Origin of the sequence: Microbacterium gorillae (assembly GCF_000826185.2) — a bacterium.
Classification (GTDB): Bacteria; Actinomycetota; Actinomycetes; order Actinomycetales; family Microbacteriaceae; genus Microbacterium; species Microbacterium gorillae.
The window spans coordinates 111893-224383 of sequence record NZ_LN648875.1; the positions used below are offsets into that span (position 1 = coordinate 111893).

A 112491-nucleotide genomic window follows, 5' to 3' on the forward strand; every position below is an offset into this window, starting at 1 on the left:
CCGGACGGCGGCGTCACGCCGCTCCCGGTGCCGTAGCCGCAGCGAGCGCAACTGACGTTCCAGGGCACCCGATTCGATCAGTTCGGCGAGGACGAGCTGTGGCAGCGCGGGCGAGCCGAGGTCGGTGGCCCAGCGCTTCCGCACGAGATCCTGCCGGAGATGCGACGGCGCGATCATCCACCCGAGACGCAGCGCCGGGGCGAGGACTTTGGACAGGCTCGAGACGTGGACGATGCGGTCGGGCGCCGCGGCCTGCAGAGCGCGCACCGGGGCCCGGTCGTAGCGGTACTCGGAGTCGTAGTCGTCCTCGATGATGAGCCCGTCGACGTCCTCAGCCCAGGCGTGGAGCGCACGGCGACGCTGCGGCGAGAGCACCACCCCGGTCGGGAACTGATGTGCGGGCGTGACCAGGACCGCGCGCTCCCCGCTCGCTGCGAGGCGGTCGACGTTCAGTCCTTCCCCGTCGACGGGGATCGGCGAGATCGTGTCCATCCAGTACTCCAGGACGCGACGGGTGCCGTCTGCGCCGGGGTCCTCGATCGCGCAACCCGTCACGCCGCGGTCGCGGAGCACCTGGGAGAGCAGACTCAACGCTCCGGCCACTCCGGCGGTCACGATCACCGAGTCGGGCGAAACGGTGACGCCCCGACTGCGGGCGAGCCAACCGGCGAGGGCGGCGCGCAGACGCGGCTCGCCCTGCGGATCGACGTACCCGAGCTCGCGGCTCGTCGCGGTGGCCAGCACGAGTCGTTCGGCTCGGAGCCAGGCCGCTCGGGGGAAGGCGCTGAGATCCGGCAGGCCCGAGGAGATGTCGAGCAGGTCCGGCTCCCCCTCCACGTCGGGCGATGGCGTGCGCACCTCCGAAGCCACGGGCGCCGCGGCGACCGTGGTGCCGCCGCCCTGGTTCGTCGCGAGCAGACCCTCATCGATGAGGAGCTGATAGGACGCCGCGATCGTGCCGCGTGCCAGCGACAGCTCCGCCGCCAGGACACGGGTGGCGGGAAGTCTCGTCCCGACCGGAACCGTGCCGCCGGCGATGGCCGCGCGCAGCCGATCGGCCAGCCACCGGGTGCGCCCGCGAGGCGGAGCCTGGTCGGAGACGATCTGGAGGAAGTCGGAGCCGCGCATTTGGCCCATCAGCCTACTCCGGTGGTGGCCCTGCCTGTCGAGCCAAAAGACGGATGCCGAATCAGTCCACGTCCGCGACCGTGCCGCCGGTGAGGCGAACCAACTCGTCGAAGGTGAGCGGGAAGACGGTGTGCGGGGTGCCGCCGGCGGCCCACAGCTCCGGGAACTCCGCGAGCGCGGCGTCCACGACCGTACGGACCGGCGCCGGGTGGCCGGTCGGGGCGACGCCGCCGATGCGCTGCCCCGTGGCGGCGAGCACCTGGTCCGGCGTCGCGCGCTTGAGCTTTCCGGCCCCGATCCGCTCGGCGAGCGCGGCGGTGTCGACGCGGTGCGCACCGCTGGTCATCACGAGCAGCGGCGCGTCGTCGGCCCAGAAGATCAGGCTGTTCGCGATCGCGCCGACCTCGACGCCGAGGGCCGCGGCGGCCAGCGGGGCGGTGGCCGCGGAGTCCGGCAGCGTCACGATGCGGCCGGGGATGTCGGCGCGCTCCAGCGCTGCGGCGACCAGGCGGCTGCGCTCGTTCAGGGCGTCGGTGTCGGTCATCGGTTCTCCTTCGGGTCAGGGGCGGGCGAGGACTTCGCCGTGCGGCAGTTGGAACCATCCGTCCGATGACGCACCCCAGCGCGTCCACCCGTCCGCGATGCGCTGCAGGTCCGCGGTCGTGGCGAGGCCGTACTCCGGGCACTGGCGTGCGAAGTCCGAGTCCACCGCCCGCTCCGCCCACGTCGCTCCCCAGCGTGCGACGCTTTCGTCGTCGGCGTAGGTCCAGGTCGTCCCGGTGACGCTGAGGTCCCGGAATCCGGCCGCCTGCACCCACGAGCGCAGGTGTCGGCCGGCGGCGGGTTCCGCCTCGTTGTGGCGCGCGAGGCGCAGGTACAGCTCGAGCCACTCCGCGAGCTGCGGCTCCCGCGGATACCAGCTCAGCGCCTCGTAATCCACGTCGCGGACCGCGAGCAGACCGTCCGGACGAAGCACCCGCCGGAACTCCCGCAACGCATCCACGGGGCGGGACAAGTGCTGGAGCACCTGGTGCGCATGCACGACGTCCACCGACGCGTCCGGACGATCGAGAGCATAGGCGTCGTCCACGGCGAAGCTGACGTTGGGGATGCCCCGCTCGGCGGCGGCCGTCTGCGCCTGCGCGATCACGGCCGCGCTGGCGTCGATGCCCGTCACGGCGCTGTGGGGGAAGCGTTCGGCGAGCTCCATCGTGATGGACCCCGGTCCGCAGCCGACATCGAGCATGGTCATGCCGTCACGCAGATGCGGCAGGAGGTACGCCGCCGAATCCTCGACCCCGCGTCGTGCGTGCGAGGCCACCACGCTGCGGTGGTGACCGTGGGAGTAGACGTCTGCGCTCATGAGCGTTCCTTCGCGATGGGTGTGCTGGAAGCCTAGTGCGGCCACGTCCGCCCCTCGAACGCGTCCGGGGTACCTAGACTGCGGGCGAGATCCATCCGAGAGGACCCGCCATGACGTACCCGACGTATCCGTCCCAGCCGCCGCAGCCCGGATACGCGCAGCAGCCCGGTTACGGCTATGCCCCGCCCGCACAGCTCGCGGCCCCGGTGGATCCGAATACGCCGACCAACACCGTGTGGATCTGGCCGGCCATGTTCCTCCCGATGCTGCCCGCGCTGGGGCTGTTCTTCGTGGACTGGCCGGGATTGTTCGCCACTATGGAGCACTTCGTGCTGACCGCGCCGAAGAACGCGACCCCCGCGGAAGTCCTGGAACAGGAGATGGTGGTCTTCCAGGCGATGGGCCCGATGGTGTGGGTGAGTATCCTCGTCTACCCGCTGATGGGCCTGTCGGTGCTGTTCTTCTGGCTGGACTGGCGCGAGCTCGGCCGTCGCGGGATCGTGCGGCGCTTCCACTGGGCGTGGGCGTTCATCGGGATCGTCGCTTCCGTCGGCGCGCTGGTCTCGGTGATCGGCCGCACCGTGGTCCTCCGTCAGCAGGGCCTGCGCGCGATGGCGCCCCTGTGGGCTTATATCGCCGCTGCGGCTGTGTCGGTGATCGGCACGGTGGCGTTCTCGGTGTGGCTCATGAGCCAGATGTCCGAGCTCATGATCCGCCTCGCCACCTGACTCACTCGGCTGCCGGCGCGCGACGATCTTCGGTCTGATCAGCCCGGAGCATGGTGGGCGCGAGGGACCTTCGGGCGTGCTTCGTTCCGCCACCCGTCGCACCGAAGGCCCGCCATGACCTCTCGCCGCCCCGGTGGTGCCCCGCTCGGCGGCCGCCGCCTGTGCCTGCGCGATGACAGCGGCGCTGGTGTCGATGCCCGTCACTCGATGGGTGTGCTGGAAGCCCAGTGCGGCCGTGTTCCGCGCCAGAACGCGTCGCGTGTGCGTAAACTGCGGGCGAGATCGATCCGAGAGGCCGCACATGACCTATCCGCAGAACCCGCAGCAGCCCGGACACCAACAGCCGGGGTATGCAACGCAGCCCGGCTACCCGCAGCAGGGTTACCCGCAGCAACCAGGCGTTGGCCAACCCGGATACGCCCAGCCCGCCTATCCGCAGCAGCCCGGCTACGGCTACGCACCGCCGGCCCCGGTGCCGGTTCCGGTCGATCCGAACACGAACACCAACACCGCGTGGATCTGGCTCGCGATGTTCGTCCCGGCGTTGGCGGTGGTGAGCCTGTTCTTCGTGAACTGGCAGGGCATGCTCGACACCGTCCGGCAGGCGATGGAGTCGGCCGCCACCAGCTCCACCGCGCCGGACCAGTTCGCGCTGCAGTCGCAGATGTGGCAGGCCATGGGACCGGCGGTGTGGTTGGGCTTCCTCTCCTACCCACTGATGGTTCTGTCCATCGTGTTCTTCTGGATGGACTGGCGTGAGCTCGGCCGCCGTGGCATCGTCCGACGCTTCCACTGGGCCTGGTCATTCCTGGGCCTGGTCACCGGGGTCGGAGCTCTCGTCTCCGTGATCGGACGCACCGTCGTTCTGCGTCAGCAGGGGTTGCGGGCAATGGCCCCGCTGTGGGCGTACATCGTGTACGTCGCTGTCTCGCTCATCGGCGGCGCGGCCTTCGCCGTGTGGTTCATGAGCGAGTTCTTCCGCATGATCTCGACCGTCGTCAGCTGAGCGTCGCCGAGAGACCCCCTGATCAGCCCGTAGCATGGTGGGCACGGGGGACGTTCGGGCGTGCTTCGTTCCGCCGCCCGTCGCACCGAAGGCCCGCCATGACCGCCGACCGCCCCTGGTACACCCGCTCCGCCGTCGACGCGTTCGTGCACTCCCCCGTGGTGCAGAACGTGATCATCGGAGTCATCCTCGTCAACGCGGCGATCCTGGGCCTCGAGACGGTGCCGGCCCTGCACGAGAGCCTCGGCCCGATCCTGGTGACCGCGGACCGGATCTGCCTCGGCATCTTCGTCATCGAGATCCTGCTGAAGCTCTACGGCCGCGGCTGGCGGTTCTTCACCAACTCCTGGAACGTGTTCGACTTCCTCGTGGTGGCCGTATCGCTGATCCCCGGCGCCGACGCATTCGCCGTGCTGCGCGCGCTGCGCGTCCTCCGCGTGCTGCGGCTGGTCTCGTCGATTCCCGCGCTGCGCCGCGTCGTGGATGCGCTCGTGCGTGCCCTCCCCGGTATCGCCTCGATCGCGGCGCTCCTCGCGATCATCTTCTACGTCAGCGCCGTGATGGCCACGATGCTGTTCGGCTCGCAGTTCCCCGAGATGTTCGGCACCCTGGGGCGGTCACTGTTCACGCTGTTCCAGATCATGACCCTGGACAACTGGTCCGTCATCTCGCGCGACGTGTGGGGCGCCATCCCCTGGGCGCCCGCGTTCTTCGTCCCGTTCGTGCTGATCAGCTCGTTGACCGTGCTGAACCTGTTCATCGCCGTCATCGTGGACGCCATGCAGGGGCTGAACGACGACACCGTCGAGGAGGTCACCGAGGTCATCGCCGCCGAGACCGAAGACGTCGTCGCCGCCGAGGAGGACACCGCCGCCGAGTTGCGACGATTGCGCGCCGAGATCGCCGATCTCGCCGCCCTGGTTCGGCAGTCTCACCGCGCCTGAGGCTCGCCGGCAGAGAACTCGCATCGTTGAGCCGGCTCATCGCCCTCAGCAACCGGTTCCCCGCATCCACCGGACCGCGGCCGACTCTGGGACGGCTCGGTGCCGCGCGATCACTCTGATCGGCGCAGGAGCAGGCAGGACAGCACGAAGACGATCACGGCGGCGACGAGGTCGAGCAGCACGCCGGCCGCGAGCTCGGCCTGTCCCACCCAGCCCGACGACGCCACGATGCCGCCGATGAGGATCACGCCCAGCGACAGCGAAAGCTGCTGCGCGGTGCCGAACAAGCCACCCGACAACCCGGCGGAATGCACGGGCACCTCTCGGACGACACGCTGCGTCAGCGGGGAGAAGATCATCGCCTGCCCTGCTCCCAGCAGCAGCAGCGGGAGCTGCAGGAGCCACGGCAGCTGCGGCGTCCAGGCGAGCAGAACGGTGAGGGCGATCCCGATCAACGCGATGGTCTGGATCAGGACACCCCACATCAGCGTGGCATCCCCCAGCCGCCGCTGAATACGCGAGAGCCGCAGTGAGATCACGGTGAACACGGCGGCGAACGGGAGCATGGTGAGCCCCGATTCAAGCGGCGTCATGCCCAGGCCGTCGTCGAGCGCCCGCGGGATGACGTACAGCACAGCGCCGAAGCCGATGAAGAACAACCCTGCGGCCGTGAGGCCGAGTTGCAACGGACGCAGGCGGAGGATCTGCGGTGGCAGCAGCGGGATGCGTCCGCTTCGTTCGATCCGGCTCTGGTGCTGCCACAGAATGACGAGCATGCCGACGCCCGCGAGGAGTGCGAGAACGATCGGCCAGGACCATCCCAGCGCCGGACCGAAGGTGAGAGCGGAGATGATGAGCAGAATCCCGACCGCCAGTTCGACCGTCCCCGCCACGTCGATCGCAACCGGTTCGTGCACGACGCTGCGTGGCGCGAATCGGGAGAGCACGACCGCCAGGCCCGCGAGCAGCGCGGCGACCCAGTACACCGCCCGCCATCCGGCGATCGGGCCGAACGATGCGCTGGCCAGCGTTCCGCCGATCACCTGTCCCAGGGCGGAGCCGATGCCGCCGCTCGCGCTGAAGGCGGAGATGGCGCGAACCCGGGCAGCCCCCGTGCTGGTCGCCTGGATCACAGCGAGCACCTGCGGCGATCCCAGAGCCACGCCGATGCCCTGCGCGGCGCGCGCCGCCAGGAGCGTTTCGACACTCGGCGCCAGCGAGCAGGCGATCGCGCCCATCAGGAAGGCCACCATCCCGATGAGGAAGAGCCGGTGACGTCCGAACCGATCGCCCAGCCGACCGCCGATGATCAGCAGCACGGCGAACGGCACGCTGTACGCGGCGACGACGAGCTCCAGCATCGCATCCGACATGCCCAGGTCGGTCCGAACCGCGGGGAGGGTGACCGTCACGGCGTTGAATGCGTACGATCCGATCCCGGGCGCGAGGACCAGGCCCAGATAGCGCCAGGCGGGCGGGGGAGTTTCGGAGGCGGGCTGAACGGGAACAGTTGCTGTGGACACCCCACCACCTTCGAACGACCGGATTCCTGGTACCAGGAGTGCGCTCATCCTGGTACCAACAGTGCCCCTCTCAGAGGTCTGCGAGGGCCTGCGAAGACACCGCGGCATGGAGAATGGGTCCGGGGGTGAGCCATGGCGAAGACCAGTGATCGTGAAGAGTTCGCGGCATACCTGCGGTCTCGGCGCGAGCGGCTCCGTCCCGCGGATGTCGGACTGCCTGACGGATCACGTCGACGCGTGGCGGGCCTGCGGCGGGAAGAGGTGGCCCAGCTCGCCGGCGTAGGCCTCACCTGGTACACCTGGCTCGAACAGGCGCGTCCCATCGCGGCATCCGAACAGGTGCTGGCAGCCATCGCGCGCGCGCTGCAGCTCACCCCGGACGAACGCGATCATCTCTACGCCCTCGCGGGGCTCGCCATCCCCGACCGCGAAGGGCGCAGCTGCGTGCGGGCGACGCACCTGGACCTGCTGGAGCGGGTCCTCCCGTATCCTGCCGCGATCCAGACGGCGCGATTCGACGTCCTCGCGTACAACCGCACCTACCGATTCCTGTTCAACGACCTCGACGACATCCCGCCGCAGCACCGCAACTGCGCACGTCTCATGTTCACGGACCTGCACTGGCAACGCGCCCATCTCGATGCGGATCACGCACGGGAACGCATCGTGGCGCGGTTGCGATCCGCCTACGGTCGCCACCGCGATGAACCGACCTGGATCGGTTTCATCAGCGAGATGCGTCAACTGTCCCCCGGTTTCGGCGAGATCTGGGACCGTGGCGACGTCGCGACGGAAGCGAACGCGCTCAAGCGCATCCGTCACGCCCGTGTCGGCGTGCTGCACCTCAGTATGACGAGCACGTGGCTGGACGAAGGGCACGGTACCCGACTGGTGTGGTTCACTCCGGCGGACGAGGCCACGGTCCCGCGCCTGACCCTGCTCGACCAGCAGGCACATCAAGCCGCGGCCTATACGGCCGCAGGATGACCATGACGCACCCCACAGGTCGGACCCGGTCCTCCCCCGCCCCGTCCTCGTCCCTCGGCCCACTGTCCACGACGGGCGCACTCTGGGTCATCGGCCCCGCCTGGTACGTGCTGTGCGAGGCGATCGCCGCAGCCGCCTTCCCCGGTTACAACTACGCCACGTTCTACATCAGTGACCTCGGCGTGCCCACCTTCGGCGACTTCCAAGGACGAGACCTGCACTCCCAAGTGCCGGCCGTCATGGATGCGGGCTTCATCGGAGTCGGACTCTTCTTCCTGCTGGGCGCCCTCCTGCTGCTCCCCCGGTTGACCAACCGGCGTGCGGCCACGTGGTTCAGCATCATCGCCGTCATCCACACGGCGGGAATCACCTTCGTCGGTCTCGTCCCGGGTTCCCCCGAGAACGTCGCGCTCGGACTCATCACCATCCACGTCCTCGGAGCGACCGCCGCCATCGTCGCCGGCAACGCCGCCGCCATCGTGTCAACCGCCGCTCTCCACGGACTGGGCCTGCCCGCCTGGCATCGCAGGTCGGGACCGATACTCGGCGCGCTGGGCCTCGCCGGCAGCGTCCTGCTGACACTGCACTTCTGGCTCCCGGACGGCGTCTGGGAACGAGGCGCGGTCTACCCCTTCATGATCTGGCAGTTCATCACCGGCATCCTCCTCATCAGGAACAATGACCGGCCCGGACACCTCCCGGCCGCCGGGGAGTGACCGCCGGCCCGGGCTGAGGACCCGTGGACCGCGATGATCCGCGCCACGGACCTCGCCTCCGCCATCCGCGGGCGGCCTCGCCGCACTGGTTCGGCGGCCGCAGCGCGCCGGGCTTCCGCCCACTCCCGACGGTTCGTGCGGGGTCCGGCGAGTCAGTTGCCGACCGGCACCGGGTCCATCTGGATGTCCGTGATGCCCAGCGCCCGTCCCGTGGCGGACTGCACGGCGACCTGCACCGGCTCACCGTCCGGACCGATCGGACGCAGGCCGGCTTCGGCATGCTCGAGGTGTCGCTGACCCCACAGGAACAACCCGAGGATCACCGGGAGCAACTCCTGACCAGAGGCGGTGAGCTCGTACTCGTGCCGGAGGCGGGACCCCGACTCCTGATACGGGACGCGGCGAAGTACGCCGATCTCAACGAGTTCCTGCAGCCGCTTCGCGACCGTCGCCTCGGAGATGCCGGTGTGCTCGACGAATGCGTCGTATCGGCGGTCGCCGTAGAACGCCTGCCGAAGCAGCAGGATCGAGGCCCGGGACCCCAGGGCCGTCATCGCGCAGTCGATCGGGCACCCCGGACCGGGCGAGGGCACGGCATCTGTTCCGAGTGTCATGTCCCCACTCTACCCTGACTTGAGATGAGTGAAGTCATGCCGCTACTCTCTGACTTTATGCAGATGAAGTCAGAAGCGATTCGCCGCTGGGCCGTCCTGATGGTCGCGGGCACCGCGCAGTTCCTCGTCCTTTTGGAATCCACGATCATCAACGTCGCGATTCCCACGATCGGTGATCGCCTCGGCGACGGAGGATGGCTGGTCTGGGTCCTGAGCGGCTACCTGCTCGCCTTCGGTGGCCTGCTCCTCCCCGGCGGCGCGTGGTCCGATCGCACGGGTCGCCGGCCCGTGTTCTTGGGCGCGCTGACCGGCTTCGCGATCACAAGCATCGCGTGCGCGCTCGCGCCGACCATCGAGGTCCTCGTGGGCGCGCGGTTGGTGCAGGGAGCGTCCGCGGGCGTTCTCGCCGCCAGCGCGCTCGGTGTCGTCATCGCCCGGTACAGCCGACAGCGTGAGCGCGCGATCGCCCTGACGATCTGGAGTGCGCTCGGTGTGGTCGGCGCGGTCATCGGCAGCCTCATCGCGGGGCCCCTCATCTCGTGGTTCGGCTGGCCCGGGGTGTTCTGGATCAACGTCGCCGCGGTGCTGCTGCTCATGCCGTTCGCACTGCGAACGATTCAACGTGGGGAGAGCCACACGTCGTCCGCGCGATCCTGGCCTGCCGGCGTCGTCGCCGCCGGCGCCGCGGCGATCCTCGCCGGACTCAGCATCGCGGAGAGGAACCCGCTTCCCGGGGCCGCCCTGGCCGTGGTGGGGGCGGGCGCACTCGTCACGACCGTGCTCGCGCAACGTCGTGCGGTCGCTCCGGTTCTGCCGGTGCACCTCTTCAGCCTCGCCGCCTACCGGACGGCCACGCTGGGCTTGTTCGCGGTGAACGGGTTGATGATCGCCGCGATGTTCGCGTACTCGACGCATCTGCAGCAGCACTACGGACTGACCGCGCAGGGCGCATCGTTCGCGGTCGCGCCGATGGCGATCGCATCGCTGGTCGTCGCCGTCCTCGCCGACACCGTCATCACCCGTCTCGGGGCGACCGCGACGTTCCGTCTCGCCGGCGCAGCACTCCTGGTCGGCACCGGCACGGTGTTCGCCGTGGCTCTGACGGACGCCCCGTGGGGATGGCTCATCCTGGGTGGCCTGCTCATCGGCGCCGGTCTCCCGGGTGCGTTCGTCATCTCGAACCGGCGCGCGTTCGCCGACGTCGCCGGCGATGAGGCGGGCGCCGCGTCCGGGTTCACCACCATGATCACCACGCTCGGCGGCGCCACCACCGTCGCCGCAGCCGGGCTTGCGGCTTCCCTCTCGCCCTACGTCGGCCCGTACGCCGTGCTCCTGCTCGCCGCAGCCGTGATCGTCGCACTCTCCCTGCCGCGCACGGGCCCTCGAGAGGACTCCGCGGTCCCGGCCGCCGGACCGGCCACCGAGACCCGCTGACGCCCGTGCGCACCCGCGCTGAGGATCGCGCCCGATTCCGACACTTCCCCGCGCGGATTCCTGTCGCGGGTGGGAGCGATACCGGCATCGCTCCCACCCGCGGCACTTTTCGGGCCCGGAAAGCGCCGATTCCGGGAGCAAAATGAGTCCGACAGCACACACGACGAAGGCCCCGCCGGAGTGGCGAGGCCTTCGTCTTTCGGTGGACCTGAGGGGATTCGAACCCCTGACCTCTTCATTGCGAACGAAGCGCGCTACCAACTGCGCCACAGGCCCGAAGACGTGTACGAGCCTATCATGACGGAACCGCCCCGAATGACCACCGCGGCGGGTCGTGTCAGCTCGCGGCGCGGCGCGCGAGCAGGTCACGCACGTGCGCCTCGACGGCCTCGTCATCGATGTAGCCCATGCGCGTGAACGGCGAGGCTTCCTCGGCGCGCGCGGCCGGACGGGCGGTGTCGATGCGCACCGGAGCGTCCTGCTCGGCCTTCTGCCGCGCGGCCTCCTCCAACGCCACGCGCCGCAGCGCGGCGTGTGCGTCGATGCGGTCCTGAGCGACCGCGGCCCGAGAACCGGCGACGTTCGAAAGCGGATTGGGCAGCTGGCGAGGCGTCCAGCGCGGTGCGGGCTCATCGTGCAGCACCCACTCGCGACGCGGCTCGGCCACGACCTCGACGGGGGCGGCCATCGGTACGACACGGCGACGGGCGCGGCGCGCGACACCGGACATCTTCTGCAGCACACCGAGAGCGACCACAGCGGCGACCGCGCCGCCGAGCAGCGCCCAGGGCTGGGCGAACGTCAACTGCAGCCACACGCCAGCCGCAGCGATGAGCAGTCCGAGCAGCAGGACCACGGTCGCACTCGCACGCAGGCGACGGCGGGCACGCGCCTGCGCGACGCCGGACAGTCGCAGCGCCTCCGCGGCTTCCGCCCGTCGACGTGCGAGATCACGACGCTCCGCCGCGGCGGCGGCCATCGCCTCCTCACGAGCGAGTTCCGCTTCGGCGGCGACGCGGTCACGCTCGGCCGCGGACGCGATGCGGGCGACCTCCTGCTCCTGCGTGACGCGGATCCGCTCCAGCTCCCGCCGGCGGTCGGCTTCGTCACGGACACGGTCGCGCTCGACGCGCACGCGCTCGGCCTCGGCACGACGCGCCAGCTTGGACTGCTCGTACGCCGTCCGCGCGTCCAGCTCGAGGTTCATCTCCGTCGGGTTCTCGCTGGTCTCCGCCAGAATCCGCAGCGCCTGGCTGAGCCGCACGGCGTTGCGCTCGGTCGCGTTGAAACGCCCCCGGGAGTACCAGGACGGCACGAGGTAGACGAGCCAGAGCACAGCGGCGATCGCGAGGATCACACCTCCGCCGAGAATCGGGACGTCCATGTCCCCCACGGTACGGGAATGGCCCGGTGGGACCGCGAACATCTCCGCGCGTGTCGCGCGAGTCCGGACCCGTCAGGAACGCAGGCGATCCGCCGGCGGGATCGCCGCCGCGGACTCGGGAGCAGCCCCCTGCAGCCACCGCGAGAGCACCCCCTGCGGGACGTCCTCCGTCGTCAGCGCGAACGAGTAGTGGTCACGCCAATCGCCGTCGATGTGGATGTAGTGGCGTCGCAGTCCCTCGTACCGGAACCCGAGCTTCTCCACGACGCGCAGGCTGGGACCGTTCTCCGGCCGGATGCAGATCTCCATGCGATGCAAGCGCAGTTGCGTGAACGCGATGTCCGTCGCGAGCGCGACGGCCGTCGGCGTGATCCCGCGTCCGGCGAACCGCTCCGCCACCCAGTATCCGATCGTGGCCGAGTTCAGCGACCCGCGAGCGATGCCCCAGATGTTGAGCTGGCCGCACACCTCGCCGTCGGATTCCACCACGAACGGCACGCCGCTGCCGTCGCGGTACTGCTGCAGCAGTCGACGGATGCCCAGGCGCATGTCGAAGGAGATCGAACCGCCCGGCACCGTGGCCTCCCACGGCCGCAACCAGGCGCGGTTGCTCAGCAGCTCATGCTGCAGCGTTCTGGCGTCCTTGACCTTCACCAGGCGCAACGACACATCTCCGTGCCGGCTCGTGATCTGCTGGTCCATCTCGCCCCGCAACGCTCTCAGAGGGTTTTCGCGAAGTCCTTCAGCCAGGCCCGCAGCTCCGGACCCAGGTCCTCCCGCTCGCACGCCAGCTGCACGATGGCCTCGATGTAGTCCAGCTTCGCGCCGGTGTCGAACCGACGACCGCGGAAGACGACGCCGTACACGCCGCCCTCACCGCGCGCCTGCTCCTCGAGCGCGTCGGTGAGCTGGATCTCGCCGCCCTTGCCGGGTGCGGTGTGCTCGAGGATCGGGAAGATGTCCGGGCTGAGCACGTAGCGTCCGATCACGGCGAGGTTGGACGGCGCCTCCTCGCGGGAGGGCTTTTCCACCATGCCCGTGATGCGGACCACGTCATCCTCATCGGTCGGCTCGATCTGCGCGACGCCGTACAGGTGGATGTGCTCCGGCGGAACCTCCATCAGCGCCACGACCGAAGCACCGCGCTTGGTGTGCTGGTCGATCATGCGCGACAGCAGGTCTTCCTTGGCGTCGATCAGATCGTCACCCAGCATCACGGCGAACGAGTGATCGCCGACGTGAGACTTCGCCCGCAGGACCGCGTGACCGAGACCCTTCGGGTCGCCCTGCCGGACGAAGTGGATGTCCGCCAGCTCGCTCGGCGCCATCACCTGGGCGAGCTTGGTCGCGTCGCCCTTCAGCTCCAACTGCGCTTCCAGCTCCGGAACCGAGTCGAAGTGGTCCGAGATGGAGTTCTTCCGACGGCCGATGATGACCAGCACGTCATCGATCCCCGCCTTCACCGCCTCCTCCACCACGTACTGGATCGCCGGCTTGTCGACGACCGGGAGCATCTCCTTCGGCATCGCCTTCGTGGCGGGAAGGAAGCGCGTCCCGAGGCCGGCGGCGGGGATGACGGCCTTGATCGGCAGATTCGACATCCCCCCACTCTAGACGGTGCCCCCATCGTGTCCCTCTACAATCAAGGTCATGGTCGGAGACATCGAAGCCGAGAAACGCGCCATGCGCGCCGAGGTGCGCGAGCGACGCCGGGCCCTGTCCGAGCCTCAGCTCGAAGCCGCCGCGGCCGGCATCACGGAGCAGCTCGACCGGCTGGTGCAAGCGCACGACGCCCGGAGCATCTCCTGCTACCTCTCCTCCCCGATGGAGCCGGGCACACGCCCCTTCATCAACGCCGCCATGGACCGCGGACTGCGCGTCCTGCTGCCCGTCACCCGCGCCGACGGGCTACTGGACTGGACGGTCGCGAGCCCGGAGGGTGACGAGTTCCTCGGTCCGCTCGGCATCGCGGAGCCGACCGGAGAACTGCTCGGCCCGATGGCCGTGGACACGGTCGATCTGCTGCTGATTCCGGCCGCGGCCGTCGGCGCGGACGGCAATCGCCTCGGCTGGGGCCGCGGCTACTTCGACAAGACGCTGGGCTCGATGACCAAGTGTCCCCCCGTCTACGCGGTCCTGTTCGACTCGGAACTCGTCGACGAGGTCCCTCGCGAAATCCACGACCGTCCGGTCGACGGGGTCGTCACCCCGACCCGGACCGTCACGCTTCACCCCTGACGCGCCGCACGGCGCACGCACGCAGAAAGAACTCCTCACCATGCCCACCTACGCCTACGCCTGCACGAATTGCGGGCACCGCTTCGACGCGATCCAGTCCTTCTCCGACGCCGCACTGACCACGTGCCCGGAGTGCGGTGGCGCGCTTCGCAAGGACTACGGGACCGTCGGGGTGACCTTCAAGGGCTCGGGGTTCTACCGCACGGATTCCCGCGCGCCTGGTGGCGACGCGGCCGCATCTGCGTCATCATCGTCTACCGGGGCGTCTGCCTCACCCGCGGCATGACCGCTGCGGTCAGCGATATCGGGGGTCAGCAATGATCAAGGGCTTCAAAGAGTTCATCATGCAGGGGAACGTGATCGACCTCGCAGTCGCGGTCGTCATCGGAACTGCATTCGGCAACATCGTCAACGCCGTCGTCTCGGCGGTCATCAACCCGCTGGTCGCGCTGTTCTTCGACTCGAAGAGCACCGAGGGTGCGGGCCCGACGATGACCGGCATCTACGGACAGCCCGTGCTGTTCCCGCTGGGCGATCTCATCTCTGCCGTGATCAGCTTCATCGCCACGGCCCTGGTGGTGTACTTCGTGTTCGTCGTGCCGATGAACAAGTTCAAGGAGCGCCAGGCCGCCAAGGCCGGCGTCGTCGAGGAGGAGCTGCCGACCGAGGCCGAGCTGCTCGTCCAGATCCGCGACCTGCTCCAGAAGGACGGCAACGTCGCGCGATAGCGCACAGCGTTCCGGAAGGCGTCACCCCCGCGGGGTGGCGCCTTCCGCGTATCCGGGCTTGCAGCTGACACCGTGTGAAGGGGTGGAGTGGAAGACGACATGTTGAGCATCGGCGAATTCGCACACGCCACGGGGGTCTCCCGGCGCATGCTGCGCCATTGGGAGGACCAGGGGCTGATCGTCCCGGCCGAGGTCGACGAGCGCACCGGCCATCGTCGGTACGCCCGACGGCAGGCCGGTCGGGTGCGCGCGATCGCCGCTCTGCGAGCGTCCGGTTTCGGCCTGGACGACATCGCCGGGCTGCTGGACTCGGACCTCACCGAGTCCGGCTTGGTGGCGCTCCTGCGTCGTCGCGAGGCGGAACTGGCCGCCGAACTCGCCGTGACCTCAGCACGTCTGGCCGAGGTGCGATCGCGCCTGGCAGCGATGACGGAAGGACGACACCTCATGACCGCTCTCACTCTCACCCCACTCCCGGCGCTGCACCTCCTCGGTGCTACGGAGGACGTCACCGACGAGACCGAGATCCCGGACGCCGCGGCACGCCTGCGCACGGCCGCGGGAGCACCCGCGAACGTCGATCTCGTGCAGTGCTTTGACGGCAGTGCGCGGACGGACCGCATCACCGTCACCGTGGGCACGCCGGCGCCGGCCGGCACGGCCGCGACCATCACGATCCCGGGCGCCGACCACGCCGCCACCATCACTCTCGACGCGGCCCCGGAGCGCATCGCCGACGCGTGGATCCACCTCGACGCCGCGCTGGCCGCCCGGTCCCTCCGCGCCACCGGGCCGTACCGGCACACCATCCACGTGGACGGGACCGTGACCCTCGCCGCCCCTGTCCTGCCCGTGGATTGACGGGTCCGGACGCGGGTACGCGAATGCGTGCCCGCGTCTCGACGGCTCCCCCTCCTCCTCGGTACAATTGCAACCTTTCCCGGCAAGGAGCAGGAGCACCATGCACCGCGAAGCGCCCACCCCTGAATTCGCATCGACGACGCGTCCGCGCAGTCGCACCGCCGTCGGTCGACCGCGGCATGGCGTCCGCGCCCCGTTGCCGGAGCCGCCGACCGTCCGCGACGGCGTCCTGGCGACGTGGCACGAGCGCAACCGGCGCGTCACCCTCCCCCACGGCATCGCCATGCTCACCGAGTGGGGGAATCTGGACAACCTCCGCCGGGCGATCGGAGAGTCCGACGCGCCGTTTCGCGGCATGGTGTTCGCCGACTCGGACGTCCACAAGATGCTCGAGGCGGTCGCCTGGGAGCTCGCCCGGGAGGAGGACGACGACCTGCGCGCCTTCTTCGAGGACACGGTCGCGCTGCTCGCCCGCGTGCAGGACCACGACGGATACCTCGACTCCGCGTTCGGCGAGTACACCGGGCGCGAACGCTGGAGCGACCTCGCCGAGGGGCACGAGCTGTACTGCCTCGGCCACCTCATCCAGGCCGGCGTCGCGGCGCACCGCGCGCTCGACGATGACCGGCTCCTGGGGATCGCGCACCGCTTCGCATCGCTCGCGGTGACACGATTCCTCGCGGACGAGAGCTCCGGGTACTGCGGACATCCGCTGATCGAGACGGCGCTGATCGAACTGTGGCGGGAGACGGGCGACGACGCGATGCGGCAGTTGGCGCAGTCCTTCCTCGAGCGGCGCGGCAGCGGGTTCTTCCGCGGCTCCCCGTTCCCGCCGGAGTACTACCAGGATGACAGCCCGGCGCTGACGACCCGGCACCTGCGCGGCCACGCCGTCCGCGCCCTGTACCTCAATCAGGGCATCGTCGATCTCCACCTGGAGACCGGCGACGCCCGGGCGGCCGACGTGGTTCGGGCGCTGTGGGAAGATCTGGTCTCCCATCGCCTGTACGTCACCGGCGGCACCGGGTCCCGCCACGACGGCGAGGCGTTCGGTGCGGCCTACGAGCTGCCGCCGGACCAGGCCTACGCCGAGACGTGCGCGGGGGTCGCCCTGTTCGGCTGGGCGTGGCGGATGTATCTGCTCACCGGGTCCGCGGAGCACCTGGATGTCGCGGAGACCGCGCTGTACAACGTGGTGGCCGCCGGAATCTCCGAGCACGGCGACGAATTCACGTACGTCAACCCGCTGCAGCGCCGGGATGACCGCGCCTATGGGGGCACGGAGTCCCCCGGCGGTCGGCGCCGATGGTTCAACTGCGCCTGCTGTCCGCCCAACCTCGCCCGCACGTTCGCGAGCCTGGAGCAGTACGTCGCCGCGGAGCGCCCGGACGGCATCGATCTGACCCTGTACGCCGGCGCGCGGATCCCGGCCGCGGGTGCGAGCATCGAGATCGACACCGACTACCCCCGGTCCGGAGCCGTGCGCATCACGGTGCACGGCGATGCGGCGGCAGGCCGGCGCGCGCTCGGGCTGCGCATCCCGTCCTGGGTCGGAGCGGAGCAGTGGACACTGCATCGGGACGGCGCCCCGCTCGCCGTCACGGCGGAGGACGGCTGGGTGGTGCTCGCGGACGCGATCGTGGACGGCACCGTCCTGGACCTGCACCTGCCGATGCCCCCGGTGATCCTCCGGCCGCATCCGCGCATCGACGCGGTCCGCGGCACGGTGGCCGTGCGCCGGGGTCCGGTCCTCCACTGCGCCGACGGCGTCGACACGGACCTCGCCATCGATGACCTGCTGGTGGACGCCGCGTGCGTGACCGAGATGACGGGGGCGGGGGTCTTCGGGCCGGGACTGGCCGTACGAGCGACCGTCGCCGACACCGCGCGGCCGCTGTACGGCCCGCAGGACGCGCGTGCGGTGGAGGCCGCGGAGACGGTCATCCCGTTGCGCCCCTACGCCACCAGTGACGGCGGGGCCCCGATGCGAGTGTGGCTGCCGACCCTCGGCTGACCGCGACGAGACCGGAACGGGCTCGGGCCGGGCGGATCGATGATCCACCCGGCCCGAGCCCGTGCGACGTTCGTCAGTCGCGGCGCAGCTCGCCGTCGACGCGGCGCGGAATGCCGAGCGGGTTGGCCTCCTTCAGGGCGTCCGGCAGCAGTGCGTCCGGAACGTTCTGGTAGGCCACCGGGCGGAGGAACCGGGTGATGGCGGCCATCCCGACCGAGGTCGTGCCCACGGCGGTCGTCGCGGGGTACGGACCGCCGTGCTGCTGCGCCCAGGTGACCGAGACGCCGGTGGGCCACTGGTTCCACAGCACCCGGCCGGCCTTCTCGGCGAGGATCGGCAGCAGTTCCGCGGCGATCGCGTCGTCCTCGTCCGCGACGAGTGTCGCGGTGAGCTGACCCTCCAGACGCGACGCCGCGGCCACGAGGTCGGCTTCGTCCGTGTAGGTCACCACGAGGGCGGCCGGACCGAACATCTCGGCCATCAGCTCGTCCATGTCCGCCAGCAGCGTGGTCGTCTCCGTCGCGTACAGCACCGGCGCGAGGGGGTCCTCGCCACCGCCGTTGATCAGTTCGACGCCGGACGTCGCGGCGGTGCGGCCGGACGCTTCCGCGAAGGCCGCCTCGATGCCCGTGTTCAGGAGCGGAACCGCGCCGGGAAGCTCGGCCGCGCGCAGTTCGTCGACGACGGTCGATTCCGCCGGCACGAACAGCACCCCCGGCTTGGTGCACAGCTGTCCCGCGCTCCCGGTGACGGACGCGACGTAGTCCCGGGCGATGCCGACCGGGTTCGCCGCGGCGGCGCTCCGCGTCACGAACGCCGGGTTGGTGCTGCCGAGCTCGCCGAAGAAGGGGATCGGCTCCGGGCGGGCGGAGGCGATGTCGAACAGGGCGCGACCACCGGCGACCGAGCCGGTGAAGGCGGCGGCCTTGACCGCGGGCGCCCGCAGCGCCTGCACGCCGGACTGAGTGCCGTACACGGTCGCGAACAGGCCCCGCGGGGCGCCGACGGACGCGAGCGCGGCCACGACCACATCGCTGGTCGCGCGGGACAGCTCGGGGTGGCCGCGGTGCGCCTTGAGGATGACGGCGTTGCCGGCGGCGAGCGCACTGGCCGTGTCACCACCCGCGACGGAGAACGCGAACGGGAAGTTGCTGGCGGCGAAGACGACGACGGGCCCGATCGCCTCGAGCTGGCGGCGCAGATCCGGACGCGGCGCGCCCATCGGCCACGCCGGGTCGGCGTGGTCGATGCGGGCGTCCAACCACTCGCCGTCCGCGAGCGCCTCACCGAACATGCGCAATTGGAAGCTCGTGCGCTTCAGTTCTCCCTGCAGCCGGCCCTCGGCCAGGTGCGTCTCGCGCTGGGCGATCGCGATGAGGTCGGGGCCGTGCGCGTCCAGGGCGTCGGCCACGGCATCCAGTGCGCGCACCCGCGTGGGGATGTCCGAGCGCTTCCACTCCGCAGACGCGGCGTCCGCGGCCGCGACGATCGCGTCCACCTCGGCGGGGGTGGTGGGGGTGATGCTCATGAGTCTGCTCTTTCTGCGGTCAGGGGAACCAGGTCGGCGATCTCCCCGAGGGTGATCGGCACGCCGATGTTCCGTTTGGCGATGGATTCGAGTTCCGCGGCGGTGGCGGGGCGGCCGGTGTGCGCGGTGACGAGCTGGGCCAGGCCGAATCCGCAGACGCGCCCCTGGCACAGTCCCATTCCAGGACGCGAGGTGACACGCACGTCGCGGGCGTCGTCCGCACCGAGATCGCAGACCGACGCGGCGACCTCGCCCGCGGTGACCTCCTCGCACCGGCACACGGTGGTCGTCGGGGTCACCCAGGAGGACCACTCCGGGGGCACCGGGCCGGCCCGGTGCATGCCGACGGCGAAGCGTCGCCCGCGATCGATGCGCCGACGCCGCCGTCGCAGCGCGGCCTCCTCGACGGTCCGGCCGAGCTCCGCCGCGACGGCGAGCGCGGCGAGCTCGCCCTCGGCGCAGGATTGCACTGCGCCACCGATGCCGGTCGCCTCCCCCGCGGCGTACACCAGCGGGTGCGAGGTGCGCTGCCGATCGTCGGCGACCACGACCAGGGAGTCGTCCACATCGACGGTGGTGTCCAGGCCCAGACCGATCGCGAGCTCGAGTTGGGGGGTGAACCCCCAGCCGAGAGCCACCAGGTCGGCCTCCACGGTCCGTTCCGTGCCGGGGCGGACGCGTCCGCGCCCGTCGACTGCGGCGATCTCCACCTGCTGCACCCGTCCGGTGCCGCGAATCGCGGTGACCACCGTCCGCATCTTCAACGGCACCCGGTGGCGCAGGAAGGTCCGCGCGTACTCCACGCCCTCGAACAGCTTGCCCGGCTCCTGCACCGCGCGCAGCGGCGTGCGAGCCCAGCGGAGGTACGAGTTCGCCTCACAGATCGCCAGGACCTCGACACCGGCCTCCGCGAGTCCCGCGGCGACCGACATCAGGAACGGTCCGGTGCCGGCGACCACCGCGCGGCGCCCGGCGGCGACCTGGTTCGATTTCAGCAGCGCCTGCACTCCCCCCGCCGCCATCGCGCCCGGCAGTGTCCACCCGGGAATCGGCAGCTGCCGATCGTACGCGCCGGTTGCGAGCACCAGGCGTCGCGCGGTCACGGTTCGCTCCGTGGCGGGGACCTGGTCCGTACCGATGGACGCGGTCGTGCGCAGGTGCACGAGGTCCGCCGCGACATCGACCCGCCAGACGTGCCGGCCGGACAGGTGCCGCACGGCACCCCGCTGCACCGCGGCGGCGAGCCGCGAACGCAGGTCGACATAGCGCTTCCAGTGGTGATGGCCGGTGCTCTCCGGTGCCCGGAACTGCGCCAGGTGCCGTTCGTCGGGATGACGCCAGAACTGCCCGCCGGTCTGCGAGCCGGCATCGACGAGGACGACGTCGAGCCCGTGTTCGGCGGCGATGTCCGCCGCGCTCAGGCCCGCCGGTCCCGCGCCGATGACGGCGAGATCGGGGATGCGCTCGGCGGTCATGCGCCCTCCTCCAACGGTGCGGCGGGGTCGGGGGTGGGGGCGGCCCGGGCCGCGCACGCCGGGACCAGGCAGGCCCCCCGCGGGCGGACGCCGCGCGCGGGGGCCAGACAGGCGGAGCAGACGCCGACGCCGCAGAACAGACCGCGGGGGTGGGGGGGGGGCCCCCCGGGTGCCCGGACCTGCGCCGGGGGCCGTTCGGCGGGAGGACGCCAGACCTCCCCGCCGGTCTGCGAGCCGGCATCGACGAGGACGACGTCGAGCCCGTGTTCGGCGGCGATGTCCGCCGCGCTCAGGCCCGCCGGTCCCCCGCCGATGACGGCGAGATCGGGGATGCGCTCGGCGGTCATGCGCCCTCCTCCAACGGTGCGGCGGGGTCGGTGCTGCGGACGTCCTGGCCGGCGCACGCCGGAACCAGGCAGGCCCGCTGCGTGCGAACGCCGTCGACGGTGACCAGACAGTCGAAGCAGACGCCGATGCCGCAGAACAGACCGCGCGGCTCACCACCGGTGCGCGTGGTCCGCCACGACGAGATACCGGCCGCCATCAGCGCCCCGCCGAGCGTCTGGCCGGGCTGGAACGGGGTCGGTTCGCCGTCGAAATCGAACGTGCTCGTGGCCTTCTCCGCGCCGCTCATGCCGCCGCCACCTCCGCGAGTCGCTCCGGACGGAACGGCGTCAAGTCCAGATCCGGCGTCCGCCCGGTGAGTCCTTGCGCCAGGAGCTTTCCGGTCCCGACGGACAACCCCACGCCGGCCCCCTCGTGGCCGGCAGCGTGCCACAGTCCGGGCAAGCGAGCGTCCGCGCCGATGGACGGGAGGTGGTCGGGGCAGTACGGACGGAAGCCGGAGTACGCCCGCTGCGCGCGCACGCCACGCAGCACCGGAAAGAGCTGCAAGCCGCTCGCGGCGATCCGGGCGACCGCTTCGGCGGAGAAGGACGCATCGAACCCGACACGCTCGCGGCTCGCTCCCATCAGGATCGTTCCGGACGGCGTGCCCTCTACGACGGGAGAGACCTGCAGGCCCGCGTCCGAGCTCGCCACGTCACCGACGTACTCGGCGGCGTACACCTTGTGGTGGACCGTGATCGGCACGGGCTCCGTGACCAGCACGAATCCGCGACGCGGCAGCACCGGCAGGTGCACGTTCGCGAGCGCGGCGATCTCCCCGCTCCACGCCCCGGCGCAGTTGACCACCGCGGGGGCGCTCATCCGTCCCGCCGCGGTCTCGACTCCCGTGACCTGATCGCGTTCGACGAGGATTCCCGTCACCTCGGTCCCGGTGAGAACCGTGGCGCCGTGGCCACGTGCCAGTCGCAGGAGGTGGTGGGTCGCCAACAGCGGCTGCACCTGCGCGTCGTCGGGATAGTAGGCACCACCGGCGAGGTCGCGGTTGATGGACGGTTCCAGCTCTGCGACGCCGGCGATCGAGTCGATCACCTCGACCCGGATACCGAGGCCGGCCTGGTGCTGCGCGAGGGTGCGCAGACCGGCCAGGCCTGCGGAACCGCTCGCGACGACCACGCCACCTTTCGCCTCGAACTCCCACAGCCCGGCGAACTCGGCGAGGTCCTCGCGCCAGACCCGCTGCGAGTACAGCGAGAGCTCGAGCTCCGGACCGACCTCCTTGTCCGAGACGAGGATGTTGCCCTCGCACCGGCTGGAGGTTCCGGCGGCGATCGTGCCGCGTTCGACGACGACGACGTCGAGCCCGGATGCGGCGGCGAAGTACGCCGTGGCGGCGCCGACGACACCGGCACCGATGATCACGACATCGGCGCGTGGGGGGATGGTTCTCACATGTGCTCCGGTTCAGGTGACCGCGGGGGCGGCAGCGCTCGGATCGGCGGAAGATCCGGACCAGTCGGTTCGGACGTGTTCGATATGGGTGCGGATGAGATCGCGCGCCCGGGCGGCATCGCGCTCCTGCACCGCAGCCAGGATGTCGTAGTGCTCACGTGCGGAATGCACGAGCAGTCCGCTCTTGTGCAGACCAGCCAGACCGAACAAACGGGTCTGCGAGCGCAGTCCGGTGACCAGGTCCAGCAGTCGAGCGTTGCCGGCGTGACGCAGCAGGGCGAGGTGGAAATCGCTGTCGGCGCTGAGGTACTCCACGAGGTCCCCGGCTTCGGCGGCCGCGACGATGCGATCGGCGAGGGAGCGCAGCCCGGCGAACTCGGCTGCCGGGATCACCGGCGTGGCCTTCTCGACCGCAGGCGGCTCGAGCATCATGCGCAGTTCGGTGACCTCCTCGAGCACCTTCCCGGAAACCTCGGTGACCTGGAAACCGCGGTTGGGCAGCGCGACGACGATTCCTTCCCGGACGAGATCGAGCATGGCCTCCCGGATCGGGGTCGCGGAGACGCCGAACTGGGCTCCGAGCGTCGGCGCGGAGTACACCTGTCCGGGCGCCATCTCCCCGCTGATGATCGCGGACCGCAGCGCCTGCTTGACGGTGTCCCGCACGCTCGGCTGCTTGTTGATCTTCGTCACGTTCAATTCGGCTGCCATCACGGAGCACCTTTCCGACTGCGGTCGTCGGTGATCAGGTCGGCGGCTCCGGCCATGATCCCTTCGACCACGGCCAGATCCTCCCAGCTCATGCCGACACCGGTGTAGACGGCCGGACGGCGCGCGGTGCGCACGATCGAGTCCGAGACCAACTCCCGAACATTGTGCATCGGCTGTGCCCCTGCCCGCCATTCTTCGGCCGGCCGGGCGACGAGGACGTTGCCGTTCTCCCGCAGCGCGGAGGCGCGAGCTTCAACGACGAGGTCCGCACCGCGGATGAGGTCCGCGGCCAGTTCACGATGGTCGGTGCCGTGCGATCCGACCGCCGCGACGATCGCGTCGTCGGCGACCTGGGCGCGGGCGAGCACCGGCTCGGACGAGGAGGTGACCGTCACGATGACCTCGGCCGTCGGCAGGTCCGCGGGCGTTCCGACGCGGGCATCGAAACCGTCGGCGCGCAGGCGCTCGACCAGCGCGCGCACGCGCTGCGGGGTCCGTCCGATGATGGACACCGCACCGACGCTCACCGTGGCGGCGAGCACGCGTACGTGCGCCTCCGCCTGAGGACCGGAGCCGATGACCGCCAAGGACGCGATCCGATCCCGAGGGCCGCGCGGGTCCGCCGCCAGCAGCGCGCGCACCGCCACCGCGGTGACCGCGGGGGTACGCAGCAGCGTGAGGTGCGCGCCGTCCAGGATCGCGACCGGAGACAGCGTCGCCGCGTCGAAGAGCAGGTACCAGGCCTGGATCTTGGGCAGTCCGCGTTCGGTGTTGCGCGGCGCGATCGTGACGACCTTGATCCCGGCATGCTGCGGCGATTGGGTCGGCATCAGCAGGAACTCCCCCGCGACCACCGGCGAGAACAGACGCGGTGCGTCGTTCTCGATGTCGATGCCGCGCCGGAGGGCGTCCTCGATCGCCGCGACCGCTCCGGCGGCGGTGAGCGCGCGCTCGATGTCGTCCTGGTCGAGAACGGGAACTGCCGTGGTCACAGCACGAAGCCCGTCGGGAACGGATCGGAGGGATCGAGCATGTACTGCGCCGTTCCGGTCACCCAGGCCCGGCCCGTGATCGTGGGTACGACCGCCGGGATGCCGGCGACGGTGGTCTCCTCGACGAGCCGGCCGATGAACTGCGTGCCGATGAAGGACTCGTTCACGAAGTCGGTCTCCAGAGCCAACTCGCCGCGGGCGTGCAATTGCGCCATCCGCGCACTCGTGCCGGTGCCGCACGGCGAGCGGTCGAACCAGCCCGGGTGGATCGCCATGGCGTGGCGTGAGTGCTGCGCCGTCGATCCCGGGGCCTTAAGGTACACGTGGTGGCAGCCACGGATCGTCTCGTCGACGGGGTGCACCGGCATGTCCGCCGCATCGATCGCGGCCATGATCGCGAGCCCGGCCGCGAGGAGGTCGTCCTTGCGCGCTCGATCGAACGGCAGGCTCAGGGCGTCGAGCTCGACGATGGCGTAGAAGTTGCCACCGAACGCCAGGTCGTAGGTGACCGTGCCGTAGCCCGGCACCTCGACCTGCGCGTCCAGGGACACCACGAAGGACGGCACGTTACGGATGGTCACGCTGTCCGCGTGCCCATCCGCAACGGAGACGTCGGCGATGACGAGGCCGGCCGGGGTGTCCAGCCGGATCGTCGTGACCGGTTCGGTCACCGCCACCATCCCGGTCTCGACCAGGACGGTGGCGACGCCGATCGTGCCGTGCCCGCACATCGGCAGGCACCCGGACACCTCGATGTAGAGCACGCCCCAGTCCGCGTCGGGGCGCGTGGGCGGCTGCAGGATCGCACCGCTCATCGCGCTGTGCCCGCGCGGTTCGGTCATCAACAGGGTGCGCAGGTCGTCCTGGTTCGCCATGAACCACTGACGACGCGCCTCCATCGACTCGCCGGGTATGACTCCGACCCCGCCGACGATCACACGAGTGGGCATGCCCTCCGTGTGAGAGTCGACGGCGTGGAAGACGCGCTTCGTTCGCATCGGTGTCCGTTCTGGATCAGCGGTAACCCTTGGCCAGGACGGCCTCGGTGTCGGAGATGATCTGCGCGCGCACGTCCTCGGGAAGGTCCAGACGCGGCGGGCGCGTCGTGCGGCCACCGGGCATCACACCGGCGACCTCCTGCGACAGCTTGATGGCCTGGACGAACCACACCTTCGAGTCCCAGCGCAGCAGCTTGTGCAGATCACGGTACATCTCCAGGCCCTTCGCCCAGCTCGCCGGGTCACCCGAGGTGGCCAGGTTGTAGAGCTCGACGGTCGACGTCGGGATCACGTTCGGGTAGCCGGCCACCCAGCCCACGGCGCCGTTGATGCCGAGCTCCAGCAGCACGTCGTCCGAGCCGATCGAGACGTCCAGGCCGGGAGCCAGTTCGTGGATCTGGTAGGCGTTGCGCACGTCTCCGGAGAACTCCTTGACCGAGACGATGTAGCCGAGCTCGTACAAGCGGGCCAGCAGGTCCGGGCGCAGGTTGACCCGGGTGTCGATCGGGTTGTTGTAGGCCAGGATCGGCAGGCCGACCTCCGCGACGCGGCGGAAGTGGTCGACGACCTCGTCATCACTGGCCCGGTAGGCGTTCGGGGGCAGCAGCATGACCGCGGGCGCGCCGTTCGCAGCGGCGTGCTCGGTCAGGCGGACGCTCTCCAACGCGCCGTACGCGCCGACACCAGGCATCACCGCGGTGCCCGCGGGCGAGGCCTCGACGGCCGTGAGGAAGACCTGCTTGCGCTCGTCCTCGGTCAGCGTCTGGTACTCACCGAGCGACCCGTTCGGGGCGAGACCGGTGACGCCGTTGGACGTGACGAATCGCACGTGCTCGGCGAAGCCGTCGTAGTTGACCGAGAAGTCGGGGTTGATCGGCAGCGTCGTCGCGAGATTGACTCCGTGCCAGGGCTTCTTGTCCGTCATGGGAGCTCCTGTCGTGGGCGCCGGGTGGCGCTGATTTAAGTACAATTGCAATGCTAGCGGTCAGAACGGACTTCCGTCCACCCCCTCCGCGAATCAGATCCAGGTCACATCGGGAGCCGCTGCACGATCGCCGTCTCGCGCCGGAAGCACCAGGCGATGACGCGGTTCCTCGTTGCCGGCACGATCGGTGGCGGCGAACTCGATCACCTGCTCGGTATCGCCGAGCGCCCGGACGAAGGCCTCCTGGAACGTGGCCCAGAAGGTGCCGTCGCCCTCCCACTGGATGCGCTCGACGCCGGACACCTCGTCCCGCGCCAGGAGCGTGATCTCCACGCTCGATCCGAGGCGACGGACGCGGGCGTGCGCCGTCGGCGGTGCGGTGTCGATGCTCAGCTCACGGACGGCGGAGCCGATCGCACCGGACGCCGACGTCGCGCGCGCGCGCACGCGGTGCACGCCCTCGTCCGCGAGCGTGAAGGGCCCGGCGTACGCCGCCCACTCCCCGTCGTCGACCCGCACCTCGACGACCAGGTCGGCGGCGCGCTCTCCCCCGAGGTCGACCGCCTCGACGACGACCTCCGGTGCCTCCCGATACCAGCCGGTGGGGCCGGCCGGGGTGGGCGTCGTGATCGCGACGGCGGGCCGCGTCGGAGCGTCCCGGACAGCGGCCGGCAGCGTCCACACGATGCTGTCGCCGACGTCGGACCAGCTCGCCGCGCCATCGCCGAAGCACACCCGCGAGCCCTGATCGCGCGGGACACCGTCCACCTGTGCGGTGGTGGCGCCGGCCAGCGCGGTGGCCACCTCGTCGTTCGAGAGCAGACCGTCGCGCCGCGCCGTCACCACGGCGGACAGCACGCGATCCAGGAACGCGGGCCGGGTGGCGGGCAGCGGTTCGACCCAGACATCGGTCAGCACCGTCGATCCGTCCGCGCGCGGACGCGCCGGGACGCTGTGCACCGCGCCGTCGAAGCCGAGGCGATCAGACGCCGCGCGCACGTACATGTGATAGCGCCGGTCCGCGCCGGTCCAGATCGGCTCGAAGCGCTGGCCGAGCAGGTCGATCCCGCCCGAGGCACGCAGGGCCTGCGCCACCGCGGCGTCGTCCGCATGCACCGCGCCGGTCAGCAGGCGCCGCGAGGCGAGGTCCAGCTCCAGCGTCGTCGTGGCGTCCGAGCGCGCGACCAGCACCGTCGGTCCGTACTCGACCGACTGCAGCGTGGCGTCATCGATCGTCCCGATCGCGCGCACCGCCATCGGCAGCTCCAGATCGAGGATGTCCCCCGGCCGCCACGTCCGGGCGATCTCCGCGTACGCGCCCGCCGCGGCGCGCGGCCGCGGCACGTCGCCGACCCGAGCGGTCGCGGGGGCGACGAGCCACTCCGGCATCCGGATCCGCAGCGTCAGTTCGACGGGCTCCGCACCGTCCAGGGATTCGACCCGCAGGCGAGCGCTCCCGGCGTGGGGCAGCTCGGACTCCTGCACGACGCGCACCCGGCGCTCGGCCCATTCCAGCGTCGCCGAGGTGAACAGATTCACCAGCACGCTGCCGTCGGCACCGCGGAAGAAGATCGTGTCCTGGTATTTGACGTGGTTCTCCAGGCCGGTCCCGCCGCAGCAGGTCCCGACGTTGTCGAACTCCCCCAGCGCCCCCGGATGCACCGGGAACATGTACGTCACCTCGGGGCTGTCGTCGCTGTCGAGCGCCGCTCGTGAACCGAGGATCTGGTTCAGCACGCCGCGCTCGTAGTACGCCATGTACGCCGCGTCCCCGGTGTGCGAGAACAGCAGACGGGCGATCTTCAAGAGGTTGTAGGTCGCACAGGTCTCGGCGTTGCGGTGACCGATGTCGCCGGCGACCGTCTGGGGCGGACCCCACAGTTCGCTCTCGCCGGTCCCGCCGTGGGCGTACATCCGACCCGGCACGATCTGATCCCACAGCCCGACGACGGCGTCGAGGTACCGACGCTCGCCGGTGATCTCGTACAGGTGCACGTAGCCGATGAGCTGCGGCAGGTGCTGGTTGGCGTGCATGTCGGTGAGGATGTCCACCCGCTGCGCACCGGCCTCCAGCAGGTTCTCCTGATCGAACAGCCGCGCCGTCGCCAGGAACGCCGGTTCGTCGGCGAGCACGCTCAACCGTGCCATCGTCTCGTTCATCCCGCCGTACTCGCCGGCGATGTACAGCGACCACATCTTCTGGATGCGGTCAGGCTCGAGCCGCGCCAGACGGTGGTGGACCCAGTGCCCCATCGCCGTGGCGATCTCCAGCGCCGCGGCACTCCCGACGAGCTCATGGGCGTCCAGGAGTCCGGCCATGATCTTGTGGCACGTGTAGTACGGGGCCCAGATCTCGCCATACGGCGCGTAGTCCTCGAGCCGGGAGAACTGCCACTCGCCGTAGGCGGCCAGAAAGCCCGGGTGGGAGTACCGGCCGGTCGCGGCCAGGGCGGCCTGGACCTCACCGAGCCCGGCGACGAACTCGTCGACCTTCGCCCGCAGGGCCGGGTCGTCCTCCCCCGCGGCCGCGCGGGCGACGGCGGCCAGGAAGTGCCCGGCGTAGTGCCCGCGCAGCAGACTCGCCGTCTGCGCATGCTCGCGCCCCGGGTAGTCGTGTTCGCCCCAGGCCTCTTCCTGCGGATGACCGAAGTCCTCCCAGGTGCCGGGAGCGGCCGCCCCGCGGGTGTCCAGGCCGGCATTCGCACGGAAGACCGCCAGCAGGCGATCCACCGGGTACACCCGAGCGAGGTGCAGCATCTCGTCGCGCGCGCGGGCGAACACGGAATCGTCGTGCACCCGGACCTGGTGCATCGCGAACGGCTCGGCGACGCGCGTCGTCGTGTCGGTCGTCGGGGTCATCGGTTCGGCGTCTCCAGCTTGTCGAGGGTCCAGGCCTCCACGCCGGCGGCGTCGATCGGCAGCGCGGCCGAGAGAACCTCCGAACCGCGTGCGGTGACGAGCACGTCGTCCTCCAGACGGACGCCGATCCCGCGCAGCTCGGGCGGGAGCGTGAGGTCGTGCTGGTGGAAGTACAGTCCCGGCTCCACCGTCATCACGACGCCGGGCACCAGGTCGGCGCCCATGTAGTCCTCGTAGTGGGACTGGCTGCAGTCGTGGACGTCGAGCCCGAGGTGGTGCCCGATGCCGCACGCCAGGTATCGCCGATGGTGCTGCCCCTGCGGGGAGAGCGCCTCGTCCACGGACACCGGCAGCAGGCCCCAGTCGTGCAGCCCCTGCGCGATGACCTCCATCGCGGCGAAGTGGAAGTCGAGGTACTCGACGCCCGGACGGATGAGGGCGAGCCCCGCGCGGTGCGCGCGCTCGACGAGGTCATGCACCTCGCGCTGCGCGGTGGAGAAGGTGCCGGACGCGGGAATCGTGCGTGTGACGTCGGCCGTGTACAGTGAGCGCGCCTCGACCCCCATGTCCAGCAGCAGAGCGGCGTGCGGCACGATCGGGCCGTCGCAGCGCACCCAGTGCAGGATCGGAGCGTGGCCGCCGGACCCCACGATCGTGGAATAGCCGGGGCCATTGCCGAACGTGCGCGCATGCCGGTCGAAAGTACCCTGCAACCATCGCTCGCCGAGGCCCTCGGCGATCGCGCGGGGAACTTCGCGAGCCACGGCCGCGAAGCCGGCGACACTGGCGTCGACGGCATCGCGCAGCTGCCCGACCTCCCAGTCGTCCTTCACCATGCGCAGATTCGACAGCGTGCGCTCCAGCTCGTCGGAGACCTCGGCGCCGACGCGGGCGGCGAGGCTCGCCGCGGCGCGGGAGGCGAATGCGCCCCGCAGCTCCGACTCGCGTGCCGACAGAGCGGACAACGGCTGGACCGCGATGCCGAGCGCGTCGGCCCACTCGGGCAGGCCCGCGGACGGTCCGACCCAGAGCTCACCGTGGGCGGCGTTCGAGAAGAAACCGTCGTCACCGGGGCGGAAGGGCGCCGGGATGTAGAGCACCGCATCGTGACCGCCGGCCCGCGGGGTCATCACCAGGACCGCGTCCTCGCTCTGGCAGCCGGTGAGCCACACGAACGAGCTGTCCGCGCGGAATCCGTAGTTCGAGTCGTCGTTGCGCACCGGCGCCGTACCGGCGGACGCCACCACGGTGCGTCCGGGCAGGGCGGCGCTCAGTCGGTCCCGATGCGCGGCAGCGGCCTCGGCCGTCCCCGCGACCAGATCCGGGAACACGGGCACCGTGTCCCAGTCCCGTGCGATGCACTCGGTGAAGGCGGGGATCTGGGCCAGGCGCGGGTAGCGCGAACCGGCGTAGGGGGGTCGGATTCCGGTCTCAGTCATGCTGCGCCTCTTCTCGTTCGCCACCGCGGTCCCGGACCAGCTCACGTAGCCGCGTGAACGTGCGGCCCGACGCGATGCCGTCGTGCTCATATTCATTGGTGACCCAGTACTGCGATGCCCCGACCCGGCTGAGGGTGTCCAGCTGCAGTCCGGCGTCCACGTACATGTCGTCGAAGTAGACCGCCGCAGCCAGCGGGACCTCGTTGGTCCGCAGGCGCTCGAGGTCGTACAGCGCCGGCCAGTCGGTCTTGCGCGCGAGCGCGTCCACCGCAGCGCGGAATCCGCGCAGCAGACGGACGTCATCGAACATCCACGGGAACGCCATCTCACCGGTGAACAGCAGCGGGCGCCGGTCCTCGTCGAACGCGGGGCGACGCTCGCGCTCTGCTTGCGCCGCCCACCCGGTCGCGCCGCCCTCCGGCGTGCCGTAGATGGATTCCTGCAGGGTCCAGAACAGCGGGTTGCCGGCACTCGAGGTCAGCGTCATCACGTTCTGCAGGAAACCCGCCGACAGGCGATCGCCCGCGATGAACGCGTGCTCGACGAGCCAGTGGATCCGCTCGAATCCGGGCTTCATCCCGAAGTCGATGCCGAGGGACTGGAACCTTCGCACGGTCAGCACGTCTCCGTCCGGCAGCACGGTCTCCCCCCGCGCGAGGACGTCCGCGATGCGCGCGATGATCTCCTCGTCCTGCGGGTACCGGCGGTAGTACTCCGCGGTCTTGGTCGCGACCCGGTCGAACGTCCGACGGTAGACCTCGGCGGCCGCCGGCGGTGTGCCGGGGATGCCGCCGCACACGTACGCGGCGCGCAGGCCGTCGGGCGCGATCGACAGGTAGGTCAGGGTGATCCACCCGCCGAAGCTCTGCGCGAGAGTCGACCATCGCCGCCCGCCGTAGAGCTCGGTGCGCACGTGCTCGAGATCGCGCACGATCGCGTCGGTGCGGAAGCAGGCGAGGAAGTCGCCGCCCGCGTCGCCGCGCAGGCGCACGGTCTCGGCGTCGATCGGCGTGCTCCGGCCGGTGCCGCGCTGGTCCACCAGCACGACCCGGTAGTCGTTCAGCGCTTCGTCGATCCACCCGTCCCGGCGCAGCGGCCGGGGGTTCTCGCCGCCCGGACCGCCCTGCAGGAAGGTCAGCAGCGGCAGATCGGCACGATCACGGTCCGGGTCCACCAGCTCGCGGACGAACACCTCGATGGTCTCACCGGCGGGCTCGGCCCAGTCCAGTGGCACGGTCACCGCGCGCTCGCGCACGCGGATCCCGGGCAGCATGTACGACGCGCTCACGCGGCTCCTTCCGTCGCGGGTCCGGCAGCCGACAGGGCTCGCCGACGTGCGGCCCTGTTCTCCTGGCGGCGTCGCTCCCAGTCCGGGTCGATGCGCGGCACCGCGTTCAGGAGGGTCCGGGTGTACTCGTCCTGCGGGTGATCGAACACCTCATCGCGCAGCCCAGTCTCGACGATCCGTCCCTGGCTCATCACGGCGACGCTCGTGGCGATCTGCCGGACCACGGCGAGATCGTGCGCGATGAAGAGGTAGCCGAAGCCCTCCTCGTCCTGGAGCCGACGCAGAAGGTTGATCACCTGCGCCTGCACCGACACGTCCAGGGCGGAGACCGCCTCATCGCAGATCACGAGTCTGGGTCCGACGGCGAGAGCCCGTGCGATCCCGATGCGCTGCGCCTGTCCGCCGGAGAACTGTGACGGATACCGCTCGGAGTGCATCGGGTCCAGGCCGACGCGCTCCATGAGCTCGCGCGTGAACTTCCGCGCTCCGCCGGGGACCTTGCGACCCTGGTACACCAGCGGAGCCGTGACGAGACGCTCGACCGTGTGCCGCGGGTTCAGCGAGGAGTAGGGGTCCTGGAAGATCACCTGCACGGCTCCGCGGAACTCTCGCAGCTGTGCTCCCGAGGCACGGGTGACATCCTGCCCCTCGAACTCGACCGTGCCGGCGGTGACGTCCATCAGTCGTGCGACCAGTCGCGCCGTCGTGGATTTTCCGGACCCCGATTCACCCACCAGCGCCAGCGTCTCGCCGGCGGCGACCTCGAGGGACACGTCATCGACGGCCCGGAACTTCCTGCTCTTGGCGAAGGGTCCGCCCGAGCTCGCGGCGAACTCCTTGACGAGATTCTTCCCGCGAAACAGCGGGGTCTTGGTGCTCATACGCGAGCCCCTCCTGTCTGGGTCGGGATCGCCGTGGTGCGCAGGGTCCCGATCTCGTCGTCGATCCGCGGCACCGCATCCAGCAGCCGCTCGGTGTACTCGGCCTGCGGATCGGTGAAGATTTGCTCCGTGGTGCCGGACTCGACGACGTCCCCGGAGCGCATCACCACGACGCTGTCGGCCACTTCGCTGACCACGGCCAGGTCGTGCGTGATCAGGATGAGTCCCGCCCCGGTCTCCCGGCGGATCTCGCTGAGCAGGTCCAGGATCTGCGCCTGCACGGTGACATCGAGCGCCGTGGTGGGCTCGTCGGCGATGATCAGGTCCGGGTCCATGCTCAGAGCCATCGCGATCATGATCCGCTGGCGCATGCCGCCGGAGAACTGGTGCGGGTAGTAGTCCACCCGCGTGGCCGCGTCGCGGATGTGCACGCGCTCCATCGCCTCGATGGCGACCCGTCGCGCCGCCTTCTGCGAGACCCCGGTGCGGTGGGACAGGTACGCTTCCGCGATCTGAGTTCCGACCGTGTAGTACGGATTCAGCGACGAGAGCGGGTCCTGGAAGATCATCGCGATCCGGTCGCCCCGGTAGGAGCGCATGTGCGCGTCCGAGAGCCCCATCAGGTCGGTGCCGTCGAACTCGACGACGCCGGTGGCCGACCCGCCCTTCGGCAGCAGCCCCATGATGGCCAGGGACGTCATGGACTTCCCCGAACCGGACTCCCCGACGATGCCGAGGGCCCCGCCGCGCGGGACGTCGAAGTTGAGGTCACGCACGACACTGGTGGGGCCGCCGGAGGTGCGGAACGAGACGGTCAGATCCCGCACGCTCAGCAGTGGTTGCGAGGTCATGGACTTCTCCTGCCCGGTCATGCTCTGGCCGCCGTTCGAACGCGCGGATCGATCGCCGTGTAGAGGACGTCGACGACCACGTTGCCCACGATCACGAAGAACGCCGACAGCAGGGTCACGGCCATGATCACCGGCTGGTCATTCGCCGGGATCGAGTCCGCGGTGAGCTTGCCGACACCGTTGAGGCCGAACACCGACTCCGTGATGACCGCGCCGCCGAGGAGCCCCGCGACATCCATGCCGAACATCGTGACGATCGGAGTCAGGGCCGGGCGCAGAGCGTGGCGTCGCCACACGAGCGACGGTTTCAGGCCCTTCGCCCGCGCCGTGCGAACGAAGTTCTCCTGCAGCGTGTCGATGACGTTGGCGCGCGTGAGACGTGTGTAGGTCGCCGAATAGCCGATCGCCAGCACGATCCAGGGCATCAGGAAGTTCAGGAACCACTGCACCGGATCCGCGCTGAATCGCACGGCTTGGGGGAACGGCAACCACCCGAGCGCCACGACCAGCACGAACTGCAGGACGAGCGCGAGGACGTAGTTCGGGATCGACATCGCACCGAGCGTGAGACCGGCGAAGAATCGGTCCAGGAACTTGCCCTCCTTCACCGCCGAGAGCACACCGGCGATGAGTCCGGAGAGCAACCACAGCACGGCCGCTCCGAGAGCGATCGTGATGGTCACGGGCAGCCGCTGCAGGATCATGTCGCCCACGAGCTGGCTGGTCTGGAAGGAGTAGCCGAGACACGGTGCGGCACAGGCCACCTCGGATCCGGCGACCATGAACGTGCGCCCGACGAACAGGCCGCTCACATAGGTCCAGAACTGCGTCCAGAAGGGTTGATTCAGCCCGAGGTTCTCCCGGATCTGATCGATCCGCTCCGGGGTGCAGTTCTTGCCGCAGATCTGGACGGCGGGGTCCGCGGAGAGCACGAAGAAGATGATGAAGGTGAACAGCGTCACCAGGAACAGCACGATCACCATTCCCATCAGGCGGGAAGACAGGAATCGGATCACGAACGAACCTCCCCGCTCGCGACGAGGACGCGGATGCGATCGCCGAGCGTGGTGAATGAGAGCACCAGCAGGAAGAGGCAGGCACCCGGGATGACGAAGTACATCGGGTCGACGGCGTACCAGGGCGCCGCCGATGCGATCATCTGGCCCCAGCTCGGCGTGGGCGGCACGACACCCACGCCCAGGAAGGACAGTCCGGCCTCGGTGCCGATGTAGCCGGGCACGGACAGCGTCGACATCACGATGATCGTCGACTGCAGATTGGGCAGGATCTCGCGGAAGATGATCTTGCCGCTGCTCGCGCCGGACGCCTTGGCCGACTCGACGAACTCGCGCTCCTTCAGCGACATGGTCTGGGATCGGACGATGCGAGCGAGATACGGCCACCCGAAGAGCGAAATGACGACCACGAGCAGGACGACGCGGTTGTCGGCCGGCAGTGCCGACAGGATCGCGATCATGAAGATCAGGGCCGGGAAGGCCATCAGGAACTCCATCACCCGCGAGATCACCATGTCGATGAGGCCGCCGAAGTACCCGGCCAGCATGCCGAGGACGACGCCGAGGACGGTGGTGAGGACGGTGGCTGACAGCGCGACGGTCATCGACACGCGCGCACCGTAGACGATGCGGGCGAAGATGTCGCGTCCGCTGCCGGGCTCGACGCCCAGCCAGTGCTCCGCGCTGATGCCGCCGAGGTCGCCCTTCGGAATCGCACCCATGTCAGGATCGATCGCTGTCTGGTCGAACTGGTACGGACCCCACCCGCTCAGCGCTGTCAGCAGCGGGGCGAGGATCGCCGCGAGGATCACCAGCAGGATGTACACCGTGGACAGCACGGCTGCCCAGTCGGTGATGAACGCCCGGAACAGCCGTCGGCCCGACGCCGGGCGGGAATCCATGGACTCAGAGAGTGTGGAGTCACCGCCCGACGTGGCCTCAGCCTCGAGCTCGGTCGAGGTGAAGGTCATGCTCAGCCCTTCGACGCGTCTTTCAGGCCGACGATGCTGTAGTCCGTCATGCTCGTGCTGGGCACGAATCCGGCGATGTTGCTGCCCGGCAGGAAGACACCCTTCTCCCACGCCAGCGGCGCGATCGGGGACAGCTTGAGGATCTGCTGGTCCAGCTCGCCCCAGGCGGTCGCGGCTGCGGCGGTGTCGGTCATCGCCTTGATCTCGACGATCCGCGCGTTGATCTCCGGGTCGTTGAGCTGGGCGAGGTTGGAGTTGCCCTTCTCGTAGATCTGGGTGCCGTCGAACAGCGGCGGGATGAAGGTGCTGGCGCTGGAGGCCCAGTCCGGGCACCAGCCGGTGATCGCGGCGTCGTGCTGCTGCGAGGGCGTGCCGATGGTCTCGTAGTACACCGACGTGTCGATCACGTTGAGCTTGACCGTGATGCCCGCCTTCTTCAGCGAGTCCTGAACGGCCTCCGCCTGCGCCTGCATCTTCGGCTGCGACCGGATGTCCATGGTGAACTCGATGCCGTCCGGGTAGCCGGCCTCCGCGAGCAGTTCCTTGGCCTTCTCCGGGTCACCGGACTCGTCGGCCCACAGGTTGAAGTCCTTGTGGCCGCTGACGCTCGGCGGAATGATCGTGGTCGCGACATCGGCGAGCTGGCTGCCACCGGAGGCGTTGACCACGGCCTTGCGGTCCATCGCGATGTTGACCGCGTCGCGCACCTTCACGTTCTTGAACACGTCCTTGGTCGTGTTCATCGACATGTACGTGGTGCAGAACGCCGGGGCGGTGAGGACGCGGTCCTTCAGCTGCGGCGTCTGGAGACGGGGCAGAGTGGCCGCGCTGATCGTGCCGGCGATCGCGTTGGCGTCGGCGCCCTGGTCAGCGATCATGCGCTCATCGATCGTGGCGCCGTCCAGTCCGATCACGACCTCCCAGTTGTCCGGGTAGGCCTTGCGGACATCGTCGGTCTCGGGCTTCCAGTACTTGTTGCGCTCGAGCTTGATGCTGCTGCCCGGGGTGTATTCGGCGAGCGTGTACGGGCCCGAGGCGATGATGTCGTTGATGAACGAATCACCCGCGCCGGAGCCCTTGGGGAACGGCACGGCGTTCGGCTGAGCGAGCACGTTGTCGAACTCCGGGAACGGCGCCTTGAGGTGGAACACGATGGTCTTCGCATCCGGGGTCTCGATCGTCGGCATGTCGCCGGACTCGTAGGGGCCCTTGTAGTCAGCCGGTGCGTCGATGACCTGACGCAGGTAGGGCGACCCGATGCCGATCTGGGGGTCCCAGGCGCGGGAGATGCCGAACTTCACCTCGGCGGAGGTGATCGGGGTGCCGTCGTCGAAGAAGATGTCGTCCTTGAGCGTGTACGTCCACGTCAGGCCGTCGTCGCTGGGCTTGCCGAGGGACTCGGCGAGGTCGGGAACGATCTCGTTCGGATCCTTCGCGTCACCGGCGGTCTGCATCGTGAGGCCGCGGTAGATCAAGCGGTAGAACGCGTTGACACCCCCGTCGAACCCACGAGCGGGGTCGAGGTAGGAGAAGTCGGCGTTCTGCAGAATGCGGACGGTGCCGCCCTTCTGGGGTGTGCTGGCGGAAGCCGCATCCGACGCCTTCGTCGATGAGCCCGCCGTGCTGCACCCCGCCAGCAGGAGAGCGGCGGCGGCCGCGACGGCGATAAAGCCGGCAGTCCTTCGTTTCGTAATCACAGGCCGTGAACCTTTCGTCAATGAGGAGTCATGTCGTCGAGCGATCAACACCAGTGGTGGTGCAATGTACAACTGCACTTGCAATCTACGGGGCCTGATCATCGATTCGCAAGAGCATCCCAGGTAACGAGAGCGTCACGACTCGCTATCAACAGTGACCGGTCCCATCCGCGCGCTGACGCGGAGCCGGAACAACGCGTCGGACCGCGGTGGAGCGAGCGCTGACGCGCTCCGCCGGCTGCCAGAGATCACCTGTTCAGAGCGCGAAGTTCACCCGCGGCGGCTCGATTGGAGGGCCACAACCCGCACCAGAATCCTGAGTCGCGACGTGCGCACGAATTCAGTAGTGCGGGGGGACGTCTCGACGCATGCGCTCGTCGTTCGGGCCACCACTCGACACCGCGGGCGTCGGGTCCGCCTCGTCGATGTGCGGCTCCGGCTGGGTTCCCGGCGCCGCGGTCAGCTTCGCGCGCCGACGAGATACGCGCACCACATGCTGGCGCTCCGGCTCGCCCTCGGACGAACGATCCTGCTCGGACATGTCAGACCGTCGGCACCGGAGCGGTCTCGTCGGACGCAGCGGGCGTCGCGGGTGTGTGACCGAGCAGAACCGCGATGCGCGTCGCCACCCCGTTGGGGTCGCTGTAGAGGTCGAAGGCGTGCACCCGCACGTAATGCCAGCCGAGCCGGCGGAGGGTCTGGGGGCGCAGCCGCACGCTCTCGCGGAGGGACTCACCGGCGACATCGGTGTCGCTCTCCACGACCACCGCCTTGCCCCCGTGCCGCGCGACCAGAGGCAGTGTGCCCCGGTAGTTCAGTTCCACGGTGATGCCGAAGCGGGTCAACTCGTGCGCGAGCGAGCGCAGCAGTGGATCGACGCCGTCGGTCGGATAGGTGATCTGGGCGCGCTCGTCCACACCGGCGAGGATGCCCATCACCGTGGCGGCACCGTGCTCCAGACGGCCGTCCTCGACGTCCGAGGGGCGGATGCAGGACACGATGACCATCGATCGGCGGGCGCGCGTCATCCCGACCGTGAGCAGCCGCTCGCCGTCCGGGGTGGACAGATCGCCGAAATCACTGAGCACCCGGCCGTGGCGCGTCACGCCGAACCCGAGGGAGAAGATCACCCGATCCCGGCTCTCCGCGACCGACTCCTCCAGGGTGAGCACGGCGAACGGCTCCCCCGCGTCGCGCGAGACGAAGTCGGCGACGTCCGAGCGTCCGGCGAACGCGGCGGCCACGGCGCTGCGCACGCGCTCCGCATGCCGACGGCTCGCCGTGACCACCATGAGCGACTCGCGCGGTCGCTTGACCGCGTGCTCGACCACCAGCGTCACGACGCGGTTGACCTCGGCGTCCGGGCTCTCCACGGCCCCGGAATCCGGATCCGGGACACCATAACCGCCGTCCACGTAATCCACGCTGAGACTGCCCCGGCCGAGGAAGGATCCGGCCCAGGGCAGCGAGACGATCTCACCGCCGTAGAAGGCGTCGTTCACCAGTTCGGCGAGGTCCTCGCCACCGGCGCGATAGCTGCGGGTCAGCGTCTCCACCGGGACGATCTCGGCGACCCGCTCGAAGATGCTGGTGGTATCGAACGACTCCTCGGCCTCCCAGTCCCCGGAGGATGCGCTGGCGATCGTGAACGGCGTGGGCGCCTGCGTTGCGGGGTCCCCGATCACGACGAGCTGACGAGCTCGACGGATCGTCGGGGCGGCTTCGGCGAGGTTGATCGCGCCGGCGTCGGCGATGATCGCGACGTCGAAGCGGTACTCCTCACCCAGCTGCGGCACCTCGTAGGGCGAGGCCAGCCACACGGGCGCGAGGATGTCGGTCAGGTGCGGGGCGACGGTCCGCAGGTCGCCGGGGGTGGGCGCGCCGCGCGTCAGTGCACGCTTGAGCGCGGCGGCCTCATCGGGGTGATCGACCAGTCCGATGCGCCAGTCGGTGGCGAGCTTCGCCGCCAGCAGGGGGCCGGAATTGGCGTTGTGCGCCTCGTCCACGAGACGGAAATCGCGCTCCAGGCTGTCCACGATCGACGTGTTCGCCCCGAGCAGGCGCCGATCGTGCTGCAGCAGGTGCTCGAGCACCGACTGCCACCAGGTGAATTCCAGCTCGTCGGCCACGCGCGCCTCGTCGACGTGGCGGACCGACATCTCCTCCAGCAGCGGTTCGAGGCCGAGCTTGGCGAGCTGGGTGCGCAGCTTCGCGCGCTCGACCAGGTTGTCGAAGTACTTCGATTCCGCGGCCAGACCGGCGAGCGTGCGCACCAGTTGGGCGACCGGCATCGCGGCCAACCGCGCGTTTCCGGTCCGTCCGAGGACCCCGTCGAGCTCGCCGAGGTCGGCGTGGACCCGCTGCCATTTCACGGCCACGTCGTGCAGTCCGACCGGCACCTCGGGCACGGCACCCTGCTCGACGTAGCGCTGCCACAGCGTGCGCTGCGTGCGGATGCGCACCAGTGCCTCGTACATGTCGGCCACATGCACCCCGGGCCGGACGTACTCGCGCGAGAGGTTCTTCAACCGTCGACGCGTGGCGTTGTTCATGTCCGCGGATTCCCGGCGCGGTCCGTGCGCGGCGATCAGTTCGTCCAACGGACGTTCGAACACGGCCGGGGAGAATTTGTCCAGCGTCTCGCGGATGCCGGCCAGAAGCCGCAGGTACTCCCCCAGCTCGTCGACGGTGAGGAACGGACGCATGCGCGTGTGCGCGATCAGCTCGTAGCCGCGCTCCAGCAGCGTCGAGACATCCTGCTTGTGCAGGCGCCCAGCGAGGTCATGCGCATGACCGGCGGATTCCGTGGTCGAGAACGACACGCCGTACCAGGGCGAGTCGTCCGGGCCGAAGCGGAACTCCCCGAGCCGCGCCGCCAGCGTCAACTGCGCGGCCGCCGCCGAGCGGTCCGCGGCGACGGATGCCAGCGCTCGGGCGTCCAGACGGGCTGCGGTCGTGGGCGGGTCCGCGCGCTGTGCGAGTTTGGCCAGGGCGCGGGTGGCGTCCATGACGGACACCCCGAAGTCCGGATGCGGAGCAGCCAGCGCCGCGCGGTAGTCGGCCAGGATCGGTCGCAGCCGCACGAGCGCCTCGTCGATCTCGGCGACCTTCGGCTGGGTTGCCTTCTCGTTGCGGCCGATCGCGCGGATGAGGTCCTTGCGCAACGTCGGCGGCATCACGCCGAGACCGTCGAGGCCGATGGCCCCCAGCCGGTGGCGGATGCCGTCCAGCGTGGAGCGGCGGGCGCTCACCACGAGCACCCGCTTGCCGGCGCGCACGAGCGAGCCGATCGCGTTGATCGCGGTTTGCGTGCCGCCGGTTCCGGGCAGGGGGGGCAGCGCCAGCGATTGCCCCGCCGTGATGCGGGAGAGCACCTGCTCCTGCTCGGCGTCGGCATCCAGCAGCAGGGTGTCGGCCGCGGGTGCTGGCGCGCACGAGCGAGCCGATCGCGTTGATCGCGGTTTGCGTGCCGCCGGTTCCGGGCAGGGTGGTCAGCGCCAGCGATTGCCCCGCCGTGATGCGGGAGAGCACCTGCTCCTGCTCGGCGTCGGCATCCAGCAGCAGGGTGTCGGCCGCGGGTGCTCGCGTGTCCGGACCGGCGGTCTCGACCGGGCGTCGGTTGGCGCGCAGCCGGTCCCGCTCTTCGGCGTGACCGCCCAGCGCGTTCAGGACCGGATGATCCAGGCCGCCGTCGCGTGCGAGATCCGCGGCGACGTCGCCGAAGACCGAGACGATGATGCGCGGATGAACGGTGAAGCTGTCGATGTGGTTGGTGGCGCGCCGGAGGTGATCGATGACCGGCTGGGGCTTGAACAGCCCGCCGTCGTAGGCCAGAGCGGCCAACCGCGGGCCGTCGATGAGGATGCCGAAGTGGTCCTTCGCGGCCCGCACGAGCTCGGGGTTGATCTGGAACGTGCCGTGCAGTTTCAGTTCGAAGTCACGCTGGTGCCGACGGATGGCGAGCGGACGCAGCAACACCGGCGCGGTGTAGGCGATGCCGCCGATCCGCCAGGAAGCGAGGCCCACCGCGAGGTGGACCGCGTCGATGCCGCGCACCGCCCGCAGCTCGACGTTCTTCGCCGTGATGCGCTCGGCCGCGCGTCGAGCGGTGTGCAGGGCGACCTCATCGCGAAACAGCCCCGACAGCAGCGTCGAACGCCCGGTGATGAACTGCGGCAGGCTGCCCGGGTGGGCCTTGGTGATCTCGATCCCGGCGTCCGGGACGTCGACGTACTGCAGCAGCGGCGACGGACCGCCCAGTTCGGCGGACTGCTTGGCGATCGCCTCGCGCTGCGGCTGCGCGACATGGCTGATGCGCACTCCGGGCCCGATGCCGTCCACGTCACCGGGATCGACCGTGCGCGGGGTCGGCACGCCCTCGCCTCCGCCGTCCGAATTCTCGTGCACCACATCGCCACCCTAGGCGGTCGGGCGATGATTCCCCGGTAAACGCCGCCGTTTCCGCGCCGATCGCGCCTCCTCCCCTGCGCCGCCGCGACGCTCGTCCTCCACACTGCCGCGCCCGACCCCCGTGCACGTCCGTCCTCGCCGCGAAGATGGACCCATGACCTTCACCTGGGATCTCGCCCCCACCCCGTTCGGCCCCGCGCTCGCCGCGTTCACCGACGACGGACTCGTCGCTCTGACCCTGGTGGACTCCGACCCCGGCGCCCAGGTCGAACGACTCATCCCGCAATTGGGTGATCTGCCCGATCACGCCCCCGGCGCGGCCGCCGCGTTGGCGATCCAGCTCGAGGAGTACTTCGACGGTGGCCGTCGCGAGTTCGACATCACACTCGACTGGCGGCTGGCGACCGGCTTCACCCGGGAGGCCCTGAGCGCCATTCGCACGATCCCGTACGGCACGACCGCCTCCTACGGCGAGGTCGCCGTTCTGGCCGGGCGCCCGCGCGCACATCGCGCCGTCGGGACCGCGTGCCGCCTCACGCCGTTCTCGATCGTCGTCCCGGTCCACCGCGTCATCCGCTCGGACGGCACGATCGGTGAATACGGGGCACATCCGGAGGTCAAGCGCCGGCTGCTGGAGCGGGAAGGCGCGCTCAGCCCGCTCGAGGACCGGGTGCACGCAGCAGCGCGGACACGCTGACCCGCGACGGCTCGCTCGCGCGCCCCACACCGCGCCCGCGGGCGGGTATTCTCAGGCTTCACCCCGATTCGCCGTCTGTGCGAGGAGAAGTCATGAACAGCCCGGCACAGCCCAGCGAGGACGCCCTCGTCGCGCACGCCGTGAGCGAGCTCGCCCGGCGCACCAACTTCCCGGTCGCGTTCGGGGGGCTTTTCGAATCCGGCGAGGTTCACATCACCGCCATCCACGGTGCCCGTACTCGGTCACTGTCCGGACTGCGCGTGCTGCCCGAACACGGGCTCGGCGGCCGCGCCGTCGTCGAACTGCGCCCGCGCATGACGAATGACTACGGCTCCAGCACGGTGATCACACACGATTACGACGAAGCGGTGCTCGGCGAGGGCATCTCCACGCTCCTCGCGGTCCCGGTCATCGTCGGCGGCGTCGCGCGCGGCGTCCTGTACGGCGGGGCGTGGAACAACCAACCGATCCGCAACGTCGCCGCGGCCCCCGCGTTCCAGGTCGCGGACGCGCTCGCCGGCGAGCTGCGAATGCGCGACGAGGTCGATCGCCGGGTGGCCATGATCGCCCACACCGCTCCGATCCCGCAGGTCGAGGCGACACCGAGCATGACGGGCGCGCAGCAGGAAGCCCTGCGCGACGCCTACGCCTCCCTCCGGCGGATCGCCGCGGACGCCTCGGACCCCGACATGCGCGGTCGACTGGGCGAAGTCGAGCACATGCTCGTCCTCCTCGCCGGCGACGCGCAAGCGGCAGAGCGCGAGGACGTCCGACTCGCGCCGCGCGAGGTAGACGTTCTGGCGTGCGCCGCGCTCGGGGGCACGAACGCCGACATCGCTCGTCAGCTCGGTCTGAAGCCCGGCACCGTGAAGGCGTACCTGGGTTCGGCGATGTCGAAGCTCGGTGTGTCCACGCGGATCGCCGCGGTCACCCGCGCCCGTCGCGCCGGCCTGATTCCCTGACACGTCACGGCACGCTCTCCGGTACGGCCGTCCACGGTTGGACCGCACCGGTTCGGCGACACGGTGCCACGAAATCGTGGGGTCCTCGCGTGATCAGGGGTATCGGTCACTAGAGTGGCCGTCATGGCGCGAAAAATCGTTCACCAGCTCATCGACGACCTCGACGGCACCGTGCTGGAGCCCGGCACCGGCGACACGGTGCACTTCTCGCTCGACGGCACGGCGTACGAGGTTGACCTCACCGCCGAGCACGCGGACGAGCTGCGCGCTGCGCTGGAGCCATACGTTCGAGCGGGTCGCCGCCTCGGCCGCGGCTCTGCCGCCGCTTCCTCGCCTGCGAAGAGCCGGCGCGGATCCGGTGCCGCTCGCGACGACCTCGCCGAGGTTCGCTCCTGGGCCAACGCGAACGGGCACACCGTGTCCGACCGCGGTCGGGTCCCGGCGGCGGTGCTCGAAGCGTACGACGCCGCGAACTGATCGCGACGCGATCGGGCCGCATCACGCATGCGGCCCGTTTCCGTGCGCATCGACGACCCCGCTCCGGCGATTAGGCTGGAGCACAGCGCCCCCGTAGCTCAGTGGATAGAGCGTCGGTTTCCTAAACCGTGCGTCGCTGGTTCGAGTCCAGTCGGGGGCACTCTGTCGCGACAGCGGGCTCTGCACCGAGGGTGCGGGTCGGGGTCATGAGCCGATTCCGAACAAGCCGAGGTCATGGATCGCACGCGGCCAGGATGAAGCCGATGACCCGAGGATCCGTGTCGAACCCGCGGGCCCCGACCCCTGGGCGGTGATGATTCCGATTCCGCTAGCCATCAGCTCCGTCGGCCGCCCGCTGAGAGATCGACCACGGGCAGGCGAGAGCGTGGAGCCCGCGACGGAAGGTTCGCGACGATCACGCCGGCGATCACGAGCAGCAGGCCGAGCAGCTGCAACGGACCGAACGCCTCTCCCGCCAGAAGCACACCGAGCACCACCCCGGTGACCGGATTGAGCAGGCCGATCGTACCGACGGCGCTCGCGCGCAGGTGCTTCAGCCCCGTGAACCACGCCGTGTAGCCGAGTGCCGTCGCGATCACGGTGATGTAGACGAAGCCGAGCAGTTCGCCGCCGACCGGAATCGGCGGGGCACCCTCCACGATGGCGGCGATCGGCAGAAGCAGCACACCGCCGGCACCCAGCTGCCACGCCGCCATCGTCACCGGGGGCACCTCCCCGCTCCACCGCGCGGTGAGGACGAAGCCGAGCGAGGACGACAGCATGGCCGCCAGCGAAGCGGCGACGCCCCACGGGTCCACGCGCTCAGCGCTCACGCCGAGCATGACCAGAACACCGACGATGCCGATCGCCGCGCCCGCCACTGCCATCAGCCGAGGACGCTGCTTCAGGAACGCCCATCCGAACAGCAGCATCACCGCCGCCGACGCGGACATCAGCGTGGCCGCGACCGAGGACGGCAGACGGGTCCCGGCGACGTAGATCAGCACGAAGAACCCCCCGACGTTGAGGACGCCGAGCAGGATCGATCGCCACCACCAGATCCCGCGGGGCAGGCGACGGGTCACCAGAAGCAGAATCAGCGCGGCGGGCACCGCCCGATACACCGCGCCCCACAGCGGCACGTCACCCGGGAGCAGATTCCTGGTGACGACGTACACGCTCCCCCAGGCGATCGGCGCGATCGCCGTCACGAGCATCCAGCGCAGCGGAATTTTATCTTCCATGGAAGATATGTTACCTCGGTCAGTAGGATGAGGCCATGCCGCGAACGGATGACATTCCTGCCTCACGCCCCGGCCTGCCCGCCTCGACCGGCGATCGGGTCGACGCGATCATCGCGGAATGGCGGCGGGAGCGACCCGATGTGGACCCCTCCCCGCAGGGTGTCATCGGCCGGTTGCATCGTGTCGCCGACATGCTCGACGCCGAGCTCACGGCGAACTTCGCCCGCTTCTCCCTCACCCGTGGCGAGTTCGACGTCCTCGCCACCCTCCGCCGCGCCGGATCGCCCTTCGGCCGCACGGCCGGTGAACTCGCCGAGCACACCATGATCACCAGCGGCGGACTCACCAAGCGCGTCGACCGACTGATCGCTCGGGGCCTGGTGGAGCGCAACGTCGATGACGCCGACGCGCGCCGCCGGCTCATCGCTCTGACCCCCGCCGGAGTCGCACTGGTCGATGAGGCGTTCACGAGCCACATGGCGCTCGAGCACCGCCTGCTCCAACCTCTCGGCGGAGACGGCGACATCCTCGCCACTGTCCTGCGCCGCTGGCTCATCGCCACCGACGGCTGATTCGACGCGTCAGGCCGCGTGCGCGAGGTAGGGCTTCCAGACCGGATCCGCGCGCTCGGTGCCACGCACGGTCCACTCGCCGCCGCGCGGCTGGCGCGGCGTCACGCGCAGCTCCCACCCCATCTCCTGGGGCGTCCGGTCGCTCTTGGTGTTGTTGCACCGCAGACAGCACGCGACGAGGTTCTCCCAGGAGTCCGCTCCCCCGCGAGACCGCGGGAGAACATGGTCGATCGTCGAGGCAGCGCGGCCGCAGTACGCGCATCGGTAGCCGTCACGCCGGAGCACACCGCGACGTGTGACCGGGACGCGCCGACTCATCGGAACCCGCACGTAGCGGGTCAGGATGATCACGGCGGGCCGGTCGTATGTGGCTCGTGTGCCCCACACCGGCTGTCCGTCCACCTTCTCGATCACTGTCGCGCGCTCGTTCATCACCAGCAGCAGGGCTCGTTTGAACGAGACCACCGCCAGGGGCTCGTACCCGGCGTTCAACACCAACGTTCGCATCCGTCGTCCTCTCGATTCAGCCCGGCTGGTTGCCGGGTGTCACGATGCATGGCGACGCCGTCGGGCCGACAACGGCGCACAGACGACGAAAGGCGCAGCCGTCTGTGGCTGCGCCTTCGGTTCTGCGGTCGAGATCGACTGCGGATGATGATGTCCGTGGACGGCACTCCGCGCGGCGCTCGTGGTTCGAGTGCTTCGCGACCCGTCCATGTGATTCACCTCCGCGTGCTCCGGCGTCAGGGACAGCGTAGACCCCGGTGGTGACCGCCTGCCCTCCAGCGGGTGAACGGGAGTCGGCGTGTCGCCGATCCTGGACGCGACAAGACCGCGCTCACGCACGCATGCGGAGACAGTGTCGCGTGGGCGCTATCAGCCGGCGTTCTGCTGCAGCCAGGCGTAGCCGTCGACCTTCGAGCCGTTGACCGCCAATTCGAAGTGCAGGTGGTTCGCCGTCGAGTTTCCGGTGCTGCCGACGAGGCCGATGATCTGGCCCGCTGCCACCTGCTGCCCCTGCGAGACGACCCGGGTGCCGTGCGTCATGTGGGCGTAGCAGGTCTCGACGTTCTGGCCGCCGACCGTGCCCTCGATGACCACCGCGACACCGAAGCCGTAATAGCCCTCGCTGGAAACGGTGACGGTCCCGGCGTGCGCGGCGTAGATCGGCGTACCGCCGGCGATCAGCATGTCCACACCCTCGTGGCTGCCGCCACGACTGCGGAATCCATCCCCGAGCGTGTAGCCGCCGGGCAGGGGCCACCGCACTTCGCCGCTCCCGGGAGCGGTCATGCTCAGATCGATGTCGTAACCGCCGCCACCACCGCTGTCGGAGTCGTTGTTCTTGTTGGCAGCCGCTGCGGCAGACGCCTCGGCTGCGGCCTTGGCGCGCGCGACCGCGGCCTCCTCGGCCTTCTTCTTATCGATCTCCGTGCGCGTGGTCGCGGTGTAGCTCGCACGCTCTACCGACGCATCGGCGACGTCCGACGCGGAGAGGAATGTCTGTGCACCCTCCGCGGCCTCCTGCTGCAGGGTGCGCGGAGCTGCGTCCGTCGTCGCCTCGCGCTCCGCACTCTGGAAGGCACCGTATGCCGGGAGCGCGACCGTGGCCATCATCGCCACCGCCGCGACGAGGATGCCGGCGGTGCGGGCCGGCCGCCATGCGCGGCGCGCGGACACGGTAGGACGGCGAGATCGGCCGATCGACGTCGTCAGGGGTGACTCGTGGATGCGATCGGTGGGCTCACTCTCGCCGCTGCGCATCGATTCGGGCTCGTTCGCGGACGAATGGTTGTCTTCGGTCAAGCTGATTCCTCCGTGCCTCCACGCGTGGGGCGTGCGACTCGTCTGCACCGTCGGGCAATTGTGCGGGTCAATTGTGATCGAGCCGTGGGGGTGACGAGCCGATGAGGAACCCTCCACGGTGTCCGCGAGCCAGCTTGCGCTCCCGGACTCCTCAACGATAACTGACCGTTACCGATTTGTCACCTGAACGCGGCCGGTCCTGCCACACTCGCCAACGACGAAGCACCCCGGGGTCCGCGACGGAGGGTGCGGTTCCCGGGGTGCTTCTGAGTCGTTCGTCAGCCGGCGTTCGCCCGGAGCCAGGCGAGCGGGTCCGACTTGACACCGTTGATGTCGACCTCGAAGTGGAGGTGCGGGCCGGTGGACCAGCCCGTGGACCCGACGGCACCGATCGGCTGGCCGACCGTCACGGTCTGGCCGACCTCGACGAGGCGCGCACCGTAGGGCATGTGACCGTACGTGGTCTCGACGGTGACTCCGTTGACCTCGCCCTTGATCTTCACAGCCACGCCGTAGCCGTAGTAACCGTCGCTGGACACGGTGACCACACCGCTGTGCGCGGCGTAGATCGGGGTTCCCTGCGGGTCGACGAAGTCCACTCCCTGGTGCTCGCCCCCGCGAGCCATGAACCCTTCACCGATCTCCTGGATCGACGCGAGCGGCCAGCGAACCTCGCCGCTTCCGGGCGCCGTCATGTTCAGGTCTACATTCGAGCTGTTGTAGCCGGACGACGAGGACGAGCTGGCCGCTGCGGCGGCGGCGGCTGCTTTGGCGCGCTCGAGGGCTGCGGCCTCGGCCTTCTTCTTGTCGATCTCGTCACGCGTGGTCGCCGAGTAGCTGCCACGCGCGACCTCGGTGTCCTTCGCATCGGAACCGGCGACGAACTTCTGGGCCGAGTCCTGCGCCTCCTGCTGGACGGTGCGCTCGGTGGTCTCGGCACCGGCGGCCGAGGTCGCTCCCTCAAGAGCGCCGTACGCGGGCAGCGCCACCGTGGCGAGCAGTCCGACGACGGCGACGAGGATTCCGGCGGTGCGCAGGGGCTTGCGTTCGCGTCGGATGGCCGGGGCCTTCAGTGGGGCGACCTGGGCGGCGGCACGGGAAGCGCGTCGGGTGGTGGGCACGGGTGGGGTGGAGTCCGATGCGGCATTCTCGGGGGGCGTCTCGGACGATTCGTTCACTGCGGTCAAAGCTGGTTTCCTCCGTCGCCTCGACGCGTGGGGCGCGGCTCGTCGGCACTCGTCTGGCACGTGGTGCATTGGAACCAAGGGCGGTAACGAGCCTCTGAGGCACCGTCCTCGGTGTCCGACCCCAGCTTGCGACGGGGTGGACGATATACGACGTTACCCGAACGTTACGAAGATGTCACGTCAGGACACGTTTTCTCATCTTCGTGTCAGGAGCGCTCATCGACGAGGAAGATGTGACCGGCGATCTCCACAGGCAGCTCCAGCCCGTCCTCGATGCCGTCCATCTCAACCAGGACATAGCCCTCGTTGAACCGATACGAGCCGTGCGCACCCGGCAGGACACCGGCGTCGCGCAACTGCTCCAACAGTTCCGGATCGACCTGCGCCGGTTCGGCCAGGCGCCGCACCGTGCCCGTGATGGGCGTCCCCGCGTCCGTGAGCCGCTGCACCAGGCCGACGACTCCCTGTTCGAAACCCGACACGGCTTCCGCACCGATCAGTTCGAGGCCGGGAATCGGATTGCCGTAGGGGGACTCGGTGGGCTGCCCGAGGAGCTCGACGAGACGACGCTCCACCTGCTCGCTCATCACGTGCTCCCAGCGACATGCTTCCTCGTGGACATATGCCCAGTCGAGACCGATCACGTCGGACAGGAGACGCTCGGCGAGTCGGTGCTTGCGCATCACGTCCACCGCCTTCGCGCGGCCGGCATCGGTCAGCTGCAGTCGACGGTCGTCGGAGACCACGACGAGCCCATCGCGCTCCATCCGCCCGACCGTCTGCGACACGGTCGGTCCGGAGTGGCCGAGACGCTCGGAGATGCGTGCGCGCAAGGGCACGATGTTCTCCTCCTCCAGTTCCAGAATGGTGCGGAGATACATCTCGGTGGTGTCGATCAGGTCCGTCATCACGCCTCACAGTCACGAAAGATCAGCACGATCAGCCTAGTCGCTCGGCCGACACCGCAGCCGGACGGCGAAGCCGTCATCCCGCGTCACCCGGACGGAGGCGCCGCCGTGCCCGCTCTACAATCGGCACATGGCGACCGTTGACATCCCCCGCGACCTCCTGCCCGCCGACGGACGATTCGGCTGCGGCCCGTCCAAGATCCGACCGGAGCAGGTGGAGGCGCTCGCCGCCGCCGGCGCTTCCCTGCTCGGCACGAGCCACCGGCAGGCGCCCGTGAAGAACCTGGTCGGCTCCGTTCGCGCGGGTCTGGCGGAGCTGTTCTCGCTGCCGGAGGGCTACGAGATCGTGATCGGCAACGGCGGCTCGACCGCGTTCTGGGACGCGGCGGCGTTCGGCCTCATCGATCAGCGCGCGCAGAACCTCGTCTTCGGTGAATTCGGCGGCAAGTTCGCCAAGGCCGCGGCCGCACCGTGGCTGCAGGCCCCGGACGTGCGCACCGCGCCGGCCGGGACCGTGGCCGCGCCCGAAGCGATCGAGGGTGTCGACGTGTACGCGTGGCCGCACAACGAGACCTCCACCGGTGCCGCCGCCCCGGTACGTCGCGTGAGCGGTGACACCGGCGCGCTGACGGTCGTGGACGCGACCAGCGCCGCCGGCGGACTCGCCGTCGACATCGCCGAGACGGATGTGTACTACTTCGCTCCGCAGAAGAACTTCGGCTCCGATGGCGGCCTGTGGCTGGCCGCGGTCTCCCCCGCGGCCCTTGAGCGGATCGCGCGCATCGCCGCGTCGGGCCGCTACATTCCGGACTTCCTCAGCCTGCAGACGGCGGTGGAGAACTCGCGCCTGAACCAGACCCTGAACACGCCGGCCCTCAGCACCCTGCACCTGTTGGACAGCCAGGTCCGGTGGATCAACGACAACGGCGGCCTGTCATGGGCGTCCGCGCGCACCGGGGAGTCCTCGACGGCGATCTACGAGTGGGCCGAAGCCTCGGCCGTCGCGACGCCGTTCGTCGCGGATCCGGCGCACCGTTCGGGTGTCGTGGCGACCATCGATTTCGACGACACGGTCGATGCCGCGGCGCTGGCCCAGACGTTGCGGGAGAACGGCATCGTGGACACCGAGCCGTACCGCAAACTCGGTCGCAACCAGTTGCGCATCGCCACCTTCGTCTCGATCGACCCGGCGGACGTCCGCCAGCTGCTGCGCAGCATCGACCACGTGCTGGCCCACAGCTGAGCTCCGTCTCACGACGAAGGGTGCGTCTCCCACGGGAGGCGCACCCTTCGTCATGCGGCGGTCATCGCGGGGCGGATGTCACCCCGGCGCGGTCACCGTCTGCGTCATCGTCCGAGCCTTCGCCCCCGGCAGCCCCGTCCTGCGACTCCGCGTCGTCGTCCGAGTCGTCGTCGTTCACGTCGTCGTCCGACTCTTCGTCGTCCTCGGAGTCCTCCTCGTCCTCGGAGTCCTCTTCGTCGGTCTGAAGGTCGGTTTCGGACTGCACCGAGGGATCGATCGAGTCGATGTCGACACCGTCCACATCGCCGGAGTGCAGGATCGGCGAGCCGTCCTCGTCGAAGTCCTGGGCGTCGAGATCATCGACGTCATCGAACTCGTCATCGTCGGTCTCATCATCGAGGTCGTCGTCGGTCTCGTCGGCCGCCTGCGCGGCCTGAGCCGCCTGGTAATCGGCGAGGCGAACGGCCCACGGCACCCAGTCCGGCGCCAGCAGAGCCGCCTCACCGGGAAGCAGCTCGGCCTCCAGCACGGTCGGCTCCTCGCCCTCCACACGGGCGAGCGAGACGGTCCAGAACCAGCCCGGGTATCCCGCGAGCCTGTTCTGGAACAGCAGCGACACGACCCCGTCGGCCTCGACGCGGTGGCCCGCGGGAGCACCCACGCTCGTCACCGCGGTGATCTCGTGCAGGGCGGCCAAGGCGAGGTCGTGGGCCTCGAGCAGACGCTCGTCCGCAACCGTGACGGCGGTGTCCTCCGCCGGGGCGGTCTCCGTCGCGACGGGTTCCGCGGCGCCGTCCTCGATGGGCACCTCGGGCTCAGACGGAACCTCAGCGTCAGCCGACACCTCGGCCTCAGGCGACGCTTCCGGCTCAGCCGGGGGCTCCGGCGCGACCGGCACCGAGGACTCGGGCTCAGCGGCGGCGATCACCTCGGGGGATTCACCCTCGGCGGGGTCCGGGAAGGGGAACAGGGTCTCGTCGGAGTCAGGCATCGAGTTCGTCCGCGACCTTACGCAGCACCGTCGCGACCTTGCGCGCGTGACCACTGGAGGGATACCGACCGTGACGGAGGTCGCCGCCGACGTCATCGAGCAGCTTGACCAGGTCCTCCACGATCACGGCCATGTCATCGGCCGGCTTGCGGTTCTTCTTGACCAGGCTGACGGGGGCGTCCAGCACCCGCACGGACAGGGCCTGCAGTCCGCGCTTGCCCTGGGCGACACCGAACTCCACGCGCGAGCCCGGCTTCGGAGCGGACTCCCCCTCCGGGAGGGCGGTGGCGTGCAGGAACACGTCTTGGCCGTCCTCCGACGTGATGAAGCCGAAGCCCTTGTCCTCGTCGTAGAACCTGACCTTGCCGCTGGGCATCGCCACCTCGCTGACCTTCTCGCCCCGACGGGCGGTACCACTGGATGAGCAGGAGACCCCTGCGGTGACAGCCTACCGGGGCGAGGGCGCACTACGCTGGAGGGTGATGAACACTTCGCAGCCGGCCGAAGAGCCCCCCGTCCAGCGCGTCGACCGGTGGTTGGCGCTGGCCTCGATCACGCTCATCGTGCTCGCCGTGATCAGTTTCTTCGCGATCATCATCGGCACCGCCGTGGGCCTGACCCATGAGGACTTCCAACACGGCGTCTGGCCCGCCGCGGCCGCCATCATGACCTACGGTCTGCCGGTCGGCGTCGTGCTGTTCTTCATCCTGCTCATCACCAACATGGTCCGCCGCTCGCGCGCGACCAAGCGCACCACGGACCGGAAGCGCTGAGCGTCCCTCGATGACCGCCGACGCGCGCCCGCTCGCCGCCGCCCTCACGGCCGCGCCGGACGCCGAGGTGGCCGCCCTCCTCCGCGCGCGCGGCATCGTCGACCGCCCGGCGCTGCGAGACTTCTTCGACCTCGCCGAAGTGCTGCTCGAGCCCACTCACGTCGCCGATGCGCTCGCCGCCCTCCCCGCCGACCTGGCGCGGGCCATCGCCACGGCCGACCCCAGCGTGGCCGAATCTCACCGAGCGGCGCTCCAGTCGGCCGCTCTGATCGGCGCGGACGGTGCACCGTACGAAGCCGTGCGCGTGGCCGTCGCAACACTGCCCGTTCCGGATCTGCCCGCCACCCGATCGGTCGCGAGCGTCGACTCCGCCACCGCCGCCGAGCGCGCCTTCACCAGCGTGAGCGCGGTCGCAGACCTGCTGCTGGCGACGTACGCGCACCCGATCGCGACCATCGGGTCGGGCGCGATCGGCGCAGCGGATCGCCGTCGACTTCTCGAGGAGGACGTCGTGGCGGCCCCCGAGGACGTCGATGCGTTCGTCGAGATCGCCGCGGCCGCCGGGCTCCTGCGCCAGGTGGACCGCGAATGGCAGGTGACCGCGCAGGCGCACGGTTGGCTGAACGCGTCGACCCCGGATCGCTGGCGATCCCTCGCACTCGGTCTGGCCGCTCTCGCCCCGGAACAGCTGCATGACGGGGATGCCTGGACTCCGGTCAGCGACTGGCTTCTCGCCTACCCGTGGAGTCCGACGTGGCCGACGCGCGCTGCGGAGCTGAGCCGGGACGCGGACCTGCTCGGACTGTTCGATCCCGCATCTCACGCTCCCACACCGTGGGCCGCCGGTGATGCCGCAGCCCTTAGCGCGCACCTTCCCGCCGAAGTGGATCGGGTGTTCCTGCAGAACGACCTGAGCGTGATCGCTCCGGGCCCGCTCGCCCCCGAACTGGACCTGCGGCTGCGCTCCATGGCCGTCCGGGAGTCGCACGCGCAGGCGTCCACGTACCGGTTCACCGCGGCGTCTGTGCAGAACGCGCTCTCCCACGGCGAGAGCGCCACGAGCATCACCGACTTCCTCGGCGCGCTGTCCCTGACCGGCGTTCCGCAGCCCCTGTCCTACCTGGTTCAGGAGTCCGCCACGCGGCACGGATCGATCACGGTGAGCACGGATGCCGCGTCGGGGCGCACGCGCGTTCGCACGGCCAACGACACCCTCCGCGAGATGCTCGCGGTGGATCAGACCCTGCGCTCGCTCGGACTCGTCGTGGACGTCGGCAGCCTCAGCACCCGCGTGGACCGGGACCTGGTCGCGCTCGCGCTGGCCGAGGCCCATTACCCCGTCGCGGTCGTGGATTCCGACGGCCGGTTCGAGCCGTTGCAGCGCGGCCGCGTCGCGCCGGAGACGGACGACGCCCCCGATGCGAGCGCTGCGCTGGTCACCCGTCTGCGGGAGTCCGGCGGCACCGATGTCGAACACGCCTGGTTGATGCGGGAGCTGGACGCCGCCGTTCGTGCGAAAGCCCTCCTCGAAGTGACCGTCGCGATGCCGGGCGGAGAATCTCGCACCCTGCTGCTGGAGGCCGCCGGCCTCGGTGGCGGACGCCTCCGCGGACGTGACCGCGCCGCCGATGTGGAACGCACCCTGCCGCTGTCGCACATCACCCACGTCACCGTGGTGCGCTGAGGACCCTCCCGTCGCGGACCCGTCATCCGGTGACATGTCGCCCGTCCCCGGGCGCACGCCGGTAGAATGGACCCTTATGTCCGACGGTCCCCTCATCGTTCAGAGCGATCGCACCGTGCTGCTGGAAGTGGCACACCCCGACGCCGACGCCGCCCGCCACGAGCTGGCGGTGTTCGCCGAACTGGAGCGCGCACCCGAACACATCCACACCTACCGCATCACGCGACTCGGCCTGTGGAACGCCCGCGCCGCCGGGCACACCGCCGATGACATGCTGGCCACGCTGGACCGCTTCAGCCGGTTCCCGGTGCCGCCGTCGGTGTCCACCGACATCCGCGAAACGGTCGAGCGCTACGGGCGGCTGATCATCGAGCGCGATGCCGAGGGCCAGCTGATCCTCCGCACCAACGACGTCGCGGTCCTGACCGAGGTCGCACGCAACAAGCGGATTCAGCCACTGCTGGTGGGCCACCCCACTCCGGACACGCACGTCATCGATGCCTGGGCGCGCGGTCAGATCAAGCAGGAGCTGCTGAAGATCGGATGGCCTGCCGAAGACCTCGCCGGCTACACGCCGGGCACCCCGCACGAGATCGAGCTCGCCGAGGACGGCTGGGCACTGCGTCCGTATCAGCGCCAGGCGGTGGACACGTTCGTCACCGGCGGTTCCGGGGTCGTGGTCCTCCCCTGCGGCGCCGGCAAGACCCTCGTCGGAGCGGGTGCGATGAGCCAGACCAAGACGAACACGCTCATCCTGGTCACCAACACCGTCAGCGCCCGCCAGTGGCGCGACGAACTCCTCAAGCGCACCTCGCTCACGCCGGACGAGATCGGCGAATACTCCGGTGCGGCCAAGGAGATCAAGCCGGTCACCATCGCGACGTACCAGATCCTCACGGCGAAGCGGAAGGGCGCCTACGCCCACCTGGCGCTCCTGGACGCCCTCGATTGGGGGCTGATCGTCTATGACGAGGTGCATCTGCTGCCCGCGCCGGTGTTCAAGCTGACCGCCGACCTGCAGGCGCGCCGCCGCCTCGGGCTGACCGCCACCCTGGTGCGCGAGGACGGCCGAGAGGGCGACGTGTTCAGCCTGATCGGCCCCAAGCGCTTCGACGCACCCTGGAAGGAGATCGAGGCCCAGGGCTTCATCGCTCCGGCCGCCTGCTACGAGGTGCGGGTCGACCTGCCGGACGCCGAACGTCTGGAGTACGCGGCCGCCACCGACGACGAGCGGTACCGCATGGCGGCCACGGCGACGGCGAAGATCCAGACCGTCAAGGACCTGGTCGCCAAGCACGCCGGCGAGCAGATTCTCGTGATCGGCCAGTACCTCGACCAGATCGACGTGCTCGCCGAAGCCCTGGACGCCCCCAAGATCACCGGGGCCACCCCCGTGGACGAGCGCGAGGTGCTGTTCAACAAGTTCCGCACCGGCGAGGTCTCGGTGCTGATCGTGTCGAAGGTGGCGAACTTCTCCATCGATCTCCCGGATGCCTCCGTGGCCATCCAGGTCTCGGGGTCGTTCGGATCACGCCAGGAGGAGGCGCAGCGCCTCGGCCGGCTGCTGCGGCCCAAGTCGACCGATGCGACGGCGAGCTTCTACACGCTCATCGCCCGCGACACCGTCGATCAGGACTACGCGCAGAACCGTCAGCGGTTCCTCGCCGAACAGGGCTACAGCTACACGATCCTCGACGCCGACTCGCTCGCCCCGGCGGCCTGACGGCGCTACCGCACGGGCGACGGCGGTCCTGATCAGCGGGCCCATCACGACGCGCTCACCCCGATCCGACCCCTGTTCGCCGCCGGCATACGGCCAATCCGCGCGTTCCACTGCCGCTACATAGGAATCGCTGGCAATAATGGGGGGCATGACCGCACCGCGCATTCTGATCGTCGACGACGAGCCGAACATCCGGGATCTCCTCACGACGGGGCTCCGCTTCGCAGGTTTCCAGACCCGTTCCGTGTCCAACGGCGCGCAGACCATCTCCGCCGTGCTGGAGGAGGAGCCCGACCTGATCGTTCTGGACGTCATGCTTCCGGACATGAACGGCTTCAGTGTCACCAAGCGCCTGCGTGAGGCCGGCTACACCGCGCCGATCCTCTTCCTCACGGCGAAGGACGACACCGAGGACAAGATCGCCGGGCTCAACGCGGGCGGCGACGATTACGTGACCAAGCCGTTCGCGCTCGATGAGATCGTCGCCCGGATCCAGGCGATCCTGCGCCGCACCATGCAGGCCGACGAGGAGTCCGTGATCCGCGCCGGCGAGCTGACGATGGACCAGGACACGCACGACGTCTTCGTCGGAGACGCCTCCATCGACCTCAGCCCCACCGAGTTCAAGCTGCTGCGCTACCTGATGCTCAACCCGAACCGGGTGCTCAGCAAGGCGCAGATCCTCGATCACGTCTGGGAGTACGACTTCAACGGCGACGCCGGCATCGTGGAGAGCTACATCTCCTACCTCCGCCGCAAGATCGACCCGCACACCGAAGAGTCGCTGATCCAGACCAAGCGCGGCTTCGGATACATGCTCAAGACCGCCAAGTAGGTCGGCCCTGGAAGAGCACTCCGATCCGATCACTCGGTGGTGGCGCGGGATCAGTCTCCGCGCCAAGATCACCGGGGTCACGGTCGCGATCCTGACGATCGGTCTGCTGTCCGCGGGCCTCGGCGTCGTGCCGTTCCTGCAGCAGCGCTTCATCGAGCAGATCGACGACTCCCTGAAGCAGTCCTCGGCGAGCGACCTGGTCAGCCAGCTGTTCGATGTGACCAAGACGAGCGAGTCCAGCGTCACGATCTCCGCACTCGCTCCGGTCAGCGGCACGAACCCGCCCTACGTCGCCCTGTACAAGCAGGACGGCTCGCTGGGGGCGACCGGCGGCCGCTCCGACGGCATGCAGCCGCAGTTCCCGACGCAGATGCGTCCGGACAAAGTGGCGCAGCAGTCCATCGACGCGTTCTGGCTTCCGGACGCCGATGGAGACATCACCGCGTTCCGCGCGACCGTCTCATCGGTCCCGATCACGCTCGGGGACCGCAGCACGCTCGTCTACCTCGTGGTCGCGCTGCCGGCCTCGCAGGTGGAGTCGAACATCGGCGCGTACCTGACCATCTACCTGGCTCTCGCCGCCCTGACCGTGCTCGCCGCGGCCCTGCTCACCCGGTGGGTGGTGACCCTCGCGTTCCGCCGTCTCGGGCAGGTGGAGTCCACCGCCATGGCCATCGCCGCCGGCAACTTCAGCCAGCGCATGCCCGGCGCCGAGCCGCGCACCGAGGTCGGTCGCCTGAAGCTGGCGATCAACACCATGCTGGGCCGTCTGGACGCGGCGATCGATCAGCGCGACACCACCGTGCAGCAGATGCGTCGCTTCATCGGCGATGCCAGCCACGAGCTGCGCACCCCCCTCGTCACCGTTCGCGGCTACGCCGAGCTGTACCGCATGGGAGCCATCCGCGGGGAGGATGACACCGCCCAGGCGATGGAGCGCATCGAGAAGGAGGCGATCCGGATGACCACACTGGTCGAGGACCTTCTCGCGCTCGCCCGGCTGGACGAGCGCCGCGACATCGTCTTCGCCGCGGTGGATCTGCGACCGATCGCCCGCGATGCCGCGATGGACGTCCGCGCCGCCGCCCCCGATCGCACGGGGACCTTCATCGACACGACGGCCTCCCCGGTGCCCGCGGCACGGGATGCGGCCATCGTCGCGGAGGAGCAACCCGACGCCGCCGGTCGTCGACGCGCGCCCGGGACCGCCGCGATCGCGAGCCTCGGACGCCGCCTGGTGCGTCGCCGCGCCACCGACACCGGTCCGACCGAGCTCACCCCGCAGACGGCGCCGATGCCCGCGGTGCCGCCGATCGTGCCCGAGCCGATCGTCTCCGGCCAGGAGGACAAGATCCGCCAGGTCGTCACGAACCTCGTCGGCAATGCGCGGCGATACACGCCCAACGACTCCCCCATTGAGATCGCCGTGGGTGTCGATGACGCCCACGAGCACGGCTGGATCGCCGTGATCGATCATGGTGAGGGCATTCCGGAACAACTTCGCGGGCGGATCTTCGAACGCTTCTGGCGCGCCGACACGTCGCGGACCCGTGAGACCGGGGGAAGCGGGCTCGGACTGTCGATCGTCGCCTCGATCGTGGACAGTCTGCACGGCACGATCGCGGTCGCCGAGACCCCGGGCGGGGGCGCGACCTTCCGCGTCAGCTTCCCTCTGCTCAGCGCGCGCGATCCTCAGGACCACCTCGCGATCCCGACCCAGCCGCTGCAACGGCTGGCGCTGGATGAGGACGGCGCGCCGATCCGACCGGACATCGCGACCGCCTGACCGACCGCTCCCGCTCCTCCCCAGGGCAGGGTGAGCCCGCCCCGCTCCGTTCGCGTGCGACGCGGCTCACGCCACCGCGGCCGCCTTCGTAGCCTCGAGGCAACGAAAGGACGGACAGATGGCAGTCTTCTCAGTCGACAGTGATGAGGTCATCGCGGCGGCGATGCGGGCACGCGCCACAGCGGCGCGCATCCGGCAGGACGTGGACACGATGGCGATCATGCTGGTCGATCTCCAGAGCACGTGGACCGGAGCGGCCTCGGCCGGCTTCCAGCGACTGCTGGAGGAGTGGCGCGCGGCGGACCGCACGGTGGATCAGGCACTCGATCATCTCAACCAGACGCTCGACCACGCCGGCCGCAGCTACACGGAGGCGGAAGGGGCGGCGATGGCGATGTTCCGCTGACCCGCCCGGGATTCCCGCCGCCCCCGGGCGGGAACGGCGAAGGGCCCCGGCATCAGCCGGGGCCCTTCGTTCACTCGGTGTGACTCAGAAGTCCATGCCACCGGTCGGGTCGCCCGCGGGTGCGGCGGCCTTCTCCGGCTTGTCAGCGACGACGGCCTCCGTGGTGAGGAACAGCGCGGCGATCGACGCGGCGTTCTGCAGCGCCGAACGGGTCACCTTGGTCGGGTCGATGATGCCCTGCGCGAACAGGTCACCGTACTCGCCCGTCGCGGCGTTCAGGCCGTGGCCCGTCGGCAGCTCGGCGACCTTGTGCGCGACCACACCCGGCTCGAGGCCGGCGTTGGTGGCGATCTGCTTCAGCGGAGCCTCGATGGCGACACGAACGATGTTCGCACCGGTCGCCTCGTCACCGGTGAGCTCGAGCTCGCCGAACGCGGCGTTACCGGCCTGGATGAGGGCGACGCCACCACCGGCGACGATGCCCTCCTCGACGGCGGCCTTCGCGTTGCGAACGGCGTCCTCGATGCGGTGCTTGCGCTCCTTCAGCTCGACCTCGGTCGCGGCACCCGCCTTGATGACGGCCACGCCGCCGGCGAGCTTGGCCAGGCGCTCCTGCAGCTTCTCGCGGTCGTAGTCGCTGTCGGTGTTGTCGATCTCGCGACGGATCTGCGTGACGCGACCCTCGATCGCGGACGCCTCGCCGGCACCCTCGACGATCGTGGTCTCGTCCTTGGTGATGATGACCTTGCGAGCACGGCCGAGCAGGTCGAGGGTGGCGTTCTCAAGCTTGAGACCGACCTCCTCGGTGATGACCTGGCCACCGGTGAGGATGGCGATGTCCTGCAGCTGCGCCTTGCGACGGTCACCGAAGCCCGGGGCCTTGACGGCGACGGACTTGAAGATGCCGCGGATCTTGTTCAGCACGAGCGTCGCGAGGGCTTCGCCCTCGACGTCCTCGGCGATGATGAGGAGCTCCTTGCCATCCTGGATCACCTTGTCGACGATCGGCAGGAGGTCCTTGATGTTGGAGATCTTCTGGTTCGCGATCAGGATGTACGGGTCCTCGAAGACCGCCTCCTGGCGCTCCGGGTCGGTGACGAAGTACGGGTTGATGTAACCCTTGTCGAAGCGCATGCCCTCGGTGAGCTCGAGCTCGGTGCCGAAGGTGTTGGACTCCTCGACGGTGACCACGCCCTCCTTGCCGACCTTGTCGATCGCCTCGGCGATGAGCTCGCCGATGGCCGGGTCAGCGGCGGAGATGGACGCGGTCGCGGCGATCTGCTCCTTGGAGTCGATCTCCTTCGCGTTCGCGTGGAGCTGCTCGATGATGGCCGCGACGGCCTTCTCGATGCCCTTCTTCAGCGAAATCGGGTCGGCGCCGGCCGCGACGTTGCGCAGGCCCTCGCGCACGAGCGCCTGAGCCAGGACCGTGGCGGTGGTGGTTCCGTCACCGGCGACGTCGTCGGTCTTCTTGGCGACCTCCTTGACGAGCTCCGCGCCGATCTTCTCGTACGGGTCGTCCAGCTCGATCTCCTTGGCGATGGAGACACCATCGTTGGTGATCGTGGGGGCGCCCCACTTCTTCTCGAGTACGACGTTGCGACCGCGCGGGCCGAGCGTCACCTTGACGGCGTCGGCCAGGATGTTGAGGCCGCGCTCGAGACCACGGCGGGCCTCCTCGTCGAAAGCGATCATCTTTGCCATGTGTGTGTCGTCCCTCCCGGACGTAGGCGAATCTGCTTAGCACTCACATGAGGCGAGTGCTAACAGCCATTCTGGCACTCGACCATGCCGAGTGCAAGCCGCGCACACGCGCTTCTCAGCGACCGAATCGCGCTCCTCGCCGGGACCGGACCGTTCCGCTCCGATCACTCGCTCGAGGAGAAGTCCTCGCCGATCACGACGGTGAGCTGCATCTTCTTGGACGCCGCGTCCTGCTGGTAGGCATCACTCTGCTGAACGGTCGCGAGACCGAGCGTCTTCGCGAGCCCGAGCGCCGCACCGCGATCGCCGGGGTTCACGTAGTAGACGGTAGAGGTCGGGAAGTCCTTCTGGTCGCTCGAGACGGTCAGCACCGCGTCGGCGGTCCACCCCGCGGCCAGCACCTCCTGCTGCGCGACCTCGGTGTCGGCATCCGTGGGCCCCGCGTTCAGGATCAGCACGACGGATTTCGTGTCGATCGTGGGCGAGACGGTGGGAGTGGGGGTCACCGCGGCTGTCGATTGCGTGGCGGGAAAGAGATCGATGCGATCGGTCACCACCAGCGCGGCGAAGACACCGACGAGGAACAGCACGATCGCCCCGACCGCCGCCCACAGGAACACCAGTCCGAGGCGCAGGCGTGGGTTCTCGGCCCGATGCGCGCCGACACGGCCCTGATCTCGCGGCACGGCGTCGAATCGGTCGTCCGGGTATCGGTTCTTCGGCACCCCCCGATGCTACCGGGCGACTCCATCAGAATCCGCCGGACGGGGGCGTGTCAGGCGACGGCGGCCGTCTCGCGCATTCTGCGCAGGCGCCGAACCAGCAGCGGATCGTGCGCGAGCGCGGCGGGAGCGTCCAGCAGTCGCCCGAGCAACTGGTAGTAGCGGACGGCGGTGATCCCCAGGTTTCGTTCGATGCGATCCTCCTTGGCGGCGCCGTGCCCCGGCCAGTCCGCCTCGAGCTCGAGGATCAGGCGGTCTCGGGGGCTGAGGTCGATCATCGTCATGGCTTCACCGTACGACCGACCCCCGACATCGAGCCGTCCGCTTCGCCCAACCAGCGCACGCGTGCACCGAGCGGGTCGGCGTCCGCGAGCACCTCGCCGTCCAGGGCGAGCGCGAACCCGTCCGTCACCTCCTCGACCGGGCCCCGCAGGCCCTCGTACAGCCCCGGACGATCCAGCGTCACCCACCGCACGGGCAGGGCCTGGATCATCTCGACGAGCGCGTTGCGCTGCCGCCAGGGCAGGAACGGCAGCAGGCCGGGCGTGGTGACGACCACGGTCGCCCCCGCCGGCGCGCGCTCGACGAGCTCCGGCAAGCGGGCGGCGGCATCTCCCGACACCAGCGACGGTGGGTCTGCGGCGGCGATGTCCAGGGCGGAGCGGATACGTTCGGCCCGACCCGTCTCGCCCGGCCAGACCAGGGCCTGCAGCCACGCACGATCCTCCGGGTCAGCGGGATCCAACGGGGACAGGTCGACGCCCGCCCGCCACACGATCTGCGGCAGGGCGAGCGGTGCGGGGCCGGACAGGTCCGCCGACAGGACGACGCCGGAACCGCCGACCGGCCCCACGCTGCGCACTCCGTCGACCGCGCGATATCGGTACGCGTACCGGTCCGGATACAGACAGAGCCCCGCCGCGGCGCCGAGCTCGACCAGCGCGATCGGGCCGTCGACGAGCGCGAGTGCCGGCAGCAGCGCCGCACACCGCTGCGGTTCGTTCGTCTGCAGCGAGCGTCGGTCGATCTCCCGAATGATCTCCTGGCGGTGCGCCCGCACGAAGGCGGTCCACTCCGCGGTGTCGTCGCCCTCCCCCGCGCCCAGAAGGCGCGTCACGGCGAACACCAGCGGCGGCTGACGTCGCTGCGACGGGAGGGCGGCGATGATGCCGGCGACCTCCGCGTCGGCGGCGACGCCCGTCGCCCATCGCCGATACACCTCGCTGCGACCCGGCGCCTCGTCCCGCGCGAACCGGGCGTACCGCTCGCGAACCTCGTCCGTCGCGGCCTGCTCTGGTGTGCTCACACCCCATTCTGTCCCGCGTCCGGAAACCGGTGCCCCACATGCTCTCGCGACGTTGTTGAATGGAGGTATGTCGTACAGCGTGGACAAGACCCCCGAGCAGTGGCGAGAACAGCTCGACCCGGACCGTTTCGCGGTGCTGCGACAGGCGGCGACCGAGCGAGCGTGGACCGGTGAGCTCCTGGATGAGAGCCGCGCCGGGCTGTACACGTGCGGCGCGTGCGGCGCCGAACTCTTCCGCAGCGGCACCAAGTTCGACTCCGGCTGCGGCTGGCCGAGCTTCTACGAGTCGGTCCGCCCGGAGGCGGTGGAACTGATCGAGGACGACAGCCTCGGAATGGTGCGCACCGAGGTGCGTTGCGCCGCGTGCGGATCGCACCTGGGCCACGTGTTCCCGGACGGTTTCGGCACGCCGACGGGTGATCGGTACTGCATGAACTCCCTCGCGCTCGAGTTCACCCCGGAGACGGAGGAATGACGGCGTTCGACGCTGTCCTCGCCCGCCGTTCGCAGTCGAAGGTCACGGACTCCGCACCGGATCACGACGAGCTCGCGCGCCTCGTGGCCGCGGCCGGACGCGTCGCGGACCATTCGTCCCTGCGACCCTGGCGGTTGATCGAACTGCGCGGCGACGCTCGGCTGCGGCTCGGCCGGGCGTTGGCGCACGCTCGCGGCGAAGATGCCGTCTCCACCAAACCCCTGCGAGCGCCTCTGCTCATCGCCGTCGTGGTCGTGGAGCGGCCGAGCAGCAAGGTTCCGGGCTGGGAGCAGGAAGCGGTCGCGGCCGGCGTCGCCCACACCCTGAGTCTGCTCCTGGATGAGGCCGGGTGGGGCGTCATCTGGCGCACGGGCGAGCACACGCGCGCCGAGCGAGTGGCTCTCGCGCACGGTCTGCGCTCCGGAGAGCGACTGCTCGGCTGGCTCTACGTCGGCGGAAAGCCGGACGACCGGGTCCGGGGCCGCCGCGAGCTGGACGCCGAGGCGTTCCTCTCCGACATGCCCACCGGCGAGCTGCCGACGGCGCTGCCTGCGGCCCCATCGAAGAAGAAGAACAAGGATAAGAGCGACAAGCACGGCAAGAAGGGCCGTAAGAAGGCCAAGAAGAAGGCCGAGAAGGAGCGGAAGAAGAGCCGGTCCGCAACGGAGGGCGCAACGCCCACCCCGGTGGGCGAGGATGGCGCGAACGCACCAGCGGATGCCGTCAAGCGCAGGGCCGATGCCGCCGCCGCCCGGATCGCCCGTGCATCGCGGCGACAGGAGAAGCACGTGCGGGCCATGGGATCGGAGGACGAACGCGAGGTCAGCGTCGTCAGTCGCGCCGCCCCCGCTCCGCCCGTGATCCGTCGCTGACCGGAAGGGGCCGCGCGTTCAGGCGCGGGACGCCCGGCGCGGACGCAGCCGATGCCACGGTGAGGCCGCGACCACCACGGACGCGAGCGCGAGCGCGCCCATCGCCGTCGCATGCCACGCATCCGGACCCGACAGCGCGGGCCAGATCGCGTCGATCACGAGCGATGTGAGGATCTGACCGACCACACTGCCGAGACCCAGCAGCAGCACTCCGGTGCGGGCGACGAGGGCGGCCCCCAGGAAGATGTACACGACACCCATCGCCCCGCCGATGTAGAACCACGCATCGGTGGGAAACGGTGCGGTGGGTCCGGTCACGGCGACACTGATCAGGGCGGCAACCCCGAGCACGGCGGTGCCCCCGATGAAGTTGACCAGGGTCGCCGTCAACGGCGTTCCCACGGCGCGACCCAGGCGGCCGTTGGTGGCCTGCTGCCAGGCGATGCCGACGCCGGCTCCGAACGGCAGGAGCAGCATCCACCACGCTGTGCGGCCGAGAACGTCGCCGGTGAGCGAGACGACCACCGCGGCCAGGGCGAGGACTCCCCCGATCAGTCGCGCCACGGTCACCGCCACGACCCCGGCCGGCCCGTAGCCGATCCGGTCGATGACCAGTCCGCACAGAGCCTGCCCCGCGACGACGCCGACGGTGAACAGCGAGACGCCGATGATCCCGACCGTGAGGCCCTGGGTGGCCACCGTGAGGGCTCCGGCCACACCACCGAGAACCATCCACGGCGGAATCCGTCTCTCCCGCAGCCCCCGCACGAGCGAGCGTGCGCCGGCACGTCCGGCCGGAATCAGGGCGGACACGACCGCCATCAGCACCAGACCGCTGCCGAACGAGACGAACGCCGCGACGAAGCCGGAGTGCAGCTCCACACCGAGTGCGCCGTTGATGCGCGCCTGGGCCGCCGTCAGGACGCCGATGAGAACGGCGCCGAGTAGAGCGAGCCAGAGCGGCAGGCGCGGTGCGTGAGGATCAGCGGGGGTCACCGTCCCACGCTAGGCGACACCGGACCGGACCGAGAAATCCGGTCCTCGAAGCGACGAGGACCCCCGCCGCCGAAGCGGTCGAGGGTCCTCAGGTGACGGTTTCTCAGGCGCTGATGCCGTCGATGATCGCGTTCAGGGTCTGCGACGGGCGCATGACGGCGGACACCTTGGCCTCGTCCGGGTGGTAGTAGCCACCGAGGTCGACCGGCGATCCCTGTGCGCCGTTCAGCTCGCCGATGATGGCGTCCTCCTGGGCGACGAGCGCCTCCGCGATCGGCGCGAACGCGGAGGCGAGCTCGGCGTCGGCGGTCTGCTGCGCGAGCTCCTCCGCCCAGTAGCGGACCAGGTAGTAGTGGCTGCCGCGGTTGTCGAGTTCGCCGGCGGAGCGCGAGGGCGACTTGTCCTCGTCCAGGAAGCGACCGGTCGCCGCATCCAGTGCGACGCCGAGCACCTTGGCACGCGGGTTGTCGGCCTGCTTGGCGTTCTTCTCGAACGACACCGCGAGCGCGAGGAACTCACCCAGCGAGTCCCAGCGCAGGTGGTTCTCCTCCTGCACCTGCTGGACGTGCTTGGGCGCCGAACCACCGGCACCCGTCTCGAACAGCCCACCACCGGCGAGCAGGGGAACGATCGAGAGCATCTTCGCGGAGGTGCCGAGCTCGAGGATCGGGAACAGGTCGGTCAGGTAGTCGCGCAGCACGTTGCCGGTCACCGAGATGGTGTTCTCGCCGCGGCGGATGCGCTCGACCGAGTACTTCGTGGCGTCGACCGGGTTCATGACCTCGATCGTGAGACCGTCCGTGTCGAGGTCGGCCAGGTAGGCGGCGACCTTCGCGATCAGCTGCGCGTCGTGGGCGCGGTTCTCGTCCAGCCAGAACACCGCCGGGGTGTCGGACTCGCGAGCGCGCTCGACAGCCAGCTCCACCCAGTTGCGCACCGGGATGTCCTTGGTCTGGCATGCGCGCCAGATGTCACCGGTCGCGACGGTGTGCTCCAGGAGAACATCGCCGGCGGCGTTCACCACCTGGACCTTTCCGGGAGCGGCGATCTCGAACGTCTTGTCGTGCGAGCCGTACTCCTCCGCCTTCTGCGCCATCAGTCCGACGTTGGGGACATCGCCCATCGTGGCCGGGTCGTAGGCGCCGTTCGCACGGCAGTCCTCGATCACGGCCTGGTAGACGCCGGCGTAGGACGAGTCCGGAATGACCGCGAGGGCGTCCTGGCGCTCGTTGCCGACGTTCCACATCTTGCCGCTGTCGCGGATCATGGCAGGCATGGACGCGTCGACGATGACATCGCTCGGCACGTGCAGGTTGGTGATACCCCGAGCGGAATCGACCATCGCGAGAGCGGGCCCGTCCTGGTAGCCCTTCTCGATCAGGCGCTCGACGCCGGCGCGGGTGTCCGCGTCCAGGGCATCCAGCCCGCCGATGATCGATGCGAGGCCGTTGTTCGGCGACAAGCCGGCGGCGGCGAGCTGCTCGCCATAGGTCTCGAACAGCTCGGAGAAGAACGCCCGCACCACGTGACCGAAGATGATCGGGTCGGAGACCTTCATCATCGTGGCCTTGAGGTGTGCGGAGAAGAGGATGCCCTCCTCCTTCGCACGAGCGACCTGCGCGCGCAGGAACTGATCCAGGGCGGCGACGCGCATGACGGTCGCGTCGACGACCTCGCCCTCGAGGACGGCGATGCCGGCCTTGAGGTCGGAGGACTGGCCGTCCTCACCGACGAACCGGATGGTGAGCGTGTCCGCCGCCGGAAGCGTCACCGACAGCTCGTTGGTGGCGAAGTCGTCCTGCCCCATCGTGGCGACGTTCGTCTTCGACTCACTCGACCAGGCGCCCATGCGGTGGGGGTGCTTCTGGGCGTAGCCCTTGACTGACAGCGGTGCGCGGCGGTCGGAGTTTCCCTCGCGCAGCACCGGGTTCACGGCGGAGCCCTTGATCCGGTCGTAGCGGGCGCGGACCTCCTGCTCCTCGGGCGTCCCCGGGGCGTCCGGGTAATCCGGGATGTCGTAGCCCTGCATCTGCAACTCGGCCACGGCTGCCTTCAGCTGCGGCACCGATGCCGAGATGTTCGGCAGCTTGACGATGTTGGCCTCGGGCGTCTTGGCGAGCTCGCCGAGCTCCGCCAGCGCGTCACCGATCTTCTGATCATCGGCGAGGTTCTCCGGGAAGGTCGCGATGATGCGTCCGGACAGCGAGATGTCACGGGTGGCGATGGAGACTCCGGCCCGGGAGGCGAAGGCCTCCACCATCGGCAGGAATGAGTGCGTCGCCAGCATGGGCGCTTCGTCGGTGTGCGTGTAGATGATCTCTGCCATGGAAAAAGGCAACTCCCTCAGCGGTGCGACAGTCGTGGGCGGGCATACGCCGCCCCAGCGATTCTATGCCAGGGCACGTGCGCAACGTTCCGCGCCCCCACTCCCGATCGGCGGGAATGGGAGCGCGGCTGCAGCGGAGGTCGGCCTCAGCTGCTCGAGGCACCGGCCCCGACGATCGGCAACGGCATCGTGGACGTGTCCACGAACGGGTTCTCATCCTGCGTCTGCTCGAGTTCCTGCGCTTCCGCCCTCGTCTCCACGGAGGGCACCGAGCCGAGCAGCGGCCGCTTCGCGGTCTCCTTCATGGACAGCAGCGCGATGCCGGCGATCGCGGCGAAGAACATGATGTAGAACGCCGGCATGAAGGTGTTGCCGGTGAGGTCGATCAACCACTGGCTGAACAACGGGGTCGTGCCGCCGAACAGCGAGACGGCCACGTTGTACGCGATCGCCATCGCGCCGAAGCGCGACGCGGTGGGGAACAGCGCCGGCAGCGCGGATGCCGAGATGGCCACGTAGAACGCCACCGGAACGGCCACCATGACCAGCGCGACCATGACCGCCCACTCCGTGCCGATCTGCATGATCGCGAACGCGGGAATCATGAGCACGATCGTGGAGATGACCGCGATCGCGTACACCGGCTTGCGTCCGATGCGATCCGAGAGCCGGCCGATGAACGGAAGGCAGGCGCTCATCACGACGAGCACCGGGACCGTGGCGATGGCGGCCATGAGGTTGGACACCCCGACCTCGGTCTCCAGGTAGGTCGGCATGTAGCTCGTCAGCGCGTAGCCGGCGGTGTTGGTCGCCGACACCAGCGCGATGCCGATCAGGATCTCGCGCCAGTGATACTTGATGATGCCGATGATGCCGTGGCGGGCCAGCGGATCGGTCTGCGGCAGTTCCGGTACACCCTCGCGCTGCTCCGCCTCGTACGCCGGCGTTTCCGGAATCCGCATCCGGAACCAGATCGCGACGATGCCGAGGGGAATCGCCAGCAGGAACGGAATGCGCCAGCCGTAGTCGACCATTGCGCCCGATCCCGACACGGCCTGCGTGATCCAGGTCGTCAACGCGACGGCCGTCGCGCCGGCGGCGAAGCCGATGTAGCTGCCGACGTCCAGGAAGGAGGACCAGAAGCCGCGCTTGCTGTCCGGCGAGAATTCCGAGACGTACGTCGTGGCGCCGGCGTACTCGCCGCCGGTGGAGAAGCCCTGCACCATCTTCAGCACGTACAGCGGCACGATCGCCCACACGCCGATGGCCGCCGACGTCGGCAGCAGGCCGATGAGCGCGGTGGCCGCGGCCATCATCGCCATCGTGAGGAACAGGACGCGCTGCCGGCCGATCCGATCGCCGAGCGGACCGAGGATCAGCCCACCGATCGGGCGGACCAGGAAGGAGATCGCGAACCCGAGCAGAGTGAGCAGGAGCCCGACCGGGCCGGCGTCAGCGCCGATGAAGACGGTCGTGAGCGTCACGGCCAGGTAGCCGTAGATGCCGAAGTCGAACCACTCCATGAAGTTGCCGACGACGGTGCCCGAGATCGCCGTGCGGAGGTTCTTCGGTTGGACGATGAGAACGTCGTCGGCAGTCAGGCGACGGGTCGTGCGCGGTGGACGCGCGGGGCGTTCAGAGATACGAGACATGACGTCGACTCCGCTGATGAGCGGCGCCTGCCCCCGGCGTACCGGGGAGCGCCCACGGCACCCGCGTGCGGAGTCCCTCACTTTCGTCTGGGCGATCCCGGGCGAGGCTGCTCTGCGCATCGCCGCGGGGCGGTTGCCGCGCTGAGCCCATGACGATACGCGCGATGCACAGCGGCCACGCCGGTTTCTCCCCCGCGGGTTGGAAATCGCCGTGAACGTACTGCAAAGTCCCGGTGCCCACAGCGACCGGACCCGGCACGTCCGGAAGGCGATGCCCTGCTCGCGCCCCTCCGCCGGGAACACCGGAGAGCCCCACCACGAGCGAGGAGGCCTCCGGAAACGAGCAACGCCCCCGGCGAGTGCCGAGGGCGTCAGATGTCCGCCACGAACGGTCCCGGATCATCCGTGTGCAACTTCCATATCTTTCGATGAGAGACCACTCACGCTCGGTGCTGGGGGTGACGCGGCGCAGCGGCACCAGCCGTTTCCAGCTCGGCGTCATCCTGGAGCACCGGGGACTGCTACCGGCGTCCGCCGTCGACGGCTGAGCCCGACGTCAGGGGTTGACCGGTGCCAGGTCGATGCGGAAGGGCTCGGTGGCCCCGGAGTAGTCGTCGAGGCGAGCTTTTCCACATCCTCGGCGGCGATCGGGTGGCGCGCCACCTGGATCTGGACCTCGCGCGCCGTCCACGGGTATGACGAAGCCGCCGCCTCCACCGATCGAGGCGATGCGGAAACCGTTCGCCTCGCCGGAGTGGTTCGCGCCATCCGCCTCGACGGTGATCACGCCGGCGGCGACGTCGTTCCACTCCGCCGCATCCAGCGCGGGCAGCTGAGCGTCGTAGCTGACGTCGATGAGCGCGTCTCCGGGAGCATGACGAGAGCGACAGCGAGAGCTCCCACGCCCCGGCGCTTCATGCGTCCCCTCCCTGCTCCGGAACACGGCGAAGGCCCCGAAACCCGGACTGATCCGAGAGTCGGGGCCTTCACGTGAGAGCCGACTACGGGACTTGAACCCGTAACCGCCCGATTACAAGTCGGGTGCGCTACCAATTGCGCCAAGTCGGCATGAGGGCCAGCCTACCGGCTGACCGTCACGTCACTGAGCGGGAACCTCTGACTCGGTGGGCTCCGGCGTGGCCGCCTCGGTCGGCGCGGGGGTGGCGGTGTCCGAGGCCGCCGGCGTCGGGGAGTCGGTCGGCGACGCGGTGGGCGTTGCGTAGTAGGCCTTCGACTCGGCGTCCATCACGAACGCCATGAACTCAGCCGGGTCATCGAGTGCGCCGATGTAGGGTGTGCCGTTCACGAGGACCAGCGGCACCTTGTTGAGGGGCTGCTTCGTGTCCGGCAGGTCCGCGGACTTGGCACGATCAGTGGCCGCCTTCACCCAGGGCTGGTAGGTGCCGTTCGTGATGCATCCGCGCAACCCCTGCGGGTCGCCGGCGCCGACGGCCGCAGCGAGGTCAGCCAGGGACGCGTCCGTCATGCCGTCGCCATCCGTCGACGGCTGCTTGGCCAGCAACTCGTAGGTGTAGGCGAAGAAGTAGTTCGGTGCGTACGAGGCGACGCACGCCGATGCAGCGGCTGCTCGCAGAGAGTATTTGGTGCCGTTCGACTTCGACGTCAGCGTCGCGACCGGGTGGTAGGACAGGTCCACGGAACCGTCGGAGATCATCCGCGCGAGCTGCTTCGCATTGGCCAACTGGAAGGTCGCCGAATCCGGATCGAGGAAGTCGAAGTAGACGCGGACCTTGACCGGAGCGGCAGGGCTGGAGGCGGGATCGGCCGTGGCCGACGGGTCCGGCGTCGCCGTCGCGGTCGGACTCGTGATGGTGCCATTGCCCGCATTGGTCGGCAGGCGCACACCGTCGGCGGTGATGTGGATGCCATCGTTGGCGGTGACGTTGGCCGGCGCGACCTGCGGCTTCCCGGCGGCGTCGGAGAGCACCGAGGTGACGACGACGGCGATGGCGGCCACGATGGCGACCAGCACCACGAGCAGGACCGACCGACGGATCACGCGGTCGCGCCGCTGCTTGGCCTTGACCTGCTCCGCACGTTGACGCACCTGCGTGCGCGCGGATGCATCGGTCGCGACCGGTCCGGTGGGTACGGGCACCGCGCCGGTACGAACCGGTGCGGGACTCACGACCGCCGGGTTCTGCTCCTGCGGAGTCTCCTCGTTCGGGGTCTGATCGTCCGGGGTCCGGTCGTTCGTCTCGTCATTCGCCATAGGGTCTTCGTGCCTCCCGCGTCCGTCGGATTCGGACGCGCCGCCGTCGCGGCAACTGAACGATGCTACCGATTCACACTGGGAAATGCCCAGACTGCCCGGCTGTGCCATACTGATCGCGACCCGATGACGGGTCACGGCGGTTCACCCCCGTCGCTCATTCACAACGGATCGTCCGGCACGTACCTGCCGGTGAAGGAGAAGAACGTCATGGCATCTGTGACTTTCGATGACGCCACGCGTCTGTACCCGGGGGGCACCCGCCCCGCTGTCGACAAGCTCAACCTCGAGATCGGCGACGGCGAGTTCCTCGTCCTGGTCGGCCCGTCCGGTTGCGGTAAGTCGACGTCCCTGCGCATGCTCGCCGGCCTCGAAGAGGTCAACTCCGGCCGCATCCTGATCGGTGACCGCGACGTCACCGACGTGCCGCCGAAGGACCGCGACATCGCGATGGTGTTCCAGAACTACGCGCTGTACCCGCACATGACCGTCGCCGAGAACATGGGCTTCGCACTGAAGATCGCCGGTGTCGGCAAGGAGGAGCGCGCCGCTCGCGTGCTCGAGGCGGCCAAGCTCCTCGACCTCGAGGACTACCTGAACCGCAAGCCGAAGGCCCTCTCCGGTGGTCAGCGTCAGCGCGTCGCCATGGGCCGCGCCATCGTCCGCCAGCCGCAGGTGTTCCTCATGGACGAGCCGCTGTCGAACCTCGACGCCAAGCTCCGTGTCCAGACCCGCACCCAGATCGCGTCGCTGCAGCGTCGCCTCGGCGTCACCACGGTCTACGTCACGCACGACCAGACCGAGGCCCTGACCATGGGTGACCGCATCGCGGTGCTCAAGGACGGCATCCTGCAGCAGGTCGGCACCCCGCGCGACCTGTACGAGCAGCCCGCGAACGAGTTCGTCGCCGGCTTCATCGGCTCTCCCGCCATGAACCTCTTCGTCACCGACGTCACCGATGGTGGCGTGCTGTGGGGCGATGAGGTCGTCCCGGTGGAGCGCGAGGTGCTCGCCAAGGTCAGCGGCAAGCAGGTCAAGATCGGCGTTCGTCCGGAGGACCTCGTCGTCGCCGGTGCGGACTCGAAGGGCCTGAAGGTCCAGGTCGACCTCGTCGAGGAGCTCGGCGCCGACGGTTACCTCTACGGCCGCGCCAACGCCTCCGGGGCCAGCGAGCACGAGATCGTGGCTCGCGTCGACGGACGCAAGCACCCGATGGCGGGCGACTCGGTCACGCTGTCCGCCGTCCCGGGTCACGTGCACGTGTTCGATGCCGAGACCGGTGAGCGTCTCACCGAGAAGGCGATCGCTGCGGTCTGATCCGACCCGATCCGATCCGCGATGATGCGGCGTGTGGGACTCGTCCCCACGCCGCATCATCCTTTTCCCCAGCCGGGAGGCCAGCATGACTGAGGCGTTGAGCATCACCGCCAGCGCGATCGATCCGGGGCTGCTGCAGCTGCCGTGGTCACTCCCCCTGGCGCAATGGCCCTCGCGCGCGATCGTCTCGCTCCCGAAAGGCCTCTCCCGCCACCTCGTGCGCTTCGCTTCGCTGTCCGGGCGCGTCGTCGCCGTCAAGGAGACCACGGAGGCGATGGCCCGCCGCGAGTACGAGATGCTCGGCAACCTGCACCGCCTGGATGTGCCGTGCGTCGAGCGCGTGGCCGTCATCGCCGGGCGGACCGACGACGCCGGACTCCCCCTCCCCGCGGCCCTGGTCACCGCGCACCTGCGCTTCTCGATGCCCTACCGCGCGCTGTTCACGCAGGTGCTGCGTCCGGACACCGCCGACCGACTCGTCGACGCGCTGGCCGTCCTGCTCGTGCGCCTGCACAACGTGGGCTTCTTCTGGGGCGACGTGTCCCTGTCCAATACCCTCTTCCGACGCGACGCCGGAGCCTTCGCGGCCTACCTCGTGGACGCCGAGACCGGTGAACTGCACGAGAACGGCCTGACCCCCGGTCAGCGCTCGCACGACCTGGACGTCGCCCGAACCAACATCGCCGGCGAGATCATGGACCTCGCCGCGGGCGGGCGGCTCGAGCGCGGGGTCGACGCCATCGAGATCGCTGACCGCCTGGTGGCCTCGTACCGCTCGTTGTGGACGGCACTGACGTCGCAGGAGTCGTTCGCCGCCGACGAGTCCTGGCGCATCACGGAACGGGTTCAGAAGCTGAACGATCTCGGTTTCGATATCGATGAGATGTCCATCCGCACCACCGCGGACGGCACCACGGTGCTCATCCAGCCCAAGGTGGTCGACGCCGGACACCACCAGCGACGCCTGCTGCGCCTGACCGGCCTCGACGTCGAGGAGAACCAGGCGCGACGCCTGCTGAACGATCTGGACCAGTACCGTGCGCGGATCAGTCGGCTGGGCAGCGACGAGGAGATGGCCGCGCACGAGTGGTTGACCCGCGTCTTCGAGCCGGTGGTGAAGTCCATCCCCTACGACCTTCGCGCCAAACTCGAACCGGCCGAAGTGTTCCACCAGGTGCTCGAGCACCGCTGGTACATGTCCCAGGAACGCGGACGTTCGGTCCCGCTCGCGGAGGTGCTCTCCAGCTACGTCCACGATGTGCTGCGCCACCGCCGGGACGAGGCGACGATCATGGGCCCGCCGACGGAGACGACGTCGCTGCCGCTGCTCTCCCCCTCCGACGATGAGGACGACGGCCGCGACTGGCGCGACCTCGTCTGAGCCCGGGTCAGGGCTCGACGTACCGACCCTGCGGCCGCAGCCGTAGCGGCGCTGCGGTGTATTCGGCCGCGGCCGGTTGGAGTGCCCGCGTGATCGAGCAGGCGGCGGATCATCCGCCCCTCCTCGCGCTACGTCGGTCCGCCGGTCCGAGCGTGAACGACGAACGCCCCGGAGCGATCCGGGGCGTTCGTGGTGCGGTCAGTAGCCGACGGTGAAGCGCTCGCCGACGTGCTTCGGCGTCTCGATCTCGTCGAGCACGGCGATACCGAAGTCCGCCCCACCGATGTTGCTCTCGCCGTCCGCGTCGGTGACGATCACGTCGCCACCGTCGCGGTAGGTGCCACGGCGCTCGTGGTCGTTCCACGGTCCGAATCCACCGGCGGGGTGGATCAGGAACCAGTCGTGCCCGGGACCGGCGGCCTGCAGGTCCTCGAGCACGGCCGCCATCTCGCGGGCCTCGTCCGCGAACTCGGCCGGGAACTCCCCGTCGATGACGCGCGGCCCGCCGGGCGCGACGAGCGAGCCGCCGGCGCCACCGATGACACCCACGCGGACGCCGGCCGGCAGAGCCGCGATGGTCTCCGCGATCGCCGGACGAGTGCGGCCGGCCATCTCGCCGCGCGGCGAGGTGGCGAAGATCACGACGTCGGCGTCCCCGATCGTCTCGACGAGAGCCGGGACGTCGAGCAGGGTTCCGGTGCGGTACGTCACCCCCTCCTGCGGCTGCTCGGGCTCGCTTCGAGAGACGGAGACGACGGCGTGACCGCGCTCCTTCGCCTCGGAGACGATGTTGCGGCCGGCGTAGCCGGTTCCGCCGATGACGGCAATGCGCGACATGGGAGTCCTTTCCTCGTTCCCCGAACGTAACGCCCGCGCCCCGCTCGCATTCCCGGACCGGCATCCTTCGTCGACTCACCCCAGCTGATCGCGACGCCGGCGAAGATGGGCCCGCTCGGCGGTGTTCTCGGTCAGGTGCAGGGCCCGTTCGTACGCCGCCCGCGCGTCCGCGCTCCGGCCCAGTCGACGCAGCAGATCCGCCCGCGCGGCATGGAACGCGTGGTAGTCCGCCAGGTCCGCGTTCAGGCGGTCCAGCTCGGCGAGCGCCGGTTGCGCGCCGTCGAGTTCAGCGACCGCCACCGCCCGGTTCAGTCGGACGATCGGCGACGGGTCCACGACCACCAGGCGGTCGTACAGCGCCAGGATCTGAGCCCAGTCCGTGTCGCCCGCCGTGGGCGCCGCGGTGTGGACCGCCCCCATCGCGGCGAGCAGCTGGTAGCGCCCCGGCGCGGGCCCGCCCGCCGCCACCGCGACCAGGCACTCGCGCACGAGCGCGTGCCCCTCTCCGACCAAGGCACGATCCCATGCTCCGCGATCCTGCTCCGTGAGGGTCACCAGTTCGCCGGATCGGCTGAGTCGAGCACCGCGGCGCGCCTCAGTGAGGATCATCAGGGCGAGCAGACCCGTGACTTCACCGTCGTCCGGAAGCAGCGCATGCAGCACTCGCCCGAGCCGGATCGCTTCGCCGGTCAGCGCCGGCCGGAGCGGATCGTCGGTGCCACCGGAGAGGTAGCCCTCGTTGAAGATCAGGAACAGGACCGTGAGGACGCCGGCGACGCGGGCGCGAACGTCGTCGGCGGACGGCACACGATACGCGATGTTCGCGGCGCGGATCTTGGCCTTCGCCCGGGTGATCCGCTGCGCCATCGTCGCCTCCGGAACCAGGAAGGCACGGGCGATCTCGGCGACCGTGAGCCCGCCGAGCATGCGCAGCGTCAGCGCCACGCGGGCCGGCATGGCCAACGCCGGGTGGCAGCAGATGAACACCAGCCGCAGGCGATCGTCCTCGACCGCACCGACCGTTTCGGCCGGTTCGTCGTCGCTGAGCATGTCGGCGGCACCCTCCTTCGCCCCGCGGTGCGACTCGCGGCGCAGACGATCAAGAGCCTTCCGACGGGCCGTCGTCGCCAACCAGCCCCCCGGGTTCGGCGGCACGCCGTCGGTCGGCCACCGCCGCACCGCCATTTCGAACGCCTCCGCGGCGGCGTCCTCGGCGATGTCCAGATCGCCGAAGCGCCGGGCGAGGCCCGCGACCACGCGGGCCCACTCCTCCTGGTGAGCCCGCGTGAGAGACGCGGCGATCGCCGTCACGGCTCCAGGAGGCTCCGAAGGTCCGCCTCGGTCTGGAAGGGACGCACCTCGACGACGCCGCGGCACGCCTTGGATCCCTCTGCGGCCAGCGCCAGGGCCTCATCGAGGTCGATGGCATCGATCACCCAGAAGCCGCCGAGGTACTCCTTGGCCTCCAGGTACGGCCCATCGGTGATGACCGGAGCATCGCCCTGGCCGTCAACGGTGGTCGCGGTGCCGGCTTCGGCGAGGCCGTCCGCGAAGACGAACTTCCCCTCGCGTTCCAGCTTCGCGTTGAACTCGCCGGTGTCGGCGAAGGACTGGCGGAAGTCCTCCACTGACCCGTAGCCGTTCGTCACATCGCGCTCCCGCGGTCCGAAGACCGAGAGCATGTAGCGGGTCATGTCAGTCGTTTCCCTTCTGCTCGTCGGGCTGTTCCGGAGGGAACGGGAACCGGTGAACCTCCTGCGGCCACTCGAGTGCGACCGCCAACCGCCCCGCCCACATGCGCGCGGCATCGTCGTCGGCGACATCAATGACGCAGAAGCCGCCGAGGTGCTCCTTCGTGTCCGCGTAGGGACCGTCGGTGAAGACCGGTTCGCCGTCACGAGCGGTGACGCTGCACACGGCGGTGTCCGCGTCCAGGCCGCCGTTGGTGAAGACGAAGACGCCGGCCGCAGCCATCTCCGCGATCACCGCGCGGCCGGCGCGTCCCTTCTCCTCCAGCTGCTCGGGTGTGTGCGCAGGCACCCACTCGTCGTTGAACGCGATCACATACTCGGCCACGTCGTCTCCGTTTCTCAGCCCGGGCGGTCACGGCGACCGCCTCACTCATGCCACGAACGGCGACGGCCGGATACGACAGCTCTGCGAAGATTCTTCGCTCACGGGGCCCCCGACGCAACGGTCCCGCGGCTTCCGCGGGCGGGCGGGCTCAGCCGGCGGTGTCGGAGATCGTGGACCGGGCCGCCGGGCGGTGCTTGCGGAGCCAGACTTCGGTCTGCTGCACGTGCTCGGCGGCGGCGCTCGTGGCCGCCACCGGATCGCGGTTCGCGATCGCGGTGAGGATGGCCCGGTGTCCGGCGTCGGATCGGCGCTTGATCTCCCGAGCGTCCGCCGTGGTGAAGATGCGGTACGCCATCGACCGGGTGCGCAGGACGCCGGTCAGCGTGCTCAGGGCGGGGTTTCCGGACAGTTCGACGATGCGCATGTGGAACAGGTGATCCAGGCGCGACTGCTCGTCGTCATCGTGCGTGCGCTCGAGTTCGTCCAGCAGCGCCGAGAGCTCGGCCACGGTCTCCTCGTCGCGTCGAGCCGCCGCCAGCCCGGCCGCGTGCGATTCCAGGACGCGGCGCAGTTCGTACAGCTCCAGCACGGACTCCAGCGGAAGCAGCCCGACCGTGAGCGAGAGAGACCCGAGCAGATCGGACGCCAGCAGGGAGCTGACGTAGGTTCCGGACCCGTGGCGGGTCTCGACGACGCCGAGTGCGGCCAGCGTTCGGATCGCTTCGCGCAGCGAGCTGCGGGAGACACCGAACCGGTCGCAGAGTTCGCTTTCGCTCGGCAGCCGATCCCCCGCGCTCAGCGTTCCGTCGGCGATCAGGGCTCGCAATCCGTGGAATGCGGTGTCCACTGCGCTCATGCCCACCTCCGGTTCGGACGCTCCATTGTCACGGTTCCGCACGACTTCCGAAATTCGTCTGACAAGTCGCGGGGTATTCGCTATGGTTTAGCACCAAGGTCGGCAATGTGGCCCCAATTCGTCTGATCACTTTAACGGAGTTCGATGTCGAACGTGTTCCCCCTTCCCCAGCCCGTGCGGTTCGCCTCCGGCGTCGCCGCACGCGACGCGTGGCCGCTCGACCCGGCTGTGGTCCACCTCAACCACGGCTCATTCGGCGCGGTGCTGACCGAGGTCGGGGAGTACCAGGACGCCCTCCGCCGCGAATCCGACCGGAACCCGGTGGGGTGGTATCCGCGGGTCGCCGAGCGCGTGCGCGAAGCGCGCGGCGCGATCGCCGGGTTCGTCGGCGCCACCGCCGATGACACCGTATTCGTGCCCAACGCATCGGCAGCCGCGACGGTGGTCTTCAACAGTCTCCGCTTGGAGGCCGGCGACGAGATCCTCGTGACCGACCACGGATACGGCGCGATCACGATGGGGGCCCGCCGACTCGCCGCGCGCTTCGGCGCCCGGCTGCGGACGCTGGAGATCCCCCTCGCCGCCACCGATCCGGAGATCCTCGAACTCTTCCGCACCGCGATCACACCGCACACCCGGCTCATCGTGGTGGACCAGATCACTTCCCCCACCGCGCGCACCTTCCCGACCCGCGAGATCACCGACCTCGCCCACACGCGCGGCGTGCGGGTGCTCGTTGACGGCGCCCACGCGCCGGGCCTCGTCGCGGACGCCGTCGCCGTCGGCGGCGGTGATTGGTGGTTCGGCAATCTGCACAAGTGGCCCGGCGCACCCCGCGGGTCCGCGCTCCTGGTCACCCGGGCAGCCGATCGTGACGAGCTGTGGCCGCTCATCGATTCCTGGGGCGCGAATGAGCCGTACCCCGGACGCTTCGACTCCCAGGGGACGATGGACGCGACCAGTTATCTCGCCTCGCCGCTCGCCGTCGAGGCGATCGAGCGCGAGTACGGCTGGGTGCGCACCCGCCAGACGATGGCCGAACTCGCCGACGCCGGCGCCCGCCTGATCGGCGACGCGATGGCCTCGATGGTGTCGGGTGAGGCGGTGGCTGATGTCGCCGCACCGGTGCCCTCCATGCGCCTGGTGCGCCTGCCCGACGGCCTCGGCCTCCACCGCGAGGACGCCGACGACCTGCGCATGCAGATGTACGACGAACTCGGAGTGGAGACCGCCTTCACGAGTTTCCGCGGCATCGGCTACTTCCGACTCTCCGTGCACCTGTACACCACGACGGACGACTTCCAGGCGTTCGTCGACAAGTGCGTCCCCTCCATCCTCCGCAAAGCGGAATCGCGCCGCATCGGCGCTGCGTGATCCGCCCAGCACCCACAGAAAGGCACCACAGCACATGAAGCGCAATCGCATCCTGACCACGGCCGCCGTCGGCGTCGCGACGACGCTCGCTCTCGCCGGCTGCTCCGCCGGTGACGGCGGAGACGCGTCCGGAAAGGTCACCATTCAGATGGTTGAGAGCCTGACCAACCCCGCTCGTACCGAGATCATCCAGGGTCTGCTCGACACCTTCGAGAAGGCCAACCCGGACATCACGGTCAAGCTCGTCTCACCGCCCACCGATCAGGCGGATCAGAAGATCCAGCAGATGCTCCAGGCCGGCACCGGGATCGACGTGCTCGAAGTGCGCGACCTCACCGTCGGTCCGTTCACGAACAACAAGTGGATCTACGACATGACCGCCGACCTCAAGGGCTGGGACGGGTGGGATGCCATGACCGAGAACGCCAAAGCGGTCGCCCAGGCTGATGGCAAGACCTACTACATCCCCTACGGCTTCTACGGGCTGACGCTGTTCTACCGCACCGACCTCGTCAAAGCGGCCGGCTTCGCAGAGGCGCCGCACAGCTACGATGACCTCCTCAAGCAGGCCACCGCGATCCAGGACCCGTCCAAGAACCAGTACGGGTACGCGTTCCGCGGCGGCGCCAACGGCTACGGAAACGCCGTCCAGGCGATCTCCTCGTACGTCGCCGACGACATCGACACGAAGAACGCCTACCTCCTGACCAGCGGCAAGACGATCTTCTCGGCGCCGGAAGCCAAGACGGCCCTGGAGACCTACTTCAAGCTGTTCACGCAGGCCTCTCCGCCGTCGGCCGTCTCGTGGGGCTACCCCGAGATGGTGGAGGGCTTCACCAACGGTTCCACCGCCTTCCTGCTGCAGGACCCCGAGGTCATCGCCACCGTCGAGGCGTCCACGACGCTGAAGGCTGACCAGTGGGGCACCGCACCGCTCGTGGTCGGCGCGTCGGGCAAGGCCACGCAGCCGCTGGCGACGGCCGGCTGGGGTGTGGCCGAATCGAGCAAGCACAAGGAGGCGGCCGTCAAGCTCGTGGAGTACCTCACCTCGGGCAAGGCCGCCGTCGACTTCGCCAAGGGCAACAGCCTCGTGCCGATCATCGCCTCGGCCGCAGACGACTCGTTCTACAAGGAAGGGCCGTGGGCGGCGTACGTCACGATGACCCAGGACCCCGCCACCTACATCCCGGTCGTGCAGCCGCGCGGCGTGAGCTGGTGGACCGAGTGGGGCCAGAAGGCCGACAAGGAGGTCCAGCAGGTCCTCCTCGGCGACATGACGCAGGATGAGCTGCTCACGTCCTGGGACACCTACTGGACCGACAAGCTCGCGGGCTGACATGGCCACGATGACCTCAGCGTCACGCGCGGGGCGATCTGTCGATTCCGGCAGCATCGCCCCGCGCGGGGCCCCGCGTCGGCGCGTCTTCGGAATGAAGACCGCCCTGTCGATCTTCCTGTTCCTGCTGCCGGCGCTGATCTTCGTCGGCTGGTTCACCTACTGGCCGATGCTCCAGGGCGCCCGGATGGCGTTCCACAACTGGAACGTGTGGGACCTCACCTCCACCCCGTGGGTGGGGTTCGCGAACTTCGTCACGGTCTTCCAGGACCCGGCTTTCCCCACGGTGGCGTGGAACACGGTGGTGTGGATCGTGGGCTCGATCGTGCCGCAGTTCGTCATCGGCTTCGCGCTGGCGCTCTGGCTGCGCAAGAAGTTCCGGTTCCGCGGCGTCTACCAGGCGCTGGTGTTCTACCCGTGGGCGGTGTCCGGCTTCCTCATCGGTCTGCTGTTCCGTTGGATGTTCAACGCCGAATTCGGCGTCGTGAACGACATGCTGATGAAGATCGGGCTGATCAGCACACCTGTGCCCTGGCTGGCGGATCCGAAGCTCGCGATGACCGCCGTGATCATCGCGAACGTCTGGTACGGCGTGACGTTCTTCGCGATCATGATCCTCGCCGCCCTGCAGTCGGTACCGGATGACTTGTTGGAGGCGGCGAGCCTGGACGGCGCCGGTAAGACGCGTCAGCTGTTCTCGATCATCATCCCGTACATCGCCACGACCCTTTTCCTGACGGTGCTGCTGCGGGTGATCTGGATCTTCAACTTCCCGGACCTCATCTACGGCATGACCGGCGGTGGACCGGCGAACAAGACCGACATCATCACGACGTGGATGATCAAGCACACGCAGCTCGGTGACTATGGGATCTCCAGTGCCATCGGCCTGCTGGTGATGGCGTTCCTGCTCGTGTTCTGCGCGTTCTACCTGATGGCGATGGGACGGGTGAACAAGAAATGAGCACCGCGACACAGACTCTCACCGCCGGCGACACGCGACGCCCGGTCGCGCAGCCGCGTGTCACCGTGAGCGGCGCCATCCGCGTGATCGGGCTCACCGTCTGGCTGCTGATCACGCTGTTCCCGCTGTACTGGATCGTGGTCACCTCGCTGAAGGTGCCCGGCTCGATCAGCCGCTTCCCGCTGGAGTACTGGCCGAGCGAGTTCACGCTGGAGAACTACTCGAGCCTGCTCCGCAACGGCGGGTTCGGGGTGTTCCTCGAGAACTCCGCCATGGTGGCCCTGGTCGCGGCGGCGGTCGCGACCCTCATCGCCATGCTGAGCGCCTACGTGCTGGCCCGGTTCCAGTTCCGCAGCAAGGGCGCGATCATGATCGCGTTCCTGGTGACGCAGATGATCCCGTCGTTCATCGCGCTGGGACCGCTGTACTCGATGATGGCGGACCTCGGGTTCGTCAACAATCGGTTCGGCCTGATCCTGGTGTACATCGCCGTCTGCATCCCGTTCTCGACGATCATGCTGCGCGGGTTCTTCGAGAACATCCCGGACGCCCTGGAAGAGGCCGCGATGGTCGACGGCTGCTCGCGGTTCGGTGCGCTGTTCCGCGTTCTCGTCCCGGTGATGAAGCCCGGCATCATCGCCGCGTTCATCTTCAACTTCGTGAACTGCTGGAACGAGCTGTTCCTGTCGGTGATCCTGATCAATTCGACCGAGAAGGAGACCGTGCCGGCGGCGCTGAACGGTTTCGTGTCGACCTTCAACATCGACTGGGGTCCGATGTCGGCCGCGGCTGTCCTCGCGGTGATTCCGACGATGGTGCTGTTCGCCCTCGCGTCGAAGTGGATCGTCGAGGGTCTGACCGCGGGTGCCGTCAAGGAGTAGACCGCATGACGAAGCCCTCACTCCCCTGTCCGGGGTGTGAGGGCTTCGTCGTACGGCTTACTTCGCCTGCGCCCGGGTGGTGGACACCTGGTACAGCGCGACGGACGTGGCGATGCCGGCGTTCAGGGACTCGGTCGCGGCCGAGATCGGGATCGAGACGATCTGATCGCATGTCTCGGTGACGAGGCGGGACAGACCCTTGCCCTCGGAACCGACGACGATCACGACGGGGCGGTCGGCCAGCTCGAGGTCCGGCAGCTGCACGTCACCGCCACCGTCGAGTCCGAGGACGAACACGCCCTGCTTCTTGAACTCCTTCAGCGTGGAGGTGAGGTTCGGCGCGATCGCCACCGGGATGCGCGCGGCGGCCCCGGCCGAGGTCTTCCACGCGGCGGAGTTCACGGAGGCCGAGCGGCGCTGCGGAAGGATCACACCGTGACCGCCGAACGCCGCGGTGGAGCGGATGATCGCCCCGAGGTTGCGCGGGTCCGTGATCCCGTCCAGCGCCACGAACAGCGGCATCTGTCCCTTGTCGAACACCTTCTCCAGCAGGTCCTGGGGGTGCTCGTACTGGTACGGGGGAACCTTGATCGCGACGCCCTGGTGCACACCGTCGAAGCCGGCCATGCGGTCGAGCTCCTGGCGCGTGACCTCCAGCACGGGGATGTCACGGTTGCGGGCGATGACGAGCATCTCCTTGACGCGGTCATCCATCTCGATGCGCTGCGCGATGTAGAACGCCGTCGCCGGGATCTTGGTCTTCAGCGCCTCCAGGACCGAGTTGCGTCCGGTGACGGTCTCGGTGTCGTCGCTGGACTTCGCCCGCGGCGCGCGGTTCGGGTTCGAACCGGACGAGCCGCCCGGCTTGCCCTTCCCACCGGCGGCGGCGTAGCGCTCCGCCGCCGCCTTCCGCTTGCCGGCCGGGTGCCAGGCGCGGTCCTCGGCCTTCGGGGTGGGCCCGCGACCCTCGAGGGACTTCCGCCCCAGGCCACCGGTGCCCTTCAGGGCACCCTTCTTGTTCGACTTGCGTGCGCCGGGGCGCCCAGGCTTGGTCATTGTTCGATGCTCCAGTGTGTTCCGTCGGCCGTGTCCGCCAGCGTGATGCCGGCGGCGGCCAGTGCGTCGCGGATGCGGTCTGCCGCACCCCAGTCCTTGTCAGCGCGCGCCTGCGCGCGCTGCGAGATCATCGCGTCCATGAGGGACGCCAGTGCGGTGTCGGTCCCGGATCCGGTGGCCGACGCGTCCAGGGGGAACCCGAGCACCTGCATCATGAAGTACACCTGGTCCGCAGCCGCGAGGGCGGCGTGCGCATCCTGCGCATCCAGCGCGGTGTTCCCCGCCCGAACCGCCTCGTGCACGACCGCCAATGCCTGCGGGACACCGAGGTCGTCGTCCATCGCCGCGACGAACGCCGCCGGCAGGTCCTCGATCAGGTTGAACGGCGGCGTGGACGAGCGCAGTCGCTGCGCACGCGTCCAGAATCCGGTGATCCGTCCCAGCGCCGCCTCCGCCTCGTCGTAAGAGGAGTCGGTGAGATCCAGCGTCGAGCGGTAGTGGGCGGCCGCGAGCGCATAGCGGACCACCATCGGGTCACGTTCGGCGAGCACGTCCTCGGCCAGGGTGAAGTTCCCGAGTGATTTGGACATCTTCTGCCCGCCGACAGTGACCAGGCCGTTGTGCACCCAGTACTGCGCGAACGCGTCGCCGGCCGCCGTGGACTGCGCCAGTTCGTTCTCGTGATGCGGGAAGCGGAGGTCCAGCCCGCCGCCGTGAATGTCGAACTCCGGACCGAGGTAGCGGCGGGACATGGCCGAGCACTCGATGTGCCATCCGGGTCGTCCGGCACCCCAGGGCGATTCCCACGTCGCCGACTCCGGCTCGCCGTCCTTGAGGCCCTTCCAGAGTGCGAAATCGTGCGGGTCCCGCTTGCCTCGCGGGTCCGCGTCCGTCGCGTCCTCCATGGCGTCCACGGACTGGTTCGTCAGCTCGCCGTACGAGGGCCACGAGCGCACGTCGAAGTAGACATCACCGGCCGCGGCGTATGCGTGTCCGGCATCGATCAGGCGCTGGATCAGCTCCTGCATCTGCGGGATGGACGCCGTGGCGCGCGGTTCGTAGGTCGGGGGCTCGATGCCGACCGCGGCATATGCGGCCGTGAACTCCTGCTCCATGCGGTATGCGAGCGCCCACCACGGCTCGCGGGCGGTCGCGTTGGCGAGCACCTTGTCATCGATATCGGTGACGTTGCGCACGAAGGTCACCCGCCCGTACCGGTACTCCAGCCAGCGGCGGAGCAGGTCGAAGCTCAGCGCCGCGCGAACGTGTCCGATGTGAGGTCCGGATTGCACCGTCGGTCCGCAGACGTACATGGTCACGTTCGCCTGATCGAGAGGAACGAAATCACGCAGCGTCTGGGTGCGGGTGTCGTAGAGCCGGGTCGTCACCGCACAAGCTTACCGGCCCGCACCTGGACGGCGCCGGAGCGGCCCGGGCCCGGACATCCCCCGGAAACATCGGTCTGGCACCATCTGGTCATGTGGCATATCCGTCTCGATGACCTCAGCGGTGCCCCGACGCGTGCGCTGGTCGCGGAACACCTGACCGCGATGCGGACGCAGAGTCCGGCGGAGTCGGTGCACGCACTGGACGTCGATGGCCTGCGCTCACCGACCGTCCGGCTGTACACGGCGTGGGATCGCGACGTGCTGGGCGGCATGGCCGCGCTCCAGCGCATCGCGCCGGGCCGCGCCGAGATCAAGGCGATGCGCACGGTCGAAAGCGCCCGCGGGACGGGCCTCGGTCGCCTCCTGCTACGGCACCTCGTCACGGTCGCACGCCAGGGCGGCTTCTCCTCCCTCTGGCTGGAGACCGGTTCCGGCGCCGAGTTCCGGCCCGCACGAACGCTGTACGCGTCCGAGGGATTCGAGGTGTGCCCGCCGTTCGGCGCTTACGTCCGGGACCCGGAATCGGTGTTCATGACGCGCGCGATCTAGCGCGCCGCAATGAGCAGCGCGACGGCGAACGCCTGCACGCCCTCACTCGCCCCCACGAAGCCGAGGCCGTCCGTGGTGGTCGCCGACACGCTGACCGGCGCACCGAGCACGGCCGACAGCGCCGCCTCCGCCTCGGCCCGACGCGGCGAGAACTTCGGTCGCGCAGCCTGCACCTGCACCGACACATTGCCGATCGTCCACCCTGCCTCCTCGACCAGGCGCCGCGTCTCGGCGAGGAACGCGGAGCCGTGCGCACCGGCGAACTCCGGTCGGGACGTGCCGAAGTGGGTGCCGATGTCGCCGAGTCCGGCGGCCGACAGCAGGGCGTCCACGATGGCATGAGCCACGGCGTCACCGTCCGAGTGCCCCTCCAGTGCGGACTGTCGGGGCCACTCGAGTCCGGCCAGCCACAGCGTCCCTGCGGCGGTGAAGGCGTGCACATCGGTGCCGACTCCCACGCGCGGCAGGATGAGTGCCGGTCGTGACGGAACGATCGGCGCAGGCTCCCGATCGGCCAGCACACGGCGGGCGCGATCGAGGTCCTCCGGTGTCGTGATCTTGAACGACAGCGGGGAGCCGGCGACGGTCCCGACCTGGTGTCCGGCCGCCTGCAGCAGGGCGGCGTCATCGGTGTGCTCCGCGTCCGCTGCGGCGTAGGCGGTGGCCAGCACGTCGCGTCGGAAGCCCTGTGGTGTCTGCGCCGCCACCAGGTCCGCGCGATCGACCGCCGCCGCGACCCGATCACCGTTAACGCGCTTGAGAGTGTCGACCACGGGCAGCACCGGGATGATCCCCCACCCGGTCTCATCCACGGCGGCGACCACGCGATCGAAGACGTCCGGCGGCGTCAGAGCTCGTGCCGCGTCGTGAACCAGCACCACCTCGATGTCCGCCCACAGGGCGGCGAGGCCCGCGGCCACCGAAGCCTGGCGAGTGGGTCCCCCGAGGACCACCGAGACGAGGTCGATCCGCTCCCCCGCGGTCCGCTCAGCCTCCGCGCGGGCCTCTCCCTCGAGCCCGGCCGGCGCGACGATCACGATCTGCATCGGCGTTTCGACCGCGACCACTCCCCGCAGCGCGTGGGCGAGCACCGTCTCGTCATCAACACCGACGAACGCCTTCGGACGATCCGCGCCGAGACGCGTGCCGGAACCCGCGGCGACGATCACGACGGCGGTACGAGGTACGGGGAGGAGAGTCACTCCGCCACGCTACCGCGACCGCAAAAACGAACGCCACCGGGCGGAGCCGGTGGCGTTCGGGAGTTCAGGGTGCGTCAGGACGCGAGGACCTCGTCGAGCAGACCGGAGGCCTTCTCCTCGTCGGTCTTCTCGGCCAGCGCGAGCTCGGAGATCAGGATCTGACGAGCCTTCGCCAGCATCCGCTTCTCACCGGCGGACAGGCCGCGGTCCTGGTCACGGCGCCAGAGATCGCGAACGACCTCGCTGACCTTGATGACGTCACCGGACGCCAGCTTCTCCAGGTTCGCCTTGTACCGGCGCGACCAGTTGGTGGGCTCCTCGGTGAACGGTGCGCGCAGAACGTCGAAGACCTTCTCCAGGCCTTCCTTTCCGATCACGTCGCGGACGCCGACCAGGTCGACGTTGTCCGCGGGCACCTCGATCATCAGGTCTCCCTGAGTGACACGGAGCTTGAGATAGACCTTCTCTTCGCCCTTGATGACTCGGGTCTTGACCTCGGTGATCGTTGCGGCACCATGGTGCGGATAGACGACGGTCTCGCCAACCTCAAAAAGCATGCAGTTGTGTCCTTTCGGCAAGTTCCAGGATACCACAGCGGGAATGCGCTAAGGTTTGCCCCCTGGTCCCGTGAACGGGGTCCCACGCGCGAGACCGTAGACTGGGGACGACACTGGTCGACATCCTCAGGAGGAACCGTGAAGTCGCGCGCTCTCGCGTCCATCGCCCTCGGCGCCGCCATCATGCTCGGCGCCACCGGGTGCAGCATGATCTCGCCGCAGGCCACCACGCTGCACTACTCCGCTGCGGAGGGCATCAACGTTCCGGATTCCTCCGGTCCGGTCCAGATCCGAAACGCCTTCTTCGTCGTGGGCGAGGACGACACGGCGAACCTCGTCGCGGCGTTCATCAACCCGACCGACAAGGACGCCACCGTCACCGTCGCGATCGAGGACCACGCGACCCCGCTGACCGTGAAGGTCCCGGCCGGTCAGACCGTGTCGTACGGCGTCGACCAGGAACTCACGGTCGAGGGCTTCACCGTTCCGATCGGGTCCACCGCGACCGTCGCCTTCACCTCCGGTGACGGCGAGTCCGCCACCGAAGAGGTCCCGGTGCTGGACGGTTCGCTGGACTACCTGAAGGGCGCCGTCCCGACACCGACGCCGACGCCGGAGGTCACGAAGACCCCGGAGGCGCCGACGCCGACGTCGACGCCCACCTCCACCGAGTCGTCGGAGGGCTGAAGCACCTCAAGAAGGGGCGTGGCGGACATCGGTCCGCCGCGCCCCTTCTCGTTTCGGGCTCAGGCTTCGAACCGGTAACCGAGTCCGCGGACCGTCACGAGCATCACCGGCTGGCTGGGCTGCTCCTCGATCCGTGACCGGATGCGCTTGATGTGCACGTCGAGCGTCTTGGTGTCGCCGAAGTAGTCGCTCCCCCAGACCCGGTCGATCAGCTGACCGCGGGTGAGCACCCGACCCGCATTGCGCATCAGCACCTCCAGGAGTTCGAACTCCTTCAGCGGCATGGGGACTTCCTGCCCGGCAACGGCCACGGTGTGGCGGTCAAGATCCACGCTGACCCGTCCCCCCTCGAGAACCCGCTCGTCGAGATCGGCTTCTGCGGCCGCCGTGCGGCGCAGGACGGCGCGCATCCGAGCCAGCAGCTCCCGCGCGGAGTAGGGCTTGGTGACGTAGTCGTCGGCACCGAGTTCGAGCCCCACCACGATGTCGACCTCGCTGTCCTTCGCCGTCACCATGATGATCGGCGTGCTCGCGCTCTGCCGCACCTGCCGCGCGACCTCGGTGCCGGCCATGCCGGGCAGCATCAGATCGAGCAGGATGATATCCGCACCTCGATCGCGGTACGCCGCGAGGGCGGCGGGGCCGTCCTCGGCGATCTCCACCTCGTAGCCCTCACGCCGAAGCAGGTACGCGAGCGGATCAGCGAGGTCCGGCTCATCCTCCACGAGCAGTACGCGGGTCATCGATCTTCTCCGTTCTGCGCCGCCGCACCGGACACGACATCGGTGTGCGCGGTGGCGGCGATGGTCTGTTCTTTCGCGGACGCCGCGGGCGGCGTCACCGCGGGGCCGGAGCGCGCCGCAGACGCGCCGGACTTCGTCGACGTGCCGTTCTTGGCGGTCTTCGCAGGCTTCGCGGTCTTCGCGTTCTTGGTCGGTTTGGTGGACTTGCCGCGCTTGGGACGCTTCTTCGCCGACCGTTCCGCATCCGGTCCCGCAGCCGCGGGCAGGAGGATCGTGAAGGTGGACCCGCGCCCGGGACGCGACCACAGGCGCACATCTCCCCCGTGCCGGTGCACGGCGTGCTTGACGATCGACAGGCCGAGGCCGGTGCCGCCGGTCCGGCGCGAGCGCGCCTGGTCGGCGCGGTAGAAGCGTTCGAAGATCCGCTGCTGGTCGGCCTCCGCGATCCCGATGCCCTGATCGGACACGGCGATCTCGATCACGTCATCGACGCGCTTCACGCCGATGCCGACGCGCGAGCCGGCCGGCGAGTAGGCGATCGCGTTGGCGATGAGGTTGCCGACGGCGTCCGTGAGGATCTGCGGGTCGCCCCGGACGAACAGTCCGCGGTCTCCGCCGCGGATCATCTCGACGCCGGCGCCGCTGGCCTGGACCCCGTGGGCGTCCACGGCGGCAGCGACCACCTCGTCGACACTGACGTCGCGAAGCTCGGCGAGGTCGTCCGAGGTCTGGAGGCGCGACAGGTTCATGATGCGACCGGTCAGCCCACCCAGGCGGCGGGCCTCCGCCTGCAGTCGCGCGGCGAACACGCGCACCTGATCCGGATCATCGGCGGCCATGTCGATCGCCTCAGCCAGCAGCGTGACGGCACCGACCGGAGTCTTCAGTTCGTGGGAGGTGTTCGCGACGAAGTCATGGCGCATCTGCTCAAGGCGCTCCTTCTCGCTGATGTCGCGAACCACCAGCAGCGTCAGCGCGGGCCCGAGCACCGTCGCTCGCGCGGACACCAGGCGGGCTTCCCGAGACAGTTCACCGACACGCAACCTCAGTGTCTGCGTTTCGGACAGGCCGGACGAGCGGGATGCGCGGACCACATCGCGCAGTTCCGGACTGGCCAGCCCGGACCCGGCCTCCAGCGACAGCCAGTCCGCAGCCGTCGAGGTGGCCACGAGGCGGAAGGAGTTGTCCACGACGGCTGCGGCATCGTCCATACCCGCCAGCACCGCGGCGATGCCGTCCGGCAGGTGCGTGTCCGTCTCCTGCCGAAGCCGATCGCGAGCGCGGAGGGCGAGCACGAGGGCGATCGTCACCGCCGCACCCAGCACGAGACCCAGCACGAGCGCGAAGATCGCGAGCTGGGTCGATGTCATGGCACCAGCGTATTCTGGCCGGACGGCGGCGTCTGAACGGATTCCGCGTCCGAGCGGGCTCCGCCCCGCGATGTTCACGGGAGCGGCACCGTTCGTTAACCTTCGGTCGGAATGATCGGGACGGCCATGACGCCGACGCTCCCCGCCGGTGCCCCGGCGCAGACACCGAAAGGCAGCCCGATGCGGGAAGTTTTCCACCAGTCCCTCGACGACGTGCAGGCACGGATCGTCGAGATGGCCGAGCTCGTCACCGACGCGATCGACAAGGCGACGCGAGCGTTCGCGAGCAGCGACGTGGGTCTGGCCGAAGAGGTCATCGAGAACGACAGCCTGATCGACGAGCGCGCGGTGGTCCTGGACGAACTGGCCATCGAGATCCTCGCGCGTCAGCAGCCCGTGGCACGCGACCTGCGCACCGTCGTCACCGCCCTGCGCGTCAGCGCCTCGCTCGAGCGCATGGGTGACATGGCCGAGCACATCGCGCAGCTGGCCCGCTACCGCTTCCCGGAGCGCGCGATCCCGAAGGGCTTGAAGACCACCTTCACCGCGATGGGTGAGCAGGACGTGGAGATCGCGCGCAAGCTCACCGAGCTGCTGCGCAGCGAGGACCTCCGCCTCGCCGACGAGATCCGCAACCTCGACGATGACATCGACGAACTGCACGCGAAGGTGTTCGAGAAGGTGCTCAGCGACAACTGGAAGGGCGAGGCCGGTGCGACCGTCGACGCCACGCTCGCCAGCCGCTACCACGAGCGCTTCGCGGACCACGCGGTGTCCGTGGCGAAGAAGGTCGTGTACCTCGCCACGGGCGATTGGACGGCCGACGGCGACGCCGCGGCTCCCGAGGCCATCTGACGCCTCGTCCGACGGCGCGGCGCTCTCAGGGGTGGGGGTCCGCGCCGTCGGTGTCTCGGACGCGTTCGTGGGGAACCGTCCGCGCAGACAGCAGCGGGCCGCATCCGAGGATGCGGCCCGCTGCTGTCTGCTTACTTCTTGCCCTGGTTCGCCACCGCGGCGGCACCGGCGGCCGCGGCCTCCGGGTCGAGGTAGGCGGCGGGTTCGATCGGCTTCAGATCCGCGTCCAGCTTGTAGACCAGCGGAATGCCCGTGGGGATGTTCAGCTCGGCGATGTCGTCATCGCTGATGCCATCCAGGTGCTTGACCAGGCCCCGCAGCGAGTTGCCGTGGGCCGTGACGAGAACCGTCTTGCCGGCACGGAGGTCCGGCACGATCTCGCCCTCCCAGTACGGCAGCAGACGATCGATGACGAGCTTCAGCGACTCGGTGCGCGGCAGGTCGCCGTCGATGTCGGCGTAGCGCGGGTCATTCACCTGGCTGAACTCACTGTCATCGCTGAGCTCGGGCGGCGGCACGTCGAAGGACCGACGCCACAGCATGAACTGCTCCTGGCCGAACTCGGCGAGCGTCTCCGCCTTGTCCTTGCCCTGGAGGGCGCCGTAGTGGCGCTCGTTCAGGCGCCAGGAGCGCTTGACGGGGATCCACAGCCGGTCGGCCGTGTCCAGCGCGATGTCCGCGGTCTGGATCGCGCGGCTGAGCAGCGATGTGTGCAGCACGTCCGGCTGCACGCCGTGCTCGGCCAGCAGTGCGCCGCCGCGGGCGGCTTCGGCCTTGCCCTGGTCGGTGAGACGGACGTCCACCCAACCGGTGAACAGGTTCAGCTCGTTCCACTGGCTCTGGCCGTGGCGAAGCAGGATGAGGGTGTACGGCTCGGTCATGTCTCCACATTAGCGGCGTGCCGCCCTCCGCCCGCCTCCGGTGTCCTCCCGCGTCAGCGGCGCTGGCAGGATGGAGGAATGGCACGCGCGAGCTCTCCGACCGGACACGCCACGCGCGGCACCACGAACACCAACCGCCTGCGACGCGTGGACCGATGGATCGCCGCACGACCGGAGCTCCTTCGCGCGCCCGCTCCCCTCGTCGTCGACCTCGGCTACGGCGCCAGCGGCGTCACCGCCCTGGAGCTCTACACCCGGCTGCGCACGGTGGCCGCCGACGTCGAGGTGCTGGGCCTGGAGATCGACCCGGACCGCGTCGCCCGCGCAACCGCTCAGCTGGAGGACGTCCGCGCCGGACGCACGCCATTCCCCACCGACGCGCGGGTCCGCTTCGCGCGTGGTGGGTTCGAGGTGCCGACGCCTCGGCCGCCGACGATCATCCGCGCGTCCAATGTGCTGCGCCAGTACGACGAGACGGAGGTGGCCGACGCCTGGCGCCTGATGACCGCGCGCCTCGCTCCGGGCGGGCTGCTCATCGAGGGCACCTGCGACGAGATCGGACGCGTGTCCAGCTGGATCGACGTCAGCGCGGACGCCGTGCCGCTGCGGTTCACGATCTCGCTGCGTCTGGCCGGGCTGGAACACCCCGCGATCGTCGCGGAGCGACTGCCCAAGGCGCTCATCCACCGCAACATCCCCGGCGAACGCGTCCACGACCTGATGGCGCTGCTGGATACGGCGTGGGAACGCAACGCCGCCCTGGCCACTTTCGGTCCGGTGCAGCGCTGGCTCGCCGTCGTGGCGGCGGTCCGGGACGCCGGTTGGCCGGTGCAGACCAACCGCACGCGCGCGAAGCTCGGTGAGCTGACCCTCCCGTACTCCGCCGTCGCCCCACGCTGAGCTCCACACCGCATCCGGCGCTGCATCGACACCGCGCCTTGCGGATCTGAACACGTTCAGCGATAGGCTGGCGCGATGACGACGGCGACGGTGGTCGGCTCGGGTCCCAACGGCCTGGCTGCGGCGATCCGTCTCGCCCAAGCCGGAGTGTCCGTCACGGTGGTCGAGGCCGCGGACGTCGTCGGCGGGGGCGCTCGCACGAGCGAGCTCACGCTGCCCGGCGTCCTGCACGACGACTGCTCGACGGCGATGCCGGGCGCGGTGGCGTCCCCGTTCTTCCGCTCGCTCGACCTGGAGCGCCACGGACTGCGATGGTTGCACCACGACATCACCGTCGCTCACCCCCTGGACTCCGGCACGGCGCTGGTGCGCCGCGATCTTGATCGCACCGCCGCCGGACTGGGCTCGGACGGCGGGACGTGGCGACGGCTGTTCGAACCGCTGGCGGCGGACGCCGACGCGGTTTTCGACACGGTCTTCCGCCCCGTCCTCAGCGTCCCCCGCCATCCGGTGGCGCTCGCGCGGGTCGGGCTCCGCTCCGCAGCGCCCGCCACGCTGCTCGCCCGGTTGTTCCGGACGCCGACGGGTGCGGCGGCGTTCGGCGGCATCGCCGCGCACCTCATCGGTGATCTGCGCGCACCGCTGTCCTCCTCCGTCGCCACGATGCTGACCACCGCGCTGCACGCGCACGGCTGGCCCTTCCCCGCCGGCGGCGCGGGTTCACTCACCGCCGCCCTGGTCGCCGAGTTCACCGAGCTCGGCGGACGGATCGAGACCGGGCGTCGCGTGAAGTCCGTCGATGAGCTCGGCACGGAACTGGTCCTGCTCACGGTGCCCCCGCGCGCCGCGCTCGCGCTGGTTCCGCACGTCCCGGTGGGTGTCCGCCGTGCCTGGCGCCGTTTCCGTCCCGGCCCCGGCGCGTACAAGCTCGATCTGGCCGTCGCCGGCGATGTGCCCTGGCGCGACCCGGACATCGGCCGCGCCGGCGTCGTGCACCTCGGCGGGACCATCGCGGAGATCGCCCGCGCTGAGGCCGACATCGTCCGCGGGCGGATGCCGGAGCGTCCGTTCACCCTCGTCACCCAGCCGCACGTCGTGGACCCGTCCCGCTCCGCGAACGGCGTGAACCCCCTCTGGGTCTACGCGCACGTGCCCAACGGGTGGCCGGGCGATGAGACCGAACGAGTCCTCGGCATGCTCGAAGAGCAGGCACCCGGGCTGCGCGACCGGATCGTCGGGATGCACGTGCGTGGTCCGGCCGCCCTGGAGGAGCACAACGCCGCCTACCTCGGCGGCGACATCGGCGGCGGCGCGGTCACCGTGCGGCAGATCCTCGCGCGGCCGCGCGCGGGCGAGCGCGGATACGCCAGCGGAGTGCGCGGCGTGTACCTCGCCGGTGCATCGACCTCGCCCGCGGGCGGTGTGCACGGGATGTGCGGCGTCAACGCCGCCGAACTCGCGCTGCGCGATCTCGGCCGCTGATCCCCTTCGCTCCCCCCTTCTGCACTTCCCGCGCCCAGGACCTGCCGGAGTCGGGAGCATCCGAACGGTCGCTCTCTGCTGTGACAGGTCGGCGCGCTCGGAACCGTCGCAGTTGGGAGCGTCAGTCCTGTTTGAGCGGGCGTCGGGACAAGCGCGTGATGCGCGGAATCTCCGCGGTGGCGCCGGCGTCGGCGGGAACCACGATCTCCTGCGCCGCCGAGATCTCGGTCCCGTCACTGCTGATCGTCAGCACGGCGTCGGCGGCGACACGGCGGGACACGATCGCCAGGGCGATCGGTCCGAGCTCGTGGTGCATGGCTGCCGACGTGATGGTGCCGACCTCCTTCTCTCCCTCACGGACGGGCGTGCCCGGCTCAGGAAGGACGCTGTCGCTGCCGTCGAGGTGGAGCATCACCATCCGCCGCGGTGGGTGGCCGAGGTTGTGCACCTTCGCCACCGTCTCCTGTCCGCGGTAGCACCCCTTGTCGAGGTGCACGGCGGAGCGGATCCAGTCCACCTCGTGCGGGATGAGTCGCTCGTCGCGTTCGGCGGACCAACGCGGACGCCAGGCCGCGATGCGCAGCGCTTCGGAGGCCAGCAACCCGGCAGCGGTCACCCCACGCCCGAGCGCTCCGGCGAGGGCGGCGTGCTCGTCGGCCGTCAGTACGGCCTCGGTCCACGGTCGCTCGGTCCCCGGATGCGTCGCGGTGTGGGCGTACTGCCACCCGCCCACCGACACGTGCGTCCACGGATCCTGCCAGGCCGGCGCGACGCTCGGCCGCACGAGCTCGGCGGCGCTCCCACCGGGGACGAACCCGACCACGTGCAGATCCTCGCGCACGGTGATCTCCACCTGGGCTCGGAAGCGCATCCGCAGCAGCCAGGTGGCCAGCGGTTCGGCGTCGTCGACGTCCACGAGCAGCCACGCCGTCTCGCCGTCATCGACGATCCCGGCGGCGTGCTCGACGTGTCCGGTCGGATCCAGCACCAGCAGTTCGCCGGAGGTGTCCGGCGCCAGGCGAGCGACCGCCTGCGAAGTGATCGAGTCCAGCCAGGTGAGGCGATCCGGGCCGGTCAGCGCGACGACGGCACGGTCGGCGAGATCGACGACGGCCGTCCCGTGCGCGAGCGCGCGCTGCTCCGGCAGCGGCGAGCCGTAGTGCTGGACCCCGACATCATTGGTCACGGCGTCCGCGAGCGCTGCGAACGCGGACATCACTCCGCCTTCGCCAGGCGCGCCGAGGCGTGCGATGCCAGCGGAGATCCGAGCGCGGCGATGTCCCAGGCCCACAGCAGATGCCCCTGGACCAGCCCGTACATCCGCTCGGCGGACGCGTACGCGCGCGTGGAAGAGGGACGGATCACGGCGTCCGTGGCGAGGTCGATGCGCGGCCCCTTCACCTGGCCGAGGTACAGCTCGTGCAGTCCGTCGGAATGGACGATCGAGACCTCGAGGTCGAACGCGTCATCCGTGTTCCGCAGCGCCTCGACGTCCTCGACGGTCCGGACCGCGGCCGTGACGTCGCGGGGAGGCAGAAGTCCCGGGCCGACGTCGGCGTCCGTGCGCGGTCGTGCCAGGCGCCAGAATCCGGTCTCCGCCGTCAGAGCGACCGACGGCGCGTCATCGGTGGCCGCGAGGATCGCCGTGGCGGAGTAGTTCAGGAAGTCACCGCCGTCGTGGCTGAAGCTCACGCGGTGCGTGAACTCCCCCGAGTAATGGTGATCGTCGACCTGGTAGTCGATGACCCCGGTACCCTCCCAGACCCCGAGCAACCACGACAGGGGCACCAGGTCGGCGGGCAGATCGGCGGGCAGCTCGATCATCGGGAGTCCGTCAGCGCTGGCCGCGGAAGAGGTTGAAGACGACGGTTCCCGCGATGAAGAGGATCGCGAGAGAGGCGAGGCCCAGCAGACCCACGAAGAAGAGTTCAAGCGCGACGAGATCCATGGCTCCACTCTATCCTCATCGCGGCGCGACGCGCGCGTCAGAGCGCGGCGAGCAACGCGAGCCCGAAGCCGGCGGACACGAGCCCCATCACGATGAACGCGCCCAAGACGCTGGCCGAGACGCGGAAGATGAAGCCCTGCGCACGCCCGCTCAGCACCTGGACGGCGAACGCGGCGATCAGGCAGACCCCGAGGCCGACGCACAGCCAGACCGCCTGGACGGCGACCGGCGCGAAGATGCCCACCACGACGGCGATCACGGCGCCGAGGCCCCACACCGCGATGATGGCGGGGAACGGGGATCGCGGAGCGAGCTGCGGAGCGGACATTCCCCCATCATCCCAGACCGGAGCGCCCACGGCACGGTCATACTCCGCGTCGGTCCCGACCCCTCGCTCCGTCTACCATGGGGAGAACTCCCCGGAAGGCGGACAGCATGGCGAACCTGCTCGTCCTCAGCTCGACCGAGGGTCCGGCCCTGCCGGCCCTCGAGCTCCTCGGGCACGCCGTCCGGACCATTCCCGCGACACCCGCGCAGTTGGTCGCTGCGCCCGACGCGGACCTCGTCCTCGTGGACGCGCGCGGCGATCTCGTCGCGGCGAAGTCGCTGTGCCGGATCCTGCGCACCACCGGCCTGTCCAGCCCCCTGATCGCGATCGTCACCGAGGGAGGACTGACCGCCCTCTCCGCCGACTGGGGCGTGGATGACGTCCTGCTGCCGACCGCCGGCCCCGCCGAGATCGACGCCCGCATCCGGCTCGCGCGTGGCCGCGCCGCCGCGGCCACGGATCAGATTCCGACTCGAGTGAGCACGTCCGGCATCACGATCGACGAGGCGTCCTACTCGGCGCGACTGCACGGCAAGCCACTGGATCTGACCTACAAGGAGTTCCAGCTGCTGCACTTCCTGGCCACCCACCCGTCCCGGGTGTTCACCCGAGAGCAGCTGCTGAGCGAGGTGTGGGGCTACGACTATTTCGGTGGCACCCGAACCGTCGACGTGCACGTACGACGGCTGCGCGCGAAACTCGGCGACCTCGAGCAGGTGATCGGGACGGTGCGCAACGTCGGCTACCGCTTCGACGCCGCCGAGGACGACCCGTCCACGGCCCCGGCCCGCGCGTGATCGCCCATCGACCACCCTCTCGTTCACCCGTCGGTCACCCGTCCCTGACATGATGAACACATGATCGACACCGCGATCCCCGATGCGGGCCTCGGCGACGACGACGATGACTTCGACGCCTTCGCTCTCGACACCGACGCCCCCTTCCCCGATGACCGCTACCTCGACCGCGAACTGAGCTGGCTCGCGTTCAACCAGCGCGTGCTCGAGCTCGCCGAGGACCCGACCGTTCCCGTCCTGGAGCGGTCCAACTTCCTGGCGATCTTCGCCAGCAACCTCGACGAGTTCTTCATGGTCCGCGTCGCGGGTCTGAAGCGGCGCATCGTCACCGGACTCGCGGTCCCCACGAACGTCGGCCGGGCACCGACGGACGTGCTCGCGGACATCTCCGCGGCGGCTCACTCGTTGCAGCTGCGTCACGCCGAGACCTGGTCGCAGTCCGTCCGCCCGGCGCTGGCCGAGGCCGGCATCGACGTGGTCGGCTGGGCCGATCTCGACGACGACGAGCACGAACGGCTCACCGAGTACTTCCAGGCCCAGGTCTTCCCGGTCCTGATGCCGCTGGCCGTGGATCCCGCGCACCCGTTCCCTTACATCTCCGGGCTCTCGCTCAACCTGGCGATCCGCGTGCGCAACGCGCGCACCGGACGCACCGAGTTCGCTCGACTGAAGGTGCCGCCGATGCTGCCGCGCCTGGTCGAGGTCCCCACCGAATCCGGGATCCGTTACATCCCCATCGAGGACCTCATCGCCAATCACCTCGGCGACCTCTTCCCGGGCATGGAGGTCGTCGATCACCACGCGTTCCGCCTCACCCGCAACGAGGACATGGTCATCGAGGAGGATGAGAGCGAGAACCTCATCCAGGCGCTCGAAGCCGAGCTCATGCGTCGCCGCTTCGGCCCGCCGATCCGCCTCGAGATCACCGACGACATGGACGATGTGACCCTCGAACTCCTGGTCAAGGAGCTCGACGTCACCGACCAGCAGGTCTATCGCCTGCCCGGCCCCCTCGATCTGCGCGCGCTGTTCTCCCTTTCACGCATCGATCGCCCGGACCTGCACTACCCGCCGCACCTGCCCCGCACCGCGGTGGCGTTCCAGCCGGCGGAGCAGAACGGCCGTGCGGACCTGTTCGCCGCGATTCGCAAGGGCGACGTCCTCGTCCACCACCCGTACGAGTCCTTCGCCACCTCGGTCCAGGCGTTCCTCGAGCAGGCCGCCCGCGACCCGCACGTCCTGGCCATCAAGCAGACGCTGTACCGGACCTCCGGCGACAGCCCGATCGTGCAGGCGCTCATCGACGCGGCGGAGGCCGGCAAGCAGGTCCTCGCCCTCGTGGAGGTCAAGGCGCGGTTCGACGAGGCCGCCAACATCGGCTGGGCTCGGCAGCTGGAGAAGGCCGGAGTCCACGTCGTGTACGGCCTGGTCGGCCTGAAGACGCACTGCAAGCTGGCCCTCGTTATCCGCGAGGAGGACGGCGTGCTGCGCCACTACAGTCACGTCGGCACCGGCAACTACAACCCGAAGACCTCGCGGCTGTACGAGGACTTCGGCCTGTTCACCACGGACGCGCAGGTCGGCAAGGACCTCACCCGCCTGTTCAACGAGCTCAGCGGGTACGCGATCGAGAAGAAGTTCAAGCGCCTGCTGGTCGCCCCGCTGCACCTGCGCAAGGGGCTGCTCCGCCTCATCGACAAGGAGCGTCGCAATGCTCAAGCCGGCAAGCCCGCTCGCATCCGCATCAAGGTCAACTCGATGGTGGACGAGCAGATCATCGACGCGCTCTATCGGGCCTCGCAGGCGGGTGTCCCGGTGGAGATCTGGGTCCGCGGCATCTGCAGCCTCAAGGCCGGCGTCCCGGAGCTGAGCGAGAACATCACGGTGCGCTCCATCCTCGGCCGATACCTGGAGCACTCGCGCATCTTCACGTTCGAGAACGACGGCGACCCGCAGTACTACATCGGTTCGGCCGACATGATGCACCGCAACCTGGACCGCCGCGTCGAGGCGCTGGTGCGGGTGGTCGCCCCGGCTCACCACAAGGAGCTGTCGGACCTGTTCGACCTCGCCATGGCGGACACGACGAGCTCCTGGCACCTCGAACCGGACGGCGAGTGGGTCCGGCACAGCGTGGACGCGGAGGGCAAGCCCCTGGTGGACGCGCAGGATGCCACGATGGCGGCGATCGCACGGCGCCGCCGCGTCCGAGCGGCGCGATGACCGAGTCCGCGGTCTTCGCGGCCGGCGCCGTCGTCTGGCGCATGGTCGGGCAGAAGCTGCACATCCTGGTCATCCACCGCACCAAGTACGCGGACCTGACCCTGCCCAAGGGCAAGGTCGATCCCGGCGAAACGCTCGCGGAGACCGCGGTGCGCGAGGTGTACGAGGAGACCGGACTGCACGTCGTGCTCGGCGCACCGGTCGGCATCTCGAAGTACCGGCTGCCCAGCCGCAAGCAGAAGATCGTGCACTACTGGTGCGCCGAGGCGACCGAAGCCGCCGTCCGGGAGTCCCACTTCGTCCCGAACAAGGAGGTCGCGGGGCTGGAGTGGGTTTCGGTGAAGCGCGCCAAGGAGACGCTGAGCTACCCGGTCGACCGCGAGATCCTGACCAATTTCGAGAAGCTGATCCGCGAGGGCGCGCTGCAGACCTTCCCCATCATCGTGCTGCGGCACGCGAAGGCGCTGCCCCGAGCGGAGTGGACCGGAACGGACGCCGACCGACCGCTCACCACGCGCGGGGCGAAGCAGGCGCGGCAGATCGTCGGACCGCTGCGCGCATTCGGAGTGCGCCGCATCGTGTCCTCCCCGGCCGTGCGATGCCTGTCCACCGTGGAACCCCTGGCGACGGAGCTCGGCCGCGAGACCCACCCGGAGCCGCTGCTCAGCCAGGACGCGTTCGAAGCCGGCACCGCCGATGTCCGCACCGTGATCGGCAAGCGGGTGCGCAGCCGCAAGGCCGTCGTGCTGTGCAGCCACCGTCCGGTGATCCCGACGATCTTCCGGGAGATCTCCCTCGCCACCGGGACCGTCGAGGGCCGCTACCTGCGGGACGCGGCAGAACTCGCGCCCGGGGCGTTCAGCGTCGTCCACGTCTCGGCCACGAACCCGGGCTCGGGCATCGTCTCCATCGAGACGTACGAATCGCACGCCTGACCCGGCGCGACGTTCGATGCCCCGCCTGACCGGGTGCGTTCGGCGTGCCCGGAGTTCGTTCACCTGCCGTTCACCGGCGTTCTGACAATGGTTAAGAGTCCACGCTTACCGTCACGTGTGTCCCCGCACCGGGGCGATCATCCAACCAGCGAAGGATCCACCTCGTGAAGCTCACCCGTTTCGCCCAGATCGGTGCCGTCGGCACCATCGCCGCCCTCACGCTCGTCGGCTGCGCCGCGAACGAAGGCGGCGGTTCCACCGGTTCGTCCGCACCGACCGGTGACGCGTCCTCGGCCGCCGTCCCCACCCTGGACGGCACTCTGAACGGCATCGGCTCCTCTGCCCAGGGCACCGCGCAGACCACGTGGATCGCGGGCATCCAGGCGGCCAACTCCGGCCTGACCATCAACTACGACCCGCAGGGATCCGGCGCCGGTCGCAAGAGCTTCATCTCGGGCGCGGCGGACTTCGCCGGTTCCGACGCGGCGCTCAGCGACGACGAGCTCAAGAGCACCTTCGCCTCCTGCGCCGAGGGCTCCAAGGCCATCGATCTGCCGGTCTACATCTCCCCGATCGCCGTCGCGTACAACGTCGAGGGCGTCACCGACCTGAAGCTGGACGCGGCGACCATCGCGGGCATCTTCGCCGGCAAGATCACGAAGTGGAACGACCCGGCCATCGCCGCGCTGAACGACGGCGCGAAGCTGCCGGACGCCGCGATCACGGTCGTGCACCGTTCGGATGACTCCGGCACCACGTACAACTTCTCCGAGTACCTGGCCGCCAACGCGCCCTCGGTCTGGACCGAGAAGCCCTCCCAGACGTTCCCGTTCCAGGTCGGCGATGCCGCCAAGGGCACCTCGGGGGTCGCGGAAGCCACCAAGAGCGCGAAGAACTCGATCGCGTACATCGATGAGTCCGGAGCGGCCGGCCTGTCCGTGGCGGAGCTCAAGGTGGGCAGCGACTTCGTGAAGCTGTCCGCTGACGGAGCTGCGGCCGTCGTCGCCGCCTCTCCGATGGTGGAGGGTCGCGAGGCGAACGACCTCGCGATCAACATCAACCGCAAGGCGGACGCCGCCAACGACTGGCCGCTCGTGCTGGTCTCCTACGTCATCGCCTGCCAGGAGTACAAGGACGCCGCCAAGGGCAAGCTCGTCAGCGGGTACGTGCAGTACGCCGCGAGCGAGGCGGCGCAGTCCGCAGCCGCGTCGCAGGCAGGCTCGGCTCCGCTGTCCGCGGACCTGTCGAAGAAGGTCATCGAGGCCGCGGCGACCATCAAGTGATCACGGCCCCGCCCGGACCCCGCACGACGGGGGCCGGGCGGGTCGTATCCCGAAAACATGAAGGACATTCGGTGACCTCGACCACAGCCCCCGCGACGCCGGCCGGCAAGGCCAAGATCCGTCTCGGCGATCGTGTCTTCTCCACGACCACCGTCGTCTCCGGTGCGCTGATCCTCGCGATCCTCGCCGCGGTCGCCCTGTTCCTGATCGTGCAGTCGATTCCGGCGATCCTGGCCGGTCCCGGCGAACTGCCCAACGACGCGAGCAACTTCTGGGTGTACGTCTGGCCCCTGGTGTTCGGCACCATCTGGGCCGCGTTCCTGGCCCTCCTGATGGCCACGCCGCTGTCCATCGGCATCGCGCTGTTCATCTCGCACTACGCGCCGCGCCGCATCGCGCAGGTGCTCGGCTACATCATCGATCTGCTCGCCGCGGTGCCGTCGGTCGTCTTCGGCCTCTGGGGCATCACCACGCTCGGTCCGTTCGTCGCCCCGCTGTACGCCTGGCTCGCCGAGCACGTGGGCTGGTTCCCCCTGTTCACCGGACCCGCCTCCGGCACCGGCAAGACCATCCTCACGGCGGCCATCGTGCTGGCCGTCATGGTCATCCCGATCATGACGGCGATCTGCCGCGAGGTCTTCCTGCAGACGCCGCGGTTGCACGAGGAAGCCGCTCTGGCCCTCGGCGCCACCCGCTGGGAGATGGTGAAGATGGCCGTGCTGCCCTTCGCCCGCAGCGGCATGGTGTCCGCCATCATGCTCGGGCTCGGCCGCGCGCTCGGCGAGACCCTCGCGATCGCGATGGTCCTCTCCCCCGCCTTCGTGGTGAAGTTCGCGGTGCTGCAGGCGCAGAGCCCGAACACCATCGCCGCCAACATCGCCCTGCAGTTCCCCGAGGCCACCGGAATCTCCGTGAACGCGCTGGTCGCCTCCGGCCTGGTGCTGTTCGTGGTGACGCTGCTGGTGAACATGCTCGCCCGCGCCATCGTCAACCGCCGCAAGGCCTTCTCGGGAGCGAACTGATGACCGTCACGCTGGAGGCCCCCTCCGCCCCGACGCGCAGCGTCTCACTCACCGCGGGACAGCTGCCGAAGTGGTCCCCCTGGGCGCTGCTGGTCGGCTGCTGGATCGCCGCCGGTGCGGTGTTCGCGATCGTGCAGGCGACGAGCGGCTCGGACTCGTTCAACCTCGTCGGCACGCTGTTCTTCGGAACCCTCGTCTTCGACGTGCTGCTGTTCGCGCTGTCCTGGATCGTGGAGGGCTCCCGGCGGGCGAAGGACCGGCTGGTGACCTCGCTGGTCGCGACCGCCTTCATCGTCGCGCTGCTGCCCCTGGTGTCCCTGGGCTGGACGGTCATCGTCAACGGCGTCGGCCGCTTCGACATGGCGTTCTTCACGGAGTCGATGCGCAATGTGATCGGTGACGGCGGCGGCGCCCTGCACGCGATCACGGGAACCGTCATCGTCACCCTGCTCGCCGCGGTGATCTCCATTCCGATCGGCCTGCTCACCTCGATCTACCTCGTCGAATACGGCCGGGGCGCGCTCGCGAGGGGCATCACGTTCTTCGTCGACGTCATGACCGGCATCCCGTCCATCGTCGCGGGTCTGTTCGTCTACGCACTGTTCGCTCTCATCGCCGGACCCGCGGTGCGCAACGGCTTCATGGGAGCGGTCGCGCTGTCCGTCCTGATGATCCCGGTCGTGGTGCGTTCCAGCGAGGAGATCCTGCGCCTGGTCCCGAACGAGCTGCGCGAGGCGTCGTACGCTCTCGGTGTGCCGAAGTGGCTGACCGTGCTGAAGATCGTGCTGCCCACATCGCTGGCGGGCATCACCACCGGTGTCATGCTCGCGATCGCGCGGGTGATCGGTGAGACGGCACCGCTGCTGATCGTCGCGGGCTTCACGACGAGCATGAACTACAACGCCTTCAGCGAGCGCATGATGACTCTGCCGGTGTTCGTGTACACGCAGTACTCCCAGGCCGCCGGTGCGTCCGCCGATGCGCAGATCGCCCGTGCCTGGGCGGCCGCCCTCACTCTGATCATCATCGTGATGCTGCTGAACCTCGTCGGTCGCGCCATCGCGAAGATCTTCGCCCCGAAGTACGGCCGCTGAGCCGGAGACAAAGGAAATCATGTCCAAGAGCATCGACGTCAACGACCTGAACGTGTACTACGGCGACTTCCTCGCCGTCGAGGGCGTGTCCATCAACATCGAGCCGCGCTCGGTGACGGCGTTCATCGGTCCGTCCGGCTGCGGCAAGTCGACCTTCCTGCGCACGCTGAACCGCATGCACGAGGTCATCCCCGGCGCGCACGTGAAGGGCGAGGTGCTGCTGGACGGCGCGAACCTCTACGCCCCCGGCGTTGACCCGGTGATGGTCCGACGCCAGGTCGGCATGGTGTTCCAGCGCCCGAACCCGTTCCCCACGATGTCCATCCGCGAGAACGTGCTGGCGGGCGTGAAGCTCAACAACCGCCGGATGTCCCGCAGCGACCAGGACGCGCTCGTGGAGGGCTCGCTCACCGGCGCGAACCTGTGGAACGAGGTCAAGGACCGCCTCGACAAGCCCGGCTCCGGTCTGTCCGGCGGTCAGCAGCAGCGGCTGTGCATCGCCCGCGCCATCGCGGTGTCCCCGGACGTGCTGCTGATGGACGAGCCGTGCTCCGCGCTCGACCCGATCTCCACGTACGCGATCGAGGAACTGATCGGCGAGCTGAAGAACCAATACACGGTCGTGATCGTCACGCACAACATGCAGCAGGCGTCCCGCGTGTCGGACAAGACCGCGTTCTTCAACATCGCCGGCACCGGCAAGCCCGGCAAGCTCATCGAGTACGACGACACGACGACGATCTTCACCACCCCGTCCGTGCAGGCCACCGAGGACTACGTCTCCGGCCGCTTCGGCTGATCTTCGCCGACAGCCCCCACCCCTTCCCGCCCTCTCGGGCACAGGGGCGGGGCACCGGCACGACACGCCGCAGCTGATCTCTCAGCCGCGGCGTGTCGTGCTGACCTCCCAGCCGCGGCGGGCCGCCGTCCACCCCCGCCGCCGTGTCAGCGGGTCACGGAGACGGGGCACGTGGCGTGGCTCGTCCCCAGGGGCGGCGGGCGGCGGGTTGTTCGGCTCCGGGGGCGACCGGCTGAGGCGGACATCGTGGGCCGCGAGGCTGACGGTATGTGTGAGCACGAAGGCGATCGGGTTTGGCGATACCGTGACCTGCGTCGGGCGGGACTGACGCGCGGCGCGATCACCCTCTCTGTCGCGGCGGGGAGCCTGGTCCACCTCCGGCGCGGTGTGTACGCGTCCGCCGGGAGCTGCGCGGACGTTCGTGACGCGGCCCTGCACGGGGGCACCCTGACGTGCGTCACCGCCGCGCGGCATCTCGGGCTGTGGGTGTTGGAGGATTCGGCGCCGCACGTCTGGGTCCGCGGTCACGGCCACGCTCGCGAGCACGACGCCTGCGTCTGCGTCGCGCATTGGGACGGGGATGCACCCCGCCCCTTCCTCGGTCGGCCGACGCTCGTCCAGGTGCTCGCACAGATCCTCGTCTGCCGAGGCCCCGAAGACTTCTTCGTCGCCCTGGAATCGGCGCTCCGCCAGGGGCGGCTCACGGCTGCTGAACAGCGTCAGCTCTCGCGCACCGTGGACGCGGTCGGTCGCGATCTCATTGATTTCGCCCGCCGCGACGCCGACAGCGGCCTGGAGTCACTCGTCCGCCTGCGACTGCGCCACCTCGGCCTGCCGATCACGACGCAGGCTTCCATCACCGGCGTCGGCCGCGTGGACCTTCTCATCGACGGCCGGCTCATCGTGGAGATCGACGGCAAGCTCGGCCACTCCGATCCCCGCTCCCGACACCGCGATCTCCAGCGCGACGCCACGGCCGCGATCTGGGGTCTGCGCACCCTCCGGTTCGACTACGCGATGGTGATCCACGACTGGCCGACAGTCGAGCACACCATCCTTGCGGCCCTGGCCTGACGACACGGTGCCGGCGCCGCGAGCCGCCGAGCACAGCGGCGGGGGGGGGCGGGGGCAACCCCCCCCCCCGCGCCGGGGACCCCCCGGGGCGGGCGGCAGCCCCCCCCCCCTGCTTGGGGGCTCGCACATAGGGGGACTTTACCTGCGGGTGGGAGTAGCGGTGTGGGCCGACAGTCGAGCACCCCATCCTGGCGGCCCTGGCCTGACGACACGGTGCCGGCGCCGCGAGCCGCCGAGCACAGCGGCGGGGCTCGCGGGCAACACGCCGCTCCCGAGGCCGGGACACCCGGCGTGTCGGGCGGCAGCCCCGCCGCTGTGCATGGGCCCGCGAGCTGGGGGTCAGTCGCGCGGGGTCAGGAGGTAGCGGTTGAGGTCCGCGGTCAGGGCATCATCCACCGGCAGCTCGGTGCCGTCCACCGCTGTGATCGGCGCGGCGAGGCGGACCGAGGAAACGAGCCACGCCGCATCCGCCTCTGCCAGTGCCGTCGCCGGCAGCTGCTCGTAGGCCACGGAGTGTCCCTGCGATTCCAGGAAGGCGAACACGCTGATCTGGGTCGTGCCGTGGAGAATTCCGGCTCCCGGTTCCGGCGTCACGAAACGGTCCCCCATGCGCAGCACGACGGACGCCGTCGGCGCCTCCAGCAGGACCCCGTCAGAGGTGACGAAGACGGCATCGTCCGCGCCGCGCTTGTGCGCCTCTCGGATCGCGGCCATGTTCACCGCGTACGACAGCGTCTTCGCCCCGAGCAGGAGCCACGGCGCGCGCGCCGGCGCGCCGCTGTCCATTCCGCGGTCCAGCGTCACGACGGTGACGCCCTCGGTCCGGGCCAGGCTGAAATCGGCGGCGGCGGACACCGTGGCCCACGCCGTCGGCGTCGGCCCGTGCTCGACGCCCCGACTGAGGATGAGCTTGATCACGCTCTCCCCGGTCGGGCACTCGCGTGCCGCGCGATCGATCGCCTGACGCCACTGCACCGGGTTCGGCTCCGGCAGGTCGCACAGCTGCGCGGAGTGGGCGAGACGCTCGAGGTGTGGACCGACCTCCTGCGCGTGCCCGTCCACGACACCGATGGATTCGAAGATCCCATCGCCGCGTTGCGTGCTCAACTCGCCGACGGACAGGGCCGGTGCAGACGGGTCCGTCGGTGTGAACGTCGCGGCGAAGTCGTCCCGAAGTTCATCGGCGGAGGCGGGATCGATGAGCAGAGCGAAGCGCGTCGTCATCCCTCGAGCCTAGGGCTCACGAGGCCGGAAACGGAAAGACCGGGCCGCAGAGAACGCCTCTCGGCGGAAGGCCGCTCGCAGCGGCAGAATTTGGAGCCCGGGGTTACTGCGGCCCGGCCATCCGAGTCTAACGCGGACGGCGCCACCGGATATTCCCACGGGCATCGCCCGCCCCACGGCAACCGGGGGAAACGTCCCGCCGGTGAGCCTCTGCGGGCGGTACGCTCGGAACGTGACTGAGCGCGCCCCCGTTTCCCGCAAGCTGTCCGCCATCGCCGAATCCGCGACCCTCAAGGTCGATGCCAAGGCCAAATCGCTGCAGGCGGCCGGGCGGCCGGTGATCTCCTACGCCGCCGGCGAGCCGGACTTCGCCACACCGCCGTTCGTCGTGGACGCGGCCGCGGCCGCGTTGAGCGACCCGAAGAACTTCCGGTACACCCCGGCGGCCGGGCTCCCGGTCCTGCGTGAGGCGATCGCCGCGAAGACTCTCCGCGACTCCGGACTCGAGGTGGACATCAGCCGCATCATCGTGACCAACGGTGGTAAGCAGGCCGTGTACCAGGCCTTCCAGGCCGTGGTGAATCCCGGTGACGAGGTGCTGCTGCCGGCGCCGTACTGGACGACCTACCCGGAGGCGATCAAGCTCGCCGACGGTGTGCCGGTCGAGGTCTTCGCCGGGTCCGCCCAGGAGTACAAGGTCACCGTCGAGCAGCTGGAAGCCGCCCGCACCGAGAAGACCACGGTGCTCGTCTTCGTCTCGCCGTCCAACCCCACCGGCGCCGTCTACACGCCGGAGGAGACCGAAGCCATCGGCCGGTGGGCGCTGGAGCACGGCATCTGGGTCATCACCGATGAGATCTACCAGAACCTGACCTACGACGGCGTCCGCGCCGTGTCCATCGTCGAGGCCGTGCCGGAACTCGCTGAGCAGACCATCCTCGTCAACGGTGTCGCCAAGACGTACGCGATGACCGGCTGGCGCGTGGGGTGGATGGTCGGTCCCGCAGACGCCATCAAGGTCGCCGGCAACCTCCAGTCGCACCTGTCCAGCAACGTGAACAACATCGCGCAGATCGCCGCCGCCGCCGCGCTGAACGGGCCGCAGGACGCCGCCGAGGAGTTCCGGCAGGCGTTCGACCGTCGCCGGAAGCTGATCGTCGGCGAGCTGTCGAAGATCGCCGGCTTCACCGTCCCCACCCCGCAGGGCGCCTTCTACGTCTACCCGGACGTGACCGGCGTCCTCGGGCGGACCTGGCGTGGCCGGACCCCGACCACCAGCCTGGAGTTGGCGGATCTCATCCTCGAGGAAGTCGAGGTCGCCGTGGTTCCCGGTGAGGCCTTCGGCCCGTCCGGCTTCCTGCGTCTGTCGTACGCGCTCGGCGACGAGGCGCTGCTGGAGGGCGTCCGCCGCCTGCAGGAGCTGTTCTCGGCCTGAGCACCAGCGCGATGAGCGGGTCCGGCGATCATGCCGGACCCGCTCTCCCGTTTCAGGGCGCGTCCAGGGGGATCCGTGTGACCGGACTGGCGTTTCCGGCGACGTCCAGCGCCATCACGCAGTACACGGCGGGCAGCTCGGCGGCGGGGATGAACAGCGGAATGACCCGGTAGTCCGTGAATGTCGAGGGGTCGTCGCAGTCGGTGCTGTCCGGGTCACCCCACGTATACCGCGGCTGGGCGAGCTCGGGCGGCACGAGGTACGGGCGGATGATCACGCCCTCGTCCATCCGGTCGATGTGGGCTCCCGCGGCGAACACCGGAGGTGTGCGATCCACCTCGAAGATCACGGTGGCGGCACCGGCGAGGTCGTCTCCGCGGATCGCGCACAGCAGATACCACCCCTCCGTCGTCGGCAGGTCGACGGGCACGGACCGGCCGTCCGGCTCCCAGGAATTCGTCGCCTTCGGCAGCTGCACCGTCGCCGCCGACGCGTACGTGGACTTCTGCGTGCACTCGCGTCCGTCACCGAGCGGGACGAGCGCAGTCCGACTCGCGCCGGCGGTTTTCGCCACGAGGGTCACCGCCGGCGTCTGTCCGAAGGCATTCGGTTCATCGCCGCCCCGGAACGCGCCACCGCCGAGTTCCGCCCACACGCTCGTCAGCGGCAGCGGGCATTCACCCCCGGTGTGGAACCGACCGGTGGTGGGGTCGAAGCAGTGCCCGACGCCGGCCACCGACTGCGCATAGCTCGTCCGCGGCCGCATCACCGTGACACCGTCTTCGCCGACCTCGCACGGCCGGTGCAGGGAACACGCCCCACCGAAGGCGGGGTCCGCACCCCAGGTGGTGGTGTTGATCATCGCCACGATCGCTTCGGGCGCGCCGCTCTCGTTCATCCGCAGCAGCGGCGAGCCGCTGGAGCCCTGCACGATCCCGGGACAGTCGGTCGTCCACGCGTTGAACCAGATCCACGTGCTCTCCAGCAGGGTGCGCTGCGGGCCGAGGGTGCAGTCGCCACGACGGAGCACCCAGTCCGCATCCGCCAGTCCTTCGACCGGGACACCGACGTTGACGACCTCGGTGTTCGCGGTCGGCTCGGTCTCCACGATGCGCAGTGGGGCGACGCCCAGACGCTCGAGGTCCGCCAGCGTGGTGTTCAGGCGCACGATCGCCGTGTCCGTGCGGTGCATGGTGAGATAGGCGATCTCGGCCACCTGCGCCTCGACGGTTCCGCCCTCGTTTCCCGCGGCGGCGAAGAACGTCGCCGTGCCGAAACCTTCCACCGCGGTGGCCGTCTCCTGCGAGGACCGGCCGATCCCTCCGGCGCAGTGACCGTTCGTCAGCACATAGGCGGGGCCCGTGGACACCCCGGTGTCGATCAGCGTGCCGGTGCAGTTCGAACCGGCATTGAGCTCGACGACGGCGCTGAACGTGCCGAGATCCGCCAGCGGCAGCGGGTCGGCCGGGGTCGCGAGATAGGACGGGTCCACCTGGCCGGGCACCGCGGTCGGAGTGGCGGTGGGCGCCGGCTCGGGCGCACAGCCGCCGAGCGCGACGGCCAGCGCGGCGACGACGATGACGAGAACACGGCGGGTGCGCACGGAGCTCCGTTCCCGGCGCGTGGGGGGCCGCGCCTCCGCCAGGCTACGGCGCGCGCTCGGGACGCGTCACTCGCAGATCCACGCCGCCGACTACGCAGCCGTCCGTTCTTCGGCCGGCGCGGCCGGAACCGCGATCATGTGGGTGAGCGCGATCAGATCTCGACGCTGACGAGCACCGGCTCCGGCCGCAGCATGAGTCCGTACTCCTGCAGCACCCGGGTGCGCACGAAGCGAGCGAGCTCGGCGATCTCCTCCGCCCGCGCACCGCCGCGGTTCGTCAGGGCGAGCGTGTGCTTGGTGGACAGGCTCGCGCGCGAGCCGGGCAGGTGGAAGCCCTTGGCGAATCCCGCGTGCTCGATGAGCCACGCCGCACTCACCTTCACGTCCGGGACCTGCGCGTCCAGTGACGGCACGGAACCGTCGAACGCGGTGAGCGGGATCACCGTCGCCGTGCCGCTGTCCGGGGCGACCGGCCAGCGCGGGCAGTCCTCCGGCAGCGTACGCGCGACGGTCTCGGAGACCACGGCGTTCTGGAAGAAGGATCCCGCGCTGTTCGTGTCCGGATCGGCGGGGTCCAGAACCATGCCCTTGCCGGCTCGCACCTGCAGGATGCGCGTACGGATGTCGGCGAGCGCCGCCGTGTCCCCGTCCGCGAGCCCGAGCGCGTTGCGCAGCTGAGCGCCGCCGATCGCGATGCCCGCGTCGCCGACGATCGCGAGGTCGAGAGTGACGGTCAGGATCACGGCCTCACGGATCGGCACGCCGCCGTCATGCGCCTTGAGGACCGAGGTGCGGAAGCCGAGCTTCAGCTCCGCGGCGGGCACCTCCAGCACCTCCATGGTGGACTCGTCGATGAGCTGGACGCTCACGAGGGTCTGGACGATCTCCTGACCGTACGCGCCGATGTTCTGCACCGGCGCGGCACCGACGGTGCCGGGGATACCGGAGAGCGCTTCGATGCCGGCGAGCCCCTCGCCGACCGTGTACGCGACGAGGTCGTCCCAGCCGTGTCCGGCCGCGACGCGGACGCGCGCGACGCCGGACTGCGGGTCCGGCAGACGCTCGATGCCGTGGGTCAGCACGCGGATGACCGTGAGATCGAGGGGCCCGTCACCGACGAAGAGGTTGGAGCCACCGCCGAGCACGAGACAGCGCCCGCCGTAGGACCACTCCTCGCGCAAGGCGGTGATCAGCTCGTCAGTGGTGTTCGCATCGATCATGCGCGCGGGCGTCCCACCGGTGCCGAGAGTGGTCAGCGCGGCGAGCGGGACCGGGGTGATCTCGGCCATGTCAGCTCGCCAGGCGCACGGTGAGCTGCGCCTTGCCGAGCACGGTGGTCTCGTCGTGCTTGACGGTGAGGTCGATGCGAGCGGTCTCGTCGCCGACGACCGCGACGGTCGCCACGACGGACAGGTTCGCTCCGGCGTCCGGGTCGACGATGACCGGTCGCGTGAAGCGAACACCGTACTCCAGGATGCGGGCGGTGTCGCCGAGAGCCTCGGCAACGGTGTTCACGCCGATGCCCATCGTGAGCATGCCGTGCGCGAGCACGCCGGGCAGACCGACCTCCGCCGCCACGTCATCGCGGTAGTGGATGGGGTTGAAGTCTCCCGATGCGCCGGCATAGCGGACCAGACTCTCCCGGGTCAGGTGAACGGTGCGCTCGGCGACCACGTCGCCCTTCTCGAAGCTCATTCCGCTCCCCCTCCGACCAGCAGGACGCTCGTCGCGGTGACGACGTGCGCGCCGTCCGCGTCGGTGATCGTCGCCTCGCTGGTGACCATCGTGTTGCCGCCGAGCGTGCGCAGGTTCGTGATCGCCAGCTGGGCGGTCAGCTCGTCCCCGGCCACGATCGGGCGCGTGTAGGTGAAGCGCTGCTCGGCGTGCACCAGGCGGTGCAGCTCGATACCGGAATCCTCCAGCGCGAGCAGCTGCTGGAGCGTGAGGTCCTGCACGACCATCGCGAAGGTCGGCGGAGCGACGACGTCGGCGTAGCCGAGAGCGCGCGCGGCCTCGGGGTCGACGTGCTGCGGCGCGGTCGCGAACGTGGCACGAGCGAACTCGCGCACCTTCTCGCGTCCGACGAGGTAGGGGGTGGTCGGCGGGAAGTCTCGGCCGACGAGATCCGGATTCACGGGCACCGGACCATCCTACCGAGCCGGCTGGGCGGCCCGATGGTCGGGGCTCCCGTGCAAATCACGGCACCGGACGCGACCCGGCCACTTCCCGAGGCTCAGATCGGCTTCGGCGCGGAAGGTGGGCACAGCCACGAGGCCGGCATCCGCCACCGGTTCGAACACGTCAGTTCCCGGTCGGCATCGCGTTGATCACTGACCGGCTCGCCGTCCGCGGATCGCCTTGACCGCCATCTGCACGGCGACGTAGGCGAGGAAGCAGGCGAAGAGGATGTTGGCGACGGCCGGGTCCAGGGCCGCGGCGAAGTACGCGCCCACGGCGGTGGTGCAGCAGGCGGCGACGCCGATGATGATGCCGCCGAGGATGTCGACGTTCTGGCGACGGAGGTTGCCGATCGTGCCCGAGATGGCGGTCGGGATCATCATCAGCAGCGAGGTGCCCTTCGCGACCAGGTCGCTGGTGCCGAACAGCAGCATGAGCGCGGGCACCACGACGACACCGCCGCCCACACCGAGCAGTCCCGCGAGGACTCCGGTGACGAGCCCGAGGCCGACCAGACCGGCCCCGGTGAGCCACGTGAGCTCCAGGTGCGCGTCACGCGACGGAACGACGAGGAAGAGCGTCACGATCACGACGACGATGAACGCGACGAAGCCCCAGCGCAGGGCCGTCTGGGATATCCGCGGCAGCAGAGCCGTGCCGATCTGCGCGCCGATCACGGCTCCGGCAGCGAGGATCAGCGCGGGGATCCAGGCGACCGCGCCCTCCAACGCGTAGCTGATGACACCCACCGTCGCGGTGGGGACGATCGC

108 protein-coding genes, 3 tRNA genes and 1 pseudogene (2 of these 112 only partly in view) are annotated in these 112491 nt (G+C 69.6%); 47 read left to right on the forward strand and 65 right to left on the reverse strand.

The window, feature by feature from the left end; genetic code table 11:
• The 3 genes from pdxR to BN1193_RS10030 all read right to left on the reverse strand — a co-directional run.
• On the reverse strand, positions 1-1128 hold the 5' portion of the coding sequence (pdxR, locus tag BN1193_RS10020) for a MocR-like pyridoxine biosynthesis transcription factor PdxR (protein WP_094770425.1). Its footprint begins 252 nt before the window's first position; only the first 1128 of its 1380 coding nucleotides appear in the window; the start codon lies at positions 1126-1128; its stop codon lies beyond the left edge, outside the window.
• 61 nt (positions 1129-1189) lie between these two features.
• Positions 1190-1672 (reverse strand): YbaK/EbsC family protein, encoded by a 483-nt coding sequence (locus tag BN1193_RS10025; protein WP_040166129.1) that lies wholly within the window; start codon positions 1670-1672, stop codon positions 1190-1192.
• Between the two features lie 15 nt (positions 1673-1687).
• Positions 1688-2491 carry a class I SAM-dependent methyltransferase gene (locus BN1193_RS10030; protein ID WP_040166131.1) on the reverse strand — a complete coding sequence of 268 codons (804 nt, stop codon included), beginning with the start codon at positions 2489-2491 and terminating at the stop codon, positions 1688-1690.
• A 110-nt stretch (positions 2492-2601) separates the two neighbouring features.
• Between BN1193_RS10030 and BN1193_RS10035 the strand changes: the two genes are divergently transcribed.
• From BN1193_RS10035 to BN1193_RS10045, 3 genes are all read left to right on the forward strand, one after another.
• Positions 2602-3219 (forward strand): hypothetical protein, encoded by a 618-nt coding sequence (locus BN1193_RS10035; RefSeq protein WP_052460635.1) that lies wholly within the window; start codon positions 2602-2604, stop codon positions 3217-3219.
• A gap of 301 nt (positions 3220-3520) precedes the next feature.
• Positions 3521-4225 carry a hypothetical protein gene (locus tag BN1193_RS10040; protein WP_052460636.1) on the forward strand — a complete coding sequence of 235 codons (705 nt, stop codon included), beginning with the start codon at positions 3521-3523 and terminating at the stop codon, positions 4223-4225.
• Positions 4226-4323: 98 nt separating this feature from the next.
• Entirely contained in the window at positions 4324-5169 is an 846-nt protein-coding gene (locus BN1193_RS10045; RefSeq protein WP_040166132.1) for an ion transporter, read from the forward strand.
• Positions 5170-5279: 110 nt separating this feature from the next.
• Here the strand turns inward: BN1193_RS10045 and BN1193_RS10050 are convergent, their stop codons facing one another.
• Positions 5280-6692 (reverse strand): MFS transporter, encoded by a 1413-nt coding sequence (locus tag BN1193_RS10050; RefSeq protein WP_040166134.1) that lies wholly within the window; start codon positions 6690-6692, stop codon positions 5280-5282.
• Positions 6693-6824: 132 nt separating this feature from the next.
• Here BN1193_RS10050 and BN1193_RS10055 point away from each other — a divergent pair, with 132 nt between their 5' ends.
• A complete protein-coding gene (locus tag BN1193_RS10055; RefSeq protein WP_040166136.1) occupies positions 6825-7679 on the forward strand; it encodes a helix-turn-helix transcriptional regulator in 855 nt (284 codons plus the stop codon).
• Between the two features lie 2 nt (positions 7680-7681).
• Positions 7682-8395: a DUF998 domain-containing protein gene (locus BN1193_RS10060; protein WP_052460638.1), complete on the forward strand. Its 714-nt coding sequence runs from the start codon at positions 7682-7684 to the stop codon at positions 8393-8395.
• Between the two features lie 152 nt (positions 8396-8547).
• Here the strand turns inward: BN1193_RS10060 and BN1193_RS10065 are convergent, their stop codons facing one another.
• Positions 8548-9009: a winged helix-turn-helix transcriptional regulator gene (locus BN1193_RS10065; RefSeq protein ID WP_040166138.1), complete on the reverse strand. Its 462-nt coding sequence runs from the start codon at positions 9007-9009 to the stop codon at positions 8548-8550.
• A gap of 63 nt (positions 9010-9072) precedes the next feature.
• On the opposite strand from BN1193_RS10065, the gene BN1193_RS10070 reads away from it, so the two are divergent.
• Positions 9073-10443, forward strand: a complete 1371-nt coding sequence (locus BN1193_RS10070) for an MFS transporter (RefSeq protein ID WP_195907844.1) — start codon at positions 9073-9075, stop codon at positions 10441-10443.
• 203 nt (positions 10444-10646) lie between these two features.
• On the opposite strand, the gene BN1193_RS10075 is transcribed toward BN1193_RS10070, so the two are convergent.
• From BN1193_RS10075 to galU, 4 genes are all read right to left on the reverse strand, one after another.
• Positions 10647-10719: transfer RNA gene (locus BN1193_RS10075), tRNA-Ala, on the reverse strand.
• Between the two features lie 61 nt (positions 10720-10780).
• Positions 10781-11827 carry a hypothetical protein gene (locus tag BN1193_RS10080; RefSeq protein WP_040166141.1) on the reverse strand — a complete coding sequence of 349 codons (1047 nt, stop codon included), beginning with the start codon at positions 11825-11827 and terminating at the stop codon, positions 10781-10783.
• Between the two features lie 72 nt (positions 11828-11899).
• On the reverse strand, positions 11900-12529 hold the full coding sequence (locus BN1193_RS10085; protein ID WP_040166805.1) for a GNAT family N-acetyltransferase: 630 nt from the start codon (positions 12527-12529) through the stop codon (positions 11900-11902).
• A 17-nt stretch (positions 12530-12546) separates the two neighbouring features.
• Complete coding sequence (gene galU, locus BN1193_RS10090) at positions 12547-13428, reverse strand: UTP--glucose-1-phosphate uridylyltransferase GalU (protein ID WP_040166142.1); 882 nt, start codon at positions 13426-13428, stop codon at positions 12547-12549.
• A 49-nt stretch (positions 13429-13477) separates the two neighbouring features.
• Here galU and BN1193_RS10095 point away from each other — a divergent pair, with 49 nt between their 5' ends.
• The 5 genes from BN1193_RS10095 to BN1193_RS10115 all read left to right on the forward strand — a co-directional run bounded on the left by BN1193_RS10095 (position 13478) and on the right by BN1193_RS10115 (position 17668).
• Entirely contained in the window at positions 13478-14065 is a 588-nt protein-coding gene (locus BN1193_RS10095) for a 5-formyltetrahydrofolate cyclo-ligase (RefSeq protein ID WP_040166143.1), read from the forward strand.
• A gap of 40 nt (positions 14066-14105) precedes the next feature.
• Positions 14106-14351, forward strand: coding sequence for an FmdB family zinc ribbon protein (locus tag BN1193_RS10100; RefSeq protein WP_040166144.1), 246 nt, complete (start codon positions 14106-14108; stop codon positions 14349-14351).
• A gap of 31 nt (positions 14352-14382) precedes the next feature.
• Positions 14383-14793 (forward strand): large conductance mechanosensitive channel protein MscL, encoded by a 411-nt coding sequence (gene mscL / locus BN1193_RS10105; protein ID WP_040166145.1) that lies wholly within the window; start codon positions 14383-14385, stop codon positions 14791-14793.
• Between the two features lie 87 nt (positions 14794-14880).
• Positions 14881-15654, forward strand: a complete 774-nt coding sequence (locus BN1193_RS10110) for a MerR family transcriptional regulator (RefSeq protein ID WP_094770428.1) — start codon at positions 14881-14883, stop codon at positions 15652-15654.
• Between the two features lie 100 nt (positions 15655-15754).
• The gene (locus tag BN1193_RS10115; RefSeq protein WP_052460640.1) at positions 15755-17668 is read left to right on the forward strand and encodes a glycoside hydrolase family 127 protein; all 1914 of its coding nucleotides are present in this window, start codon (positions 15755-15757) and stop codon (positions 17666-17668) included.
• A 73-nt stretch (positions 17669-17741) separates the two neighbouring features.
• Here the strand turns inward: BN1193_RS10115 and BN1193_RS10120 are convergent, their stop codons facing one another.
• From BN1193_RS10120 to BN1193_RS10210, 19 genes and pseudogenes are all read right to left on the reverse strand, one after another.
• Positions 17742-19196, reverse strand: a complete 1455-nt coding sequence (locus tag BN1193_RS10120) for an aldehyde dehydrogenase (NADP(+)) (RefSeq protein WP_195907845.1) — start codon at positions 19194-19196, stop codon at positions 17742-17744.
• On the reverse strand, positions 19193-20671 hold the full coding sequence (locus BN1193_RS18430; protein WP_040166147.1) for an NAD(P)/FAD-dependent oxidoreductase: 1479 nt from the start codon (positions 20669-20671) through the stop codon (positions 19193-19195). The genes BN1193_RS10120 and BN1193_RS18430 overlap by 4 nt, the downstream gene beginning before the upstream one ends.
• On the reverse strand, positions 20668-21018 hold the full coding sequence (locus BN1193_RS17905) for an NAD(P)-binding protein (RefSeq protein ID WP_040166148.1): 351 nt from the start codon (positions 21016-21018) through the stop codon (positions 20668-20670). Before BN1193_RS17905 ends, BN1193_RS18430 begins: the two co-directional genes overlap by 4 nt.
• Positions 21015-21305 carry a (2Fe-2S)-binding protein gene (locus BN1193_RS10135; protein WP_040166149.1) on the reverse strand — a complete coding sequence of 97 codons (291 nt, stop codon included), beginning with the start codon at positions 21303-21305 and terminating at the stop codon, positions 21015-21017. The genes BN1193_RS17905 and BN1193_RS10135 overlap by 4 nt, the downstream gene beginning before the upstream one ends.
• Positions 21302-22468 carry an NAD(P)/FAD-dependent oxidoreductase gene (locus BN1193_RS10140; RefSeq protein ID WP_040166150.1) on the reverse strand — a complete coding sequence of 389 codons (1167 nt, stop codon included), beginning with the start codon at positions 22466-22468 and terminating at the stop codon, positions 21302-21304. Before BN1193_RS10140 ends, BN1193_RS10135 begins: the two co-directional genes overlap by 4 nt.
• A 12-nt stretch (positions 22469-22480) precedes the next feature.
• The gene (locus BN1193_RS10145) at positions 22481-23179 is read right to left on the reverse strand and encodes a GntR family transcriptional regulator (protein WP_040166151.1); all 699 of its coding nucleotides are present in this window, start codon (positions 23177-23179) and stop codon (positions 22481-22483) included.
• Positions 23179-24171, reverse strand: a complete 993-nt coding sequence (locus BN1193_RS10150) for an ornithine cyclodeaminase family protein (protein ID WP_040166152.1) — start codon at positions 24169-24171, stop codon at positions 23179-23181. The genes BN1193_RS10145 and BN1193_RS10150 overlap by 1 nt, the downstream gene beginning before the upstream one ends.
• Entirely contained in the window at positions 24168-25169 is a 1002-nt protein-coding gene (locus tag BN1193_RS10155) for a proline racemase family protein (RefSeq protein WP_040166154.1), read from the reverse strand. The genes BN1193_RS10150 and BN1193_RS10155 overlap by 4 nt, the downstream gene beginning before the upstream one ends.
• A gap of 16 nt (positions 25170-25185) precedes the next feature.
• Positions 25186-26094: a dihydrodipicolinate synthase family protein gene (locus BN1193_RS10160; RefSeq protein WP_040166156.1), complete on the reverse strand. Its 909-nt coding sequence runs from the start codon at positions 26092-26094 to the stop codon at positions 25186-25188.
• A gap of 93 nt (positions 26095-26187) precedes the next feature.
• Entirely contained in the window at positions 26188-28953 is a 2766-nt protein-coding gene (locus tag BN1193_RS10165; protein WP_040166158.1) for a beta-L-arabinofuranosidase domain-containing protein, read from the reverse strand.
• Positions 28950-30392 (reverse strand): aminopeptidase P family protein, encoded by a 1443-nt coding sequence (locus tag BN1193_RS10170; RefSeq protein WP_040166159.1) that lies wholly within the window; start codon positions 30390-30392, stop codon positions 28950-28952. The genes BN1193_RS10165 and BN1193_RS10170 overlap by 4 nt, the downstream gene beginning before the upstream one ends.
• A complete protein-coding gene (locus tag BN1193_RS10175) occupies positions 30385-31665 on the reverse strand; it encodes an alpha/beta fold hydrolase (RefSeq protein WP_040166809.1) in 1281 nt (426 codons plus the stop codon). The genes BN1193_RS10170 and BN1193_RS10175 overlap by 8 nt, the downstream gene beginning before the upstream one ends.
• 11 nt (positions 31666-31676) lie before the next feature.
• Positions 31677-32561 (reverse strand): ATP-binding cassette domain-containing protein, encoded by an 885-nt coding sequence (locus BN1193_RS10180; RefSeq protein WP_040166162.1) that lies wholly within the window; start codon positions 32559-32561, stop codon positions 31677-31679.
• The gene (locus BN1193_RS10185) at positions 32558-33412 is read right to left on the reverse strand and encodes an ABC transporter ATP-binding protein (RefSeq protein ID WP_094770475.1); all 855 of its coding nucleotides are present in this window, start codon (positions 33410-33412) and stop codon (positions 32558-32560) included. The genes BN1193_RS10180 and BN1193_RS10185 overlap by 4 nt, the downstream gene beginning before the upstream one ends.
• A 17-nt stretch (positions 33413-33429) precedes the next feature.
• Positions 33430-34428, reverse strand: coding sequence for an ABC transporter permease (locus tag BN1193_RS10190; RefSeq protein WP_040166164.1), 999 nt, complete (start codon positions 34426-34428; stop codon positions 33430-33432).
• Positions 34425-35399 carry an ABC transporter permease gene (locus BN1193_RS10195; RefSeq protein WP_040166166.1) on the reverse strand — a complete coding sequence of 325 codons (975 nt, stop codon included), beginning with the start codon at positions 35397-35399 and terminating at the stop codon, positions 34425-34427. Before BN1193_RS10195 ends, BN1193_RS10190 begins: the two co-directional genes overlap by 4 nt.
• Positions 35400-35401: 2 nt before the next feature.
• Entirely contained in the window at positions 35402-37096 is a 1695-nt protein-coding gene (locus BN1193_RS10200) for an ABC transporter substrate-binding protein (protein ID WP_052460642.1), read from the reverse strand.
• A gap of 340 nt (positions 37097-37436) precedes the next feature.
• Positions 37437-37637: a hypothetical protein gene (locus BN1193_RS10205; protein ID WP_040166168.1), complete on the reverse strand. Its 201-nt coding sequence runs from the start codon at positions 37635-37637 to the stop codon at positions 37437-37439.
• A 1-nt stretch (position 37638) separates the two neighbouring features.
• Positions 37639-40395, reverse strand: a pseudogene (locus BN1193_RS10210) (AAA family ATPase); the annotation flags it as partial.
• Positions 40396-40504: 109 nt separating this feature from the next.
• On the opposite strand from BN1193_RS10210, the gene BN1193_RS10215 reads away from it, so the two are divergent.
• From BN1193_RS10215 to BN1193_RS10235, 5 genes are all read left to right on the forward strand, one after another.
• Complete coding sequence (locus tag BN1193_RS10215) at positions 40505-41545, forward strand: hypothetical protein (RefSeq protein ID WP_141396675.1); 1041 nt, start codon at positions 40505-40507, stop codon at positions 41543-41545.
• 115 nt (positions 41546-41660) lie between these two features.
• Positions 41661-42203, forward strand: a complete 543-nt coding sequence (locus BN1193_RS10220) for a methylated-DNA--[protein]-cysteine S-methyltransferase (protein WP_040166173.1) — start codon at positions 41661-41663, stop codon at positions 42201-42203.
• A 92-nt stretch (positions 42204-42295) separates the two neighbouring features.
• Positions 42296-43165: a LuxR C-terminal-related transcriptional regulator gene (locus BN1193_RS10225; protein WP_040166175.1), complete on the forward strand. Its 870-nt coding sequence runs from the start codon at positions 42296-42298 to the stop codon at positions 43163-43165.
• 123 nt (positions 43166-43288) lie between these two features.
• Positions 43289-43642, forward strand: a complete 354-nt coding sequence (locus BN1193_RS10230) for a histone-like nucleoid-structuring protein Lsr2 (protein ID WP_040166177.1) — start codon at positions 43289-43291, stop codon at positions 43640-43642.
• An 87-nt stretch (positions 43643-43729) separates the two neighbouring features.
• Positions 43730-43802, forward strand: a tRNA-Arg gene (locus BN1193_RS10235).
• A 175-nt stretch (positions 43803-43977) separates the two neighbouring features.
• Here the strand turns inward: BN1193_RS10235 and BN1193_RS10240 are convergent.
• The gene (locus BN1193_RS10240; protein WP_052460643.1) at positions 43978-44886 is read right to left on the reverse strand and encodes a DMT family transporter; all 909 of its coding nucleotides are present in this window, start codon (positions 44884-44886) and stop codon (positions 43978-43980) included.
• 35 nt (positions 44887-44921) lie between these two features.
• Between BN1193_RS10240 and BN1193_RS10245 the strand changes: the two genes are divergently transcribed.
• Entirely contained in the window at positions 44922-45458 is a 537-nt protein-coding gene (locus tag BN1193_RS10245; RefSeq protein ID WP_052460644.1) for a MarR family winged helix-turn-helix transcriptional regulator, read from the forward strand.
• A 9-nt stretch (positions 45459-45467) separates the two neighbouring features.
• Here the strand turns inward: BN1193_RS10245 and BN1193_RS10250 are convergent, their stop codons facing one another.
• The 4 genes from BN1193_RS10250 to BN1193_RS10265 form a co-directional block, all read right to left on the reverse strand.
• On the reverse strand, positions 45468-45965 hold the full coding sequence (locus tag BN1193_RS10250; protein WP_040166179.1) for an HNH endonuclease: 498 nt from the start codon (positions 45963-45965) through the stop codon (positions 45468-45470).
• Between the two features lie 369 nt (positions 45966-46334).
• Entirely contained in the window at positions 46335-47264 is a 930-nt protein-coding gene (locus tag BN1193_RS10255; protein WP_230206481.1) for a M23 family metallopeptidase, read from the reverse strand.
• Between the two features lie 278 nt (positions 47265-47542).
• A complete protein-coding gene (locus BN1193_RS18490) occupies positions 47543-48385 on the reverse strand; it encodes a M23 family metallopeptidase (RefSeq protein WP_326845049.1) in 843 nt (280 codons plus the stop codon).
• A 272-nt stretch (positions 48386-48657) separates the two neighbouring features.
• Positions 48658-49359: a metal-dependent transcriptional regulator gene (locus BN1193_RS10265; RefSeq protein WP_040166180.1), complete on the reverse strand. Its 702-nt coding sequence runs from the start codon at positions 49357-49359 to the stop codon at positions 48658-48660.
• A gap of 130 nt (positions 49360-49489) precedes the next feature.
• On the opposite strand from BN1193_RS10265, the gene serC reads away from it, so the two are divergent.
• The gene (gene serC / locus BN1193_RS10270; RefSeq protein WP_040166182.1) at positions 49490-50602 is read left to right on the forward strand and encodes a phosphoserine transaminase; all 1113 of its coding nucleotides are present in this window, start codon (positions 49490-49492) and stop codon (positions 50600-50602) included.
• Positions 50603-50663: 61 nt separating this feature from the next.
• On the opposite strand, the gene BN1193_RS10275 is transcribed toward serC, so the two are convergent.
• Positions 50664-51593 (reverse strand): DUF3027 domain-containing protein, encoded by a 930-nt coding sequence (locus BN1193_RS10275; RefSeq protein WP_094770431.1) that lies wholly within the window; start codon positions 51591-51593, stop codon positions 50664-50666.
• The gene (locus tag BN1193_RS10280) at positions 51586-51969 is read right to left on the reverse strand and encodes a cold-shock protein (protein ID WP_040166825.1); all 384 of its coding nucleotides are present in this window, start codon (positions 51967-51969) and stop codon (positions 51586-51588) included. Before BN1193_RS10280 ends, BN1193_RS10275 begins: the two co-directional genes overlap by 8 nt.
• Before the next feature lie 106 nt (positions 51970-52075).
• Here BN1193_RS10280 and BN1193_RS10285 point away from each other — a divergent pair, with 106 nt between their 5' ends.
• The 6 genes from BN1193_RS10285 (at position 52076) to BN1193_RS10310 (ending at position 58800) form a co-directional block, all read left to right on the forward strand.
• A complete protein-coding gene (locus tag BN1193_RS10285) occupies positions 52076-52366 on the forward strand; it encodes a hypothetical protein (protein ID WP_040166184.1) in 291 nt (96 codons plus the stop codon).
• Between the two features lie 10 nt (positions 52367-52376).
• Positions 52377-54050: a helicase-associated domain-containing protein gene (locus tag BN1193_RS10290; protein WP_040166185.1), complete on the forward strand. Its 1674-nt coding sequence runs from the start codon at positions 52377-52379 to the stop codon at positions 54048-54050.
• Between the two features lie 76 nt (positions 54051-54126).
• Complete coding sequence (locus BN1193_RS10295; protein WP_040166187.1) at positions 54127-55773, forward strand: DNA repair helicase XPB; 1647 nt, start codon at positions 54127-54129, stop codon at positions 55771-55773.
• A 148-nt stretch (positions 55774-55921) separates the two neighbouring features.
• Complete coding sequence (locus BN1193_RS10300) at positions 55922-56608, forward strand: response regulator transcription factor (protein WP_040166189.1); 687 nt, start codon at positions 55922-55924, stop codon at positions 56606-56608.
• Between the two features lie 127 nt (positions 56609-56735).
• On the forward strand, positions 56736-58394 hold the full coding sequence (locus tag BN1193_RS10305; RefSeq protein WP_230206482.1) for a sensor histidine kinase: 1659 nt from the start codon (positions 56736-56738) through the stop codon (positions 58392-58394).
• A gap of 118 nt (positions 58395-58512) precedes the next feature.
• Positions 58513-58800 carry a WXG100 family type VII secretion target gene (locus BN1193_RS10310; protein ID WP_040166191.1) on the forward strand — a complete coding sequence of 96 codons (288 nt, stop codon included), beginning with the start codon at positions 58513-58515 and terminating at the stop codon, positions 58798-58800.
• A gap of 84 nt (positions 58801-58884) precedes the next feature.
• On the opposite strand, the gene groL is transcribed toward BN1193_RS10310, so the two are convergent.
• From groL to BN1193_RS10330, 4 genes are all read right to left on the reverse strand, one after another.
• Entirely contained in the window at positions 58885-60504 is a 1620-nt protein-coding gene (gene groL / locus BN1193_RS10315) for a chaperonin GroEL (protein WP_040166193.1), read from the reverse strand.
• Positions 60505-60668: 164 nt separating this feature from the next.
• Complete coding sequence (locus BN1193_RS10320) at positions 60669-61229, reverse strand: LytR C-terminal domain-containing protein (protein WP_040166196.1); 561 nt, start codon at positions 61227-61229, stop codon at positions 60669-60671.
• A gap of 50 nt (positions 61230-61279) precedes the next feature.
• Positions 61280-61510, reverse strand: coding sequence for a DUF3263 domain-containing protein (locus BN1193_RS10325; protein WP_230206483.1), 231 nt, complete (start codon positions 61508-61510; stop codon positions 61280-61282).
• The gene (locus tag BN1193_RS10330) at positions 61507-62532 is read right to left on the reverse strand and encodes a DUF2332 domain-containing protein (RefSeq protein ID WP_040166197.1); all 1026 of its coding nucleotides are present in this window, start codon (positions 62530-62532) and stop codon (positions 61507-61509) included. Before BN1193_RS10330 ends, BN1193_RS10325 begins: the two co-directional genes overlap by 4 nt.
• A 67-nt stretch (positions 62533-62599) precedes the next feature.
• Here BN1193_RS10330 and msrB point away from each other — a divergent pair, with 67 nt between their 5' ends.
• Both msrB and BN1193_RS18575 read left to right on the forward strand, forming a co-directional pair.
• Positions 62600-63007, forward strand: a complete 408-nt coding sequence (gene msrB, locus BN1193_RS10335; protein ID WP_040166199.1) for a peptide-methionine (R)-S-oxide reductase MsrB — start codon at positions 62600-62602, stop codon at positions 63005-63007.
• Positions 63004-63879, forward strand: a complete 876-nt coding sequence (locus BN1193_RS18575) for a nitroreductase family protein (protein WP_094770433.1) — start codon at positions 63004-63006, stop codon at positions 63877-63879. The genes msrB and BN1193_RS18575 overlap by 4 nt, the downstream gene beginning before the upstream one ends.
• 18 nt (positions 63880-63897) lie before the next feature.
• Here BN1193_RS18575 and BN1193_RS10345 read toward each other — a convergent pair whose 3' ends face one another.
• The 3 genes from BN1193_RS10345 to BN1193_RS10355 all read right to left on the reverse strand — a co-directional run bounded on the left by BN1193_RS10345 (position 63898) and on the right by BN1193_RS10355 (position 68853).
• Positions 63898-64875, reverse strand: a complete 978-nt coding sequence (locus tag BN1193_RS10345; protein WP_040166200.1) for a DMT family transporter — start codon at positions 64873-64875, stop codon at positions 63898-63900.
• Positions 64876-64978: 103 nt separating this feature from the next.
• Positions 64979-67201 carry an NADP-dependent isocitrate dehydrogenase gene (locus BN1193_RS10350; RefSeq protein WP_040166201.1) on the reverse strand — a complete coding sequence of 741 codons (2223 nt, stop codon included), beginning with the start codon at positions 67199-67201 and terminating at the stop codon, positions 64979-64981.
• Positions 67202-67347: 146 nt separating this feature from the next.
• The gene (locus BN1193_RS10355) at positions 67348-68853 is read right to left on the reverse strand and encodes an MFS transporter (RefSeq protein WP_040166203.1); all 1506 of its coding nucleotides are present in this window, start codon (positions 68851-68853) and stop codon (positions 67348-67350) included.
• Between BN1193_RS10355 and BN1193_RS18040 the strand changes: the two genes are divergently transcribed.
• Positions 68852-68998: a hypothetical protein gene (locus BN1193_RS18040; protein ID WP_154670787.1), complete on the forward strand. Its 147-nt coding sequence runs from the start codon at positions 68852-68854 to the stop codon at positions 68996-68998. The two genes, BN1193_RS10355 and BN1193_RS18040, sit on opposite strands and share 2 nt — an antisense overlap.
• Before the next feature lie 850 nt (positions 68999-69848).
• Here the strand turns inward: BN1193_RS18040 and BN1193_RS10360 are convergent.
• Together BN1193_RS10360 and BN1193_RS10365 are read right to left on the reverse strand one after the other, a co-directional pair.
• Positions 69849-69921: transfer RNA gene (locus BN1193_RS10360), tRNA-Thr, on the reverse strand.
• 31 nt (positions 69922-69952) lie between these two features.
• On the reverse strand, positions 69953-71086 hold the full coding sequence (locus BN1193_RS10365; protein WP_052460646.1) for a thioredoxin domain-containing protein: 1134 nt from the start codon (positions 71084-71086) through the stop codon (positions 69953-69955).
• A 210-nt stretch (positions 71087-71296) separates the two neighbouring features.
• On the opposite strand from BN1193_RS10365, the gene BN1193_RS10370 reads away from it, so the two are divergent.
• Positions 71297-72403: an ABC transporter ATP-binding protein gene (locus BN1193_RS10370; RefSeq protein WP_040166834.1), complete on the forward strand. Its 1107-nt coding sequence runs from the start codon at positions 71297-71299 to the stop codon at positions 72401-72403.
• An 85-nt stretch (positions 72404-72488) separates the two neighbouring features.
• Positions 72489-73784 (forward strand): DUF4032 domain-containing protein, encoded by a 1296-nt coding sequence (locus BN1193_RS10375; RefSeq protein WP_040166206.1) that lies wholly within the window; start codon positions 72489-72491, stop codon positions 73782-73784.
• Between the two features lie 198 nt (positions 73785-73982).
• On the opposite strand, the gene BN1193_RS10380 is transcribed toward BN1193_RS10375, so the two are convergent.
• The 5 genes from BN1193_RS10380 to BN1193_RS10400 all read right to left on the reverse strand — a co-directional run bounded on the left by BN1193_RS10380 (position 73983) and on the right by BN1193_RS10400 (position 77553).
• On the reverse strand, positions 73983-74621 hold the full coding sequence (locus tag BN1193_RS10380) for an NAD(P)-dependent oxidoreductase (RefSeq protein WP_040166208.1): 639 nt from the start codon (positions 74619-74621) through the stop codon (positions 73983-73985).
• Between the two features lie 75 nt (positions 74622-74696).
• A complete protein-coding gene (locus tag BN1193_RS10385; protein WP_040166210.1) occupies positions 74697-75932 on the reverse strand; it encodes an RNA polymerase sigma factor in 1236 nt (411 codons plus the stop codon).
• Entirely contained in the window at positions 75929-76315 is a 387-nt protein-coding gene (locus tag BN1193_RS10390) for a YciI family protein (RefSeq protein WP_040166212.1), read from the reverse strand. Before BN1193_RS10390 ends, BN1193_RS10385 begins: the two co-directional genes overlap by 4 nt.
• Position 76316: 1 nt before the next feature.
• Positions 76317-76697 (reverse strand): YciI family protein, encoded by a 381-nt coding sequence (locus BN1193_RS10395; RefSeq protein ID WP_040166214.1) that lies wholly within the window; start codon positions 76695-76697, stop codon positions 76317-76319.
• Between the two features lie 148 nt (positions 76698-76845).
• On the reverse strand, positions 76846-77553 hold the full coding sequence (locus BN1193_RS10400) for a FadR/GntR family transcriptional regulator (RefSeq protein WP_040166217.1): 708 nt from the start codon (positions 77551-77553) through the stop codon (positions 76846-76848).
• Positions 77554-77697: 144 nt separating this feature from the next.
• On the opposite strand from BN1193_RS10400, the gene BN1193_RS10405 reads away from it, so the two are divergent.
• The 4 genes from BN1193_RS10405 to BN1193_RS10420 all read left to right on the forward strand — a co-directional run bounded on the left by BN1193_RS10405 (position 77698) and on the right by BN1193_RS10420 (position 82108).
• On the forward strand, positions 77698-78927 hold the full coding sequence (locus BN1193_RS10405) for an aminotransferase class V-fold PLP-dependent enzyme (RefSeq protein ID WP_040166219.1): 1230 nt from the start codon (positions 77698-77700) through the stop codon (positions 78925-78927).
• 34 nt (positions 78928-78961) lie between these two features.
• Positions 78962-80263: an ABC transporter substrate-binding protein gene (locus tag BN1193_RS10410; RefSeq protein ID WP_040166221.1), complete on the forward strand. Its 1302-nt coding sequence runs from the start codon at positions 78962-78964 to the stop codon at positions 80261-80263.
• 94 nt (positions 80264-80357) lie between these two features.
• On the forward strand, positions 80358-81227 hold the full coding sequence (locus BN1193_RS10415; protein WP_230206484.1) for a carbohydrate ABC transporter permease: 870 nt from the start codon (positions 80358-80360) through the stop codon (positions 81225-81227).
• Positions 81224-82108, forward strand: a complete 885-nt coding sequence (locus BN1193_RS10420; RefSeq protein WP_094770435.1) for a carbohydrate ABC transporter permease — start codon at positions 81224-81226, stop codon at positions 82106-82108. The genes BN1193_RS10415 and BN1193_RS10420 overlap by 4 nt, the downstream gene beginning before the upstream one ends.
• Positions 82109-82165: 57 nt before the next feature.
• On the opposite strand, the gene rlmB is transcribed toward BN1193_RS10420, so the two are convergent.
• Both rlmB and cysS read right to left on the reverse strand, forming a co-directional pair.
• Positions 82166-83164, reverse strand: coding sequence for a 23S rRNA (guanosine(2251)-2'-O)-methyltransferase RlmB (rlmB, locus tag BN1193_RS10425; protein WP_040166223.1), 999 nt, complete (start codon positions 83162-83164; stop codon positions 82166-82168).
• Positions 83161-84552: a cysteine--tRNA ligase gene (cysS, locus tag BN1193_RS10430; RefSeq protein ID WP_040166226.1), complete on the reverse strand. Its 1392-nt coding sequence runs from the start codon at positions 84550-84552 to the stop codon at positions 83161-83163. The genes rlmB and cysS overlap by 4 nt, the downstream gene beginning before the upstream one ends.
• A 90-nt stretch (positions 84553-84642) precedes the next feature.
• On the opposite strand from cysS, the gene BN1193_RS10435 reads away from it, so the two are divergent.
• The gene (locus BN1193_RS10435) at positions 84643-85101 is read left to right on the forward strand and encodes a GNAT family N-acetyltransferase (RefSeq protein ID WP_040166228.1); all 459 of its coding nucleotides are present in this window, start codon (positions 84643-84645) and stop codon (positions 85099-85101) included.
• On the opposite strand, the gene ispD is transcribed toward BN1193_RS10435, so the two are convergent.
• Positions 85098-86303, reverse strand: coding sequence for a 2-C-methyl-D-erythritol 4-phosphate cytidylyltransferase (gene ispD / locus BN1193_RS10440; protein ID WP_040166230.1), 1206 nt, complete (start codon positions 86301-86303; stop codon positions 85098-85100). The two genes, BN1193_RS10435 and ispD, sit on opposite strands and share 4 nt — an antisense overlap.
• Before the next feature lie 74 nt (positions 86304-86377).
• Positions 86378-86860 carry a CarD family transcriptional regulator gene (locus tag BN1193_RS10445; RefSeq protein ID WP_040166232.1) on the reverse strand — a complete coding sequence of 161 codons (483 nt, stop codon included), beginning with the start codon at positions 86858-86860 and terminating at the stop codon, positions 86378-86380.
• Positions 86861-86998: 138 nt separating this feature from the next.
• Between BN1193_RS10445 and BN1193_RS10450 the strand changes: the two genes are divergently transcribed.
• Positions 86999-87547 carry a hypothetical protein gene (locus tag BN1193_RS10450; RefSeq protein ID WP_040166233.1) on the forward strand — a complete coding sequence of 183 codons (549 nt, stop codon included), beginning with the start codon at positions 86999-87001 and terminating at the stop codon, positions 87545-87547.
• Positions 87548-87606: 59 nt separating this feature from the next.
• On the opposite strand, the gene BN1193_RS10455 is transcribed toward BN1193_RS10450, so the two are convergent.
• Both BN1193_RS10455 and BN1193_RS10460 read right to left on the reverse strand, forming a co-directional pair.
• Entirely contained in the window at positions 87607-88290 is a 684-nt protein-coding gene (locus BN1193_RS10455; protein WP_040166235.1) for a response regulator transcription factor, read from the reverse strand.
• On the reverse strand, positions 88287-89660 hold the full coding sequence (locus BN1193_RS10460) for an ATP-binding protein (RefSeq protein WP_094770436.1): 1374 nt from the start codon (positions 89658-89660) through the stop codon (positions 88287-88289). The genes BN1193_RS10455 and BN1193_RS10460 overlap by 4 nt, the downstream gene beginning before the upstream one ends.
• Positions 89661-89840: 180 nt before the next feature.
• On the opposite strand from BN1193_RS10460, the gene phoU reads away from it, so the two are divergent.
• Positions 89841-90515, forward strand: coding sequence for a phosphate signaling complex protein PhoU (gene phoU, locus BN1193_RS10465; RefSeq protein ID WP_040166843.1), 675 nt, complete (start codon positions 89841-89843; stop codon positions 90513-90515).
• A 131-nt stretch (positions 90516-90646) separates the two neighbouring features.
• Here phoU and BN1193_RS10470 read toward each other — a convergent pair whose 3' ends face one another.
• On the reverse strand, positions 90647-91396 hold the full coding sequence (locus tag BN1193_RS10470) for a phosphoglyceromutase (RefSeq protein ID WP_040166238.1): 750 nt from the start codon (positions 91394-91396) through the stop codon (positions 90647-90649).
• 78 nt (positions 91397-91474) lie between these two features.
• Here BN1193_RS10470 and BN1193_RS10475 point away from each other — a divergent pair, with 78 nt between their 5' ends.
• Both BN1193_RS10475 and BN1193_RS10480 read left to right on the forward strand, forming a co-directional pair.
• Positions 91475-92296, forward strand: coding sequence for a class I SAM-dependent methyltransferase (locus BN1193_RS10475; protein WP_040166241.1), 822 nt, complete (start codon positions 91475-91477; stop codon positions 92294-92296).
• 75 nt (positions 92297-92371) lie between these two features.
• On the forward strand, positions 92372-93778 hold the full coding sequence (locus BN1193_RS10480) for a phytoene desaturase family protein (RefSeq protein WP_040166243.1): 1407 nt from the start codon (positions 92372-92374) through the stop codon (positions 93776-93778).
• A 121-nt stretch (positions 93779-93899) separates the two neighbouring features.
• Here BN1193_RS10480 and ygfZ read toward each other — a convergent pair whose 3' ends face one another.
• From ygfZ to BN1193_RS10495, 3 genes are all read right to left on the reverse strand, one after another.
• Positions 93900-94994, reverse strand: coding sequence for a CAF17-like 4Fe-4S cluster assembly/insertion protein YgfZ (ygfZ, locus tag BN1193_RS10485; protein WP_040166245.1), 1095 nt, complete (start codon positions 94992-94994; stop codon positions 93900-93902).
• The gene (locus BN1193_RS10490; protein WP_040166247.1) at positions 94994-95602 is read right to left on the reverse strand and encodes a nitrobindin family protein; all 609 of its coding nucleotides are present in this window, start codon (positions 95600-95602) and stop codon (positions 94994-94996) included. Before BN1193_RS10490 ends, ygfZ begins: the two co-directional genes overlap by 1 nt.
• A gap of 161 nt (positions 95603-95763) precedes the next feature.
• On the reverse strand, positions 95764-96054 hold the full coding sequence (locus tag BN1193_RS10495) for a hypothetical protein (protein WP_040166251.1): 291 nt from the start codon (positions 96052-96054) through the stop codon (positions 95764-95766).
• Positions 96055-96161: 107 nt separating this feature from the next.
• Between BN1193_RS10495 and BN1193_RS10500 the strand changes: the two genes are divergently transcribed.
• From BN1193_RS10500 to BN1193_RS10535, 8 genes are all read left to right on the forward strand, one after another.
• The gene (locus BN1193_RS10500; RefSeq protein WP_040166253.1) at positions 96162-96851 is read left to right on the forward strand and encodes a response regulator transcription factor; all 690 of its coding nucleotides are present in this window, start codon (positions 96162-96164) and stop codon (positions 96849-96851) included.
• A gap of 60 nt (positions 96852-96911) precedes the next feature.
• The gene (locus tag BN1193_RS10505; RefSeq protein ID WP_040166255.1) at positions 96912-99074 is read left to right on the forward strand and encodes an RNA degradosome polyphosphate kinase; all 2163 of its coding nucleotides are present in this window, start codon (positions 96912-96914) and stop codon (positions 99072-99074) included.
• Positions 99071-100009: an NUDIX hydrolase gene (locus BN1193_RS10510; RefSeq protein ID WP_040166256.1), complete on the forward strand. Its 939-nt coding sequence runs from the start codon at positions 99071-99073 to the stop codon at positions 100007-100009. Before BN1193_RS10505 ends, BN1193_RS10510 begins: the two co-directional genes overlap by 4 nt.
• Positions 100010-100173: 164 nt before the next feature.
• Positions 100174-101292, forward strand: coding sequence for a phosphate ABC transporter substrate-binding protein PstS (gene pstS, locus BN1193_RS10515; RefSeq protein WP_040166258.1), 1119 nt, complete (start codon positions 100174-100176; stop codon positions 101290-101292).
• Positions 101293-101363: 71 nt separating this feature from the next.
• On the forward strand, positions 101364-102314 hold the full coding sequence (pstC, locus tag BN1193_RS10520) for a phosphate ABC transporter permease subunit PstC (protein WP_040166259.1): 951 nt from the start codon (positions 101364-101366) through the stop codon (positions 102312-102314).
• Complete coding sequence (gene pstA, locus BN1193_RS10525) at positions 102314-103408, forward strand: phosphate ABC transporter permease PstA (protein ID WP_040166261.1); 1095 nt, start codon at positions 102314-102316, stop codon at positions 103406-103408. The genes pstC and pstA overlap by 1 nt, the downstream gene beginning before the upstream one ends.
• 19 nt (positions 103409-103427) lie before the next feature.
• Positions 103428-104207 (forward strand): phosphate ABC transporter ATP-binding protein PstB, encoded by a 780-nt coding sequence (gene pstB / locus BN1193_RS10530; RefSeq protein ID WP_040166263.1) that lies wholly within the window; start codon positions 103428-103430, stop codon positions 104205-104207.
• A 267-nt stretch (positions 104208-104474) separates the two neighbouring features.
• The gene (locus tag BN1193_RS10535) at positions 104475-105281 is read left to right on the forward strand and encodes an endonuclease domain-containing protein (RefSeq protein ID WP_040166265.1); all 807 of its coding nucleotides are present in this window, start codon (positions 104475-104477) and stop codon (positions 105279-105281) included.
• A 339-nt stretch (positions 105282-105620) separates the two neighbouring features.
• On the opposite strand, the gene BN1193_RS10540 is transcribed toward BN1193_RS10535, so the two are convergent.
• Entirely contained in the window at positions 105621-106505 is an 885-nt protein-coding gene (locus BN1193_RS10540; RefSeq protein WP_040166267.1) for an aminodeoxychorismate lyase, read from the reverse strand.
• Positions 106506-106737: 232 nt separating this feature from the next.
• Here BN1193_RS10540 and BN1193_RS10545 point away from each other — a divergent pair, with 232 nt between their 5' ends.
• Positions 106738-107940 (forward strand): pyridoxal phosphate-dependent aminotransferase, encoded by a 1203-nt coding sequence (locus BN1193_RS10545; RefSeq protein ID WP_040166845.1) that lies wholly within the window; start codon positions 106738-106740, stop codon positions 107938-107940.
• Positions 107941-107992: 52 nt separating this feature from the next.
• On the opposite strand, the gene BN1193_RS10550 is transcribed toward BN1193_RS10545, so the two are convergent.
• The 5 genes from BN1193_RS10550 to BN1193_RS10570 form a co-directional block, all read right to left on the reverse strand.
• The gene (locus BN1193_RS10550; RefSeq protein ID WP_040166270.1) at positions 107993-109543 is read right to left on the reverse strand and encodes a trypsin-like serine protease; all 1551 of its coding nucleotides are present in this window, start codon (positions 109541-109543) and stop codon (positions 107993-107995) included.
• A gap of 152 nt (positions 109544-109695) precedes the next feature.
• On the reverse strand, positions 109696-110832 hold the full coding sequence (locus BN1193_RS10555) for a UDP-N-acetylmuramate dehydrogenase (RefSeq protein ID WP_040166272.1): 1137 nt from the start codon (positions 110830-110832) through the stop codon (positions 109696-109698).
• A gap of 1 nt (position 110833) precedes the next feature.
• Complete coding sequence (locus BN1193_RS10560) at positions 110834-111238, reverse strand: MaoC/PaaZ C-terminal domain-containing protein (RefSeq protein ID WP_040166275.1); 405 nt, start codon at positions 111236-111238, stop codon at positions 110834-110836.
• Positions 111235-111684: a MaoC family dehydratase N-terminal domain-containing protein gene (locus BN1193_RS10565; protein ID WP_040166277.1), complete on the reverse strand. Its 450-nt coding sequence runs from the start codon at positions 111682-111684 to the stop codon at positions 111235-111237. The genes BN1193_RS10560 and BN1193_RS10565 overlap by 4 nt, the downstream gene beginning before the upstream one ends.
• Positions 111685-111870: 186 nt before the next feature.
• Positions 111871-112491, reverse strand: the 3' portion of a protein-coding gene (locus tag BN1193_RS10570) for a sulfite exporter TauE/SafE family protein (protein WP_040166279.1). Its footprint extends 180 nt past the window's final position; only the last 621 of its 801 coding nucleotides appear in the window; its start codon lies off the right edge, out of view; the stop codon is at positions 111871-111873.

What these genes read in the sequence shown, in the direction of transcription:
- BN1193_RS10025 (WP_040166129.1), bottom strand. Translation starts at nt 1,672, where the DNA reads ATGACCGACACCGACGCCCTGAACGAGCGCAGCCGCCTGGTCGCCGCA.
- BN1193_RS10030 (WP_040166131.1), bottom strand. Translation starts at nt 2,491, where the DNA reads ATGAGCGCAGACGTCTACTCCCACGGTCACCACCGCAGCGTGGTGGCC.
- BN1193_RS10035 (WP_052460635.1), top strand. Translation starts at nt 2,602, where the DNA reads ATGACGTACCCGACGTATCCGTCCCAGCCGCCGCAGCCCGGATACGCG.
- BN1193_RS10040 (WP_052460636.1), top strand. Translation starts at nt 3,521, where the DNA reads ATGACCTATCCGCAGAACCCGCAGCAGCCCGGACACCAACAGCCGGGG.
- BN1193_RS10045 (WP_040166132.1), top strand. Translation starts at nt 4,324, where the DNA reads ATGACCGCCGACCGCCCCTGGTACACCCGCTCCGCCGTCGACGCGTTC.
- BN1193_RS10055 (WP_040166136.1), top strand. Translation starts at nt 6,825, where the DNA reads ATGGCGAAGACCAGTGATCGTGAAGAGTTCGCGGCATACCTGCGGTCT.
- BN1193_RS10060 (WP_052460638.1), top strand. Translation starts at nt 7,682, where the DNA reads ATGACGCACCCCACAGGTCGGACCCGGTCCTCCCCCGCCCCGTCCTCG.
- BN1193_RS10065 (WP_040166138.1), bottom strand. Translation starts at nt 9,009, where the DNA reads ATGACACTCGGAACAGATGCCGTGCCCTCGCCCGGTCCGGGGTGCCCG.
- BN1193_RS10070 (WP_195907844.1), top strand. Translation starts at nt 9,073, where the DNA reads ATGAAGTCAGAAGCGATTCGCCGCTGGGCCGTCCTGATGGTCGCGGGC.
- BN1193_RS10080 (WP_040166141.1), bottom strand. Translation starts at nt 11,827, where the DNA reads ATGGACGTCCCGATTCTCGGCGGAGGTGTGATCCTCGCGATCGCCGCT.
- BN1193_RS10085 (WP_040166805.1), bottom strand. Translation starts at nt 12,529, where the DNA reads ATGGACCAGCAGATCACGAGCCGGCACGGAGATGTGTCGTTGCGCCTG.
- galU (WP_040166142.1), bottom strand. Translation starts at nt 13,428, where the DNA reads ATGTCGAATCTGCCGATCAAGGCCGTCATCCCCGCCGCCGGCCTCGGG.
- BN1193_RS10095 (WP_040166143.1), top strand. Translation starts at nt 13,478, where the DNA reads ATGGTCGGAGACATCGAAGCCGAGAAACGCGCCATGCGCGCCGAGGTG.
- BN1193_RS10100 (WP_040166144.1), top strand. Translation starts at nt 14,106, where the DNA reads ATGCCCACCTACGCCTACGCCTGCACGAATTGCGGGCACCGCTTCGAC.
- mscL (WP_040166145.1), top strand. Translation starts at nt 14,383, where the DNA reads ATGATCAAGGGCTTCAAAGAGTTCATCATGCAGGGGAACGTGATCGAC.
- BN1193_RS10115 (WP_052460640.1), top strand. Translation starts at nt 15,755, where the DNA reads ATGCACCGCGAAGCGCCCACCCCTGAATTCGCATCGACGACGCGTCCG.
- BN1193_RS10120 (WP_195907845.1), bottom strand. Translation starts at nt 19,196, where the DNA reads ATGAGCATCACCCCCACCACCCCCGCCGAGGTGGACGCGATCGTCGCG.
- BN1193_RS18430 (WP_040166147.1), bottom strand. Translation starts at nt 20,671, where the DNA reads ATGACCGCCGAGCGCATCCCCGATCTCGCCGTCATCGGCGCGGGACCG.
- BN1193_RS17905 (WP_040166148.1), bottom strand. Translation starts at nt 21,018, where the DNA reads ATGACCGCCGAGCGCATCCCCGATCTCGCCGTCATCGGCGGGGGACCG.
- BN1193_RS10135 (WP_040166149.1), bottom strand. Translation starts at nt 21,305, where the DNA reads ATGAGCGGCGCGGAGAAGGCCACGAGCACGTTCGATTTCGACGGCGAA.
- BN1193_RS10145 (WP_040166151.1), bottom strand. Translation starts at nt 23,179, where the DNA reads ATGGCAGCCGAATTGAACGTGACGAAGATCAACAAGCAGCCGAGCGTG.
- BN1193_RS10155 (WP_040166154.1), bottom strand. Translation starts at nt 25,169, where the DNA reads ATGCGAACGAAGCGCGTCTTCCACGCCGTCGACTCTCACACGGAGGGC.
- BN1193_RS10160 (WP_040166156.1), bottom strand. Translation starts at nt 26,094, where the DNA reads ATGACGGACAAGAAGCCCTGGCACGGAGTCAATCTCGCGACGACGCTG.
- BN1193_RS10165 (WP_040166158.1), bottom strand. Translation starts at nt 28,953, where the DNA reads ATGACCCCGACGACCGACACGACGACGCGCGTCGCCGAGCCGTTCGCG.
- BN1193_RS10170 (WP_040166159.1), bottom strand. Translation starts at nt 30,392, where the DNA reads ATGACTGAGACCGGAATCCGACCCCCCTACGCCGGTTCGCGCTACCCG.
- BN1193_RS10175 (WP_040166809.1), bottom strand. Translation starts at nt 31,665, where the DNA reads ATGCTGCCCGGGATCCGCGTGCGCGAGCGCGCGGTGACCGTGCCACTG.
- BN1193_RS10180 (WP_040166162.1), bottom strand. Translation starts at nt 32,561, where the DNA reads ATGAGCACCAAGACCCCGCTGTTTCGCGGGAAGAATCTCGTCAAGGAG.
- BN1193_RS10185 (WP_094770475.1), bottom strand. Translation starts at nt 33,412, where the DNA reads ATGACCTCGCAACCACTGCTGAGCGTGCGGGATCTGACCGTCTCGTTC.
- BN1193_RS10195 (WP_040166166.1), bottom strand. Translation starts at nt 35,399, where the DNA reads ATGACCTTCACCTCGACCGAGCTCGAGGCTGAGGCCACGTCGGGCGGT.
- BN1193_RS10205 (WP_040166168.1), bottom strand. Translation starts at nt 37,637, where the DNA reads ATGTCCGAGCAGGATCGTTCGTCCGAGGGCGAGCCGGAGCGCCAGCAT.
- BN1193_RS10220 (WP_040166173.1), top strand. Translation starts at nt 41,661, where the DNA reads ATGACCTTCACCTGGGATCTCGCCCCCACCCCGTTCGGCCCCGCGCTC.
- BN1193_RS10225 (WP_040166175.1), top strand. Translation starts at nt 42,296, where the DNA reads ATGAACAGCCCGGCACAGCCCAGCGAGGACGCCCTCGTCGCGCACGCC.
- BN1193_RS10230 (WP_040166177.1), top strand. Translation starts at nt 43,289, where the DNA reads ATGGCGCGAAAAATCGTTCACCAGCTCATCGACGACCTCGACGGCACC.
- BN1193_RS10240 (WP_052460643.1), bottom strand. Translation starts at nt 44,886, where the DNA reads ATGGAAGATAAAATTCCGCTGCGCTGGATGCTCGTGACGGCGATCGCG.
- BN1193_RS10245 (WP_052460644.1), top strand. Translation starts at nt 44,922, where the DNA reads ATGCCGCGAACGGATGACATTCCTGCCTCACGCCCCGGCCTGCCCGCC.
- BN1193_RS10250 (WP_040166179.1), bottom strand. Translation starts at nt 45,965, where the DNA reads ATGCGAACGTTGGTGTTGAACGCCGGGTACGAGCCCCTGGCGGTGGTC.
- BN1193_RS10265 (WP_040166180.1), bottom strand. Translation starts at nt 49,359, where the DNA reads ATGACGGACCTGATCGACACCACCGAGATGTATCTCCGCACCATTCTG.
- serC (WP_040166182.1), top strand. Translation starts at nt 49,490, where the DNA reads ATGGCGACCGTTGACATCCCCCGCGACCTCCTGCCCGCCGACGGACGA.
- BN1193_RS10275 (WP_094770431.1), bottom strand. Translation starts at nt 51,593, where the DNA reads ATGCCTGACTCCGACGAGACCCTGTTCCCCTTCCCGGACCCCGCCGAG.
- BN1193_RS10280 (WP_040166825.1), bottom strand. Translation starts at nt 51,969, where the DNA reads ATGCCCAGCGGCAAGGTCAGGTTCTACGACGAGGACAAGGGCTTCGGC.
- BN1193_RS10285 (WP_040166184.1), top strand. Translation starts at nt 52,076, where the DNA reads ATGAACACTTCGCAGCCGGCCGAAGAGCCCCCCGTCCAGCGCGTCGAC.
- BN1193_RS10290 (WP_040166185.1), top strand. Translation starts at nt 52,377, where the DNA reads ATGACCGCCGACGCGCGCCCGCTCGCCGCCGCCCTCACGGCCGCGCCG.
- BN1193_RS10295 (WP_040166187.1), top strand. Translation starts at nt 54,127, where the DNA reads ATGTCCGACGGTCCCCTCATCGTTCAGAGCGATCGCACCGTGCTGCTG.
- BN1193_RS10300 (WP_040166189.1), top strand. Translation starts at nt 55,922, where the DNA reads ATGACCGCACCGCGCATTCTGATCGTCGACGACGAGCCGAACATCCGG.
- BN1193_RS10310 (WP_040166191.1), top strand. Translation starts at nt 58,513, where the DNA reads ATGGCAGTCTTCTCAGTCGACAGTGATGAGGTCATCGCGGCGGCGATG.
- groL (WP_040166193.1), bottom strand. Translation starts at nt 60,504, where the DNA reads ATGGCAAAGATGATCGCTTTCGACGAGGAGGCCCGCCGTGGTCTCGAG.
- BN1193_RS10325 (WP_230206483.1), bottom strand. Translation starts at nt 61,510, where the DNA reads ATGACGATGATCGACCTCAGCCCCCGAGACCGCCTGATCCTCGAGCTC.
- msrB (WP_040166199.1), top strand. Translation starts at nt 62,600, where the DNA reads ATGTCGTACAGCGTGGACAAGACCCCCGAGCAGTGGCGAGAACAGCTC.
- BN1193_RS18575 (WP_094770433.1), top strand. Translation starts at nt 63,004, where the DNA reads ATGACGGCGTTCGACGCTGTCCTCGCCCGCCGTTCGCAGTCGAAGGTC.
- BN1193_RS10350 (WP_040166201.1), bottom strand. Translation starts at nt 67,201, where the DNA reads ATGGCAGAGATCATCTACACGCACACCGACGAAGCGCCCATGCTGGCG.
- BN1193_RS18040 (WP_154670787.1), top strand. Translation starts at nt 68,852, where the DNA reads ATGACGTCGACTCCGCTGATGAGCGGCGCCTGCCCCCGGCGTACCGGG.
- BN1193_RS10355 (WP_040166203.1), bottom strand. Translation starts at nt 68,853, where the DNA reads ATGTCTCGTATCTCTGAACGCCCCGCGCGTCCACCGCGCACGACCCGT.
- BN1193_RS10365 (WP_052460646.1), bottom strand. Translation starts at nt 71,086, where the DNA reads ATGGCGAATGACGAGACGAACGACCGGACCCCGGACGATCAGACCCCG.
- BN1193_RS10370 (WP_040166834.1), top strand. Translation starts at nt 71,297, where the DNA reads ATGGCATCTGTGACTTTCGATGACGCCACGCGTCTGTACCCGGGGGGC.
- BN1193_RS10375 (WP_040166206.1), top strand. Translation starts at nt 72,489, where the DNA reads ATGACTGAGGCGTTGAGCATCACCGCCAGCGCGATCGATCCGGGGCTG.
- BN1193_RS10380 (WP_040166208.1), bottom strand. Translation starts at nt 74,621, where the DNA reads ATGTCGCGCATTGCCGTCATCGGCGGAACCGGCTACGCCGGCCGCAAC.
- BN1193_RS10390 (WP_040166212.1), bottom strand. Translation starts at nt 76,315, where the DNA reads ATGACCCGCTACATGCTCTCGGTCTTCGGACCGCGGGAGCGCGATGTG.
- BN1193_RS10400 (WP_040166217.1), bottom strand. Translation starts at nt 77,553, where the DNA reads ATGAGCGCAGTGGACACCGCATTCCACGGATTGCGAGCCCTGATCGCC.
- BN1193_RS10405 (WP_040166219.1), top strand. Translation starts at nt 77,698, where the DNA reads ATGTCGAACGTGTTCCCCCTTCCCCAGCCCGTGCGGTTCGCCTCCGGC.
- BN1193_RS10410 (WP_040166221.1), top strand. Translation starts at nt 78,962, where the DNA reads ATGAAGCGCAATCGCATCCTGACCACGGCCGCCGTCGGCGTCGCGACG.
- BN1193_RS10415 (WP_230206484.1), top strand. Translation starts at nt 80,358, where the DNA reads ATGAAGACCGCCCTGTCGATCTTCCTGTTCCTGCTGCCGGCGCTGATC.
- BN1193_RS10420 (WP_094770435.1), top strand. Translation starts at nt 81,224, where the DNA reads ATGAGCACCGCGACACAGACTCTCACCGCCGGCGACACGCGACGCCCG.
- rlmB (WP_040166223.1), bottom strand. Translation starts at nt 83,164, where the DNA reads ATGACCAAGCCTGGGCGCCCCGGCGCACGCAAGTCGAACAAGAAGGGT.
- BN1193_RS10435 (WP_040166228.1), top strand. Translation starts at nt 84,643, where the DNA reads ATGTGGCATATCCGTCTCGATGACCTCAGCGGTGCCCCGACGCGTGCG.
- BN1193_RS10445 (WP_040166232.1), bottom strand. Translation starts at nt 86,860, where the DNA reads ATGCTTTTTGAGGTTGGCGAGACCGTCGTCTATCCGCACCATGGTGCC.
- BN1193_RS10455 (WP_040166235.1), bottom strand. Translation starts at nt 88,290, where the DNA reads ATGACCCGCGTACTGCTCGTGGAGGATGAGCCGGACCTCGCTGATCCG.
- BN1193_RS10460 (WP_094770436.1), bottom strand. Translation starts at nt 89,660, where the DNA reads ATGACATCGACCCAGCTCGCGATCTTCGCGCTCGTGCTGGGTCTCGTG.
- phoU (WP_040166843.1), top strand. Translation starts at nt 89,841, where the DNA reads ATGCGGGAAGTTTTCCACCAGTCCCTCGACGACGTGCAGGCACGGATC.
- BN1193_RS10470 (WP_040166238.1), bottom strand. Translation starts at nt 91,396, where the DNA reads ATGACCGAGCCGTACACCCTCATCCTGCTTCGCCACGGCCAGAGCCAG.
- BN1193_RS10475 (WP_040166241.1), top strand. Translation starts at nt 91,475, where the DNA reads ATGGCACGCGCGAGCTCTCCGACCGGACACGCCACGCGCGGCACCACG.
- BN1193_RS10480 (WP_040166243.1), top strand. Translation starts at nt 92,372, where the DNA reads ATGACGACGGCGACGGTGGTCGGCTCGGGTCCCAACGGCCTGGCTGCG.
- ygfZ (WP_040166245.1), bottom strand. Translation starts at nt 94,994, where the DNA reads ATGTCCGCGTTCGCAGCGCTCGCGGACGCCGTGACCAATGATGTCGGG.
- BN1193_RS10490 (WP_040166247.1), bottom strand. Translation starts at nt 95,602, where the DNA reads ATGATCGAGCTGCCCGCCGATCTGCCCGCCGACCTGGTGCCCCTGTCG.
- BN1193_RS10495 (WP_040166251.1), bottom strand. Translation starts at nt 96,054, where the DNA reads ATGTCCGCTCCGCAGCTCGCTCCGCGATCCCCGTTCCCCGCCATCATC.
- BN1193_RS10500 (WP_040166253.1), top strand. Translation starts at nt 96,162, where the DNA reads ATGGCGAACCTGCTCGTCCTCAGCTCGACCGAGGGTCCGGCCCTGCCG.
- BN1193_RS10505 (WP_040166255.1), top strand. Translation starts at nt 96,912, where the DNA reads ATGATCGACACCGCGATCCCCGATGCGGGCCTCGGCGACGACGACGAT.
- BN1193_RS10510 (WP_040166256.1), top strand. Translation starts at nt 99,071, where the DNA reads ATGACCGAGTCCGCGGTCTTCGCGGCCGGCGCCGTCGTCTGGCGCATG.
- pstA (WP_040166261.1), top strand. Translation starts at nt 102,314, where the DNA reads ATGACCGTCACGCTGGAGGCCCCCTCCGCCCCGACGCGCAGCGTCTCA.
- pstB (WP_040166263.1), top strand. Translation starts at nt 103,428, where the DNA reads ATGTCCAAGAGCATCGACGTCAACGACCTGAACGTGTACTACGGCGAC.
- BN1193_RS10535 (WP_040166265.1), top strand. Translation starts at nt 104,475, where the DNA reads ATGTGTGAGCACGAAGGCGATCGGGTTTGGCGATACCGTGACCTGCGT.
- BN1193_RS10540 (WP_040166267.1), bottom strand. Translation starts at nt 106,505, where the DNA reads ATGACGACGCGCTTCGCTCTGCTCATCGATCCCGCCTCCGCCGATGAA.
- BN1193_RS10555 (WP_040166272.1), bottom strand. Translation starts at nt 110,832, where the DNA reads ATGGCCGAGATCACCCCGGTCCCGCTCGCCGCGCTGACCACTCTCGGC.
- BN1193_RS10560 (WP_040166275.1), bottom strand. Translation starts at nt 111,238, where the DNA reads ATGAGCTTCGAGAAGGGCGACGTGGTCGCCGAGCGCACCGTTCACCTG.